A 115,343-nucleotide genomic window follows, 5' to 3' on the forward strand; every position below is an offset into this window, starting at 1 on the left:
TTGGGTTTATGGTCAGCCATGTTGGTACAAGTATAATTGAAGGGCGTACTCAACAGATACTCAATATATTCATGCTGTGCAATCATACGCCTAAACTCTTAAATTTGATCCACAAGCGAAAGTCCTATAAAGTAAAAAAATATGGAGCAACCATCCTCTAAATACAGATTTAAAGTTATCCTTAGCACTCATACCTGCGTATAGAATTTCACTAAAAATATCTAATAATCTATACATTAGGACTTACGTCTGATAATTATTTACACTTTCGCTTTTGCCCCTAAATCCCCTAAAGGAGACTTGGACGCAGCTAAATCCGGATGCAGAAAGTCCCCTTTAGGGGATTTAGGGGCAAAAGCGAAAGTCCTATACATATAACGCTTTTTTAAAGTTGATAACTGAATCAATTTTAGGTTTATCTTTAAATGTGTTCAGTGTTTCGTGCCCTCTGATAACAGTTCCAAAGCTTATAGTAACAGATACGTTTTCAATAATATCTTGCCTACTGTCAAGTAGAAATAAAATGAAACTTTATCTGGAAAACTCTTTCCCGATGTCAAAAAAATACCTTAGAATCGCCAATGCAATCATACACATCCCTATCATACAGAGAAATAAATTGATAGTCTTCTCTGTATCTAAATCTAAGTGCTTCATCTGAATAGTATTAAACAAAAAATTCGCAAGTAGAAAATCCTAAAATCCTACACCTGTACATTACGGTTCGCAACTCACTACGCACATTTTCCATAATATCTGCCTAAGGAATATGCCAGTTGGCCTGCCAGCAAAATAAAAAAGCAGAAAGCCATTACTAACAGAGATATTGTCTTGATATCTAACGTATCAGTGTCTAGTGAACGCTTTAGGTCGCGTTTAATCAGCTTGTATAAATTGACGATGGTTGTCATTTTCTTGAGCGTTATTTAAAGCGGTTTTTTTCCAAGATTTGGTAATGCGCTCTGTGGCATAGTCATACCCCAAATGAAACAACCTGATCAAGGTTAGTATTAACACCGTTAACCAGGCTAGTTTTACTAGTTTTGACGCGATACGCATTCGGTTTTTTTACCTTAGACGCACCGAAGACCAGAAAGTAACGCTTACGCAACCGCTTTCTTCACAACTAAAAACGGGTAGGCTTGAAACAAAAAAACCGCCCTGATCCTCAGACCAGAGCGGCTTTTGTAACGCTCTCTACAATCAATTGCCCGGCTTCACCTCCGCAACTACTTTGATCTTGTTGTAATACAAGTTCGTCAGCCCTTCAAAACCGGAGTCTGTGCCGACCAGCAGCCACAACTCACCTGCTTCGTTGGTTTTGGCCGTAATCGGCTGCGTCGTACTGCGCTGAATGAGTTTATACTGCGTTGCGTCCGCACCGGCGCCAATGTTGCCCAACACCGGCACGGCATCGCTGCCCGTAGCCTGGTTGCCTTTGTCGATGTTCAGGCGGTAGTCGTCGCCTTCCTTTACTTTCTTCGGTTCCGTGGCCAAAACCCCGGCTTTTAGATAGACGCTTCCTCCCGGCGAACCGCCGATCCCGACGCTGTTGTCGCCGTATTTCGACGCCAGTTCTACTTCAAAATCAATCGAATACGTCTGATTTGGCTTTAAACCCGTCACTTTCTTTTTAAGGAACATGAACAGATCATCGCTGCGGTTGTGGCCCGAAAGCATGAACGACTTTTTAGAAACATCCAGCGGCTCGGGCAACGCCTTGTGGCCCGACTGAAACTCGATGATCTCCTCCTGCGCCGTCGAATAATCCGTCACTTCGGCAACCCAGCCATCGGTATTGTTCCGAAAATCAGAGTTGGTCAAGATTACCGGGCCATTGGGATTCACTTCACTGTCCTGACAAGCCGCGCCCATGAATAACCACATGGCGGCAAACGTCCATTTTACAAACTTCATAATTAAGGTTTTTACTACACCCCTAAATCCCCTGAAGGGGACTTTCAAATCTGGATTATTCTGTGTCCAAGTTCCCTTCAGGGGATTTAGGGGTTGAGATGAAACAAACGGTGTGGTAGCTACCGGTTGAATGACCCCCGTTTGGAAGGCACCGTTGGAACGTTCGTTTATTTTTCGGCGGTTTTCTTCGCCACTTCCGACCCATTCGACAGAGAATGAGCCAGTTTCACCAACCGAATAAATTCACTCCGGTAGCCTTCCGGGTCACGGCCCAGCGCCTGTTTTGCCAGCGTTTCGACCTGATTATACTGGGCGTTCCCCTTAAATTCAGAATCGCGGAGCAGCAGCCCGAATTCGGCGACGGAAGCCGAAAACCGGAAGTCGGCGGAGGTTTTGTCCCACGTTTGCGGCTGGTACGTTACGACCTGTTTTATCAACTGACTGGTTTCGTCATCCGGTTTTTTATAGCGGATTTTCAGCGTCAGCAATTCAGTCTGGTTGCCCGTCGAAGTCGCCTGCCGCTGGTATTTCAGTGGATCCACTTTCTGCAAATACCGGCTTTCGACGCCCGCCGGAATGATTTCATACAAGGCCGTCACGGTATGCCCCGAACCCATTTCACCGGCGTCTTTCTTGTCGTCGTGGAAATCTTCGTTGTTCAGCATCCGGTTTTCGTAGCCGATCAGCCGATAACCCTGCACTCGCGCCGGGTTAAACTCCAACTGAAGTTTTACGTCTTTCGCGACCGTGAACAGCGTGCCACCGAACTCTTTGCCAAACACTTTCTGTGCTTCCTGCAAATTGTCGATGTACGCGTAATTACCGTTGCCTTTGTCTGATAATACCTCCAGTTTGTTGTCTTTGTAGTTGCCCATTCCGAAACCCAGCACGCTCAAGAAAACACCCGTTTTCCGCTTTTCCTCCACCAGCCGCTGCAGGTCGCTGTCGCTCGAAACGCCCACATTGAAATCGCCGTCGGTGGCCAGAATCACGCGGTTGTTGCCGTCTTTCCGGAAATTTTCCTGCGCCACCTGGTACGCCAGCCGGATGCCTTCACCCCCCGCCGTAGAACCTCCCGCCGACAACTGGCTAATCGCATCTTTAATTTTTTGCGGTTCATTCCCCGGTGTCGAAGGCAGCACCAGCCCGGCGGCTCCGGCATACACGACAATCGCAACCCGATCCTGCGGGCGGAGTTGATCGACCAGCAAACCGAGCGCGGTTTTGACCAGTGGCAGTTTGTTGTCGGCTTCCATTGAACCCGATACATCGATCAGAAAAACCAGGTTGGAGGCAGGCAGGTTGCCGGTCGGAATGCTTTTGGCCTGTAACCCGATGCGAAGCAGTTGCAAACCCGGATTCCAGGGGGAGTCGGACAACTCGGTTTTAACGGCCACCGGATCAGTCCCGGTCGGTTGCGGATCGTCATATTCGAAGTAATTGACCATTTCCTCGATCCGGACGGCGTCTTTGGGCGGCAAGTTTCCGCCGTTCAAAAACCGCCGGATGTTGCCGTAAGCAGCCCGGTCTACATCGACCGAAAACGTGGTAACGGGCTGGCTCTGAGCCATTCTAAAACCGGTTTCATCAATTTTACTGTAGTCTTCGGTGTTAAAAACAGGAACGACTACGTGTTCAACCGCGTAGGAAGTGGCCGACCGCATACCCACACCCATCGGCCTCGGCATACTTGGTTGATGAACCGTACCATATCCGACAACCACCGATTCCTGCAAAACCCGGACATCAGTATTCAGTTTTACATCGACAACGGTTTGCGTCGTGATTTTCACTTCGGCTCGCTGAAAACCGATGGCGTTGAAAATGAGCAGTTGCGGACCGTCCGGCACGGCGATGGTGTAGCACCCGTCGGCGTTGGTGGTTGTGCCGGCCAGAGCGCCCCGGAAAGCGACATTAACGCCCGGCAGTGGCTGGTTCGTGAGGGCATCCGTCACGCGGCCCGTAATGGTACGACTGGATCGAACGGTCGACACGAAAAGCAGTCCGAGCATCAGAAATGAAAAAATAGTGCGCATGGTCGTATGGAATTGAGGAGTCTTTTTTCTCCTATGGATGCAAACCGGTTTTGAATTCCATACGGCACCGAAACTTTTTTTTGTAAGTTGCACAGCAGCCGTATCCAGCGTATGTTTTTCAGGCAGTTCCGAAAATCCAAACCCGTTACCGATGCCGACTACCTTTCGGCTTATAAAACTACGGGCGATCTGGAACTGCTCGGGGCATTGTATGAACGGTATATGGATTTAGTGTATGCGGTGTGTTATAAGTACTTGCGCGACGAAGACGAAAGCAAAGACGCGGTGATGCAGTTATTTGAGCAACTGATTACGGATTTGCGGAAATACGAGATTCAGAACTTTAAAAGCTGGCTTCATTCGACCGCCCGGAACCATTGCCTGATGCAGTTGCGACAACGGAAAATGATCGCAGGGGAGGTAAATGACGAGACCGAAGTCAGGGCAATGCCGCTGACGGTTTGGCCGGAAACCGACGGTCTGGAACTGGAAACCAAGTTGAATCAACTGGACGATTGCCTGAAAACGCTGTCGGAGGAACAACGCACCAGCATTTCCCTGTTTTACCTGAACCAGAAAACCTATGCCGACATTGCCGAACTGACCGGCTACGATCCCAAGCACGTGAAAAGCCATTTGCAAAATGGCCGACGCAACCTGAAAATCTGCCTGGACCGGAACACCGACACAACCCATGACTGACGCCAACCGACATAACGACCTCCTGACCGCCGACGACCTGCGCAACTACCGGGCCGGTACGCTTTCCGCTGCCGACCAGCACCGGGTGGAACGGCTGTTGCTGGAAAATCCGCTGTATGCCGACGCGCTGGAAGGGCTGGAAACCGCTGAACAGGAAGGGGTTGCGCTTCATACGGCGTCGAATGCATTGCGCGAACGGTTGCAAAACCGCATCGGCAACCCTCCAATCCGGCGATGGCCGGTTTGGATCCCGGCAGCCGCGGCTTCGGTGGTGCTGGCGTTGAGTATTGGTTTGTATTTTCGGTTACAGGAAAAACCGCAATCAGAGCGTATGGTCAGCTTACCAGCGCCGGAAATTTCCGCGTCAGAAGAGGCCATTCCGCCGGTCGTTCCTACTGAAATCCCTCGTTCGGAATCCATTGCGAAAAAATTGGCGCCACCGAAACCAGCACCGGCAGCCCCAAAAGTGGCACAGAATCCTTCCAAAGACAGCCTGATTTTTCCGAAGAATCACCTTATAGCCTCCTCGTCAGAACTGCGGGCAGCCCCCGGATCGTTTCGTTCAGTATCCGAAGAAATCGTGGTTTACAACACGACCGGTCTTGATAATCCGGGATTGAGCGGTCAAGTGACTGACTTAGCGAACCAACCCCTGGCGGGGGTTTCGATTATTGCCAAAAATGCCCGACGCAGCAGCAGTAGCGATTCGTTGGGACGGTTCCGGTTGGAGAATGTCGATAAAAAAGACTCGTTGCAAATCATGTCCGTCGGTTTTGAAACGCAAACCGTTCGGGTTGCGGACCTTGAAACCACTAAAATCCAGCTAAAACCGGATTCGAAGGCCCTGTCAGAAGTAGTTGCGGTAGGATATGGTCAACAAGCCCAGGCCAATAAGCTCGCAACGAGACGGGTGTCTTCGCTGGCCGTGGCGAATTCTGGTGCCCCCTCCGCCCCGGCCAGCTTCAAAACCTATCTCGAGGAAAACCGCCGAATACCGGCTGAAGCAAAGGAAAAAGGCATTTCCGGCACGGTGCGCGTCCGGTTTCAGGTCGCTGCCGATGGTTCGGTCAGCCAGTTCACGATTGTGCAGTCGCTGGGGTACGGTTGCGATGAAGAAGCGATCCGGCTCATCCGCGAAGGCCCGCGCTGGAAACCGGCTTTCCGGAATGGCAAACCATTCATCCAGTTTGTGGAACAGGACATTGCGTTCTGAAACCGTCTAACCGGAGGATACATTTCCTGCGGGAATTCCCGGTAACTTGCCGCAATGACGTTCTACCAATACCGGTAATCCGCTCCCGGAAAAAGACATGCTTCAATCCAAAAAAAAGGCACAACTAGAAGCCGGTTACGGCAAACCCAAATCAGAATCGTTCGATTTTTTCAGGATTGAGCAATTCTTCGCCAACCGGCCGAAAGAAAGCACGGATCACCTGATTTCAGAAAAGACCTATCAGGATCTGGACTTTGACGAGGTCTTTATGTTTGTAGATCGAACGGTTTCGAAAGTGGGCCAGCAATATTTATATGCCAGGCTGCGAACCATCGATTTTTTAGAGGCTAAAAACCAGTCCTTCGAACGTCTCATCAAAAGCTTTCAGGACGATGGCGAATTACGGCAGGATGCAGGAATTCAGCTCGCCAGTCTTTCGCACCAGAACGCCTATTACATTCCGTCGTTGTTTTTAAAATCCCATCTTCAGCCTCCGGACTGGTTTTGGATCGTGAAGGTGCTGCCTTTTATCAGCGTTTTTCTGCTGTTGCTGCTTCCTTTCTATCCGCCCGCATTTTTGTGGCTGTTTGGCATTTTAGCGATTAATTATACCATTCATTACTGGAACAAAAACAATGTGTACCAATATATTGCCTCGATTCCGCAACTGCTTCGTTTAAAACAGGTTGCGAAAGAATTGCGCCAACACGAAGCGTTAAAACCGGAAACCGACACCGTCAATCAGTCGATTGAAATCCTCGATGAAATGGGCTATTCCATGTCTTTTTTCAAACTGGAGTCCAAATTGCAGAGTGAAGTGGGCATGATTGTGGAAGTGCTCACGGAACTTGTCAAAGCGCTGTTTCTCATCGAACCGTTGTTGCTGTTTCGGGTACTCCACCAGATCGATGCGAAAAGGACGCAGATTGATGCGGTTTTTCAGTACGTCGGCAGAATCGATACGGCCCTGTCCATTGCCTCGCTGCGGAAAGGCGTAACGCACTATTGCCAGCCGGAAATCACCGAAAAGGCAAAAAATCTCAGCGCGACGGATTTGTATCATCCGCTGATTCCCAATCCCGTTGCAAATTCCATCACACTCGTCGATAAATCGGTTCTGCTAACGGGATCGAACATGTCGGGAAAAACCACCTTTATCCGAACGATCGGGATCAATTGCATTCTGGCCCAGACCATTCACACCTGTTTTGCGAAGGAATTCAGGCTGCCGCCGATGCGCGTTTTGTCCGCCATTCGCATCGCCGACGATCTGCTCAGCGAAAAGAGTTATTATTTCGAGGAAGTGCTGACCATCAAAGGGATGGTTGACGAAAGTCAGTCCGAGATTCAAACCTTATTTCTGCTGGATGAACTCTTCAAAGGAACCAATACCGTCGAGCGGATCGCGGCCGGAAAAGCCGTACTGACCTATCTGAACAAAGGGCCACACCTGGTTTTTGTTTCTACGCACGACATCGAACTGACTGATTATCTAAAAGATACGTTTGATTTATACCACTTTACTGAAATCGTGGAGGAAGACCGGATTGCTTTTGATTTCAAACTCCGGGAAGGCAATCTCAAAACCCGGAACGCCATTCGGATCCTGGAACTGAACGCTTATCCGGCGGAGGTGATCCGCGAAGCCAACGCTTTATCAGAAAAAATGAGCAATGCCGGCGGCTGAAATCCGTTGCCTTTTAAAAGCACTGCCAAACCCGGGACAACCAATGGCTCGTTTTCGTTCTGTGGATTCGGTCTCTTTAAAGCTGCACCATTTTACGGAAACCTTTATCTTTGCGCCCTTCGAAAAAATGTCAAACATTTAACGACAGGAACAGTTGTAATGAATGCAAATCAAACTCACCTCAAGCGAATGAATCGATTACATTGCACAATGAAAAGAAGTATAGTATTGGGAATGATGTTATTAGTAGCCAGCTCGTCTACCCTGCTGGCCCAGCAACGCTGGAGTGCCGGCCCCCGTCTGGGCGTCAATATCTCGAGTCTGTACGGCAAGAGCAGTTATTACAATGCCAAAGTCGGTTTAGTGGCGGGTGGCTTTGTCAGCTACAGTTCGATCAATCACTTTGGTATCTCGGCGGACATTCTGTATTCACAACGGGGTGGTAAATACGATCAGCCCAGCGACCGAAGCAGCCATACGCAGCACCTCAATTACCTGGAGATTCCGGTGGTTGCCCGGTATTATCTGAACCTGAGCGGCAATTTCCGCCCCAATCTGTTCATCGGGCCATCTTTAGGCATTCTATTGAACTCTAAACGGACGGATTCTATTTACCAGGGGCAGGCCTTCCCCGATGCGAAAACCGACGAAGAGTTTGAACCCCTCGACCTGGGCGGAACCGCTGGTTTTCAGGCTAATTTCAAAGTCAAAAATCGCCAGCGTTTCCTGATCGATGCGCGGTATACCCTCGGCCTTACGAACGTCAGAACGAATCCATCGCCCTGGCTCGGTAATTCAACTGTATCACTCACCCTCGGTTACAGCTTCGGCATTGGCCGAAATTATTAAACCGATGCCTCCGGGCCGCACGTGCGGCCCGGAGGTACGTATATTACTGTCCGTATAACGCCTTCGAAGCGGCTTCGTATTTATCACCGGCAACCCACTGCGGCCGGGCGGGTTTGTTGGCAATTAGTCGGGCGGCATACGAAAAGGCCTGGCTGAACTTGAGCAAATACCCGAACTGAATGGTTTCCGGGTTGTCTGCCGCCTGGTGATAATACTTCATAAGTTCCTCATCGAATTTCTTGAAACCGGCTGAGAACGTCGGTGCCGGAACGCCTTTCACCGCAAAATTGACGTTATCGGAGCGGTCGAACAGGTTTTGTTCGGGAGCCGGATCGGCAAAAACGCTCAATCCGAATGCTTTGCTGGCGGTTTCTATCTCGGTTTTCGCGCCCGTCCGCTCCAGACCAACCACTGAAACGAGCGTGGTGTCGTTGTAACCTGCACCATCGCTGTTCAGGTTAAAAATGGTTTGTTTCAACGGAATCAGCGGGTGTTCAGCGTAATACCGACTGCCCAGTAATCCCATTTCCTCGGCCGTTAAGGCCAGAATCAGAATCGACCGCTTGGGCCGTTGCGCCTGCAATGCCTTCGCCGATGCCAAAAGGGCTACCGTTCCGAAGGCGTTATCCCGCGCCCCGTTGAAGATGCTGTCCGCCGGCGTATACGGCTGACCGCCTTGCTTGCCAATGCCCACATGATCGAAATGGGCCGACAGCAAAACATATTCGTCCTTCAATTTCGGGTCCGTTCCTTCAATAACACCCGCTACATTCACCGCATTGACAAACTGCTGCAAACGGCCCGACGTCTGAACTGTCACCGTTTGGGTAGCATCTTTCAGTCCGGCCAACTGGTTTTTTCCGTTATCGACCCAAAGGTGCAACAGCGTCGGCAATTCGGTGGACGTGGCCAGCGTCATTTGCTCGCCCTGAAACGCCCGGGTTACAATCGGCCACGGGTATGTTCCGCTCGTATAGAGTTCTATCAGCCCGGCGGCTCCTTTTTCGGCGGCTAGTTTCCGCTTCTGTTCCGAAGCCGCCAGCAAGGCGCGGTTGGTAGTGGCTTCCGGCGAACCAACCTGAGCCACCACAAGTTTACCCCGCACATCGCGTCCGTTGTAGCCATCAGCGGTTTCGGTAAGTCCGTAACCGACATACACGGTTTCCGCTTTCAGATTGGTTTCCTTCCCGCCAATCACCACAAACTGTTTTCCCGCTTGCAACGAGTCGCTGCCAATTTGCAGTCTGGCGTAAGTAGCCGGTTTTGACCGAAGGAAGGGTACTTTCTGAAAATAATCCGGTTGCCCGGCCACCGGTTTTAGCCCCAGCATCCGGAATTGTTCGGCAAGGTAGCGGGCGGCCACAAAATTGCCCGGATCGCCCGTCCGGCGACCCTGGAGTTCGTCGGCGGCCAGAAAACGCATGTGCGCTTCGAGTTCGGTGCGACTGAGTTTGGATTCGGGAAGTTTAGCCACCGGTTGCGCCACCGCAAGGGCGGAAAGGAAAAAACCGGTTAACAAAAAGCCGTACGATTTCTGCATGATTGTGAAGTGTATAATTTAATTGGTTTGTTCAAAACGGCTGTTCCCCTGTTCGGCCTTGTCACGCAGGTTTTGGGTGGGGCGAAACCGCTCTCCATAAGCATCGGCCAGCCGGTCCGCTTCCTGCACGAAGGTTTTTATGCCCACAAAATCGACAAACGACAGCGTGCCGCCCGTGTAGGCCGGAAATCCCCAGCCCAGAATGGAGCCAATGTCGGCGTCCAGTTGGGTTCGGATCACGCCTTCTTCAAAACAGCGTACGGTTTCGATTACCTGTCGGTACAAAAGCCGTTTTTTAACTTCATCAACCGACGGCTGTTGGTCGGCCAGCGGGAAGAGTTCCGACAGCCCCGGCCAGAGGTATTTCTTTTCGCCCTCGGGATAGTCGTAAAAACCGGCTTTCGATTTTTTTCCCAACCGACCGAGGGCCACAAATTTTCCGGCCACCTGGTACGCCGTATCGTCTTCGGTCATCATGCCGTCGTGGATGCTTTGGCCGGAAATTTTGCTGATGAGATCCAACGCGACTTCGTCGGAAACCGCCAGCGGTCCTACGGGCATCCCGGCATTTTTTCCGGCATTTTCGATCAAAACCGGATTCACACCTTCTTTCAGCAACTCCATCCCTTCCGAGGTGTAGGTTGTAAACACCCGCGACGTATAAAAACCGTGGGAGTCGTTGACCACAATCGGCGTTTTGCGGATCTTTTTCACAAAATCCAGGGCAAAAGCAAGTGCGTATTCTGAGGTTTGTTTTCCCACGATCACCTCCACCAACTGCATTTTATCAACCGGCGAAAAGAAATGCAGACCGATGAAATTTTCGGGTTTGGCCGACGCCTGAGCCAGTCCGCTGATCGGCAGGGTCGAGGTGTTCGACGCAAAAATACCCGATTCGGCCAGCATCGGTTCGGCTTCTTTCGTCACCTGCGCTTTCAGGTCACGGTTTTCAAAAACCGCTTCAATAATCAGGTCGCAGCCCCGTAGGTCTTCAGCATCGGCGGTGGTTTTGATCAGATTCAAGGTGGCTACGGCCTTTTCGGGCGTTCCTTTCCCGCGCTCGATGGCTTTTTTGAAAACCGTCCGCGAATAGGCTTTCCCTTTTTCGGCGGCTTCGACCGACACATCTTTCAAAACCGTTTCGATACCGGCCAGCGCGGCTGCATACGCAATGCCCGATCCCATCATGCCTGCGCCCAGAATTCCCACTTTTCTGACGTCCGTCGGCGGAATCGTCTTCGGGCGGCTGATGCCTTTGTTGACTTCGTTCAAACCCAGAAACATCGTCTGAATCAACCCCTTGGCTACTTTCGAGGTCGCGACCTGCACGAAATACCTGGCTTCGATCACCAGCGCACGGTCGATATTGACTTGTAACCCTTCATAAACACACGACAGAATGGCGAGGGGTGCCGGGTAATTTCCGCGCGTTTTTTCCATCAGCATCGCCGTTCCCGCACTGAACACCCGCGCGTCCGTCGGGCTTTGCACCGCTCCACCCGGTACCTTGAAATTCTCTTTTCCGACAATCCGACCGGTTTTTCGGTCACGCTCGTCCCACGGCTGCAAGGGTTCGGGATTGGCGGAAAGCCACGCAAACGCTTTTTCAAGCAGTTCGTCGCGGGACGTCGCCAGTTCATCGACCAGGCCCAACGCCAGGGCTTCTTTCGGACTCACGCGTTTGCCTTCCAGCAACAGCGGCAGGGCGGCTTCCATCCCGAGCATTCGGGGCAACCGCTGGGTTCCGCCCCCGCCCGGCAACAAACCGAGTGTCACTTCGGGCAGGCCGATAACCGCTTTCGGATTGTCGAGTGCAATCCGGTGGTGGCAAGCCAGGCAGGCTTCGTAGCCCCCGCCCAGCGCCGTGCCGTTGATGGCAGCTACCACCGGTTTTCCCGATGTCTCGATGGCCCGGAAAACCCGGTTCAGTTCAGCCGAAACCTTCAGCATGTCGCCAGGCTCCTTGTCATTATTGCGGAGAATCATCTTCAGATCGGCGCCGGCAATGAATTCATTTTTCTCCGACGTAATGATGATGCCTTTGACCTCCGCGTTGTCGTAAGCCCGTTGCAGCGCAGCCTCGAACACCGGAATGGAGTCGTCGTTGAGCACGTTCATGGGCGAACTGGTCATGTTCCAGCTTAGAATGGCGACGTTTCGGTCGATGGTGTAGTTAATCATGGTCAATGGCTTAGTTGATTCGTTCAAAAACCGTGGCAACGCCCATTCCTCCGCCCACGCAGAGCGTCACCAGCCCCGTTTGCCGACCGGTTCGTTCCAGCTCGTCCAAAAGTGTTGCCGAAAGAATGGCCCCGGTTGCGCCCAGCGGATGCCCCAACGCAATGGCTCCGCCGTTCACATTCAACCGGCTGTGATCGACGCCTAATTGATTCATATACAGCAACGGAACGGCTGCAAACGCTTCGTTCACTTCGAACAGGTCGATGTCGCTGAGCTGCATACCGGCTTTCTTCAATACTTTCTGCGTGGCCGGAACCACGCCGGTGAGCATGATGGTCGGTTCGGTTCCAATGACGGCAAAGGCCCGGATGCGGGCGCGGGGTTTCAGACCGTTTTTTTCGCCAAATTCTTTCGAACCTATCAACAGTCCGGCGGCTCCATCGACAATTTGTGAGGAATTGCCGGCGTGGTGAATGTGGTTAATCTGGGCCAGATCGGCGTATTTCAGTAGGGCCAGCGCATCGAAACCGGCTTTCCCGATGGCGTCAAAGGCGGGTTTCAGTTTTGATAAACTTTCGGCAGTGGTGCCCGGACGAACGCCTTCGTCGCGGTCGAGCAGAATGGTACCAAGGTCGTCTTTGATGGCAACCAGCGTTGGTCCAAACCGGTTTTCCTGCTGGGCTATCGTGGCCCGTCGGTAGGATTCGGCCGCAAAGGCGTCGGCATCGGCGCGGCTAAAACCGTATTTGGTAGCGATCAGATCGGCGGAAATGCCCTGCGGAACGATGTTGTGACGAGCCACAATCTGCGGATTCATGAAGAGAGCCCCTCCATCGGAACCGATGGGAACGCGCGACATCGACTCCACGCCACCGGCCACAACGGCCTCAAACTGCCCCGACAGCACATAAGCAGCCGCCATGTTGATGGCTTCGAGTCCAGACGAGCAAAAGCGGTTTAGCTGCACCCCGGCGACGGTTTCGGCGTAGCCTGCTTCAATGACGGCAGTACGGGCGATGTCGGCCCCTTGTTCGCCAATGGGCGTTACGCAGCCCATGATGACGTCGTCGAGGAGGGCGGTATCGAGCTGATTTCGGTTTTTGAGTTCGCGCAGAACGCTGGTCAGTAATTGAATGGGCTGGACGTCGTGGAGGGAGCCGTCACTTTTTCCCCGGCCACGGGGTGTGCGAACAGCGTCATAAACAAAGGCCTGGGTCATAGGAATGGTTGCTTATCGGATTTCACAACCGTATGCGGACATACGATCACCGAAAAACAAACTTACCGGTATGCCTAATAGGCCGCAAGCAAATGCCTTAAAATCGACAGGCTGAATTGGTTATTTTCCTGAACTCTTGGAAAATTAGAGTTCAACCGCTTCCGGTTTTTGGGAATCCAATGCGGTAAAAATGGAGTTTTTACTAATGTATTCCGGGATGACCAGTTTGATAATCCGCACCAGTTTCGTGGCATCGCCCTCAACCAGGCGATACCGCAATTCTTCCAGAACGGCCTTTATTTCGTTTACGTCCGTGGTATTGACCCGGGCGATCATGATTTTCGGATGGTGGGTCGGTAACGTCTGCTCGTTGTTACTCAATAATTCTTCGAACAGTTTTTCGCCCGGACGCAACCCGCTATAGACCACCTGAATTTCTTTTCCCACGGTATAACCGGAGAGGTGAATCATTTTTCGGGCCAGTTCGGCAATGCGTACGGGTTCGCCCATATCGAACACAAACACTTCGCCCCCTTTGCCCATCGTTCCGGCTTCCAGCACCAATTGGCAGGCTTCGGGAATGGTCATGAAATACCGGATGATGTCCGGATGCGTTACTGTTACCGGCCCACCGGCCTGGATTTGCTGCCGAAAAACCGTTACTACCGAGCCATTAGAACCCAGCACGTTACCGAACCGCGTCGCGATAAACCGGGTTTGGTGCAGCTTTCCGGTCTGGTGATTCAGGCTCTGCACGTACATTTCGGCCAGGCGTTTGGTGGCTCCCATCACATTGGTGGGATTCACCGCCTTGTCCGTCGAAATCATGACAAATTTCCGAACACCGAATTGAATTGCTAAATCGGCCACGATCTGAGTTCCCAGCACATTGACCCGAACGGCCTCGTAGGGGTGCTCTTCCATCAACGGAACGTGTTTGTAGGCGGCCGCGTGAAAGACGAAATCGGGTTTGACATCCCGGAAAATATGGTACATCCGCACTTCGTCGGCCACATCACCAATTTTCAGGATCAGGTTGGTGGTTGCCAGTACGGTTTTAAACTCCCGGCGCAAATTAAATTCCAGATCGAACAAGGCCGACTCGGCCTGATCCAGCAAGACAATCGTATGCGGTTTATGGCTAATCACCTGCCGAACCAACTCACTCCCGATGGAGCCGGCGGCTCCGGTAACGAGCACAACCTGACCGCGCAATTGTTTACCAATGATGGGATTAACAACCTGAATGGGTGCCCGTCCCAGCAAATCCTCAATCCGAACGTCACGAATCTGCGAAGATTTCAATTCGCCATCGATCCACTGTCCCACCGTCGGAATGGTTTTAACACTGACGTGATGCTGGAGAAAAAACTCGGTTATTGCGTTTTTCTGACGCAGATCGACCGTTCCCATCGCTAAAATCACCTGCGGCAGAACGGCCCGATTCCGCACATAACGCTCATAGGCCTCCTGGCGCGAAATGACTTTTATGCCCTGAACTACTTTTTGAATTTTGTACGGATTATCATCAATAAACGCCAAAACGGTGTAGCGTTGGATGGAATCCTGGGCTAAAGCCTTGCGAGTCAACAGGCCCGTTTCGCCCGCACCGTAAATTAAAACCGGCTGACGAACTCCTCCGTTCCCAGCCCGTAAGGTCCAGTAAAACGCTTTGGCCATAAACCGGCTGACGGATAGCAGCACAAGGCAGGAAAAATAGTCGATCAATAAGATGGAAACCGGGATATAAACGGAAACCCGTCCGGTCAGTTGCCAGAAAAGAAACGAACCCACTGCCGTGACGACTGCGCTGAGCGTAACGGCGTAAACCAGCAAGGTGACATCTTCCAGACTCGTGTGCCGGATAATGCCCTGATAAGGCCGAAACAGCAAAAAAAACAAAAACCGAATACCGACAATGACCTGTAAACAATATAAAAAGTCGGCCCGGTTAAGACCGCTGGTTTCAAAATTAAACCGCAGGAGATAAGCGACTGAAAACGATACAATGCAGATGATTACATCGATACTCAGCACGAGATAACTGGACACAAAGCGTGTTGCACTCGTTTTTAGTAGTTGTTCAATCATTTGTTCACAGGTCGATAAATACTGGTTATCTAATTGCCGGTTATTTCTACATGGGCTCTGTTTAATTGTTTCTACAAACAAGTATAAGAATATTAAAACAAACTTGCACTATCGATATAAAATGGCTAGGGTAATAAGTTCCGCAGGGCTGGCAACAAGTCTGGGAATTGATACTCAAATGTAGTTTCTTCCCGGATCCGTTTATTCAACACATAATTGCCTCCCAGTACGACAATAGCCATTTCACCAAAAAGCAACCGAATGGCAAAGGCCGGTACACGGGGTAAAAGATGCGGCTTGTTGAGTAAGTCTATTATTTGACGCGTAAAAGTCTCATTAGTCACAGGCCTGGCAGCAACGGCGTTATAAATTCCCCGCCAACTTTCATCGGCAGCCGCCTGAACATACATCCGGCAGAGGTCATCAATGTGAATCCACGACATGTATTGCTGCCCCGACCCCAGCGGAGCACCGGCTCCCAGGCGAATGGGCTGCACGAGTTTGGGCAAAGCACCACCCTCCATCGTCAGCACGATTCCCGTCCGGAGTTTGACCGTCCGAATGCCCAGCCCGGCTACTTCATCGACGGAACGCTCCCAGGCCCGAACCACCTGCGCCAGAAAATCGCTACCACCCTCGCTGATTTCAGTCAGCGGGCGGTCGCCGGTGTCTCCTCCATAATAGCCAATGGCCGAGGACGAGACAAACGACTGAACGTGGTGTTTGCCCGAACGCAGGGCACTGGCCAGTAATTGCGTGGATTTGGTGCGGCTTTCAATGATTTGCTGTTTGCGCTGATCGGTCCAGCGTTCGTCGGCAATACCGGTACCGGCCAGATGAATGATGTGGTCGGCTGTCAGGATGGCCTGCGGATCGATATGCCCTTTGTCAATGTCCCACTGATAAACTGTGACATTCGGAGTATCTTTTTTGGATGCAGAACGACTCAGCAGCGAAACCTGAAAGCCCTGCTGAAGCAACAATTGGGTAAGTCGGCGGCCGATGGTGCCGGTGCCGCCGGTAATCAGAATAGTTTTTGCCATAACGATAGAGGATGGTCATGGTTTAACCAATCATAGAATGAATTTGTTACCTCACCCGTCTTATTTCAAAGTCGATAATTGACCCAGGTTAGGCGCTGCTGAACGGGCCGCTACGGTTTGCGGGGCGGCAAAAACCGTTTTGCCTTCATCCAGAAAGCCAGCGAAATTATTGACATCCAGGTCATAATTCTTCGGCTTGACCAGCAGTTTTCCTGTTTGATCAACGATGCAATAATGAGGCTGGGCGTTGTTGTTGTAACGCACAATCTGCAAATCCGCATTTTGCGCCCCGATGGTTTTCTTTTGCTTGTTATCGTAGGTTGAAGTGTACCAGGCGGATTCCGGCAATTCGGTTTTGTCATCGACATACAAGGCCAGAATGACATAATCGTTTTGTAACCGGCGCAGAATCGGCTCTTCCGACCACACGCGGGCTTCCATTTCCCGACAGTTTACACAGCCGTGGCCCGTAAAATCAATGAAAACGGGTTTGTTCACTTTGGCCGCGTAGGCCAGTGCCTGTTTGTAGTCGAAAAAACCCTGAAGTCCGTGCGGCAAGCGGAACAATTCGCTGTATTTTGGTTTTTCGCCCAACGTATTTTGTTCCGTTGTAGCGTTGCCGGCTCCCCGAAAACCGAAATCCTGCGTCGTTTCGGGCGGCAGATAACCAGCCAGGGCTTTCAAGGGGGCGCCCCACAAACCGGGAATCATGTACACCACAAAGGCAAAGGTGACAATGGCCAGCAGCAAACGCGGCACACTGACGGTTTTGGTTTCACTGTCGTGCGGCAGCCGGACTTTTCCGAGCAGGTAAAAACCGATGAGGGCAAAAATAACGATCCAGAAAGCCAGATACACTTCGCGGTCGAGCAGGTTCCAGTGGTACACCTGGTCGGCAATGCTCAGGAATTTCAGCGCCAGCGCCAGTTCCAGAAAACCGAGTACTACTTTCACCGCGTTCAGCCAGCCACCCGATTTGGGCAGGCTTTTGAGCCACTGCGGAAAAGCCGCAAACAGCGTAAACGGAATGGCAAAAGCCGCCGAAAAAGCCGCCATGCCAACGATCGGCTTCAAGACTTCACCACCCGCGGAAGCCACCAGCAAACTGCCGACAATCGGCCCCGTGCAGGAAAACGACACCAGCACCAGCGTAAAGGCCATGAACAGAATCCCGGCAATACCGCCTTTTTCGGATTTGGCATCAATGGAATTGACCAGCGAATTCGGCAGGACAATTTCAAACAAGCCCAAAAACGACAGCCCGAAAATGAAGAAAATGGCGAAAAACAGAACGTTGGGCAACCAATGCGTACTGACAAAATTGGCAAATGCCGGGCCGTTAATCCGCGAAACCACGGTGCCAATCAGCACGTAAATAAAAATAATGGACAAACCGTATAGCACCGCTTTCCACAATCCGTGATCCTGTTTGGTAAAGTAGCTGACCGTCATCGGAATGATCGGAAATACACAGGGCGTCAGCAAAGCCAGCAGACCCGACAGAAAAGCGGCAATCATAAACCCGATCAGCGATTCTTCCGGTTTTTCCGTCGACGCATCGGTCAGTTGGGGTGTAGCGACCGGTGCTTCGGCAGTGGTTACGGTTTCCGAATCCGGGCTGGCGGCTCCGGTTGAAGGCGCAACGGCGACGCGGGAAGTTGTGTCTGGCGTGCCCGAAGTGGATGCCGGTTCACCTGTTGCGACGGCTTCCGAAGTTGGTTTTACGGGCGTTGGTGCCGCAGCCACGCCCCCGGTTTTTACCGATACCGAAAATTCGTGTTCGGCAGGCGGCAGACAATTGGTGCCGGAGCAGGTCTGGTATTCCAGCGTTCCGGCAATAACCGGGTTGGCTTTCAATATTTTAACCTTCTGAATGAGCGTCGCTTTGTTCTCAAAAAAACGCACTTTGCTGTTCCAGACCTCTTCAAACTCCTCTTTCGGGGCAACTGAAACGAACGAACCGACTTTCTCAAAGCTGCCGTTTTCCTTCAACTTCAAGGTCGTCGGAATCGGGCCAATGTCCGGATTCAGATCCGAAGCATACATGTGCCAGCCCTTGTCAATGGTTGCATTCATGCGGATCTCAATCACCTCACCGACTTTGGCTTCGGTTTTTGATGCCGCAAACGTCCAATGCGTCGGATCGGGCTGAATTTGCGCTGTCGCCGTCAGCGTTACAAAAAATACCGTCAGAAAAGAGAAAAAACGACCAACTTGTTTCATATCAATGGCTTACTAAATTGCCCAATCTTACAACACGATTTCTGCAAAAATATCTCCAATCCATACACAAATCATCCGGACACCAAAAAAAACACCCTGCCGGAGCTCCAGCGGGGTGTTCTGCACAACCAACCTATATTTTGTTTTAGTGAGGACGAAAGAGCAAAGACCAGAGAATAAAGAGGAACACCACCAGGCACTCAGTCTCTATTCTCTCGTCTATCCTCTCTTGCCCCTTATCTCTTGTCTTTATTGTCTATTCTTTACTCTCTTTCAAACAGCAACGGATTCAGTTCGCCTTCGGGCTTGCTACCGATGGGGTAGCTTCCAAGCCACGTCGTCCAGTCGGCTTCCTGATACGTATTTTGGGGCTGCGTAATCGTCTGTTCGGCATCCATATAAATCATCGTCATCACCTTACGCGGGGTGCTGGAGGTGTTGGGTCCCGCCCGGTGGAACGTCCAGCCGGCGTGGTAGCTCACCTCGCCCAGTTCGAAAGGCGTGTCGTTGATGGTAAAATTCTGATTGGCCAGTTCCTCCGCCAGCAACCGCTCGCTTTCGTCGCTGATCTCGATGTTGCGGCCAATTTCCACCTGCTGGCTCTGCTCGGCGAAGGCCAGCGGCCCCATTTCCATCGGCGTATCCTGCAACGGAATCCAGACGGTAACGGTTTTGGGAGACGAAAGGGGCCAGTAAAACTGGTCGGCATGCCAGGGTGTAAAACCGCCCGACGGTTCTTTGTACAGTGCCTGGTCGTGGTAAAGCCGAACGGCATCGACGCCCATCAGATCGGCCGCGATTTGGGCCAGTCGACGGGAAAATACAAACTCTCTGGCGGTTTTATCTTCCCGCCAGAGGTTCATAATCTGGAGGAACGCGCGCTCGTAAGTCGTACGCTCTTCCATGGACTTGGTCAAGGTGTTCAGCCTGATTACCAGATCGGTAATCACATCTCCGTAGTGGTTGAGAACTTCCGGGCTGAGCACATTTTTTAATTTGACGTAACCGTTTTTTTGATAAAACGCGATTGCTTCCGGGCTAACGGTATATTCTTCGTTCAGCTCGTGTAGCAAAGAAGTGTTGTCAACGGTCACGGGCATACGATTAACGGGTTTAGGAAAAATCAGTGACACAAATTTGATTCAATTGTTTCTTGTAAAAATTTAATTATTATGCCAATAAGTGTATAATTGTGACTTTTTCTTCCCCATATTACCCCTAGAGAGTAAAAATACTGCATGTTGTGAAAGCTTTATTTGAAAAAATTGAATTGGGAGATCATAATTCCCTGCGAGTGATGCACGTCGACCTGCCGTATTTCGACGCGCCCTGGCATTTTCATCCCGAATACGAATTGACGTATATCGCCCGAAGCCACGGCAACCGGTTTGTCGGCGATCACGTCGAACCCTTCGATGCCGGCGATCTGGTGCTGCTGGGGCCGGGGCTGCCGCACTTCTGGCGCAACGACGATGAATATTACCAGCCGGAGTCCGACCGCCGGGCCGAATCCATCGTGGTGCAGTTTTCCCAGTCACTGGGCGACACCCTCCTCCCCCAGTTGCCGGAAACCCAGCCGTTGATGGCCTTGCTGAATCGGGCCCGGTACGGGGTGCGGTTTGGAAAATCGAAAATAGACGAGGTGACACCCGCCCTCGGAACCTTGTTGACATGCCAGGGGCTTGAGCGATTGCTTCGCCTGCTCTTCCTGCTCCAGCAACTGGCCAGCGATGCCGACGCCGTGATGCTGGCCAGCGACAACTACGAACTGAAAGCCAGCGAAGCCGAAACCGAGCGCATGAAACGGGTGCTGGATTTTATGCTGGCCCATTTTCGGGAAGAAATCCGGGTCGACGACATGGCTTCCGTGGCCGGTATGGCACCAGCCGCTTTTTGCCGGTATTTCCGGAAACGAACCCGTAAATCGTTTATCGAATACCTGAACGAACTGAGAATCAGCCACGCCCGCAAATTGCTGGTGCAGTCGGACCTCAGCATCAGTCAGGTTGGGCTGGAGTGCGGTTTCAATAATATCTCCCATTTTCACCGGCAATTCAAGCTGCACAACGGCACAACGCCCCTGAAATACCAGTCCCTTCAACATAATAAGTAGAAGACAACAAGAATGCTGTTTTTCTCCGTACTTTTGTACCTGTATCGTTAATTTGTTATCCAACTACGAATAGCCATTCGCTCCGGCGAACCGTTTAGCATGTCGACACTAGTTACTCCCATCACCCGTGATACGCAGGTATTTGAGCTTATCGCCAAAGAACAGCACCGTCAGGAATCCGGAATCGAATTGATCGCTTCCGAAAACTTCGTTTCCAAGCAAGTCATGGAAGCCGCCGGAACCGTATTGACCAATAAATACGCCGAAGGCTTACCGGGAAAACGGTATTACGGCGGTTGCGAAGTGGTGGATGAAATCGAGCAGTTGGCAATCGACCGCGTGAAGGAATTGTTTGGTGCTTCATGGGCCAACGTACAACCACATTCGGGCGCACAGGCCAACACGGCGGTGTTTGTGGCCTGCCTGAAACCGGGTGATACCATTCTGGGTTTCGACCTGTCGCACGGCGGTCACCTGACCCACGGTTCAGCCGTGAACATTTCAGGGAAATATTTCCGGCCGACGTTTTACGGTGTTGAGCAGGAAACCGGCGTCATCAACTACGACAAGGTTGAAGAAACCGCCCAGCGCGAACGCCCGAAGTTGTTGATCTGTGGTGCTTCGGCCTACAGCCGCGACTGGGATTACGTCCGGCTCCGCGCCATTGCCGACTCGGTGGGCGCATTGTTGCTGGCCGATATTTCGCACCCCGCCGGTCTGATTGCCAAAGGCTTGCTGAACGATCCGATGGATCATTGCCACATCGTGACCACGACGACCCACAAAACCCTGCGCGGCCCCCGTGGCGGAATGATCATGTTGCGGAACGATTTTGAAAACCCTTTTGGCATCAAAACACCCAAAGGTGACCTCCGGATGATGTCGTCCTTGCTGGACTCGGGTGTTTTTCCGGGTACGCAGGGTGGGCCGTTGGAACATATTATTGCGGCCAAAGCGATTGCGTTTGGGGAAGCATTGTCCGACGAATTTGGTGATTATGCCAACCAGATCCAGCGGAATGCGCAGGCGATGGCTGCGGCTTTTGTATCGCGCGGATATAAAATTATTTCGGGCGGAACTGATAACCACCTGATGTTGATCGACTTGCGCTCGAAAGGTTTATCGGGCAAACTGGCAGAGAACACGCTCATCAAGGCCGACATTACCATCAACAAAAACATGGTTCCATTCGACGACAAGTCGCCAATGGTGACGTCGGGGATGCGGGTTGGCACGGCGGCCGTCACAACACGCGGCATGAAAGAATCTGATATGGAGCAAATTGTCGTATATATTGACGACGTGCTGATGAATCACGATAACGACGCCAAAATTCAGGTCGTAAAAGAAGAAATCAATTCCTGGATGAAAGCGTTTCCACTTTATAATTAATTGTGAATGAGTGAATGAGCGAATGAGTGAATAACTGCCGCGGTAATAAGCGTGATCTTCGATCCTATTCACTCATTCGCTCATTCACTCATTCACTCATTGAAATGAAATGAAGCCCATAGACCAAGAGTTTGATAGCGAGAGTGAGGTTGAAGAAGCCGGGGAAATGACCTTCCTTGAGCATCTGGAGGAACTTCGGTGGCACCTGGTTCGGGCCATTGGATCGATTGCGGTATTTTCGCTCCTGAGTTTCATCTACATTCGTGAAATATACGACAAGGTGATTCTGGGACCGTCAAGCCCCACCTTCTGGACATACCGGATGATGTGTAAGCTGTCGGAAAAAACCGGCTTTACGGACTTATGCGTTGAAAAGTTGAACTTTACGCTCCAAAGTCGTGAGGTGGGTGGTCAGTTTACGATGGCACTGACAGCCTCGCTGATGATCGGGTTGCTGTTTGCCTTTCCCTACGCCTTCTGGGAACTGTGGCGGTTTATCATGCCGGGTTTGAAGTCGTCAGAACGCCGGGCTGCGCGGGGCGCCGTTTTTTTTGTAACGTCGCTGTTTTTCTCAGGTGTTCTCTTCGGTTACTACATTGTTTCTCCTCTGGCGCTCAACTTCCTGGCCAATTTCCAGCTTGATCCGCGCATTGTCAATGAGTTCGACATTACCTCTTACATTTCAACACTCGCGACGCTGACGCTGGGCTGCGGTTTGACGTTCCAGATGCCGATTGCGGCTTTTGTCCTGTCTAAAATTGGTATTCTGACCCCCCAGTTCATGCGCGCCTACCGCCGTCATGCGCTGGTCGTTATTCTGGTGGTTGCAGCCATCATCACCCCGTCACCGGATGTGTACAGCCAGATTCTGGTGGCCATTCCGCTGGTGTTGCTCTACGAAGTGAGTATCTGGGTATCGGGCTACGTGCAACGGCTGCGGCTGAAAGAAGAGCAGGAGCTGATGAAAAGCGACGGGTACGAAGATTAACCGGCCTATACGGTATGGGAGAGGAATGATAAATGTAAAATGATGAATATCAAATCTAAAAGTGCGTCGCGTTGAAACACTTTTAGATTTGATATTCATCATTTTACATTTATCATTCCTCTTTTTATTTCTAACGATTGAGTGACCTATCCGGAACAGACGATCTTAGAATTTCCCGGTGATTCCCAATCGGATGGGGGATATCCCCAGGCCTACTTCGGCAAAACCGCCGATTTTCTGGCTAAACCGGTAGAAGCCACCGAGGTGAATGCCCGGGAAAATGCCTTTGGGGCGGGGTTTGAAGTAGCCTGCATGGTCTGCCTTATCACGGCGCATGGTGCTGCGCGTGCCGACGGCCAAACCGGCATACGGATCAAATTTATCGTCTCCGATGGCCAGCAGGTTGGCCAGGTGGTAGGAACTGCGGAGGCCGATGCTCACAAACTGCGATTTCCACTGGCGGTCTCCGAATTTGGTGCCGTACAAGGCATAATCGAAAAAACCGCCCACGCTGACCTGATCCGTAAAGCCGAGTTCAAAAGAGGCTCCGTTACACAATCCCCCCAAAGCATACGTCTGCATCCCCAACCCCATGTTAAGCATGAGGTTCACTTTTCGGGCTATTTGCGAAAAGCCGGGCGTTGCTGCCGTGGAGAACCAGAGAAAGATATAGAGTATTTTTAGCTTCACAACGGGTTGATAGTTACGCTCTTCTAGTTGTTTACTGTTCCGGAAAGAGGTCATTCGCGCCTGCATCCATCACGATACGACAAAAGTGGTAACCAAACGACGGGAATCAAATCGGTAAAAGGTTCAACTGGGAAAACCACAAACTGAAACGTGTAAAACGGCCCTTCAGTGGTGAACGCTGGTATCGATTCAGTGGCAAACCTACAACGGAAAAAGCAGAATTAAATTTTACGGGCGAAGAAAGACCCGCGACGGTTTATGTCTTTTTTCTCTTGTCTTACTTCTTTTCTCTCGAAACGGTTTTGCGAAACCCTATAAAACCGCCCAGGGCGTCCTCATACAATTGCCCTGCATCGGCCGACAGAGCGGCTGTCAGATAGGACCCGCCAAGCCAGCGCAACGGAAAACCAGCCTGCACCCAGGTCGATACCTGGGTGGGAGGTCCCGCCAGAAAAACCTCCGGAATCCCGTAATTGCGGCTGTAGGAAACCCGGGCGCGCAGGTCAATCTGCCGGGCCACCGTCGCCCGCAGGGCCGCATGAAACACCTGAACCCGGTTGTTGACAAAGGCCCAGTCGCTGGTGTTTTGATAAGCCGCCTGAATGTCCTGCCGACGGGTTAGAAAGGGCGTTCCGATCACCCGGTTCTGGTACGTCCAGCCTTCCCGGTATTGCGAATTGTTGAAGTAATTATCGGCTCCTTTCCAGGCTTTGTTGGTTTGGTACAAGGTGGGTCCGCTCTGGCTCAGCGTGGTCAGAAATTCCAGCAGAACCTCATTCAATTGAAAACCGGAAGCAGCCGGACGGTTATTCCGCAGCCGAATCCCGCTCAGTCCATCGGGAAGATTCTTGAAAAACATGCCCGTCACATCATCGAAAGCATGTTGGTGATACACAAAAAGGTTCACTGCCGGAAACCGGAGTTCGCCGGCAAAGTCGATGGAACCCAGGTGATTGCCGTATAAATTCACGTAATCGAACGAGGTGAGCCGGTCGTTGTTCAGGCCGTTGGTGCGGATGGCAAACAGCACGTTCGGGAAGTCCTCCAGACGGCCGGGCAGTTTGCCATCGACGGCAAATTTCGGGTCGATGTAGTCGGATTGTCCGCCCCACTGCGCATTGTGATTGATCCCGGCATACAGGCGGACCCTTGAAGTGGGCTTGCCGATGCGGAAAATCAGCGATTTCTGGTGCAGAAACGAGTGCCGCAAATACCAGGTTTTGGCATACCAGCCGTGGGCGATAAAACCGTTGATCGACAGCCAGCCCCGCCGTCCGAGCGGCACAAAACCGCGCGTTCCAAACTGCACCTTCGGAAGCGGCAGGGCGTTTCCCGACCAGGCATACGAACCCGACGAAAGCGTGGAATCCACCAGACCAATTACCTCGCGCCGACGGCCCAGCACCAACTCCATTCCCCGGTGTGCCAGTTTTACATAGGCTTCCGGCAGCAGAAATTGACTTGATTTTCCGGCATTGGCCACCGCTTCGGCCTGGTATTCCAACCGCCACGCCCGGTTGCGCCGGGCGTGGTAGCGGCCCGTTGTCGTGTCACTGAGCAAGACTGCTCCAGCCCCGCCAAGCCGAAACGTGCCGAATGGCGCCGTCAGTGGTATAATCCCGTATTGATTGGACCGAAGCCAGAAAGGCGTTCGATCGGTGGAAGAGGCCAAAGCTCCGATTTCCGCATAAATCCGATTTTGCGGTTGTGAAGGTGATTGAGCAAAAACCGGGTGAAAAGAAAAGAGTCCGATCAGGCTAATCAGGTAGCGTTGCTTCATGCAGGACGAGATTGACAGATATACGAGTAAATATACGATGTAAAATCCGTTATCTTTCGCACGACCGCACCGACGGTAACGACTTGAAAAACAAAACCCCGGCAAGTACCGGGGCCTGTAATTCTAACCTTTTTATCTATACCTGACGATACGCGGTACGGCAAAGAAGTGTTGCATAAAAACGGGTGATTTAAGGCTCTCTGTTAATTTTGCATTCAAGTATCTCTTTTATTGTTCCCGTTCTTGTCTGATGAGAAACCATTCCATCTGGATCAGCTTGTTGCTGCTCTCTCTTTCGCTGGTCGCGTGTAAAACAAGCCAAACCACAACCGGAAAAACCGTCCCGGTTCTGAGTGTGGCAGTTGAAACGGAAAACCTGCTGACCTGCTGCGATTTTGGTACGAAAATGCCCGACGGAAACCCGGTCTGGTGCGAGGCATCGGCGGTTTTGTTCGATAACGGAACAGTGTACGTCGCCAACGACAAAGACATGCCCACCGGTCTCAGTTCGGTGTTTACCAAACCCTGGAAAAACTTCGCCGACACCACCGTCCAGCCCACGCCCCTGCTGGCAAACGTGTTTCGGGAAGCCCGGAAATACGAGGACTTTGCCACCAACGGCGACTATGTTTTTCTGACCACCGCCTTCGACCGCGTCAAAGCAGGTTCGACCGACTGGGACGGCTACAACACCATTCTGTACTGGAAAAAAGGCAATGAAGCGAATCCGCAGGTGCTGGCACCGCAGCGGGGGGCGAAAAATTCCGTCGCCTACCGGGAACAACTCAGCAAGCTCTTAGCCCAAAACCGCCCGGCTTTCCCGAAAGGGATGCCTTATTTCAAAGTGGAAGGACTGGCGGTGATGGATTCGCTGCTGCTGTTCGGAATTCGGGAGGAAGGCGAAAAATACGATAAGTTCGACTACCGGGTTCGCATCGTCACCGTACCATTTTTTGTGGACAAAACCGCCGACGGGGAGCACCTGGCGTTGCGCGACAACTGGCGCATCGTGGCCGACTTCGACCCGGCGACGGTGGCTGATTTACCAAAACCGCTGGCCTTGTCGAGCATCGAATACGACCGCAACCGCAAGCTGTTCTGGCTGCTGACATCCATTGAAACCAACGGCCAGTTAGACGCGTATCTCTGGACGGCAACGCCCGACGAATTGCTGAACAACCGACCCTTCAAGCCGGTGCGCGATGCGGCTGGTCAGCCCATTCACTTCAACCACAAAGCCGAAGATCTGACGCTGATCGACGCCAACCATCTGCTGGTAATTCACGACGACGACCGCGCGAACACGACCGTCGGGACGAAAATCCGCCAGCCGAATCAGGCCGCCTATACGGTTTTGAAAATTAACTGAGATGTCCCATTCGCCCGCTCTGGTAGTCAGAAACTGCCTGTCGGATTTCCTGTTCGGTGTTCATCACAAACGGGCCGTAGGACACGACGGGTTCGTTAATCGGTTCGGCAGATCCCAGTAAAATGCGGGAATCTTCAGTTGCCTGAACGTCAACTTCATCACCATCATTGTCAAAAACCACCAGCGTCCGACCGCTGATTTCCGCTCCGTTAACGACGACAGAACCGTTTAGCAGATAGAACAGAATCGTGCGCGACGCTTCAATTTGGCGCGTAAACGAACCGCCCGGCAAGAGGGTTACGTTTGCCAGTTCGACATCGTAAACCGGCTGAACAGGTCCGGCAATTTCGTCCCAGACACCCGATGTCAAGGCTACCGACCCATTTCCACCCGCCAGCGTTACGACCGGAATAGCCTCTTTCTGCAACCCGACATAATGCGGTTTTACCATTTTGAACCGGGCCGGCAAATTCGTCCAGAGTTGAATGAGTTCAACCGGGCCACCTTTTTCCCTGAATTCTGCGGACGAGCTTTCCGAATGCACCAGGCCGCTACCGGTGGTCATCCATTGGATTCCGCCACTTTGAATTGTGCTGGAAAAACCGCTGCTATCGCGGTGCTGCACATCACCCTGGTAGATAAAGGTGACGGTTTCGAAGCCCCGGTGCGGGTGCGGCCCGAACGGCAACCCGCTGTTGTGCGCCGGAAACACCGTTGGCCCGTGGTGGTGCAGCAGCAGAAACGGATCGAGTTGGTCGATGCCGTTGGCCGGCAGCGGCTGGTGCATGGTCAGAGGTCCCATTTTCTGGGCTTGTGGCTGGATGATAGTCTGGACGGTGCGCTTCATAGTCCGTAAAGTTAATCAGGATTACGCTACTTTAACTTCCGCCCGTCTACCAATGACTTGGGTATCCAAATAGTACAATATTGTGTCAACAAAACCAGCATCGATATTCAGGTCAACTCAGGACAATAAATGTATTTTTTACATCTATTTAAAAAACCGCCATTCGATAAACCAAGCGACAATGCGGTTTTTATATATTTTTTTGGAAAAAATAGAAAAATCTTTATCTATTTGTGTCTCCATTGCAGATTGAGCAGAGGGTATTAAGCCATTTATTCACAGAAAAATTCAATTAGGTAAATCAGTTTCAGATTTTTATCATTTCAGGTTGATGGAGACTTCTGTTAAAAATATGGCAGAAAATGTGGTGTGGAGGAATTTCAGAAATGGAGATTCCAATGCCCTGGCCCAAATTTTCAGGGAGCAGTACGACAGCCTGTATTATTACGGAACGAAACTGACCCGGGACGAAGATCTGGTGAAGGATTGTATCCAGAATGTGTTCCTCAAACTCTGGAGTCGGCGCGATCAACTGGGCGAAATCCGGTATGTAAAAGCGTACCTCCTCAAAACGCTGCAACGCCACATCAGCGACGAAGCCGTGGCCTCGGGCAAGAAGAAAAACCTGCAGACCGATCTGGTTTACGAGTTCGATATAACGTTTTCCCACGAAGATTTTCTGATTGCGGCCCAAATCTCCAAAGAGCAGGGCGAAGCCTTAGCCCGATTCCTGAACCAACTTTCCAAACGGCAGCGCGAAGCTCTTTTTTTGAAGTTTTACGAAGGATTGGATTACGAAAAAATTGCGGACGTCATGGCGCTGAACGTTCAGTCGGTCCGGAATCTGATTCACCAGAGCCTGAAAAGCCTGAAAGAACACAAAGCCGAATTGATGCCACCCTCTTCGTCTGCCCTCCGCCCGGTGCTCGACAGTGCCTGTTTTGACGGAAAATACGCCAGCCCGCTTGCGCTGCTCATCGCGTATTTTTTTGCCGCCTGATTTACAATTATTTACCCCAGATTAGCCCACAGTAAACCCGCTAACCGAACCGGTTTTGTCCCGTCAGGGGCTTCACAGCGCAGCGTCGGTAGCCTAAAAGATGAATCGTTGTCCCGCGTGCCGTGAGGTACGCAACGGGCTCCGAAACAGGCGGTTCCGTACCTCACGGCACGCGGGAGCTGAGAATAGCCTTTATTTACTACCGACGCTACGCTGTGAAGCCCCTGACGGGGCAAAAAACGGCGCAAAACTGCCGGATCAATCCGCTAAAAAAAGTTTGAGTATATAACCGCTTTTGCGCTGTCCTATAGGCAAAAGAGGAGAAAAACCGGTTTGCCGATCATCCCTTTTTCGTATTTCCACGCGCTTTCGTCATGCATCAGTCATCCCATTTCATACACTATACCAGCGAAGATTTTGCCACCAACGAATCTTTTCAGGCTTTCGTCTACCGAACGAACGCCGATGAGATTCAGTTTTGGGAGGATTTCATCCGGCAATACCCGGAAAAACAACGCGACATCGACGACGCCATCGAGCTCGTCTCGATGCTGTCCCCCAACAAACTGACCACCTCAGACCCGCACAAAAACCGGGAACTGGAACGGCTATTGGCGACTATTCGGGAGCATGACAACCAGGCACCAACGATTCCGCTATGGCCCGATGCGGGCGAAAAACCGTGGTTCCACCGATGGCGGGGAATAGCCGCTTCGCTGGCCGGATTCCTGCTGCTGGCGGCTACCGGGTATTTCTGGCTGGGCCGTTCCCTGAACGACGCCGTCATGCTGCAAACCGCCTACGGTGAAAATGCCACGTTCACCCTGCCCGATAGCTCCGTGGTGACGTTGAACGGCAACACCAAACTGCGATATGCCCCGAACTGGGACGGGAAACACCAGCGGGAAGTCTGGGTTGACGGTGAAGCGTTTTTCGACGTAAAACACAAACGGAACCACGCCCGCTTCGTGGTACATACGCCGGATCTGGATGTCGAAGTGCTGGGAACCCGGTTCAACGTTTTTAACCGCAACGACAAGACCAACGTCGTGCTCAATTCCGGCAAGGTCAAGGTCAACATCATGTCGGCGAAAGATACCAGCCGGGTGATGATGGTCCCCGGCGAAACGGTGGAATATTTCCGGAAAAACAAAAAGGTGATCAAAAACCAGGTAAATGCCGAAGCCCTGACGTCGTGGCGGAATAAAGTGCTGGTTTTTGAAAACACACCCCTCTATAAAGTCGGCGAAATGATCGAAGACACCTATGGCGTCGACGTGATTTTCAAAGACAACGTGAAAGCCAACCAGAAGCTGGTCGGCACCATTCCGAGCGATAACCTGGATGTGCTGCTAACGGTATTGGCCAAGTCTTCCAACCTGCGCATCAGCCGGAATAATAACCAGGTCGTCATTGAAAACAGCATTCCTTTATCCGATCACCCTTAAGATGTTCACCTTATGAAGAAGAACCGATACGCGCTGAGCAAGCTATCGTTCTGCCTGTTCCTCCAGACTGTCAGTAGCTGGCAGGGATACGCATACGCCCAGGTAACGGCTTCCATTGACAACTCGCCTGTCGATAAGAAAGTGTTGGCCACCGACCTGCACAAGCCCCTCAAACAGGCTCTGAATGAGCTGAGTACGCGGTATAATGCCTCGGTGATCTACAACCTTCAGACGGTCGAGAACAAGTTTGTGACCCGACAAACCCAATCGCCCGCCCGAATTGAGGACGCCCTCCAGAATTTGCTGGAACCGCTGAATCTGCATTTCGAGAAGGTCAAAGAACATGTATATGTGGTGGTGCCGCCCAAAGAAAGCCGCAAAGAAAACCGGTCCGAAGGAATCGAAGCCACCCGCCCCACCTCCATGCCCCTGCTGGACAACAGCCTTTTTAACCCCATGCTGGCCCGCATGAACACGACCTTACTGGCCCGCATGGAACAGAAAACCGCCATTACGGTGCGGGGACGCGTAACATCCGACAACGGCGAGGGCCTCGTGGGCGTGAACGTCATCATCAAAGGCTCAACCACCGGCGTAACCACCGACAGCGAGGGGAATTATACGCTCACAGTGCCGAATGGCAACGGAACCCTGATTTTTTCCTACATCGGTTTTCTCTCCAAAGAAGTTTCGATCAACAATCGGGCGGTCATCAACGTGCAGCTCGCGACGGATGAGCGGTTGTTAAGTGAAGTCCAGGTCGTGGGGTATGGTACGCAGTCGAAGGCCGAAGTAACCAGTGCCATTGCAACGGTTACTGCTAAGGAAATCAAGGATATGCCGCTCGTTGGGCTGGATCAGGCGTTGCAGGGCCGGGCTTCGGGCGTTCAGGTGACCAACAACACTGGCGCACCGGGCGGGGGTGTTTCCATCCGGATTCGCGGAACGTCGTCATTGGGGGCCGGCAACGAACCGTTGTACGTCGTGGATGGCGTGCCGATCAACAATACGCAGACCTTCAACCAGCAAACCGGCGAAGAACGCATCAACGGAATGTCGAACATCAATCCGGCGGATATCGAGTCGATAGAAATCCTGAAGGATGCCGCTTCGACGTCCATTTACGGAGCACGGGCGGCCAACGGCGTCGTGCTGATCACCACCAAACGGGGAAAAGCCGGGAAGCAGCAAATTGACTTTACGAGCTATTACGGTTTTTCCAAAGCCACCGGCCGCTACAACGTGCTGGGTGCTTCCGACTTTGCCATTTTGTCCAACGAAGGGCTGGCTTCCATCAAAGCGGCTCCGGTTTTTACGCAGGATTTTATCAACAATCCCACCAGCAACACCAACTGGCAGGATGCCGTATTGCGAACCGCGCCAACCGCCAACATCAACATTTCGACCCGGGGCGGCACCGAAAAAACGCAGTATATGCTGAGTGCGGGGTATATGGACCAGCAAGGGATTCTGATCGACTCCCGCTTTAAACGCTACAACCTCCGGGTCAACCTTGATCAACGTATCAATAAAAAAGTAAAAATCGGAAATAACCTGATGGTTAGTTACACCGACAACAACCGGCTGCGGAACAACGGAACGCCCCGGTCCGACGCGGGCGGCAACCACCTCTACGGTTCTCCGGTGTTGACCACCGCCCTGACCCGCAGCCCGGCGACTCCGATTCGGCTGGCCAACGGCGAATATTCCTTCGATCCGCTGGCTCCGTTGATTGCCAATCCGGTGGCGATGGCCCTGGCGCAGCACCTCGACAACAAAACCATCCGCTTGATCGGCAACCTGTTTGCCGAATGGGAAATCATCCGGGGGCTCCGTTTCCGGACACAGTTGGGAACCGATGTTCGCTTCGAAAACGAGGACTTTTTCTACGAACCGTTTCAGGCGGCAGTGCAGGGCAACGGAACCGGCACCGGGAGTGTCCGGAACTTCAACGAAGTGTTGTGGCTGACCGAAAACTATTTGACTTATGAATTCGGACTCGGGAAAGATCACAAATTTCAGGCCCTGCTCGGCACCAGTTTTCAGGAGTCGCGGCTGGAAGAAGCGTTTTCGTACGTCGGCGGTTTTGTCAGCAAAAACGTCACGACGCTGAACGGTGGTTCCACCATTCTGACGTCGACCTCAAATGCCGAATCCTGGGGCATTGCGTCGTATTTCGGGCGGTTGAACTACAACTACAAGAGCAAATACCTGCTGTCGGTCAACGCCCGTCTGGATGGGTCATCCCGGTTTGGGGCCAACAACAAATACGGTTTTTTTCCCTCCGCGTCGGTGGGCTGGAACCTCAGTGAAGAGGAGTTTATGAAGTCGTCTACCACCATCAGTAACCTGAAATTTCGGGCGAGCTACGGCATTACCGGCAATCAGGAGATCGGAAACTACTCCTACATTGGCACCTTTGGCGTTGGTGGGGGAGCCAACACGGGCCGCAATTACCTGAACCGGCTGGGTGCGGTGGCCAACAACATTCCCAACGACGATTTTTCGTGGGAACAAACCGCCCAGTTCAACGTCGGAGCCGATGTCGGTTTTTTGAATAACCGCCTGAGCCTGACCGCCGATTACTACATCAAAACCACGACCGACCTGTTGCTCAACCTGCCGCTGCCCCGCACCTCCGGCTTTAACTCGACGCTGACCAACATCGGAAAAATGGAGAACAAGGGGTTTGAGCTGGGCATCAATACCGTCAACCTGAACGGCGCTTTTTCCTGGAGCACGAACCTGAATTTCAGCATGAACCGCAACAAAGTGCTTTCCCTGATCGGTGGTCAGGACATCGCCGTCAATGAAGCGACACTGATTCGGGAAGGTCAGCCCATTTCATTCTGGGTATACGAACGGGAGAAAAATGTGAACCCGGAAAACGGCACCGTCTTGATTGTCGACCAAAACAAATCGGGTGGCGCTGTCAACAGCCTCGACCGGGTGATTATGGGCAGTCCGCTCCCGAAACACATCGGCGGTTTGACCAACACGTTCGGTTACAAAGGCTTCGACCTGAACATTTTCTTCCAGTGGTCGTATGGCAACAAGATTTACAACCAGACCCGGAAGTGGATGGAAGGGCTAAACCGCGACCTCAATTCCACGATCGGCTACAACACCACGCAGGTTTCGTTCGACAAACGGTGGAAAAAACCGGGCGACGTCACGGAATATCCGGGGGTGTTTTACGACAACCGGAGTGCCAACAACCTGCTGCCCCACAACGGCTGGCTCGAAGACGGTTCGTATCTGCGCCTGAAAACGCTGACGCTGGGCTATAACCTGCCCCGCAGTGTAACCGGCAAACTCCAGATTGCCTCGGCCCGGCTTTATTTCTCGTCGAACAACCTGCTGACGTTCACCCGCTACAGCGGTTACGACCCGGAAGTGAGCCATTTCACCGGCTCAGGGCTGGGCGGAAACGTGGCGATGGGGTATGACTACGGCACCTTCCCGCAGCCGAAAACCTACACTTTAGGTCTGAACATCTCTTTTTAAGCATTGCCAACTTTTAGATTTCAGCAGTGATCATGAAAAATATACACAACAAAGGCTATCGGCTGGTGGCTCTTCTTCTGATCGGATTCGTCGTGAACGGCTGTAATACGCTGGATCAGAAGCCTGAGTCGGCACTGGCGCAGGACGGTTTTTATTCGAACGGAACCGACGCCGAACTGGGCCTGGTTGGGGCCTACAACCGGCTGTTTACCGAAAACCACATCGTTGGAACGTACATGTTACTGGATATGAATTCCGATGACCTGACGACGGCTACCGGGAAGTTCGGCTACATCATGGAAAACCGGGGCGACATGTCCAGCGTCAACCACGGCACCACCGAGTCGTATTTTCAGGCACCGTGGGTGACCATCGCCAACGCCAACCTCTTTCTGGAAAAGGTGAAGGATATTCCACCGACGGCTTTTGTGGGGGCCACCACGGCCAACGACAAACGCAAGGATGAAGTGCTGGGCGAAGCCCATTTCATTCGCGGACTGTCGTATTATTACCTGACCATGCTGTGGCGCAATGTGCCGCTGATCCTGAACTTTCCGGCGGGTGCCTTGCCCGAAGACAACCAGATCCCGAATTCGACCCAGCCGGAAGTGCTGGCGCAGGTCGTGAAGGATTTGCAGGTGGCCGAAGCGAACCTCCCCAATTCGATGACGCAGTTTTCGGCCAACGAGCGCCGGGGAAGGGCCAGCAAATGGGCGGCCAAAGGGTTTTTGTCGCGGATTCGGTTGCAGGAAAAAAACTGGCAGGAGGTCGTCAAGCTGTCGGACGAAATCATCAACAGCGGTCAGTATTCGCTGGTCAATCCGTGGACGACGATGTTTCTGGGCGATCAGAACAGCGGAGAAGCCATTCTCGAAATTCAGGCCGAAGCCGGACCCGGTTTTTTCAACATGGGAATCCACGGCTGGTTTTACGGCAATGGCGAGTTTCGGGCCACCGACGATGCCGTGGCGCAATACGAAAAACCGCGCAAGGATGCGCGGTACGAATACACCATCAAGGACGATAAAGTCTCGAACAAGTTTTTGCCCCAGCCTCTTTGGGCCAACGAAGGCATTGCGCGGGCCAACCTCGTGATGTTGCGGTTGGGCGAAATCTATTTCAACAAAGCCGAAGCCCTCAACGAGATCAATTACGAAGCCAACAAACAGGCGGTTTTGACCATTCTGAATACGTTCCGCGCCCGGGCGCAGGATGCCAACTTTGCCAACCGCTTCCGGCCCACCTTGCCCGTCGGCACCACCGGGATTCCGTTGCTGACCCTCGCCGACGTGGATACGCCGGAAAAAATGCGGCAGGCCATCCGCGCCGAAAAACGCCGGGAGTTGATGTTCGAAGGGGTTCGCTGGCTGGATTTACTGCGCTGGGATCCGGCTTATGCCGCTCAAATCGTCAAAGCAAACAGCCCGGATCGGCTGTATTTCCCGATCCCCGAAAACGAGATTCTGCTCAACAAAGGCGTCCTGAAGCAGAATCCGGGTTGGTAAAACAGGGGTTGCCTCTAAACCGTCCTTTTTGTTTGCCCCGCCAGGGGCTCAACAGCGCAGCGTCGGTAGCAAAGTCGATTATCCCAACGCACCCGTGTGCCGTCAGGTACACAACCGCTTATTTGATGGCAATCGTTGCGTGCCTCACGGCACACGGGAGCACAGAAATCGAAATTGCTTGCTACCGACGCTACGCTGTTGAACCCCTACGGGGCAAATTGCCCGGTTAAAAAAAGAATGTCTATGCGCAGCCTGCCTTTTGCCGGTTTTTGTTTGCTCTGCTGGTTACTGTTCCTCTTTTCCTGCCAAAACCGGAACGAAGAAACGCCCCTTTTCGAGCTGGTTCCCGCCGGGAAAACCGGTATTCAGTTTGCCAACACCATCACCGAAAATGACTCCGTTAACCTGATCGATTACGAATATGTCTACAACGGCGGTGGTGTCGCCGTGCTGGATGTCAACCTCGACGGACTGCCAGATCTCTTTTTCAGCGGCAACATGGTGCCCAGCCGACTGTATCTTAATCAGGGTAATCTGACGTTCAAAGACATCACCGAATCAGCCGGCATCCGGGGCGACAACTGGGCGACCGGCGTGGCCGTAGCCGACATCAACGGTGATACGTATCCGGATTTATACGTTTGTTCGGCGGGGGTGTACGGCGAATCGCGCCAGACCAACCGGCTGTATATCAACAACAAAAACGGGACGTTCACCGAGCGGGCGGCCCAATACGGCCTTGCTTACACCGGTTTTTCTACCATGGCGGTTTTTCTGGATTACGACCGCGACGGTGACCTCGACCTTTTCATTGCGACCTACGCCAACGAAACCTGGGACACCAGCGTCATTCACCCCAAAATAACCGACGGTTCCGGCAAAAGCGCCGACAAACTCTTCCGAAACAACGGCAACGGTTTTTTTACGGACGTGTCGAAACAGGCTGGGCTGCTGATCGATGGCTACGGCCTGGGCGTGGCCGTCTGCGACATCAACAACGACCACTGGCCCGATCTTTACGTCTCCAACGATTATGTGGATGACGATTTCATTTACCTCAACAACCAGAACGGCACCTTCACCGAAAGCGCGGCTAACTACCTGAAACACACCAGCAATTTTGCGATGGGTAACGACATTGCCGACATCAACAACGACGGTTTGCCCGACATCCTGGTGGTCGATATGCTTCCAGAAGACAACGAACGGCAGAAGCTGTTTAGCGGGGCCAAAAATTACGACAAATTTATGATGACGCTGGCGCAGGGCTATTTGCCGTCATACATGCGCAACACGCTTCAACTCAACAACGGCAACGGCACCTTCAGCGAAATCGGCCAACTCGCCGGGGTGCATGCCACCGACTGGAGCTGGGCGCCTTTGCTGGCGGACTTCGACAACGACGGTTATAAGGACCTGTTTATCAGCAACGGTTATCCGAAAGACATCACCAACCGCGACTTTTCGGTCTATAACAAATATGCCGCTTCGCCTGACGCCCCCAATCGGCTACCCGAAAACCAGCACGAGCAACACCACATCATGCTCCGCGCCGTCGATGAATTGCAGGGTTCCAAACTTCAGAATTACGTTTTTCGGAACAACGGTGGCGACCGACCGGGTGGCGACCGACCGGGTGGCGACCGACCGGGCGACCTGACCTTCACCAAAAAATCCGACGCCTGGGGACTGCGCGAGTTGAGTTTTTCCAACGGAGCTGCCTACGCTGATCTGGACAACGATGGCGATCTGGATCTGATTATCAACAACATCGACGCCCCGGCTTTTATTTACAAAAACCGCGCAAACGAACTCGAAAAGCATCATTTTCTACGACTGAAACTCGTCGGTGATTCGCTCAATACCGCCGGTCTGGGTGCAAAAGTGTGGGTATATGCGGGTAAAAACGGAGTACAGTTTCTGGAAAATTCACCCTATCGCGGTTTTCAGTCGAGTGTGGAATCGGTATTGCATGTTGGGCTGGGAGCGAACCCCGTGGCCGACAGCGTCGTGGTTCGTTGGGCAGACGGTCGGCAGACGGTTTTGCGGGATGTAAAAGCCAATCAGATCTTGACCATCCGGCATCAGGACGCGGTTGCCAAGCCGGTTTTACCAGCAAAACCAAGGCCGGTTTTGTTTGAGGAGGTGGCGGCCCGTTTGGGAATCGACTTCAAACACCAGGAAACCGAGTATGCTGATTTCAAGGTGGAGCATCTGTTGCCCCATAAATTTTCACAGAGTGGTCCCGGTATCGCGGTGGGCGATGTCAACGGCGACGGGCGATCCGATTTTTTTGTGGGCGGTTCGGCGGGTCATGCCGGTACGTTTTTTCTCCAAACCGCCGACGGACGGTTTACCGGAAAAACCTTCGATCAGGACGTCATTTACGAAGATACGGGCCCTCTGCTTTTCGACGCCGATGGTGACAAAGACCTCGATCTGCTGGTGGTCAGCGGCAGCAACGAGCAGATGGCCGGGACGAGTTATTACCAGTCCCGACTGTATCGAAACGACGGCAAAGGAAATTTTAGCCGGGATTTGGCGGCTTTACCCCGCATGACCGACAGCGGTTCCTCCGTCGTTGCGGCTGATTATGACCGCGACGGTGACCTTGATCTGTTCGTTGGCGGGCGGGTTTATCCGGGCAAATATCCGTTACCGGCCAGAAGTTACCTTCTGCGGAATGAGGGTGGGAAATTCAGGGATGTCACCGAAGAAGCAGGCGGCAAAGCGTTGAGCCGGATCGGACTGGTGACGGCGGCTTTGTGGACGGATTTCGATAACGATGGCCAAATCGACCTGATGGTGGCCGGGGAGTGGATGCCGGTTACGTTTTTCAAAAATGACCAGGGGCGGTTTACCAATGTCGCTAATTCGATTGGATTGCAGAACACGACCGGCTGGTGGAACAGCCTCGCCAGCGGAGATTTCGACAACGACGGCGATATGGATTATGTGCTCGGCAATTGCGGACGGAACAGCCGCTACCAGCCCACCGCCAACGAACCAATTGCAGTCTACGCAAAGGATTTCGACCAGAACGGCACGCTGGACCCGGTTTTGACGTATTACCTTCATGGAAAACAACAGGTGACGCACGCCCGCGACGAGCTGATCGGCCAGATGACGTTTATGCGGAAACGCTTCCTGAAATACGCCGACTACGCCAAAGGGGCGTTTGCCGATGTGTTCACGAAAGACGAACTGACCGGCGCGTATGTGTTGACCTGCGAACGGTTTGAAAGCGTTTACCTGCAAAATGAAGGCCATGGAAAATTCACGTTGAAACCGCTGCCGACGCAGGCCCAGTTTGCCCCACTCTTCGGAATGACGAGCCTGGATGTGGACCAGGACGGCAATCTGGACCTGCTCGCCGTCGGCAATTCCTACGCAACGGAAGTGACCATCGGGCGGTATGACGCAGGAATCGGCTTGTATCTGAAAGGCAATGGAAAAGGCAATTTCACACCCGTTCCAGTCACGCGAAGCGGTTTTTCAGCGACCGGCGATGCCAAAGGGCTGGCGACGTTGCAAACCCAAACCGGTCAGAATCTGGTTTTAGTAACGCAGAATTCCGGGCCGCTGCTGGCCTTTACTCCGCTTACCCGCAAAAGCCAGCAGGTGATACCGTTGCAATCAACCGACGCCTGGGCAGAAATTACGCTGGCGAACGGGCAGAAACGAAAACAGGAATTGTCGTATGGTTCGACGTATCTGTCGCAGTCGGCGCGGACGCTGGTGGTTCCGGAGAGGGCGGTTTCGGTAACGATTTATTCGTTCGCAGGAAAAACAAGGCGAATCAACCTTACATCGGGTTAAAACCGGGAGCTAGTATTTTTTATTCTCCTGAAAAATCCCATTGTACTCGCTCCCCATATATCCCCCCCAAATCCGGTTCTGCTGAACCGGCACCGCTAGTTTCAGCTTATTGATTTTCAATCCTTTTTTCTGCTTAACCGACAGCAGATCGACCGGATTGATTTCGTGGGCATAAACCAGATCGAGTAAACCGTCGGCGTCCAGATCACCGAGCCAGGGCGTGCTGGCGACGTTGGCCCCGTATTGCCGCTTACTGATCTGGTACGTCGTGTCGTTGTGGAAGTCGATCACCATCAACTGGTTGCTGATGGTGGAAAAGTGGTTGTAGTTCAGGCTCAAAAGCGCATCGTCAAAACCGTCCCGGTTGTAATCGAACGCCAGCGGGCTGCTCTCCTGAAAGCTGCCGAGCGAATCCTGAAAAGCAATCCGGCCGGTTTTTCCGTTCACCATCAGTTGCACCGACCGGTTCAGGTTCGGCCAGGTGCCGATGCCGTAGTTCGTAAAAAAATCCGGTACGCCATCATCTGTGAAATAACCGACCGCCAGGGAGCAATACGCTTCGGTTTTCGGAATCGTCACCCACCAGAGCACCCGTTCCGTCGCGCCGTCGATGGCAATCATCCGGCCGTTAACGGCGTTGGCGATGATGTCTACAATACCGTCCTGCGTAATGTCTGCCAGAACCGGCGGAGCCACAAAGCCCTTCTCCTGCCCCGACTCCAGCCGCGTTGCCTTCGACAAGTCGTTTTTCATCAAATCCGCTAGCGAAGCTTTGTACAGGCTACCTTCCAGCGTCTCCCCGCCCGTACCAAAAATAATGGAAAGGTTTCCATCCTTCTTAAAATCAGCCACAACCACCGACATATAGATCTCAAAACCGTCGGGCATCACGGCCGCAGCGAGTCGTTTTCCGGTAGCGCTGCTCAACACCAGCAACCGGCCCGGCGGGCGTTTCGGATCGTGGGGCAGCGCTTTGACATACCCACCGGCCGCGACGACCAACTCCTCAAAACCGTCACCGTCCTGATCGGGAATAAACTGCGGACTGAAGAAATTGTAGGTGCCGGAATCACTTTCGGAGCGGTTGTCCGAATTCGTAAAATAGTCCCAGATCACCGCGCCTGTTTCGCCGTCGATGGCTTTGAATTCGGCGGCTCGCCCACCCATGAATACGTCGGGAATGCCGTCGCCGGTGATGTCGCGAAAGAGCGGAGAACCGAAAATCTGGTCCTTCGCCCGGACGTTCCAGAGCAACTGGCCGTTGGCACCATCGACGGCAATAATGGCAGAATCGCTCGTCTTGAATTCGATGCCACCCGCCCCCATGACCAGATCCAGAATACCGTCGTTGTTGAGATCGGCCAGCCGGGGCGACGAAAGCGTCCCCAACCCTTTGAAAACCGTTGTCCACTCCTCCCGTTTGACCGACTTCGGTTTTGGCTTCATCACCTGATACCCCACCAGCAGAATCGTCGCAACGGCGATGAAGGCCAAAAGCAGGAAAAGGGGGCGTCGTTGGTGCGTCATTGCAGTCAGGATTCCGGAAGATCGGCTATACGAAAGACGGTTCGGCGCGTCTTTTATACTCATTTCCTACAACGTCAACCGCTCCGCCCGCACCGGCTTTCCCCAGAACAACCCGGCTTTCTGTTCAAATTCTTCCGCCGAATCCGTGGTGTAAAAGTGCAGCGTCCGGCCTTTGCTGCATTGGGCGTCGATTTCCGGATGACGGTGTAGATAATCCTGCAAGCTTTTGGCAACAATATCGCCCTGGCTGAGAATCGTCAGGTTTTCGGGAGCGAATTGCCGGATTTTGGGGAGTAAGAGCGGATAATGCGTACACGCCAGCAAAAGCGTATCGATTTCCGGCGATTGTTGCAACAGCCGGTCGAGGTGTTTCTGAACGAAATAATCGGCACCGGGGCCGTTGTGTTCGCCATTTTCGACCAACGGCACCCACATCGGGCAGGCTTCCTGATAAACTTTTAAATCCGGGAAAAACTTTTCGATTTCGACCACATACGACTCCGACGTCACCGTTCCGCGTGTGGCCAGAATTCCGATGTGACCGGTTTTGGAATACGTTCCAATGACCTCTGTCGTAGGCCGGATGACGCCCAATACCCGGCGGTCGGGCGCGAGGGTTGGCAAATCGAGTTGCTGAATGTTGCGCAACGCCTTGGCGGAAGCCGTGTTACAGGCCAGAATGACCAGACGACACCCTTTATTGAACAGGTGCTGAACGCATTCCAGCGTGTAGTCGTAAACGGTTTCAAATGAGCGCGTTCCGTAGGGCGTGCGGGCGTTGTCGCCCAGATAAATATAATCGTACTGCGACAGTTGCTGAACAATCGACTTCAGAACCGTCAGGCCCCCGTAGCCGGAATCGAACACGCCAATGGGTTGGGTTGCTACCATGACCCAAAGATACGGTTTCCGTGTCGTTACTTGCGCACGCTCGTGTCGGGTGTAACGGTGGCGGCTGTTGCAGCCGCTTCTTTTTGTTTGGCCTCTTCTTTGGCCCGACGCCGGAAAAAACCGCGTAACAGGAAGTTGTGCTGCAAGGCTTCCAGGTTTTCGTCGAGTTTATAGCTGCTGCTTTCCAGATTCCGGATCGTATTTTTCAGGTTCTTATTCACGGCCTTGTCGTTGAGCAGAATCCCGATGGCGTTGTCGCTGCTGTTGAGTTTATCACTCGCCCGCTTGACGTTTTCCGTCGCTTCGGCGGCCGTGCCCGACACCTGCCGCAGTTTGGCCGACGACATCCGCAGGTCGTGGAAAATAACCGTGTCGGACACCAGATCGCTGGCCAACGTGCCTTTCGTGTTCAGTTTTCCGGCATACTGGTTCAAAGAGTTCGACACCTGACTCAGCGATTTGGTAGCCTCAGCCGCCCCGCTCGAAGCAATCTGAAGGTTAGCCATTGTATTTTTAAAGCGATTGGCCACTGTAGAGTCCCGCAAAACCGCCCCCGCCATGCCTTTTCCTTTCAATACTTCGTCCAGAATTTTTTTGGCATCGGACGTGACGCGCAGCAGGTTGTTGTTGTTTTGCTGGAGCGTCGCCATGATTTCATCCGTATTCAGGGCGGCTTTGGCGTGCAGAATATCACCGTCTTCTACAGTTCCTGCTTTCATGCTGCCCCCAACGATTTCCACGATTTTATTCCCGATCAACCCGTCGGTGCTCAGGGCCGCCAGCGCATCTTTGCGGATATACTGCTGACTCGATTCCTCGATGTTCATGGTCACTTCGACCTGCGAATTTCCGTAGAACTGAATCCGGCGAACGGTACCGATTTTTACACCGGAAAACCAGACATTCGCACCGGCCTGCAACCCGCCGACGTTGTCAAAAATCGCGTTCACACGGATGCTCTTGACAAACCGCTTCTGCTGCCCGCCCAGCACCATGATTCCCGTAACCAGAATCACAATGCCGATTAACACAAAAATCCCGACGGTGATGGCCCGCTTATTTTCTGCCGCTTTCATTTAATGTTTTTTTGAGGTATGGAGTATGTCTTTTTTTACCGTTGTCCCTGGTTTATTAACCCCTAAATCCCCTAAAGGGGACTTGGACGCAACTACAGCCGGATTTTAAAGTCCCCTTTAGGGGATTTAGGGGTTTAATTAACAAAGTTGTATTCATAGAACTGTTTTGCGCGCTCATCGTTCGAATCTTCGAAAACTTCCTCGAACGTGCCCTGCCGTTCAAACCGGCCATCGAGCAACATCGCAATGCGATCGCCAACGGTTTTGGCGCAGGTCAGGTCGTGGGTGATGATAATCGATGAGGTATTGTGGCGCTCCTGAACCTCGTTGATGAGGTTGTTGATTTCGTTGGACGTAATGGGGTCCAGACCCGCCGTGGGTTCGTCGTAGAGCATAATTTCCGGTTTCAGAATCAGCGTCCGGGCAATGCCGATCCGCTTGCGCTGTCCGCCCGACAGTTGCGATGGCATCTGGTTGATGGTTTGGCTCAGTCCAACATCCTCCAGGGCTTGTTCGACGGCCTTGTCGATGTCGCTGCGACTCAGGTTCCGAACATTCCGGATCAGCGGAAATTCGAGGTTCTCGCGAACAGTCATGCTGTCGTACAGCGCGCTGTTCTGAAAGGAAAATCCCAGCTTTAGCCGCAACGCGTCCAGTTCCCGTTTTTTGAGTTTGGACACATCCTCACCCAGCACGTTCACCGTCCCTTCGTCCGGCTCCAGCAAACCGGCAATAATCTTGATTAGTACCGACTTGCCCGTTCCCGAGCGACCCAGTACCACCAGATTTTCGCCCTGGTACAAATCCAGATCGACCCCGCGCAGAACGTGCAAATCGCCGAACGAAATTCTCAGGTCCCGAATCACAATGACAGACTCCTTCGGGTGATTGACCGTTTTTTTCGTGTTCATGCGTTACGAAGCGCGAATGGCATTGATGATTTGGAGTAACAACAGTTCTTCGATAAAAACCAGAAACATCGATGTAACTACTGAGGCATTGGCTGCTTTTCCGACCCCCTCCGTTCCTTTCGACGAATTGTAGCCCTTGTAACATCCCACAATGCCGATGGTAAATCCAAAAATAAGGGCCTTCACAACGGTGGAGTTGATGTCCAGAAAGGAAATCGAGCTAAAAAAGGTTTCAATAAAAGACATGAAACTGGTTTCTTCGTTCTGGGCCACATTGACATAGGACCCCAGTACGCCCAGAAAAACGAAGAACATCGCCAAAACCGGGATCATGAAGGTGGTGGCAATGACCCGGGTAACAACCAGAAACTTGAAAGGATTGGTGCCCGAAACCTCCATCGCTTCGATCTGCTCCGTCACGCGCATGGAGCCCAGCTCGGCCCCGATGTTGGAGCCCACCCGCCCGGAGGCAATCAGGGCCGTTACCAGCGGAGCCAGCGCCCGAACCAGCGCAATGGAAATCAGCGAGGGAAGCCAGGAAGTAGCCCCAAAGGTAGCCAGCGACGGGCGCGACTGGTTGGTAAACACAATGCCGGTGATGAAACCCGTCAGCGAGATCAGCGGCAGCGAACGAACGCCCACCTCATAACATTGCCGGACAATTTCCTTTCCTTCATAGGGCGGAACAAAAACTTCCTTAAAAAATTGCCCGACAAACGACGCGACGTCGCTGAGAGCGAGAAACATGCGGTCGAGCCGCCGGGAAACGACCGGTTTAGGGGTGGTATCCGTTTTCGATGGGGTTGTGCTGGCTTGCATCCGTAAAAATAATCACCTGTCGTGTTAAACGGGTTTATCAGTTAAAATTTATGGTTTTACACAGTTGAACGCACTGGAAATCAAGAAAATAATTTAACAGTACCGGGTACCCATATTTACTAAACGATAAACTAATTTTAGCTATTAACTGGATTTGAGGATACAAGGTTAGATTTTGTTAGATTTGGGCTTCAAAAATCATGAAATACTTCCGTATCTTCTTCAAAGTGCTGTTGGGTCTGGTTGCGGCCATTCTCCTGTTTTTAGCCGTCAGCCTGGCACCCGTCGATGATCAGCCATACCGGAAAACCGACTATTACCGGTATACGCGGCAACAACTGCTGGACCTGGCTCCTCCACCCAATCCGCAGACGGGTTTGCGGGCTGGCTGGGCGAAGACCAACCTGACGCCCTCGTTCACCACGCCGACGGGCGGTTACGGGGCCCGAAGAGGCCAGCACTGGTCAACGGTCAGCGATTCCATTTTTGTCCGGACCATCGTTCTCAGCAACGGCGGCACCAAAGTAGCCATTATTGCGCTGGATTTACTCATCACGCCCCCCACCGTAACCGAGCAACTTAAAAAAAGATTGCCGGAAATCGGTTTTCAATGGGATCAGGTGTTCACAGGTGCCATTCACAGCCACAACAGCCTGGGCGGCTGGGCTCCCGGTCTGGTCGGCGAACTGTTTGCCGGCGATTTTGACCAGCGGGTCGTCGATCACATTACGGATACCATTCTGAAATCGATTGTGCTGGCGGAGAAGCAGATGGCTCCGGTGGAAGTTGGCTTTTCGCAGTTCGACGCCCCCGATCTGGTGTATAACCGGATGAACAAAGAGGGAAAAGTGGATGCAAACGTGCGACTTTTGAAACTCAAAAAAAATACCGGCGAATCGGCCCTCCTCTGTACGTTTGGGGCACACGCTACGATTTTCCGGGCGGCCGATTATCAATACCTCAGCCGTGATTATCCAGGAGCGTTGGTGGACCGGCTGGAGAAACAAACCGGCAGCTTTGTGGCCTTCATGGCCGGTTCGGTGGGCAGCACCGGTTCGAAAACCACGCCGGGGAAAGACGAATTTGCCACCATCCGAACCTACGCCGATACGCTGACCGCGCGGATTCTGCCGACCTTGCCCCAGGTTAAAACCCAGCCCGACAGCACGCTGGAAATTCTGACCTTGCCCTTGCAACTGCGTGAACCGCAGGCCCGTGTCATCGAAGACTGGCGGGTACGTGGCTGGCTGTTTCATTCCGTTTACGGCGACTACCCTTCCGACCTGAAGGCGTTGCGCATCGGTCAGACGGTTTTGCTTGGCACGCCCTGCGATTTTTCGGGCGAGCTGGTGGCCGAACTCCGGCAGGAAGCCGACCGGAAAGGTTTTCAGTTGATGGTCACGAGTTTCAACGGCGGGTATATCGGTTACATTACGCCCGACAAATATTACCACAAGAATTCGTACGAGACCAGAACGATGAACTGGTTCGGGCCGGAAAACGGCGCGTATTTTGTGGAAATGATGAAAGGCTTGGTAGACCGGCTGTAGAGTTAGGGCATGGTTTCCCACCACCGCCCGGTCGGAACCGTCGAACCCAGAACGACCACTTCGCCAATGCGGGGCGTAGCGACTTTGGTGCCCAGTTCGGCCGACTTTTTCATCAACCGCTGAATGGGATCGCGCCAGGTGTGCAGGGCCAGATTGAATTTCCCCCAGTGAATCGGAATCAACAGGTCGCCTTTGACATCCAGTTGGGCCTGAGCCGTTTGTTCCGGCATCATGTGAATATCGATCCAGTCTTCGTTGTAGGCGCCACATTCCAGCAAAGCAATATCGAAGGGGCCGTATTTCTCGCCGATGGTTTTCAGACCCGGATAATAGCCGGTGTCGCCCCCGTAATACACCCGTTTCTGCGTTCCCAACAACGCCCACGAACACCATAACGTACCGTTTCGGTTGGTCAGGCTGCGACCGGAAAAATGCCGCGCCGGGGCACACACCAGCGTCAGATCACCGAATTTAGTGGATTCATGCCAGTCCAGTTCGGTAATTTGCTCCGGAGCAATCCCCCATTTTTCGAGATGCGCGCCCACGCCCAGCGGCACGAAAAACCGGCTGACTTTTCCTTTCAGCTTTGTAAAAGTCTCGTAATCCATGTGATCGTAATGGTCGTGCGACAGCACAACGGCGTCTACCGGCGGCAGTTCATCCACATTCATGTAATGATCGAAGGGAAACCGCTTTGGGCCACTGAAGGACGCAAACGACGCCCGTTCGCTAAAAACCGGGTCGGTCAGCAAGGTTTTTCCCTGAATCCGAATCAACAAAGATGAATGCCCAAACCAGCTAATGGCGACCTGTTCGGGTCCGCCATTGCCTTCAAAAACCGCCTGGTCGAACGGGACGGTTTGGATGGTATCGGTTGGCTCGGCTCCCGGCACGCCCGTCAGCATTTTCCAGGTGGCCGACACCATTTTTCCCGCCGACATATCGAGGCTGGTCGGCACCAGATTCTGAAACGTACCGTCTTTAAAATTGGGGGAAGCCTGGATGCGTTTCAGCCGCTCACCCGCCGGATTTTCGCCGAACTGGGGAGCAAAATTCACAAACGCAACGACGGCAATAACCAGGAGAATGAGGAGGGAAACGAGAATCAGGGCCATTCTTTTTAAGACTTTTTTCATGCGGTGGGTGTTGCCCGGTATACGGGCTTCACGTCACAACACACCGCCCCTTTGCCGAGTTCCTCACCGAACCCGGTCAAACACAAACAAATCGGCGAAAACCCACTTGCCGTCTTTCTGATTACCGCGTTGAATTACCAGTTGGTTGTCCGAGCGTTTTTCGTAGATAATCCGGATCGAGCCGTCTGATTTCTCAAATAAGGCCTGGTTCTTTTTGGCCTCGATGAACGAATACCGGTCGGATACGTCTTTTTCTTCCGAAGCGATCAAACCGGGTTTGAAGTGTTTGACCAGTACAATCGGCCCCTTTTCGGTTTGCTCAAAGATCAACAGTTCGTACATCGTCACTTTGTTGTCTTTCATCATGCGCATAAAACCGGCCAGGTTGTCGCCCTGCGGAGCGGCCCAGGCCGCATCGATCGGCCCGCCGTTGAAGGTTCCTTTCCACCGGCCTTCCATAAAGCTGACATCTGCCAACGAGCCGGTTTGGGCCTGAGCGGCCTGGTTTACAACTAAATAGAGCGCTATCAGAATGGCAAAAGGAATGGAATCGCGCAAAGTGCCGAAGCGGAAATTTCTAAATCGGTTCATGGGAATAGGTTTTGTTGGACGGCAAGATACGCATCCGGGATTAAAGAGAAAAGACGGGAGAAAAAAGACCATTCACTACCCACCCAACTGGTCTTTATTCTTTCATCTCACTTCTTTCATCTCATTTGCTTTTTTGCGTACGCCTGTAGACCTTGCCTTCCGTAAAATACCGCCCTCTACCCTTTTATGATCCCGACTACCATCTGTGCAAATCAAATTCGTTCATTTTTGACAGGAATCGCCTGCTGGTTTCTGTTAGGCCCTCAGCCGACTGCCGCGCAATCGCTCAAAATCAGCCCGCAGGATCTACGGTTTTCGCAACTCCCCACCCGCTGGGACGAAGCCCTCCCGTTGGGAAACGGCGTTCTGGGCGCACTGATCTGGCAGAAAAACGACCGTCTCCGGTTTTCGCTGGATCGGGTGGATTTGTGGGATCTGCGCCCGATGCGCGGGCTCGACCGGCCCGAATTCAGCTACCGGTGGGTGCAGAATCAGGTCATGAAAAAAGACTACAAGATCGTTCAGCAGTATTTCGATAAACCGTATGATGAAGAACCCGGCCCGACCAAAATTCCGGGGGCGGCTCTCGAATTCAACACGACGGCCCTCGGGTCCGTGCAGTCGGCCCGGCTGCTCATTCAGGAGGCTGTTGCGGAAGTAACCTGGCAGAACGGAGCGGTTTTGCGTTCGTTCGTCCACGCGACAGAACCGGTTGGCTGGTTTCGCTTCGAGAAGATCCCGGCCCACTTTGCGCTGGAACTCATTCCGCCGGCTTACGGAAAATCGATTCAGGAAAAAGCGGAAAATGCCGTGGTCGATGGCGACGATCTGGTGCGTTTAGGGTATCCACAAGGAACCGTTTTACAGCAAAAAAACAAGATTACGTATCACCAGACCGGCTGGGGCGGTTTTTCGTACGACGTTACCATTCAATGGGTTCAGAAAGCCAACACGCTGGAAGGAACCTGGACGATTGCGTCGGCGTATCCCGAAAAAAAGAAAACCGCCAGTTTAGCAAAAACTACGTCGACCACCCGAACTTTTGCCGCTGCTCTGGCTTCGCACCGAAGCTGGTGGCAACGGTTCTGGTCGAAGTCGTCGGTTCAGGTGCCGGATTCCCTGCTGCAAAAACAATGGTATCTGGAAACCTACAAATTTGGCGCGACCGCCCGTGCCGATGCCCCACCGATTTCGCTCCAAGCCGTCTGGACCGCCGACAATGGCCGGATTCCACCCTGGAAAGGCGATTACCACCACGACCTGAACACGCAACTCAGTTACTGGCCGAGCTACAGCGGGAATCACCTGGAAGAAAGCATCGGGTACATCAATCACCTGGAAGAGAATTTGCCGACGTATCGCGACTACACCAAACGGTATTTCGGAACCGACGGGATTGCCGTTCCGGGCGTCACCACACTGACGGGCAAGGAAATGGGCGGCTGGATTCAGTATTCGCTCTCGCCCACGGTTTCGGCCTGGCTGGCGCAGCATTATTATTTACAGTGGCGGTATAGCAACAATGCGGTTTTTCTGCGCCAGAAAGCCTATCCGTGGCTGAAAGGTGTGGCGCAGCACCTGGAAAAACTGACGGTTTTGGATGAAAACGGGAAACGAAAACTGCCCATCAGTTCGAGTCCGGAAATCAAGGATAATAAACTGGAAGCCTGGTTTCCCACCAACACCAACTACGATTTGTCCCTCATGAAGTTTGTGTTTAAAACCGCAACCGAAATGGCGACGGCTTTGGGCAACGAAGCGGATACCCGGCATTGGCAGACTATTCAAAACCAGTTTGGTGATTTTGCGTTGAGCGACCGAAACGAACTGATGTTTGCCGCCAGTTTGCCCTACAATGAGTCCCACCGCCATTTTTCGCACCTCATGGCGATTCATCCGCTGGGGCTGATTCGGTGGGAAGACGGCGAAAAGTCCCAGCAGATTATTCGGAATTCACTGGCGTTGCTCGACCGCGTCGGGCCGGATTGGTGGTGTGGCTATTCCTACGCCTGGCTGGGCAGTCTGAAAGCGCGGGCGAAAGACGGATCGGGAGCCGCCGAAGCCCTTCATACTTTTGCCTCGGCCTTTTGTTCAGTCAACTCGTTTCACCTGAACGGCGATCAGACCAAATCCGGAAAATCGAAGTTTACGTACCGACCGTTCACGCTGGAAGGGAATTTTGCGTTTGCTGCCGGTTTGCAGGAAATGCTGATTCAGAGTTACGCCGGTTTTATCGAAATTTTTCCGGCCATTCCCGCCACCTGGAATGACGCCGGTTTTACGGATTTACGAACGGAAGGGGCTTTTCTGGTCAGTGCCCAAAAACGCGCTGGTATCGTGAAAGAGATTACGGTAAAAACCACCCAGGGCGGTACATCCCGCCTTAAACTGCCTTTCAACACCTACGTTATCAAAACCTCACAAAAGGCGACCGTTGAACCTTCAGAACCCGGTTTTGTGACGTTGAAGCTGCAAGCAGGTGGTTCGATCACCTTGCAAAATCAATAGATTAATTGTCCTTCCGCCGGGTGGTATCACGTTTTTCCAGGGTTGCCCCCACGCCAAAGGCATTGGGATCGCTCGGCGGAACGACCCTGACCTTGCGTTTGCCTCTTCCCTCGCGCGGGCTGATGACCTTGCCCGGCGTCGATACCGGTTCGGCGGCCGGGCTGGTCAAGGGTACACTGTTCGAAGGCGTCACCACGGGCGCAATCGTGGTCGGGAGTTGTTGCGGTTTTTGCCGAACGGTATCGCTTTGTCCCAAACAGACACCAGCGGAAAAACTAAAAACGAGAAACATGACAATCGGGCGCATAACAATAACATCATTTGTTCAATGAAACGAATTGCAACTGGTTTTGTTAGAATGAACGGTATAACGCTTCCCAAAGCAGCCTGAAGCGGTACCGACAAACCCAAAATCATCACACACTATGAAATACAACCTCTTGGGAAACACCGGATTACTGGTTTCCGAGCTTTGTTTAGGCACCATGACCTTTGGCGGAAGCGGCACGGGCATGTGGGCGGCCATTGGAAAACTGGAGCAGGAACCGGTCGATCAGCTTCTGAAACGCTCGGTTGATGCGGGCATTAATTTTATCGACACCGCCAATGTCTATGCCGAAGGCGTGTCGGAACAACTTACCGGTCAGGCCATTCGAAACCTCGGTCTCAACCGCGATGATCTGGTCATTGCCACCAAAGTCCGGGGTAAAATGGGTGAAGGACCCAACCAGATCGGCCTGAGCCGGAAACACATTGTGCAGCAGGCCGAGGAAAGTCTGCGCCGGTTGAACACCGACTACATCGACCTCTACCAGATTCACGGTTTCGATTTTCTGACTCCGCTGGAAGAAACGCTCCGGGCGTTAGACGATCTGGTGAAGAGTGGGAAAGTCCGCTACATCGGTTGCAGCAACCTGGCAGCCTGGCATTTGATGAAAGCGTTGTCGTATTCTGAACACAAGGATCTGGCCAAATTCGTGTCCCTGCAAGCGTATTACACCATCGCCGGTCGGGATCTGGAGCGTGAGATCGTTCCGCTGCTGCTGGATCAGAAAGTGGGCCTGATGGTCTGGAGCCCGCTGGCGGGCGGTTTGCTGAGCGGCAAATACGGTCGCAACAAACAACCGGAAGATTCCCGCCGGGTGAATTTTGATTTTCCGCCGGTCAACAAGGAAAAAGCATACGATATTCTGGACGTGATGGAACCGATGGCCGAAGAAAAAGGCGTTTCGGTAGCCCAGATCGCGCTCGCGTGGCTGTTGCACCAACCCGCAGTAACCACGGTTATTATCGGAGCCAAAAAACCGGAACAACTCGAAGACAACCTCAAAGCAATCGACGTCGTTCTGAGTGCCGACGACCTGAAAAAACTGGATGACATCAGCAAACTGGCTCCCGAATATCCGGGTTGGATGGTGGATCGGCAGGCGAATGATCGGAAAAAGTACGTACAGTAAATCATAAAAAAGGCCAGGAGCGACCTGGCCTTTTTTATGATTTAGATACCCGAAGTTGTTAGTTCATGACCACCAGTCGCGTTGGCGCTTCAACCGGCTCCGAACCCAGGTTCACCTCTTTGACAATGCTGCCTTCTTTCGATTTTACTTCCAGTTCATACTTGCCATCGGGCAGTTCCGCAACGTTCAGTTTGACGGCGTACTTCTGTTCTTTCTTGCCCACAAATTGCTGAAACATCACCCGATTGTTTTTATCACGCAACAGAACGACCACCGGTTCCAGGGCGGTTTTCTCGACCGCAACCCGGATTTGGTTGTTGATGGTCACGTAGGCACTGGCATCGAACGTGAGGGTTTTGGGAGCCGTTCCGTTGTCAACTGGGGTAGTACTCAGGATAGCGGTGCAAATCAGGTTACTCAGTAAATTCATCATGATATTTGTTGTTTAGTATTGTGTTGTTTATGTCTTAGCGTTGTTGTTTCCTGTTCGATGATCTATAATGCCAACGCCGTGCCAAGGCAATATCAATTTTACAACTAATTGATAATCAGAAGACAAGAATTTACATTTACTTTTCAAGTGTACGAAGGCGGACAATCTCTGTTCAAATGCGGACAAAAGTGTACGCCCAGCGGCCGGTTTTCCAAAAAACTAAAAGAAGTCGCCTTGCCTTTCATGTTTGTAAAAGCATTAACTTTCTGCGTGCCTATCAGGCCAGCCCAATTCGCTTGAAAAAACGCTAAAAACCATGCTACTATGAAGAAAATCATTTTCTGTTTTGCGGCTTCGATCGCAGCCATCAGTTATGCGTCAACCGCATCGGCCGCAGCACCGGCCCGGGGTGCCATCACGTCGCTTCACGCCCTCCTGATCAGCTCCGACTCAACAGCGGCCCTGCTCGATAAAGCCGTAGCAGCCAATGCGAAAGGCGACAAAACCGGCACAGTGAAAGCGTTGCAGGCCGGCACCACGGCCCTCGAAACCGAAGCCAAAAGCAGCACCGGAAGTCTGAAAGACAAATTGCTGGGGCAGGTCGGCAACCTGAAAAAATTGATTCCGCTGGCGCAAAGCGGTTTGCTGAAAGGCGATATTTTGCAGAAAGCCGTGAGCCTGGCCAAAATGGCCCTCGGTGCCAATCAAGTCGAAAAACTCATGGGGGGCGGGAACCTGCTCTCGAAAGTTACCGGACTGACCAGCAACCTGAATCTGGTTAAAACCGGTCTCTCGGCGCTGGGCGGAAGCAGTGCCAGTACGGGCAATTCACTCATCACAACGGCCCTCGGTGGACTCTCGAAGCTGAGTAAAGGGGGCGTTGCGGCAAAAGCTGCGGAGCCTGCTGTGAAGAGTCAGTTGGACAGTGTGCTCGGCTTTGTGAAAGGCGTTCTCTAATCCGAAATGCCCCCGAACCATTGCAAAAAAGCCCGGCGCAAACGCACCGGGCTTTTCCAATTCAACTCTAACCCTTAAACACACACAAACTGTCTTCTAATGAATATTAAATATAAAATGATGAATGCGAAATGATAAAGTGCATATGGATGAGCTACTTAACTTCTACATTCATCATTTTACATTTAATATTTATCATTCATTACGCTCCCTTCACTGCCCTATCGCGAACGAGTAGCCAATCGACGCGCTGAGTCCGCGGTTGCGGATGGGAAGTTGAAGAAAGGGTAAATCATATTGCCGCGAAAAACCGTGTTCATAGCGTGCTTCGACGAAGAATTTTCCTGGCCCGGCTTCGGCACTAAAGCCCAGTCCGCCAATGGCACTGAAATCCCAGCGGTTATAGCCCATCGTATTCATATTCATGTCGACATCGATGGGCTGGCTCCGGAAAATACCGCTGGTGCGGGTGCGAATCCGACCGTTGACAGCGTAACCGGCGGCAGCACCCGCCAGCATATAGACTTGAACCGGTCCTTCATTCAGGTTGATTTTGGCCAAAACCGGCAGTTCCACATACCGCGTCTGGTAGGCCACACGGGCACCCAGTGGCAAATCCCAGTTGCCTATCGACAGATCAAACCCTTCATCGACCACAAAGCCTTTCTGTACATACGAAAGTTCGGGGCGGATGCTCACGCGGTCGCTCACCGGAACTTCCAGAAACAACGCGCCGGTTGGGCCGGGAGACAGGCGGAAGGTGGGAGAAAAGCTGTCTAAAAACTCGGGTTTGGAAACCGCCCCCCAATTGGCTCCTGCCCGAAAGCCAACCTGAACCTGAGCCGATGCCGTTTGAATAAGAAAAAAGGTCAGCGCAGCGAGTGCTGCCAATGTAAAGCGTTTCATGGTCGATAAAAAGATTGGTTGGTTGTTCGATGGCAAACCGGTAGCTTACGTTCTGATCTCAAAAGGGCCGGTTGGTTTTGCAATCTGATGCTTGGACAGGCGTCGGCGACAATGGATTAATGACCGGGTGCATTTTGTTCAGAATTAGTTAAAATCATGGATCTTTTAGTACTTTATACCGAAAACATTGCATTGCTTTTGCCGCTTTAGTACCTGTTCGACCACGCCAAAACTTTGAATAATGACGGAGAAAAAACCAACCCGCTACAGTTTTTTACCAAAACCGCTTGACAGGCTGGATTTTTTGGGGTTTTTCGAAAAAGACCCCTTCGGTAACTCGTTGTTCATCAAGCGAATCATGATTGCCATCGTCGGCTGGATCTCCTACTTCCGGTATACGGTTTACAACAAACTCACCATTGAGGGGACTGAGCATTTGAAGGATTTGCCGATCAACAACGTGGTGTTTCTGTCCAATCATCAGACGTATTTTGCCGATGTCATTGCGTTTTACCACATTTTTTGTAGCGTCAAATGGGGGTTTACCAACACGATTGCGCCCCCGGTCTATCTGTTCTGGCCCCGCGCCCGTAACTATTACGTTGCCGCCAGTGAAACCATGAAAGGCGGTTTGGTACCGCGTATTTTTTCGTTGGGAGGAGCCATTCAGGTCGAGCGTTCCTGGCGGGCGAAGGGGCAGGATGTGAAACGGGAAGTCGATAATACGGCCAATGACCGCATTGCCGCAGCCCTCGAACATGGCTGGGTGGTTAGTTTTCCGCAGGGAACCACGAGCCCCTACGCGCCGATCCGGAAAGGCACGGCGCACATCCTTAAAAACAACCAGCCGATTGTGATCCCGGTGGTGATCAACGGTTTTCGGCGGGCCTTCGACAAAAAAGGATTGCGGATTAAAAAGCGAAATACGCAGTTAAGCGTACGTTTCAAACCGCCTTTGCAATATGACGAAGATGAGTCGGTCGACGCCCTGATCGATAGAGTGCGGGAAGCCATTGAGCAGGATATTCCGAAAGAGAAACTGACGTGGTTGTAGTCCACGGACTTGATTCTGCGGATACGTTAATCCAAAATCCAGCGGAAAAGCAGATAAAGGGTGAACGACAGCGTCACGGAAACCGGCAATGTCATCAGCCAGGCGAGGGCGATGTTCCGAACGGTTCCGCCCTGCAGGTTTTTGATCCCTTTGCTGGCCACCATACTCCCGGCAATCCCCGACGACAGCATGTGGGTCGTGCTGACCGGTGCTTTGTAAAGCGTAGCGAGGGCGATGGTCGTCGCGGCTACCAACTCCGCCGAAGCACCCTGCGCGTAGGTAAGATGCTGTTTCCCGATTTTCTCGCCGATCGTGACCACAATCCGTTTCCAGCCTACCATCGTACCCAGGCCGAGCGACAGGGCGATCATCAGAATGACCCAAAACGGTGCGTAGTCCGTAAACCGGCGTAAGCCCACTTTCTCGTTCAGGTTCGTCGTCAGCGTGTTGATGTCCGTTGCACTCAGGTCGACATCTTCACTTTCCATCAACTTTTTGACATTGTTGTTGATCAGCAGCAAGTCCCGGCGAATCTGCAACCGCTCTTCGGCCCTGAACTTCCCATCCACCAGCGGAAGGCTGATTACGCGCTGCAAATCAACAATCTCTGCTTTTGTTCCGGCCACCCGGCCCCGATCGGTGTCGGACAGCCCCGTGGTATCAATTTTGTTGACGATTTGTGAAATCTGCACCAGATTGCCACGCATCGTGGTCGGATCGATGGTGTTGTTGAGGGCAAAATAAGCCGGGGTAATCCCAATCAGAATCAGCATAATCAGCCCGACGCCTTTCTGCCCGTCGTTCGACCCGTGGAAAAAACTAACGCCCGTGCAGGTAATGATCAGAATGGAGCGAATCCAGGTCGGCGGGGGCGTATTTTTCTTGGGTTCCTTAAAAAGGTCTTTGTTGCTAACCAACCGGCGCAACAGAAACATCAGGATAATGGCGAGGCTAAAACCGATCAACGGAGAAAGCAGCAGGGCCTTCCCGATTTTCGTCGCTTCTTCCCAGTTGACCCCTCCCGGTTCACCCGCCCGACCCATCGTTGAAAAAGCCAGTCCAACGCCCAGAATCGAGCCAATCAGGGTATGCGAACTTGAGCTGGGCAGACCAAAATACCAAGTCCCCAAGTTCCAGATAATGGCACTGAACAGGAGTGCCAAAACCATCGCAATGCTGTGATACACATTCTGATCGACCAGCAATTCGACGGGCAAGAGATTGACAATTCCCATGGCCACGCCAATACCGCCCAGCAACACACCTATAAAGTTCCAGATGCCCGACCAGACCACGGCTACATTGGGTTTCAGGGAGTTTGTGTAAATAACCGTAGCAACGGCATTGGCCGTATCGTGAAATCCATTGACAAATTCAAAAGCGCAGGCAGCGAAGAGACAAAGTGCGAGGAGGATAAAAATATCCGTTTCTAATCCGAACATGCAGATACAAGTCTGTGAAACTGAGTCTTAGTAAAAAACTCAACAAATCAATTTGGCTCAAAAGTACGGTAAACTTTTGATCGCAATGTTAACTAAATGTTAAGCAATACACCTGCCAGGTTTTGAAAACCTGGCAGGTCTGGCTAAAGTGATAACCTTCATTGAAATCGCAAAACCTGACAGGTATGAGTAAGTTAACGCAAACTGTGAGATGACTGACCCCAGAGGGGTCCGATGTTAATAGCAAATCGGTATTCTAAGAGTTCCAGGCGTGCCGGAGGTACGCAACTCAGCCTATATCGCGTACCTCCGGCACGCCTGGAACTCTTAGAATACCGATTTGCTATTAACATTACGTGCCGCTGGCACTTAAGCAAGGGCATCATCTCATAGTTGGCGTTAAGTTACTGCTTCCCGGCCAATTGCCCGCAGGCAGCATCAATGTCTTTGCCCCGGCTCCGGCGAATGTTGACGATGACACCCCGGTCTTCCAGAAAACCGGCAAACCGGTCGAGCGTCTGGGGGTCGGTATTTTTATAATCGGCTTCGGCGATCGGGTTGTATTCGATGATGTTGACTTTCGCCGGCACTTTCTTCGTAAACTGCCACAGTTCTTTGGCGTCCTCCAGCGTATCGTTGACGTTGTTGAAAACGATGTATTCAAACGTAACCCGCGTACCGGTTTTCTGGTAGAAATAGGTCAGCGCTTCGGCCAGTGCGGGCAGCGAATTGCTCTCGTTGATGGGCATAATCTGGTTGCGCTTTTCGTCGTTGGCGGCATGAAGCGAAAGCGCCAGGTTGAATTTCACCTGATCGTCCCCCAGTTTTTTAATCATTTTGGCAATCCCGGCGGTCGAAACCGTAATCCGTTTGGCCGCCATGCCCAGGCCGTTGGGCGACGTAATCCGCTCGACCGACTCCAGCATGTTGGCGTAGTTCAGCAGCGGCTCGCCCATGCCCATATACACAATGTTGGTCAGACCGGTTCCGTAGGCTTCTTTCGCCTGCTGGTCAATGGCCACCACCTGATCTACCATTTCGCTGGCTTCCAGATTGCGTTTGCGGTCCATGTAGCCCGTTGCGCAGAATTTGCAGGTTAGCGAACACCCCACCTGCGACGAAATACAGGCCGTCATGCGGTCGTCCTCGCTTTTCCGCAACGACGGAATCAGCACGCCCTCCACCAGATTACCGTCGAAAAGCCGGAACGACGATTTGATGGTACCGTCGGCACTTTGCTGCTGTTTCGAAACCGCCAGCGTCCGCACCTCAAAATGTTCCACCAGCAATTGCCGCGTTTTCAGCGACAGGTTGGTCATTTCCTCAAACGTCCGTACCGAATGTTTCCAGAGCCATTCCTGAATCTGTTTCGCCCGAAAACCCTGCTCACCGTGGCTGGTCAGCCAGGTTTTCAGTTGGTCGTCGCTGAGTTTGCGTATATCCTGCTTCGTCGTAATCATCCTTTTTTATGCGGTCTTTCCACGCCAGAGTCCTCCGAATTGGTGTTGCCGTCGGACCAGTTGCGTGAAAATTCTTCCTTTTGTTTTCGAATCCAGTTCGTTCCTACGGGAATCCAGCCGGAGGTTACATCCATCACGATGGGCGCGATGGGTTTTACAACCGGATACAGATACGTTTCCTGCGTGTGTTTCACGGGCATACGGATTCCCATCCACGTTAACAACCAGAGCATTACACTAATTCCGAAAACCCAGGTAAAAATTCCGACGGCCGCTCCGGCCAAACTGTCGAACGTACCCAGAAGCGTGTATCTGAGCGACTGGCGCAGGGAAAAACCGATGCGGTTGATCAGAAAAACGGTCGGAAAAAAAATAATGGAAAAGCCGAGCCACGGCAACAACCGCCGGGCCACTTCCATGCTGATGTACGGCGCCAGCAAGTCGATGCCAAAACCCAGAAATTTAAATCCCACAATCATCGCCACGATAAACGCCACAATGGCCACAATTTCTACCAGCAAACCCTTGCGGTAGCCATTGAACGCGCCATACAGCAACGTAATCAGGATGATGATATCGAGGATTTTCAAGTTTTAAATGATTGGATGGTTTTGGTGGTTGAATGGTTGAAAATGGTTGGATGCTTGAAAAATGGTTGGATGGCTCGTCTTAATTTTAACCATTTAACCATTTTTCAACCATATAACCATTCAACCATTCTTAACCATTCAACCATTTAAGCAGTAAGCAAATTCTTTACCAAAGCTGAAATGGCTTTTCCTTCGGCCTGACCGGCCAGTTCTTTGGTGGCCACGCCCATTACTTTACCCAGATCCGACGGCCCGGTGGCACCAACGCGGGCGATGATGTCCTGCACGCGGGTTCTCAGTTCGGCTTCCGAAAGCTGTTGGGGTAAATAATGTTCGATGATGGCGATTTCTGCCAGTTCAGCCTGCAAAAGATCGTCGCGGCCCTGCGTGCGGTAAATATCGGCTGAATCCCGCCGTTGTTTCACGGCTTTGGTCAGCAGTTTCAGTTCATCTTCGGGCTTGATGTCGCCCCCGGCCGAACCGTCTTTGGTTTCTTCCAGTAAAATCAGCGACTTAATCGCCCGCAAAGCCCGCAACCGATCCTGCTCTCTGGCTTTCATAGCCTCCTTGATGTCAGCATCAATTTGTTGTTTCAGCGCCATAATGTCAGTTAAAAATGTAAAAGTTATGAGTTAAGAGTTACTTTAACTCCGGAACCAATGACTGTTTGGCAAAGTTACGAAAACAGGATGGGCTTGTTTGCACCTCATAACTCTTAACTCATAACTCTTCACTAAAAAATGACTCGTTTGAGTGTTAATATCAATAAAATTGCCACGTTGCGGAATTCACGGGGTGGCAATAACCCGAATGTGGTCAATGTGGCCCTCGATTGCGAACGATTCGGAGCGCAGGGCATCACGGTTCATCCACGCCCCGACGAACGGCACATCCGCTACAACGATGTGTTGCAGTTAAAAGAGGTAGTCACGACCGAGTTTAACATTGAAGGCAATCCCGATGAGCGGTTTATTGAACTGGTGACGCGCGTCCGGCCCGAGCAGGTGACGCTTGTTCCCGATGCGGTCGACGCCATTACGTCCAACGCGGGCTGGAATACGGTTTTGCACCGGGATTACCTGACGGATCTGGTTAAGCAGTTTAAAGACCTGGGAATCCGGGTTTCGATCTTCGTGGATGCCGATGAGCAGATGGTGCAGGGGGCCAAAGAAGTCGGTACCGACCGGATCGAATTGTATACTGAACCCTATGCGGCTCACTACGCCGAAAACCGGGAAGCCGCCATCGCGCCCTTTATTCAGGCGGCCAAACTCGCCAATGAGCTGGGATTGGGGCTCAACGCGGGTCACGACCTAAGTCTGGAAAACCTGCGGTATTTTCACCAGAACGTCCCCGGTTTGCTCGAAGTATCCATCGGTCACGCGCTCATCAGCGACGCGCTGTATCTGGGCCTGGAAAACACCATTCAATTGTATTTAAAAGAACTGGAATAAAGAGGATAGACAAGAGAATAAAGACAAAATGCTGGTAGCCAGTTTCGTATGTCTTTACTCTCTTGTCTCGCTTCTCTTGTCTACACCATGATTTCATCCGTCGAAACCCCCAATGCTCCGCTTCCTGCCGGGCATTATGCCCAGGCCACGGTCTGGAACGACCTGATTTTCGTATCCGGTCAGTTGCCCATCCATCCCGTCACGAAGGAAAAATTTACCGGTCCGATCGACGTACAAACCCGGCAGGTGCTGGAAAATGTCAAAGCCATTCTGGAAGCCGCCGGGAGCGATTTGGCCCACGTCCTGAAAACGACGGTTTACATCGCCGACATTTCCCTCTGGGATCAGGTCAACGGTGTTTACGCGGATTTTTTCGGTGACCACAAACCCGCCCGCGCCGTGGTGCCCACAAAGGAACTGCACTACGGTTTTCTGATCGAGATTGAAGCCGTAGCTGTGCGGACACCCTGAGAGCGGTCGAAGCCCCTGTCAGCGTTGGTTGGTTATTTCAAAGCTAATCATCTATCTCTTCACCGCTGACAGGGCCTCCGACCGCTGTCAGGGTGTTATAAGGAATAACTACCCCTGTATTGCCGTTTTACAAACTGGTTGGCGTAATCGAAGTTGGTAATTTTCATGTTCACGCCGTCCCACAACAGCTTCTTGCGACCCGGGAAAGTGAAGCCTCCACCGGTTTTCGGTTCCCGGTACAAATAACTACGCGTGGCCAGATTCCCCATCAGGACGGTTTCGGTCAGCGGACCGGATTCATCGAACGACGAACTGGTGTACGCCCCGTAGCCCTGCTTACAGGCTTTGACCCACTGCTGCTGATGGCCGTCGGTTTTGCCCTCGACCAACGGTTTTTCGGCATCCGGCATTTTTTTATCGCCAAATTTTTCTTCCGGAAACAAACGCGGGTTGTTCCCGAACAACTCGGCAACCAGAATGCCTTTGCTGCCGATGAACATCATGCCGCCGTCGATGTTCGTAAATACCTTCTCGTACGGAATGCCGTCCGGTACTTGCGGGCGAATCCCGCCGTCATACCACGAAAACTTGATTTCTTTCACCTTTTTGTCGTCCGACGGAAAGGTCAGGTGAATGGCCGATGAAGGTGGACAAACATCGTCGTAAAACGCTTCTTTGAAGAAATCGGAATAGACCGAACCCACGCTACACTCCACCGAAGTCGGGTATTTCAGTTTCAACGCCCGAAACGGCACATCCATGAAGTGGCAACCCATGTCGCCAAGTGCGCCCGTACCGAAGTCCCAATAGCCCCGCCAGCGGGTCGGCATGTAGGCTTCGTGGTAGTCGCGGGCGGGGGCCGTGCCGAGCCACAAATCCCAGTCGACCTCCGACGGAACCGGCTGCGACTCACCTTTGTCTTTCGGCGACCGAACGCCCTGAGGCCACACCGGGCGGTTGGTCCAGCAGTTGACGGTATGAACGTGCCCAATAACCCCTTTCTGAATCCAGGTTTCTATTTTTCGCGTATCGTCACCGCTGCTGCCCTGATTGCCCATTTGCGTCACGACCTTGTATTTCCGGGCCGCTTCGGTCAGCATTCGGGCCTCGTAAATGTCGTGCGTGAGCGGTTTTTCGCAATAAACGTGCTTGCCCAACTGCATGGCGGCCATCGCAATCGGCGCGTGCATGTGGTCGGGTGTCGAGATAATCACGGCTTCGAAATTCTTCGCTTCCTTGTCGAATAATTGGCGGTAATCTTTGAAATACGGTGCCTTGGGAAACTGGGCACGGAACTTCTTTGCCTGCCGGTCGTCGACATCGCACAGCGCGACCATGTTGTCCGAGCCGTTGTTATAGGCCATTCGAATGTTTACATCCGCTTTACCACCGCAACCCACGGCCGCGATGTTGAGCTTATCGCTGGGAGCCGTAAAGCCGGCCCCACCCAGCACGTGACGGGGCACAATCGTAAAACCGGCGGCAGCCAGGGCACTACCCTGAATGAATTTCCGGCGGGAAAGGGAGGTGAATTTCATACGGGTTTAGGTTTAGGGATTGAAAAAGGGAGAGCGACCGAGCCGTTAGCTCAGTTTTTGACCAATTTTCATGGCCAGACCCATATCGCCCTGAACTTTGAGTTTACCAAACATAAACGCGGTCATGGGGTTCAGATCGCCGGTGCCTAATTTTTGTAAATCACTCAGTGACACCTTGATCGTGCAATCCGCGTCGGTGTCTTCGTTGGAAACAACGGCGGGCACCTGCCGACCGTCGATGTAGATAACCCCCTGATCGGTAGCCAGTTTAACGGTGGCATCTAACCCACTGTCGGTACCGATGCGTTGCCGGATCTGATCCGTAAATTCCTGTAAATTCATGCGTGTGGTTCGTTTATGACTCGAAATAGGACAAAAACCGCTAAAACTAGGCGGTTTTTTCGGTAAAAGTAGAAACAATACCGAAATTTTTAGTAAGTTCAAACCTGTTAATCACGCCCTGAACTAATCTGAATTTCTCTGCACTGATGGAACGACCCTCCACAGCAACGGTTTATTTAACGGTAAACCCATTTTCTGCAATTCTGACAATTCTGTGTATCTTTACCCTCTCAATCTGTCCGATCAGAATAGATAATAACCTCCCCGTGTTTTCACCGATGGCAGGTACTACTTTGGTCTGCCGGGAGATTCTCACTAACGCCAGAGCGCAAATCCGTGACCAGAGCATTCGGAGTTTGTTGACGAACCAGTGGAGTTCTGCGTCTGATAACTAAGAACAATCAGGCTGCTATAAAAAACGTGTATTAGGATGCAAGCTGAACAAACCCTACTCCGACAACTACGGAACGCCGACCCAACAGCCTTCAGGCGGGTCTACGACCGGTATGTTCAACGGATCTATTATTTTACAGTAAGCTTTCTAAAATCACCGGAAACCGCTCAACAGATTGTGCGTGACGTCTTTACCACGCTCTGGGAACGACGCAGTACGCTCGATGAAGACATTCCCCTGAACGGGTATTTGTTTACCATGACCTACGGACTGGTACTTTCGGCTTTTCGCGAACGGCACAGCCAGTGCCAGCCGCAGGAAATTTTGCAGCGACTGACCACGCAGTCCGGCACCGATACCGAGGAGCAAGTGCTGTATCAGGAACTGGAATTGCTGTATCAACAGGCCGTTGGGCAGCTTCCCCCGCGTCGGCGTGAAATCTACTTGCTCAGCCGTCACGAGGGATATACGTCGCAGCAAATCGCGGATCGCATGAACCTCTCCACCCGAACGATCGAAGATCATCTGGCCCAGGCTTACGACACATTGGGCAGTTATTTTCAAAGACATACCTATTAAATGAGTGAATGAGCGAATGAGTGAATGAATGAACAACAAAGCAGGATCTTTGATCTATTCACTCATTCACTCATTCACTCATTCACTCATTCTATCATTAGAATGGAGGAATTGCTGGTTAAATACGTCCGGAATGAATGCAGCCCTGAAGAAGAGCAGTGGGTCATTGGCTGGTTGCAGAACCCGGACAACGAATCACGCTTGCGCGGATTGATGCGGAAACAATGGAGCAATCCGTCGGTTTCCGGGGTTGAATCGCCCGACTGGCAGCAGATGTGGATGGGTATTGCCCGACAAACCAAAGACCTGCCCATGGAATCGGAACCTCCTCTATACCGTACGGTATGGCGTCAGATTGCCCGCATTGCAATCTGGATTGGGTGTATTATTGCTTTTGGACTCGGCATCCGGTTCCTGCGGGAGGCCCAGTTGCCCGCCGACGTCATCTACCAGTCCGGAGCCGATCAATCCATGCGGGTGGAATTAACGGATCATTCGTCTGTCATCCTCAATAAAAACTCAACCTTAACGGTTTCTTCCGACTGGTCAGGGCCAAACCGCAGCATCTGGCTCGATGGCGAAGCGATTGTTGATGTGGCAGAACAGCCCATCGGGTTCCGGTTGCTGATTCATACCGCCGACCACGTAGTGACCGAAGCGCAAAAAGCCCGGATTTTCGTAGCCCGAAAAGACAAAAAAGTGCGGGTCGTGGTGGAACACGGGCTGGCCAACTTCGTCATTCACTATTCAGGCATGCTGGGCGAAATGAAGAAATATGCCCTGCAACGGGGCGGCATGGCCGAATACGACGAGAAATCAACCCAACTGATCCGACGTCAGGTTAACCCGCTGACCTATACCTCCTGGGCACAGCCTGAATGAGTGAATGATCGAATAATTACTACATCCCCGTCTGCGGCTCAATAACCGGCACGACCGTCAGCAACCGTTGCGTTGAACGCTGCTCAATTCCGGACGACTTTACTTGAAAAACTTTTTCGATCGTTTCATCGCCGTTGGTGATCTGGAACGTGTAAGCTCCGTCGGCCATCGCACTCATGTCAAACCGCTGGCGGTATTTATCCAGATTCCGGGGCATGGTTTCCGCAAAGAGGATCCGGTTGTTCTGATCGCGTAACCGAACAATAATTTTACTTTTGGGATCATTCTTTTGGACAGTTAACCACAATTTCAGCGGGTTAGCCGACGGATAGGTGGCGGCCAAAAAGGGCTCGTCTTCGGTAGTAGTTTGAGCGAAGGAGGACGGACCGACCAGGAGGAGTGCACCCAGCAGAAGGGCACCAAAGGGGCGAATGAGCTTTTTCATGTGTGTTCGTATTTGTTGCTTACTGTTCAATTGCAGACCAAAGACAACACCACACGCAGGTCGGCACCGACGGCCGGGAAAAACGGCAGAAAAAAAGGATGAGTGGTTGTGAATCGGGAAGAACCGTCGAAAAAGCCCGGAGCTTACTTGATTACCGGCACTTCAAAGGCTGAAACCGTCGCACGACGATCCGTGGAAGCCCCCACCATAAACCGGTCTTTCAGACGCAGGAAAGGTTTCTCAAAGTAGGTATAGGAAAGGTATGACAACAGAATCGTGAGCAAGATTATCAACGCATACGCCTGCAAATTAAATGTGACAGAATGGAGAAGCTCGGGATTGGAACTCCGACCGGCAAGCAGATTAAGAACCAGAGTAATCGCAACCGGATGATAGATGTATAGTCCGTACGAAATGCTTCCCATGAACTTCATCAACGGATTTTCAAACTGCACAATGGATTGCGGATTAGACGCCAGATTGATCAACAAAAAACAAAAGAATACCGCGTAAAATTCATAATTAATTCCCGGCACCCGGAAACCCGTTGCTATAAAAGCAGCCAGAAATAAATACATGATAATCTGAACTGATTTTCGATGTAAAACTTCTAAAACCGGGTGGTTTTTAAAAACTAAATAAGCGCCTAATCCACCAATGGCCATGCAGCCAATTCTGAATTGTGCCATGAACATCGATACAAAAAATAAAACCGGATGGGTCTGTTCTTTGGCAATGTGATACGGATTAAGAACGAACCGGAAATAGAAAAAAATCCCCGCTAAAACAAGGCCAACTGTCCCGATTATAACCAATGTTCTTTTGAAATGACGGCTCAGTAGTAGCCAGGGCCAGAACAAATAAAACTGCTCTTCAACCCCAATCGACCAAACGTGTCCGGAGAGTGGCATGGGCTCATAAAGTCCCACGACGAGGTTGGGCAGCACGAGCAGATAGAGCGTTAATTTCTCGTAAAAGTGATGAAAAGTGGTCTCTGACCAGATCGGCATTTGAAGAATCCCGATCGTGGGAAAAACGAAGAAGCTGAGCAGAACGATCAGGAAGTAGAGCGGCCAGATGCGAAGCATCCGTCGAATGTAGAATTTTGCAATATCGACCGTACCGGTTTTCTGTTTTTCAGCCAGTAGTAAATAGGTAATTAAAAAACCACTCAGGACAAAGAATAGAGCGACGCCAAATTTGCCAAGTTGGTAAATGATCGGCCGGTCATTTAAATTATCGATGTGAAGAAAAAAAATCGATTTATATTCTTCAATATGATGAATAATGACAGCAGAAGCGGCAATAAAACGAATACCATTAAACCCCTTGAAGTAAACGGAATCGGTCTTAACAGGAAGCATACGGAGAACAGAGTAGAGCGTATATTACATAGATAATCCAGTTAATCGTAAATATATTATTTATATAGATAATTTATAGAATGCGACGGTATTAATCTTCAATGTAGTTTAAATCCTTACCATATGTTTCATCTAATGTTAATAAAGACCAGAAACTAATGATAAAACAAAGCAATCCAACCAGGGCGGCTGCGCCGATCACGCCAATCGAAAGTTTGAGCGTTTGAAAGAGTGGAATGGTTAACAATGTAGTAGCCCGGACGTTGTTTGCAATGGAGGTTGTAGCGGTGGCGCGCAAGTTGGTGCCAAAATGTTCGGCCGAAACGGTTAAAAACAGGGCGATGTAGCCAATCGAGAATCCCAGACCTACGCAAACGGCATAAAACAGCGGGACGGACGAAATACTGCCAAAGAGATAAATGCCTACGAACACGAGATTCATTGTCATCAACGCCCCAATAGCCCGTCGGCGGGACCGAAACCACTGGCTCAGGGCACCGCTGATTAAATCGCCTACCGCCATACCAATATATGTAAACATGACGGTTCGGCCCGGCGTGATGGGCTCGGCAATGCCCAGGGCTTTCCCGAACTCGTTGCTGAAGGTGGCCAGAATGCCGATTACAAAGTAGGTCGGAACGGCCAGCCCCATACACCGCAGGTAGGTCAGAAAGCGTTTTTGGTTAGAGAACAGCGACCAGAAATTACCACGCCGGACAGTTTGCTCCTTGATTTTGAGAAACATTCCCGACTCGAAAACCGACACGCGCAACAGCAACAATAGCAAGCCCAGGCCACCCCCGATGAAATACGTGGTGCGCCAGTCGAACAGCACGACGGTGAAATACGCCACCACGGCCCCAAAAAGGCCCACACCCGCGATCAGCGAGGTGCCGTAGCCACGGAGTTCTTTCGGCAGGATTTCGGACACGAGCGTAATGCCCGCGCCCAGTTCGCCGGCCAGCCCCAGCCCGGCCACAAAACGCAAAACCGCATACGTATCTGCGTCCTGCACAAAACCGCAGGCGATGTTGGCGAGTGAATAGGTAATGATGGAGCCGAAGAGTACCGAAAGCCGCCCGCGTTTATCACCCAGAACGCCCCAGAAAACACCGCCCAGCAACAACCCGGCCTGTTGCCAGTTCAAAACCGTTCCCCCGATAACCGACACCTGTTTTTCGTCGAGCCCCAAATCTTTCAGACTCGGCACCCGAACGATGTTGAACAGCAACAGATCGTAGACATCCACGAAATAGCCCAAAGCGGCCACAATAACCGGTAACGTAAACAGCGGGCGGTAGGTTACGGAAGGCGAAGAAGAAGTCATGCCAGAGGAAGAAGGAGAATGGTTTAACTTTAAAAGAATGATAAATGTAAAATGAGTAACGTTAAATGTAAAAGTTCTTCAGGATTACCAGCCTACTTTTACATTTAGCGTTACTCATTTTACATTTATCATTTCGTTTCTTCTCCTTTATTCTTCCAAATAATTAAGATCTTTCCCGTGCGTTTCGGGAATGGTCAGGATGGAGTAGAAGCCGATCGCAAAGCTGATGATTCCAACGGCCACTCCGGCATTGACGATGTCGAGAGACGGTTTGAGGTATGCGTACAGGCTGGTCATCAGAATAACCGTTCCGCGTACCATGTTCGGCACGGTGGTGGCGGCAGTGGCCCGGAGATTCGTCCCGAATTGTTCCGCGCCGATGGTGACAAACATGGCCCAGTAGCCGATGCCGAAGCCCATCGCCAGAAAATACATGTAGAGTCCCATGACGGTTTTGGGTGCCACATACACGTAAATCAGACTGACAACCAAGGTAAAGCCCATCAACAGTGAAACCGCCTGCTTGCGCGATTTGAGGCCCTGACTGATGACACCACTCGCCAGGTCACCAATGGCCAGACCGATGTAACACCACATGATGGTCAGACCCGGTTTGACCGGCTCAGCGATGCCAAATGCCAGACCAAACTCGTTGCTGAACGTGGCCAGAATACCGATTACAAACCAGGTTGGCAGACCGATGCCGATGCATTTCATGTATTTCGAAAACCGCTCCCAGTTGGTGAAAAATGCGAAGAAATTGCCTTTCTGAACGTGTTTCTGTTCAGATACCTGCGTAAACATGCCGGACTCGATGACCCCGATCCGGAGCAGAAGCAGACCGATTCCCATGGCACCACCGATCAGAAACGCATTTTGCCAGTTGAACAGCTCGACGGTGAAATACGCGACGACCGCACCGAACAACCCGACCCCGGCCACCAGCGACGTACCGATGGCGCGCAGTTGTTTGGGCAGCACTTCGGAAACGAGCGTGATGCCCGCACCCAATTCGCCGGCCAGCCCGACACCCGCCACAAACCGCATCGCTGCGTAATAATCAGTCGGGTCCATGAACGTCACGCGGTCGATGAAACCGCAGGCAATATTGGCAAGTGAATAGGTAATGATGGACCCGAAAAGTACTGAAAGCCGTCCGCGTTTATCGCCCAGAACGCCCCAGAGAATGCCGCCGATGAGCAACCCGCCCATTTGCCAGTTCAGAATGTTGGCCCCAACGCGGGAAATCTGTTCGTCGTTCAACCCCAGATCTTTGAGGCTCGGAACGCGGACAATGCCAAATAGTAACAAATCGTAAATGTCGACAAAGTAGCCCAGTGCAGCGACAATGACCGGAAGGCCAAACAGGGATTTGTACGATACCTTTGGCGGGGGAGGAACTGTAGATTGCATTCGTTTGGTAAAAGGATGTTAGGAAAATAGAATGAATGGCAAGTTACCGATTTAGCCACATTTGACCAACTTATCCGCAAAGGTAGTGCCAACCCGGTGGTTTAAATCGGTTGATACGGAGTCGGTTGCGCTTCGTGGTGGACGATCACCTGCATGGCGGTTGCCAGGGTCCAGACTTTCAGGGCGACTCTTGAAAATATGAAGAGTTGCTGAACGATGAACAGCAGGATAATCGGGAGCCAGCCGCTGGTGACAATCCAGGACTCGATCAGGAAGTAGATAGCAAAACAACCCGCTCCTATACTCATCAGGAGCAGATAATAACCAAAAATTGTTCGAAAATGGGCCAAAAAAAAACGCAATGCCTGACTGAACGCCAGAAATACCCGGGTGTCATCCTGACGGAACAGCAGAATTTTGGCGTAATCCCCCAAACAAATCACCAGCAAAGCGAAGAAGGCAAATACAAAAAAACAGGCCATCAGGAGATAAATCATGCTTTGCTCATTCAGCAGATCGCTCAGGCTGTAGGCCAGCAAGCCGGCGAAAAACATTCCGACAAAAGCCAACGCCAGCAGGATGCCGGCGATGCTGAGAAATAACCGAAAAAACCGCCCGAAGCATTCAACACTGGCCGATAGAAACCAGCTCAGCCGGAACGCCTGCCGGAGGTGTTCGGCCGAGGGTGATACGTACAGCAGCATACCGCCCGAAAAAAACACGCTCAGGATCAGATACAAAACGCCCAGCCAACTCCCGACAGCCAGCAACGGATCGATAGCAGATCCACTGTTTTGCATGAAATCGCTGTAAACCGTATAATCGAAGCTATTCAGTAATTTCAAATACGCCAGGGAAGAACCGGCTTCACTTCGGAGCGTCGCATAGGCCGGAAGTAAGACCAGCAAACCCACTAGAAAATGAACAAAATACACCCACAAAACCATACGCCACGAACGAACGACGACGTGTAAGGCACTAAAAATCACCATTTCGGTTCGATAACAATAGATAAAAGACTAGGGTCGCGTTCATGAGTCCGTGTTAAAATCAAACCAGCCAGGCCAGCCACTGCATCCAGTTCTGCGCCCAGAACATCAGTTTTGCGGCATATTTAGCGGCCGGGCTGGCGGGTGGACGGGTCGTAAAGCTGTTGTTGTTCAGGTTGATATCGATATAAATCTTCTGCTGCGGATCGACTTTCGCCCAGTCGGCGCGGGTTGTCTGCGTCAATGTAAAGGTGTGAGAGCGTGCCTTGCCGTCCCACTGGAGAAGTTCTTCTTTTCCGTTCTCGAAATGCACCAGCACCTCCACCGGCAATTGCGCATCACCTTTTCGGTATACCGTAATGGCAGATCGGTACGTACTCCCCTGCTCCGTGTTGTGTAGGGAGTGCAATTCGTAGTCACAAACCTGGTTGCCGTAAAGTACCTGATCGAAAAACCAGTTCATATCCGGCCCGAACCGGTTGCCCAGCCGTTTCTTAACAACTTCATTCACAATGGCGATGAAGTTATTGGCGTTAGGGTGTTTGAATTGCCACCGATTAAAATACGTCCGCATGATTTCGTCCATCACCGGGCGGCCCACCAGCCCGTCGAGCGTCCGCATCCAGGTGGCGGGTTTGAAGTAGGTCAGTTCGCCATAATAGTCGTCGGGCAGTTGCCAGACATTGCCGAACGAAGGGGCAATCGCCGGATGGTCGAGGTGAACATAGGATGTACGCGACAACTCCAGATTGCCCATCCGGTAGCCGAAGAGATCGATCACCGACGATTTCGGGCCGTAGGTTTCGTCCATGATCCGGCCTTCGTAATACTGGTTGAAGCCCTCGTCCATCCACGCTTCCTCAAATTCGTTGGTCGCCAGCAATTGCATAAAGTACTGATGACCAAACTCATGGATGGTTACCTGTTCCGGTAGCCGCATTCCGGTGGGCATTCCCCAGCTTGTTCCGGCCGTGATAAAGGTGGGATATTCCATTCCCGACGCGCCCAGCGCCCACACGGGCGGGTCCACGATGGTGAGCGTGGCAAACGGATACCGCCCCAGGTGTTTATCAAAATAGGCGAGCGCAACTTTGGCCGCATCGATGTGCCGTTGCGCCTGGCCGGCGTGTTCGGGTTGCATCAGGGCGCGAATCGAAACGTGCCGCCAGCGGTCCTCAAACACTTCAAAATCCGGGGAAGCCGTCCAGGCAAAATCCACCACATCTTCGGCATACCAACGCTGGGTTTTGGTCCCATTCGGATTTCGTCGCTCACTTTTCAACTGGCCCGTCGCACCAACGCGGAAGGATGCCGGTGTTGTCATGGCGACATCGTAGACCCCAAAATCGGCGTAGAACTCCGAATGGGCGTGAAACTGATGACAATTCCATTGGCCCTGGGTGGCATAACGGGTTCCGGCTGGTTCATACACCCCGATCTTGGGAAACCACTGCCCGATCAGAAAAAAATCGCGGCTGTAGCCGGTCCGGGCAAAAATTTTAGGCAATTTGGCCCGAAACGCAATGTCAAGCGTGATGCTTTCGCCGGGCGCAACCGGTTTGCTGAGCAGTACGCGGATCACGGTTTTGTCGTCGGCATTGGCGTCGTCGGGCTGGATAAACCGGTAGTTACCCGTCAGGTTTTCGGCTTCGCCAGAGGCCCCGACACGGGTTTTAATCGACACAATATCGATGGATCCAAACGCTTCCGGGTCGTTTTTATCGATAAATTCACCCCGCAACTGACCACCCGATTCCCGCATGAAGGTCGACTGAGGATTCCGGAAGGCATTCAGGTACAAATGGAATTGCAGGTCACGAATGAACTCGTTCGACGGGTTTTTCCAGACCAGTGTCTCTTTCCCTTCCAGCCGCTTCGTTGCGGTGTTGAGCTCAACCTGAATCTGGTAATTCGCAATTCGCGGACTGAGTGACACGGCAGAAACGGTTTTCTGCGCGTACACACTCCGGCCAAAACAGAAAATACTGAAAACGATTACAAAATAGTTCATCCCCGTTCGGATCCGGTTTCAACGAATTGACCACACAACCCGCTCTCTATTGATTTTCGCGGAGCCGAATCGGCACAATAGCCTCGGTTTGATCCCAGGCCAGCAGCATGTCGCTCCCGCCCGCCTGGGGCGCGAAACTGATGTAGAACTGTTCGGCCACCGCATTGCGCTTCCGGGCCGCCACCGGCACCCGCAAAACGTCTTTGGTCTGGTCGTAACTGGTTCCCCACTGCCCGGTTTCCCGGTTGAAAATAACCATCCAACTGCCTTCGGACGGGATGGTCCAGAGCGAATATTCGCCTTCATCCAGCGGTTGCCCGGCCACGGTGACGTTCTGATCGATCGTAATGATCGTCGCTTCGTTTGCGCCCGTCCGCCATACTTCGCCATAGGGTACCAAACCGCCGAAAATTTTGCGCCCTTTTTTATACGGCTGGCAATATTCTACTTTCACCTGAACGCCATTCTGGTCACTGGTCGCAACCGCTTCCGGGCTGGACGATTTGGTGAACGAGCGAAGTCCGAAGTAACCGATGAGTACTAAAACCGCAAGGCCGCCGACGATCCATAAGACTTTTTTCATAAAACAGGGGTTTTGTTTAGCGAGCAGGAAAGTTATGAAAATTTGTTTGGTTGCAGGTTTCTAACTTATTATAACTTGCAGGTAAACCGGCATGTCATTTGTGCGGATGCCGACGCGAACCGCTCGTAAAGTAGCAGGAAATAAACCCATACCGTTTGAAACCGAACAAATACCTTCTCTTTCTGATGACAACCATCGTTGCGTACGGGCTGTTCGAATTTTATCGCCCGAAACCTATCGACTGGAATCCCACCTACACGAACAAAGACAAAATTCCGTTCGGTACCCGGGTGTTGTTCGACCTGTTGCCGGACGTGCTGAACCAGCAACCGGTAAAAAGTCTGCGCCTGCCAGTTTACAATCATCTGTCAGATAGCACCTTACCCGCCCGCAGCAATTATATTTTTGTTTGCCATACGCTGAAGCTGACCGGTTTCGACCGAAAAAAGTTACTGGAGTACGCCAGCCGGGGCAATGCGGTTTTTATTTCGGCCTACGAATTCCCGGATTCACTGGCGATGCAGCTCGGTTTTCGCGCCGATCTGAAAACGCCCACCTTGCGCGATACGACCTTAGGGATGAATTTCACCAATCCGGAGCTGAAAAACCGGGTCGATTACCACTTCCGGCATGACGACGGGCGAAATTTTCTGGTCACCACCAAAGCGACCCAAACGACGGTTTTGGGCCGAAATGCCCGAAACGAGCCCATTTTCATCAAGATTCAATACGGCAAAGGCGCTTTTTTCATCCACAACCTGCCGCTGGCGTTTACCAATTTCTACGTTCTTGATCCATCCACGGATGATTACGCCTACAAAGCCCTGTCGTATCTGCCCGCCCAACCAACTTTCTGGGACGAATACCAGAAACTGGGGCGTTTTGATGAAGACGAGCAGTCGCTCCTGCGGTATATTCTGACGCAGCCGCCGTTGACCTGGGCCTATTACCTCACGGTGATGGGCTTGCTGCTGTACGTCATTTTTGCGGGAAAACGAACCCAGCGCGTCATTCCGCTGGTCGAACCGCTGAAAAATACCTCGCTGACGTTTGTGCAGAACGTGGGTCGCTTGTATTTCCAGCGCGCCGACCACGGGAATCTGGCCCAGAAGAAAATTCAGTATTTTCTGGCCTATGTTCGGGAACAGTTTGGCTTAAATACCGCTCTTCCTGATGAAGAATTCAAACTGGCCCTGGCGCGGAAAAGTGGCGTTTCGGAATCGGATGTTCACGCGCTATTCCGCCAAATTGCTTTCTCACAACAGCAGATGATGAGTGAGTACGATTTGATTCGATTGAATGAGTTGATAGAAAACTTTTATATACAGGCGAAAGCGTAACTGCGAATTCACACCATGTCTCCCTACGAAAACCGCTTAGATTTAACCGAACTCAAAACCGCCGTCGATGCCATTCGGGCCGAAATCGGCAAGGTCATTGTCGGACAACACCAAACCATCGATCTGCTCCTGACGGCTTTGCTGGCCGACGGCCACGTGCTGATCGAAGGCGTTCCGGGTGTAGCCAAAACACTGATTGCCAAGCTCCTTGCCAAAACCATTTCGGTCGATTTCAGCCGGATTCAGTTTACGCCCGACCTGATGCCTTCCGACGTTTTGGGAACGTCCATTTTCAACCCCAAAACCACGGATTTTGAATACCGCCGGGGTCCGATTTTCTCCAACATCGTGCTGATCGACGAAATCAACCGCGCTCCGGCCAAAACGCAGGCAGCTTTGTTTGAGGTCATGGAAGAGCGGCAGGCCACCAACGACGGCATCACGTATCTGCTGGCCGACCCGTTTCTGGTGCTGGCGACCCAGAATCCCGTCGAGCAGGAAGGCACCTACCGGCTGCCCGAAGCCCAGCTCGACCGGTTTCTGTTCAAAGTCGTCGTCGGCTATCCCAACGTGCTGGAAGAAGTGAACATCCTGAAAGGCCACCACGAACGCCGGAATCTGGCCGACGCCGTCGAAGCCGTTCAGGCGTCGCTGACGGCGGATCAGTTGCAGGCATTACGGTCGCAGGTTCACCGGGTTTACATTGAAGATAAACTGTTTGAATACATCGCCCAGATTGTGCAGAGTACGCGCACCCACAAATCGCTATTTCTGGGGGCCTCGCCCCGCGCTTCGGTGGCGCTTCTGAACAGTTCCAAAGCCCTCGCCACGCTCCGGGGCCGCGATTTTGTCACGCCCGAAGACGTGCAGGAACTGGCCGCGCCGGTGTTGCGCCACCGCGTCTTGCTTACTCCCGAACGCGAAATGGAAGGCGGTACGGCGGATGAGGTGATTGGGCAGGTGGTGCAGAAGATTGAGGTGCCGCGATGACCCTTTTCCGCGCGCTCTACGTTTCTACCCGCGTCTGGCTGTTGCTGATCGCGTTCGTTTTGCTGTTCATTCTGGCGTACGTGTTTCCGGTCCTGTTCCCGTTCGTCAAACTGCTGCTGGCGGTTTTGGTAGCGTTGTGCCTGCTGGACGGCATCCTGCTGTTCCGAAATCCAACCAAACGGGCGGCTTTTTTTGCGCGACGCGAACTCCCCGACCGGCTCTCGAACGGTGACGAAAACCCGGTGACCCTTTACCTCGAAAACCGCTATTCCTTTCCGGCACAGGTCGAAATCATCGATGAAATCCCGTTCCAGTTTCAGAAGCGGGATGTGCTGTTTACGGCCACGTTAAAACCCAACGAAACCAAAACGCTGCGCTACGAACTGCGGCCGACCAAACGGGGAGAATATCATTTCGGCGCGGTGAACGTCTACGCAATGACACCCCTGCGGCTGCTGAAACGGCGCTACCAGTTTTCGCAGAACAAGATCGTGGCGGTTTTTCCGTCATTTCTGCAAATGCGACAGTATGAATTGCTGGCCATTTCGAACCGGTTGAGCGAAGTAGGCATCAAAAAAGTCCGCCGGATCGGACACAGCATGGAATTTGAACAGGTGCGGGCCTATAGCCGGGGTGACGACGTCCGCACGATCAACTGGAAAGCCACCGCCCGCCGGAGCGACCTGATGGTGAATGCCTTCCGGGACGAAAAATCGCAGGCCATTTATTGCCTCATCGACAAAGGCCGCGTCATGAAATCGCCGTTTGAAGGACTTAGTTTGCTGGATTATGCCATCAACGCGACGCTCGTTTTGAGCAACATCGCCCTGCTCAAACAGGACCGCGCCGGGCTGCTGACGTTCTCGGAACAGATCGGGCAACTGGTAACCGCCGAGCGACGGCCGGGCCACATGCAGAAAATCCTGGAAGTGTTATACCGGCAGAAAACCCGGTTTCTGGAATCGGATTACGAAGCCTTGTACACCAACCTGCGCCGACACATCCGCCAGCGGAGTTTATTACTGTTATTTACTAATTTTGAGACGGTTAACGCCCTGCGTCGGCAATTGCCGTATCTGCGCCGGATGGCTAAAGACCACTTGCTGATCGTTGTTTTTTTTGAAAATACCGAATTGAAAACATTATTGAACAACCCGGCCAGTTCGACGGAAGAAATCTACCAGAAAACCATTGCCGAGAAGTTTTATTACGAGAAAAAGTTGATCGTCAAAGAATTACAACAATATGGCATTCAGGCCATTTTGACCGCCCCGCAGAACCTGACCGCCGACACCGTCAACAAATACCTGGAACTGAAAGCCCGGGGCATGATTTAGAAAAAATGAAACGACTCAGATGGTTCCTGATTGGATTGGCTGTCCTGCTGCTTGTTCTGCTGGTCAATACCCTCCGCTTTTCTTCCAAGCAACTGCGCGATGTTCCACCCGCAGCCGCTGTTGCGGTGGGCGATTCGGCCGTGAACCGGCTGGTGGCTGCGTTGCGGCTGCGGACGGTTTCCTATTCCGATGAGTCGCTGACGGACACTACGCAGTTTGAGAAATTTCTCAGTCTGCTCCAGCAATCCTTCCCCCGGATTCACCAGCAGCTCAAACGAGAGACGTTTAACCAGTACGGTTTACTCTACGAATGGAAAGGACGCAATCCGGCGCTGAAACCGGTGTTGCTGACGGGGCATTACGATGTCGTCCCCGTCATTCAAGGCACCCAGAAAATGTGGAAACGGCCGCCGTTCGAAGGATTGCTGGAAGGCGGTTTTCTGTATGGCCGGGGGACGCTGGACGACAAAAGCAGCGTCATGGCGCAACTCGAAGCCGTCGAAGGACTGCTCGCTACCGGTTTTCAGCCTGAGCGGACGATCATGCTGGCCTACGGACAGGATGAGGAAGTCACTGGTTTTCGGGGCGCCCAAACCATAGCCGCCGAACTGGAACGGCGGAAAATCACGCTGGAATACGTACTGGACGAAGGTGGTGTGATTAAAACCGACGGTATTCCGGGCCTGCCCAAACCCGTTGCACTCATCGGAATCGGTGAAAAAGGCTACGCCAGCATCGAGTTGACAACCGTCAGCAAGGGGGGCCATTCGTCGATGCCGCCCAAACAAACCAGCATCGGTCTGGTGGCCGAAGCGGTGAGCAAACTGGAAAAGAACCCGTTTCCGGCACGGCTGGATGCGGGGCTGGACCAGATGTTTACGTACATCGGTCCCGAAATGCCGTTCGGGCAGCGGATTGTGTTTGCCAACCAGTGGCTGTTCGCGCCCCTCATCACCCGCATCATGGCGCAGTCGAATTCCGGCAATGCGACGCTCCGGACCACCACCGCGCCCACCATTTTTCAGGCGGGCGTGAAAGACAACGTGCTGCCGATTGAAGCCACAGCGACGATTAACTTCCGGATTCTGCCCGGCGAAACCGTGGAGACCGTTGCCGAACGCGTAAAGGAAGTCATTGATGATGAGCGGATTCAGGTCAAGGTGCTGAAAAAATTCATCAGCCAGCCTTCACCGGTTTCCGATCCGAATGCGCTCGGTTTCGAACGGATTCACCGCACCATCAAGGGGGTTTTTCCCGAAACCATCGTCACGCCGTATCTAACGCTGGGCGGCACGGATTCCCGGTTTTACGCCCGGGTTTGTCCGCAAATCTACCGGTTTTCGCCCACGCCCATGAACGACGAAGACACCCAGCGGGTCCACGGCACCAATGAACGGATCAGCCTGAAAGACTACCGGAACATGATTCGGTTCTACGCCACGCTGATTCGGAATAGCCAGCCGTGAAAGGCGGTTTTACGGTTTTTATTTTATGGTTTATGATAATAGGTTTATAGTTTACAGAATTTGTACTTTTATAAACTTCTTATCCAACCCTATGCCCAAAACCGGTGTCTTGCAGGTATGGCTGCCCTTCTCCTAAACCGACGAATTCCGAACGCAAAAAGCAGCGGTTTTCAATGCTTCATGCTTTGCGGTTACTTTCTCCTTGCTGGCGTATCTTTGGCTTTCGGGCAATCGTCTTCGGTTCACCTCGATTCGAACGGCTTTTTCCAGCTTCAGATTCATCCGTCCATCCGTTCGGCAGCGGCTCGGAAGACCCAGAATGCCGTTCTTTCCGTGACGGATGATGCACGACGGCCGGCCAATGCGGCTATTCTTTCGGTGTCGTTCGATGCGGGTTTCGACATCAATGCCATCAGTTTTCTGACCCTGGTCGTAAAAACCTCCACCGATTTTCAGGCACCGGGAGAGGTTATTTACATTTCAGGCAAGGCGCTTGACAAAGGCACCCGAACGCTGCAAATACCGGTTGGAGGATTAAAAGAGAATACCGACTATTATTTCACATTATACCATTCTTCGGGCTGCGATGGCGACGAAACCGGGCAAATCCATTATAAAACCGGAACGGCGCTCAAAAAAAACAAAAAAGTTCTGCTGGTTATGGACAATCAGTACGAAAACGATTCCCAGGTCCAGCAGGCTTTAACGGTCTATAAAACCGACGCTACCCGCGCCGATCCCAATCTTGTTTTTGAGCAAACATACCTTTCTGCCGACCCAACGGAGAAAGGGCAGCTATACGAAAAAATTAAAGCCCGATACTTTGATTCCGAAGCGCCCCTCCATTACCTGTTTTTTATCGGGCGCATCCCCAACGCCAGCATCCGGGCCGACATCCTCGACCACAAAACCAATCAGCCGCTCCCGGGGAGACAAACCTGGTTTTCCAGCCTGGGCGTATACGCCAAAATTCTGACCCAGGATTTTCCCTTCGATCCGCAGGAAAAAGTGTTCATTAGTCGACGTTACGATTGCCAGCTCGCGGGAAAAGAGCCGCTACCGAATGACATTGCACCCGTTTTTTTCCAGTCCTCCATCTCCGACATTTCGTATGGTGCCCTCGTGCCCACTCGCCCGGAAGAGGGAAAGGCTTATATTTTGCGGTATTTTGAAAAACTACATCAGTTCAAAACCGGTACGATCAAGTTTGACAAAAAGGTGTTGCTGGCCGATACGTTTTACAACGACGGCGGTTATCCAAAACAAATTGAGCAGCTAACCGGGCGATGGAAGAACAACGATACGATTAACGTACCTCAAAAATATGGCGCAGACTTTCACGGTTTTGATCCGGTCTGGCAGGCGGATTACCTCAAAAAGTTAGGTACAAATTCCTACGAAATAGTCTATTATTCGGGACACGGTGAGCCCGTTTCCCATTATTACGGCATTACACCGAATGCGATCAGAAGCCTCGAAAAGCTTAATACGCTCCTCTTCGATTTTGCCTCCTGTTCGGTCGGAAATGTTGATTTTCAGGATTATCTGGCCGGAACGTATCTCGATAAAGGGAATACGCTTTTTGTCAATTCGTATTCGACTCCGATCGCTATCTTTACTTATAATAATCAATCGCCGTTATTAACCAAGTTTAAGGAGAATCAGACTTTTCATGAGATTGCGAAAGGAGCTTACGTGAGCGATGCCTACCGGTATGGCTTCACGGCCAACATAACCCAATATTTATTGGGCGACCCGCTCCTGTTGCTTGATCCGCCCCAATGCAACAACGCTGAACCACTGATTATTTCCACCACCGGTTTCACCGAGCTTTGTCCCGGCGATACGGCGACGCTCCGGCTTTCGACCAATTTCACGGATGTTCGCTGGTTCCGGAATGAGCAGGAAATCAGTGGTGCCAAAGGCCATACGCTGGCCGTGACACAAGGCGGTTTGTATACGGCGAAAGCCAAACGATGCGAGCAGGAAGTGAGCAGCGATCAGGGTGTTACCATCACGTTAAAACCGGGTCCCGAAACACCGGTTATTACGGTTGAAACCTTCCCGGATCGGTTCCGTTTGCGGGTCACGCCAGCGGGAAAATTCACGAGCTTCAGTTGGTTCATTAACGGAGAACGCTGGACCGAAACCACGCGTGACACCACCGTTGCGGCCTTTTTGGGCGATTATACCGTTCGGGTTTCCCAGGATGGTTGTTCGGCCCTGTCAAAACCGGTTTCGGTTCGCATTGAAAAACCGGCGCTATCCGTCACTACCCCCGTCCCCCTTTGCACAGGCGACAGCGTCTCGCTGAAAGCGCCCGATAATTTCAGTTCGTATACGTGGCTGACCAAAGACGGCCCGTCGGTGACAACCACCAGCAGCACCCGGTTCATCAAGCAGAGCGCTTCCGTGGCGGTGACGCCCAAACGGGGCAATCTGGAAGGGCCGACCTCCGATTATGTCACCATGAACTTCTCCCCTAAACCGCCCAAGCCAACCGTGACCCCGGAAAGCAACGGTTTCCGTTCGAGCAGTGCGACGGGCAATCAGTGGTACCGAAACGGTCAACCCCTGCCGGATTCGACGCGCCAGGTTCTGCGCAATCCGGGTGCCGGAACCTATACCGTCCGCGTGACCGGACAAGGTGGCTGCTTCAACGACTCGGACCCAATGATCATCACGGCGGTGGAGCCGACGTTGGGAACTTTGAAAGTATACCCGAATCCCGGCAACGGGACGTTCTGGGTGGAGTGGCCCGACGCTTTCCGGTCGGGGGATCTGGAGGTGGTGGATAACCTGGGCCGCAAACTCTATAGTCGTTCCTACGCCACCAAACCGACAGGCCCGGTGCCGGTCAGGCTGAAAACCGCTCCGGGTCTGTATCTGTTGCGGCTTTCGAATGCCGGACAAATTCACACGGTCAAGGTAGTGATTGAAACCGATTGATAGAGCTAGCCCCAAAACCGCTGCCATGACCCGTCTGTGGTGTATCGCCCTCCTGCTCATTTGCTCGTTGAGCGTATGGAGCCACGCCCAGACGGCCCGCCAGTTCCGCTTCGAACACCTGGGCATCAACCAGGGGCTGGCGAACAATGTGGTGTATGCCCTGCTTCAGGACCGCGAGGGGTACATGTGGTTTGCGACCGACAATGGCCTCAGCAAATACGACGGCTACACGGTTACTACCTACAAAAAGATTCCAGGAGATACGACCTCGCTCGCGGGCAATTCCGTAATTCAGTTGATGGAAGACCGGGATGGTTTCCTCTGGCTCGGCATGATGGGGCAGGGAATTTGTAAATTTGATAAACAGACTGAAACCTTTACCTGCTACGGCCCTACTCCCCAAACCCTTCATCATGGAACGATAAACACCCTTGTGGAAGATCGGGAGGGTGACCTTTGGGTAGCGAACGGCACGCCCGAACTCCGGAAGTTCGACAAAAAAACCGGCACCTATTCCCGCTTCAATTATGCGACCTTGCTGGCCGAAAAGTCCTCCGCCGGGAAAATCCCGGAAGTCAACACGATTTACCGCGACAAAACCGGAACTTTGTGGGTGGGTAGTCAACAGGGGCTACACCGAATGAGTCGCAACCCGGCCGGAGCCGAAAAAACCGCTCCCGTTAGCTTTACAACCTACCGGCACGACCCTGCCAATTCCCGCAGCCTGAGCCACAATGAAGTGCGGGAACTGTATGAAGACCATACGGGTATGTTGTGGATCAGCACCGAGAATGGCCTGAACCGGTTTGACCGGAAAAGTGGGACGTTCAGGCATTACCCCTACACACTAAGCCCGTCGCCGGCCATCAATGCCACCATCAACCGAAAATTCAGACACTTTGCTGAAGATCAGCAGGGGAACCTTTGGATTGGCACCAATACGCAGGGTTTGTTTCAGCTCAATCCCGAACGCACCCGCTTCACGCAGGTGCAGCACGACCCGGAAAATCCGCTGAGTTTGCGTGGTTCTTTCGTCAACGCCCTTCTGGTGGATCGATCCGGTTTGTTGTGGGTCAGCATTTGGGGTGAAGGCGTTGACCGGGCGCATCCCCGCCAGCAGCCGTTCCAGCATTACCGACCGCTTCCCGCTCCTGTTCCGTCCTTGAGCAATAAGTACGTCGATGCCATTCTGGAAGACCGCTCCGGAATCGTCTGGCTGGCCACCGGGGCCGGACTGGACCGGCTGGACCAACGAACGGGCCGCTTTAAGACGTACCGATTCTCCCCTAACCAGCCCAGGGGGCAGCCGACTCGCCATGTGAATGCCCTGCTCGAAGACCGCGACGGCAACCTGTGGGTAGGTAGCCAGGGCGACCTGGCGCTGTTCAACCGGCAAACGGAAACGTTTATTCCGTTTACGCAGGACACCCTCCGCTATCCCGGACTCGGCGGTAATGGCGCGATCTTCACCCTTTACGAAGACCGCCAGGGCCTGCTTTGGCTGGGCACCAACAACGGGATCAAGAGCTTCGACCGAAAAACGGGGCACGTAACCCACTATGCGTATGATCCGAAAAACGCAAAGGGAATCAGCGATGCCTGGGCGATTTCGATTCATGAAGACAAGCAGGGAAACCTCTGGATTGGGACGGGCAGCGTGGCGCTCAATCGGCTGGACCGGAAAACCGGGCGGTTTACCCATTATCGCCCGGATCGTCGCAAACCGGGTAGCCTTCCGGCAGATGCCGTTCCCAGCATCTTTCAGGATTCAAAAGGGAATCTGTGGCTAGGAACCTCCGGCGGAGGGCTGTGCCGATTTGAGTATGAAACGCAAACATTTCAGGTCTTTACGCAGGCCGACGGGCTGGCCGATCATTCTATTTTTTCCATTCAGGAAGACAACCAGGGGCAGTTGTGGCTGGGAACGTCCAAAGGCCTCTCCCGGTTTTCGTTCGCCGACAAGACCTTTATCAATTACGATGTCAGTGACGGTTTGCCCGGCGACGGGTTCAAAAAGGCCCATTTCAAGGGGAAGAGCGGTATGCTGTACTTCGGCGGTGAAAATGGATTCGTTTCGTTCGATCCCCGACAGCTAACGACCAACCGCCATATTCCACCGGTGGTGATTACGCAGGCCAAATTGTTCGACAAACCCATCCCCGGTAAAATAGAAGCCCGAACCCTGCACCTGAACTACGATGAAAACTTTTTCTCCTTTGAATTTGCGGCCCTGAATTATGTAAATCCCTCCAAAAATCAATACGCCTACCAACTGGCAGGCCTGGAGAAAAACTGGGTATACAGTGGCTCGCGACGGTATGTGAGCTATACCAATTTGGATCCCGGAACGTACGTTTTCCGGGTCAAGGGATCGAACAACGATGGGGTCTGGAACGAAAAAGGAACGTCGATTCAGGTCATCATTCATCCACCGTGGTGGCAAACGACCTGGTTTCGACTGGTGGCCATCCTGAGCCTGCTTTTGCTGGCCGGTACTGCCGTCCGGCTTTACACGCAGATGAAACTGAGCCGGCAACGGCACGAGATGAAACAGGTTTTGCAGGCGCAGGAGGGCGAACGACAACGGCTGGCGGGCGATTTGCATGATGACCTGGGATCGACGCTGGCGGCCATCAAGGTGCAACTCGAAATCGTTCACGAACCCGACGATGCCTTGTTGCAGCCGATCAGGCTGATGGAAAAAGCAATTCGCGACCTTCGGCACATTTCCCACAACCTGATGCCCCCCGAGTTTGCCCGGCTCGGCCTGACCGAAGCCCTGCACGAAACCGTAAACCGGGTCGAAGCCAATTCCGGGATTTACTTTCTGTTCATCTCGTTTGGCCCGGAACGCCGGCTCGACAACGAAATGGAGTTGACCATTTACCGAATTGCGGTTGAACTCATCCAAAATGCCATCCGCCATGCCCGGGCAAAGCAGATAACCGTTCAGTTGCTTTTTTATCCACAACAGGTATCTTTATTGGTCGAAGACGACGGTCGGGGGTATTCGGCAACCGGGCACAACAAATCCGCCGGAATCGGGCTGCGCAACATTCGCTCCCGGGTCACGTATCTGAAGTCAAAATTACTGGTCGATTCCGGCGAACGCGGAACAACCATCATTCTGGAGGTGCCTATTGATTCGTAAATGCATGGATTCTGCTGTTAAACCGATCACCATTCTGATTGCCGACGACCATCAGGTGTTTAACGATGGCCTACGCAGCCTGCTCCGGTCGGTTGGCTCCCGCTATCAGGTGGTCGATCAGGTGTATACTGGAACGGGCATCCTGCCGGCCATTCAGAACGTACACCCTGATCTGGTTCTGCTGGACATCAATTTGCCCAACCGGAATGGGCTAAACAGGGCCCGCGAGGTCGTCCAAGCGTTTCCGCTGGTTCGGGTCATTATCATTTCGATGTACAGCTACCAGACGTTTGTCGACGAACTGAAAGCCATCGGTGTGGCCGGTTATCTCCTGAAAAGTGCTTCCCAGCAGGAACTGTTCACCTGCCTGCAAAACGTCGTCGACGGTATTCCGTACTTCGACCCGAAATCGGGCAGCAAGGCCGGAACGCTGCACCCCGAAGATGATCTTCTGAAACGGTTTAAACTATCGCCCCGCGAGTTGGAAATTATCGCCCTCCTGAAACAGGGATTCGACACGCCCGAAATCGCCAAACGGCTTTTGCTGTTGACCGAAACCGTTAAAATCCACCGCAAGAACATCTATTATAAGCTGGCAGTCAACAACCTGGCCGAATTGATTCAGTTCGCCGATGAACAGGGTCTGTGAGCGTTGATAAATCTTTATTGGAAGCCATTTCTTGAAAAACCAGCTAACTAAAATTCAATCGATCCAATTTTCAAGTTTGATCCGATCCAGATTTTCAAAGTCACGCGTGTTGCGCGTAACAAGCGTCAGATCGTGAACAATAGCCGCCGAGCCGATCAACAAATCAAACTCGCCGACAGGACGCCCAATCCGCTTTAATGCCGCTTTCTGCCGGGCATATTCATGGAAACTTGGCCCAATAAGTAACGTTCGGCCAACAAATGCCGTACGAAGCCAATCAAGGTTTTTCCGATTCTTGTTACGACGATTGGGATCGCTATTTTCAACACCGTAAAGCAGTTCTGCAATGGTGATCTCTGACAGGTAACAGGAGCTAATACCGACCTGACTAATTTTACGTTCCAGATCGAACTGCCCTCTAAATAAATAAATAAATGCAAATATTGGTATCCAGCAGGGAACTCATAATTCAATATCTCGCGAGCGATCATTGCGGGCACGGTAGATCATCTCTACCAGTTCATCACCGGATTCTTCGCCCTCCCAACTTCCAAAAAACCGTTTCAAGGCTTCTTCCTGATCGACCGTTTTTGCATCGGTATGAGATTCAGAAAAAGGTGCGCCAATATGCTGAGCGAATTCTTTAACTCGCTCAAAAACGCTTTCATTCTCCGTTTCGATTATGATGGTATGAGTCATGCGCGTCTCCTTTCTTTCATAGAAAAAGCCCTGACCGATGCGATCAGGACATTAATTTACCGAAAATTTGGCTATTTAGCAATTTCTCCCCGGCTTTACACCCGTGTTTTCCTTTCTCCATCCCGCTTATTTCCCCTGCGAAACCGTCCCCATCAGCTTCCCTTCCAAAACCGGGCGTGGGTCTTTGGTGTTTGACAAAACCGCCAGGCTTTTCTGGAATTCAAGCCGCAGATCGTCACCGTCAAACCGGCAGGTTACGTTCTCATAATGGGCCGTTTCGATAAACCGCCATGTCATCGTAAACGTGTTTTCGTCGCTCCAGGCACCACTCCCGGCCAGTTTCGTTTTAGTCTCTTTCGGAACCGATGTCGGAACGAGTTTCAGCGGAACAGTCGACAAATCGGTCTCGCCTTCTTTCCAGTTCCCTAAACCGCAAACCACCCGGTGTTCGCCCTGGTCGTCGTGCAGCGTGCAGACGCAGGAACCGTTCTGAAAAGCCAGCGAAACCCGTTTGATGTTCAACGAATTGTCGGCCATCTGATACGGTTTTCCCGTCACCCGCGCCACCGTCGGCGAAGTGGCTTGTCCGGCTGGCAGCGGCAAGGCCAGCGCGGCTAATTTCTGCTTGAGCGGAACCACCGGTTTGGCCGCAATGGCCTCCGGCTGAATGCCGGGCAGAATGTGTTTCCAGACCTGATCCAGAATGCCCTGCATGTCACTCGTTTCGCTCGTAATGGCAATCACCGTATCTTTTTCCGGCATCACAATGCAGTATTGACCGAAGGCACCATCCCCCCGGTACGCGCCGTTGCGGCACCGCCAGAACTGATAGCCGTAGCCTTGCAGCCAGTCGTTTTCTTCCTTCGGGCGCGAACCGCCCTTCGATTGAATCTGAAATTTGGTGGCGTCTTCAATCCAGGCTTCGGGCAAAATTCGCTTGCCGTTCCAGATACCTTTTTTCAGGTATAACTGGCCAAACTTCGCAATGTCCTCGGTGCGCACGCGCAGCCCCCACCCGCCAGTCGCGATGCCTTTCGGATCGGTTTCCCAGTCGGCCCCCTCGATGCCCAGCGGATCAAACAGCCGGGGTTTCAGGTAAGCCAGCAACGGCTGACCCGTCACTTTCTGAATAATCGCCGACAGCATATACGTGGCCCCGCTGTTGTAGACGAAAAACGTGCCGGGTTCGTGCTCGACCGGCTGCGCCAGAAAGGCTTTCACCCAGTTCTGATCGGGATCGGACCGAAGAGCACCCGTCGAATCTTTGTCGTGACCCGTTGCCATCGTCAGTAAATCCTTCACCCGCATGGCCGCCAGATTGGCGCTGACCGTAGCCGGAACCTCGTTCGGAAAAAACGAAACCACCTTATCTTCGACCGTCAACCGCTTTTCGGCCACCGCCAGACCAATGGCCGATGACGTAAAACTTTTGCTGAGCGAATACAAGGTATGTTTGAGATCGGGAGCGTAGGGCGCCCACCAGCCTTCCGCCACCACCTGACCATGCCGCACCACCATCAGACTGTGCAGATTGAGTTTGGCCGCTTCGACCGCATTGACAAAATCCAGCAAACCGGCCGACGACACGCCCTGTGCTTCGGGCAGGCTGCGGGGCAGCCGGAACGAACGCAGCGGAGCCGCCCGGAGCGTCGTCGGCAGGGAGCCGATCAGACCCAGGCCCGCAACGCCCAGACCCAGTTGGTGGAGGAAAATTCGACGATTTAAGGTCATGTTTTTAGGAATAGTATGATTTTATCCAGTGATTTTGCCAAAATACACAGAAATTGGCAATCTTTAGACTCACGGTTCCCCATTTAACGACTAAACCCTTTCATGAAAAGAACATTTATCCGGACCATCTGTCTGGTTAGCGCACTGGCAGGCTTTCATCCGGTTTGGGCCACCAGCGACACGCCCGCATCTTCAACCCAAAAAAGCAAAACCGTCGAGCCTTCGGCGATCAAACTACCGGCCGGTTTTTCGGCTTCCATCGTCGCAACCGACCTGTTGGCTGCCCGACACATGGCCGTCAGTAAAAACGGCGACATCTACGTCAAATTGGGAAAACTGAAAGATGGCAAAGGCATTTACCGGCTGCGGGATACCAACAAAGACGGCTTGATCGATGAACAAACCGGTTTTGGGGATTACCCTGGCACGGGCATTTTCATCAAAAACGATTACCTGTACGCATCGTCCAACAGTGGCGTTTACCGGTATCAGTTGAATGAAAAAGGTGAAGTGATGCAGCCGGATCAGCCGGAAAAAATTGTGGAAGGTCTGCGGTTGAAAGAACGCGATCAGTCCAAATCGATTGCGGTCGATAACCAGTCGATGATTTATGTCAACGTGGCCTCCGACAACGATGCCTGCCGCGAAGCCGGAACCGGCAAAGGCCTAATGCCGTGCCCTTTGCTGGATTCAGCCGCCGGCATCTGGCAGTTCAAAACCAACCGGCTCAACCAGTCGTACAGCGATGGCGTCCGGTTTGCAACGGGTTTGAAAAACACCGTCGGCCTGGATTGGAACACCAAAACGAACTCGCTATTCGTCGTTCAGCACGGTCGCGGCAAGTTCCATGATTTCTACCCGGAATATTATACGCCCAAACACAGCGCGGAACTGCCGGCCGAAACCATGTACGAAGTGAAAAAGGGATCGGATGGCGGCTGGCCGTATGTGTATTACGACCACATTCAGAAGAAGAAAATCCTGGCCCCCGAATACGGCGGGGATGGCAAAAAAACCGGTGGTGAAAAAGCCATGAACCCCGTGGTGGCCTTCCCGGCGCATTTGGCCCCGAACGGATTGTTGTTTTACACCGGCACGACGTTTCCCGAAAAATACCGCAATGGCGCTTTTGTCGCCTTCCACAGCCAGTCGGCGGAACTGCAAAAAGGCTATTTAGTCGCGTTTGTGCCGTTTAAAAACGGAAAACCGTCGGGAGCCTGGGAGGTTTTTGCCGACAATTTTGCCGGTATCGACTTAGCAAAACCAACCGGCCCCGTCCAACACCGCCCCTGCGGACTGGCACAGGGACCTGACGGGTCCCTCTATGTATCTGACGATCTGGGCGGAACGATTTTCCGGATTGCGTATAAGAAGAAGTGACGGTTTTTTTTCGCTCGTTATTCAGTGTTCATTATTCTAGGACTTTCGCTTTCTGCCCCTAAATCCCCTAAAGGCCGGGCGGCCGGAGCCGGACTTTTAGCATCCGGATTAAGCCGCGTCCAAGTCCCCTTTAGGGGATTTAGGGGCAGAAAGCGAAAGTGTGATATAATTATCAGACGTAAGTCCTATATTCATTATTCGATATTACAGGATCTTAAGATACTAATAATGAATAATGAACACTGAAAAACGAATATAAAACCGTATCAAACCGCCACAGTCTTTAACTCAAACACCTCCGCCAGCAGCCGATACGACTCCAGCCGCTCTTCAAATTCGGAGCCCACATTGACCAGCATCAGCTCATCGACTTCGTATTGATCGGCATACCTCAGCAGTTGTTTTTTCACTTCTTCGGAATTACCCATGATCATCCGCTGCCGGTTGTGTTGAATGCGCGCTTCTTCACCCGGCGAATAGGCGACGGTTTTCAGATCGTTGTAGTCGAACGGGTCCACTTTGCCCCGGGTTTCGTATTGCAAAAACCGGTAGTCGATCATGGCCTGCTGACGGTGTACGGTTTCGGGGTCGTTGGAACAGAAGACGAAAAACGCGACGTTGGTCTGCGGTTCTTCCAGGTTCTCGGAAGGCTGAAACCGCGCCCGGTACTGCTGCATGGCTTCCGGCCCGCCGTGTGGATTGATAAAATGGGCGAACGAAAATCCCATGCCGAAATGTGCCGCCAGCAAGCCGCTGTGACCGCTGGAGCTTAACATCCACTGCTCCGGCACCGACGGCGGAATCGGCATCGCCCGCACCTTGGCCTGAACGCTGCCCGGCGCGTACCGATCGTTTAAATAATTCTGTAAATCAAATAGTTGCTGCACCAGATCCTGTTCGCTGAAGGTGTTGGTCGGGTTCAGAATGCTGGCCGTAACGCGATCTCCGCCCGGTGCACGGCCCATGCCGAGGTCGATGCGGCCGGGGAAAAGCGTTTCCAGCATCCGGAAATTCTCGGCTATTTTCAACGCACTGTAATGCGGAATCATCACCCCGCCCGACCCCACGCGGATGGATTGCGTTTGTCCGGCTATGTGGGCAATCAGGATTTCCGGCGTTGTGCCCGCCAGCGAGGTCACATTGTGGTGTTCGGATACCCAAAACCGGGTATACCCCAGTTCTTCCGTTAGCTGGGCGAGCGCCACGGTTTCCAGCAAGGCTTCCCGCGCGTTGCTGCCTTTGCGAATGGGCGACTGATCTAAAACACTTAACTTCATTTCTACTTTGGATTATGCGTAACCCCTAAATCCCCTAAAGGGGACTTGGACGCGGCATCTTCCAGATGCTAAAAGTCCGGCAGCGGCCGACCGTCCTTTAGGGGATTTAGGGGCAAAAAACAAGTTCTATTGTTCTAGAACAACAAACGAACAAAAAAGGTGCCATTCCTGCTCTAAACCTTATCGAACCGGCAAGTGATGGAAACCGGATCGTGGTTTTGAGGAAACGGTCTTGCTTTTGCGAATGCATTCTGTTAAATCGACTGGCTATTCCTGTATCCCTTCCTGATCGATCATGAAATCCATCCTGCTGTTTGCCTTTTTCGGCTTTACGCTGAACGCCTTCGCCCAATCTTCATCGCAGGCCCGCGTCGATACCGGCACCATTGCCGGTGCCCGATACCGGATTGATTTCCCTGCCAATTGGGGCCAGACCGGTTCGCCCAAACGGTTGCTGATGTATGCCCACGGCTACGAAACGATCGGCAACAAACGAGGCAATCTGAGTGGCGGATGGATGGCTCCTTTCCTGAAAAAAGGTTTTGCTGTAGCCCAGTCGGCCTACCGGCGGCAGGGCTGGGCGGTGTTGGAAGGGGTAGACGATACGGAAGCCCTGCGGCAACACTTTGTGAAGAAATACGGCCAGCCCGACAGTACGTTCGTTACCGGCCATTCCATGGGTGGCATGATCACGCTGGCAACCATCGAAAAATTCCCGCAGCATTACCAGGGTGCCCTGCCCTTTTGCCCCATCTCCGGCCATTTATACCAATCGTTGCAGAAACACCTTTTTGCGGTTCTGGTCACCTTCGACGGCCTTTTTCCCAACACGCTGGCATTGGAAAAGCTGGCCAATGGAACCGCAACCCCCACCGACGGAGACGTAATTAAGCACAAACTGGAAGCCGATTCGCTCACCGGCCAGCAATTCGCCCGTCGGTTTTCTATCAAATACAAAGACCTGCCGGGTGTCCTCTGGTTTTTTCAGGAAATCTACCGCGACATCAGCCAGCAGGCGGGTGGCAATCCATTCGACAATACGAATCTGCTGTACAGCGGTTTTCCGGACGACGCGCTCGTCAACCGCCAGGCCCCCCGGCTGGCCGCCCAGCCCAAATCCCGGACATTTCTGGGGCCTTACACCACGTTTAGCGGCAAAATCAGCGCCCCGGTTTTGCTGGTTCACACGACCTACGATGAGTTGATTCCGCCCGAAGAAGCCACGGCCTACGACGCCATTGCCCGACAAGCGGGCAACGATAAGCTTTTTGTTATGAAATTCACCGACGGACAGGGCCATTGCAAATTCACACCCGGCCAGACCGAAGCGGTTTTCGATCAACTGCGAAACTGGGCGAAAGCGGGGCAACGGCCGGTGGCGGGGGAAGTGAAGTGAGTCTGGTAGCGTCAAATAGGGCCGCTATTTCACAAAATCTGCGGAAATAGTCATCAAAAAAACATAAATTCGTACATGAAACGAGCTACAAAAAAGGCAAATACGTCGGAAATTCGGGCTGACATTCTGAAATCAGCCTTAGCTTCTTTTCGAATCGAGAAAATACATATCTCGCTTGAGCAAGCTACTGCCACAATGCGGAAGATCGAAACTACGCTGGCAAAATCGCCCCGATAATGCGTTTCATAGGTTCATAATGATGACCGGAAGCTTGCTGAACGGCATGAATGTAGTTAGTAAACGAAATTTCAGCCCCTTCGTTTGGTTCAATTTTCCCCCACTGCAATACGTTCAAACCCTGCTTTCAGCACATCAGATTTGCCAGTAAGCGTGCAGTTCGGCCATTTCCCTCCCGAAATAGATGAATGAATAGAAATTCTGCATGAACGACAGCCAGATCATGAATTAGATGTCCGGTATCTGAATACTGATTAGGCAATATTTTCAAAATATCTGCTTCAAATGACGGCATCGTGTTGGGCAAAAAATGGGCAGCAGCAAATACAAATCCACCTTTTGAAAGATTAACATCGCGCCATTTGCCCACAAATCCGTATAAATGTCTCAAAGCTTGTTTGTGGATTTTCTGAATATACTGGCTGGTGAATCGGGTTCGATTTGTTAACTGTCCGCTCAATACAATTTCTGCTTTCAAAAATCCTTCAAATTCTGCCAGTCCAATTTCTTCGGCCTACCTTAAGCCCAGCAGATTGGGTAGCCGTTCATTTTGATCATATGGAGTTTGGTATTTCATTCAGTAAAGCTAGTTACACTTTCATGAAAGCTTTGCTGTGAAAATAGACATTTTAATCTTCTAATGCCTTTATTTCCTTCAAGAGTGTTTCCCACCCATTCCCTCAATAACCCAACAAAAACAACTTTTCAAACAAAAAAACTAATACATTAGTTGTAAAACTAAAATATTAGTCATACGTTTGATTTAAGATTGTAATCAACCTGATGTCGTATGCAAGTTCGCGAATTGACCAATGCCGAGGAAGAAATCATGAAGGTGTTGTGGAAACTGGAAAAAGGGTTTGTCAAGGATGTTCTGGCCGAACTCCCGGAGTCGCTCCCGACCCGGGCCAAACCCGCCTACAACACCGTCTCGACCATCATCCGCATTCTCGAAAAAAAGGGACTGGTGGGCTACCGGGCCTACGGCAAAACGCACGAATACTATCCGCTGATCACGGAAGAGGAGTACAAACGCTTCGAAATGGAGCAGCTCATGTCCGGTTATTTCGACAATTCGCTGAAAAAGCTGGTGTCGTTTTTTGTCAAAGACCGCAACCTGAGCCTGAAAGAAGCCAACGAAATTATTGAACTTCTAAACCGCCAAAAAGACTCATGAACGCGGCCCTCGAATACCTGCTGAAAGCCAATCTGTTTCTCGTATTGTTTTACGCCTGTTACTGGATCTGGCTCCGAAAACATACCTTTTTCCGGCTCAACCGGGCCTATCTGATTGTCTCGGTGCTGCTCTCGCTCACCCTGCCGCTGGTGGAATTGCCCGCCGACGCGGCCGAAACCCTTCCCGTTCCGGTGGTCGCGTTTTCGCTGCCGGTCGTTATTCAAACGGCGGAACAGCCGACCGGGCCGGATTGGGAAACCATCGCCTATTGGGTATACGGTCTGGTTGCCGGGGCGCTGTTTCTGCGGTTGCTGGTGCAGATAACGGGCGTGGGGCGGCTGATCAAACGCTCGGAACGGCACGATCTGGACGATTACACGCTGGTGCTGCCCGCCGATGAGCGCGTTCCAACGTTCTCGTTCTTCCGGTATCTGGTGCTGTGTCGCCGGGATGCGCAAACGGCCAACACGCCGATTGTCGCCCACGAACTGGTTCACATCCGCCAGGGACACAGTTTCGACGTGTTGTTGCTGGAAGTGGTCCAGCTTTTCTTCTGGATAAATCCGGTTTTGATTCTATATAAACAGGCGATTCAGCAAGTCCACGAGTTTCTGGCCGACGCACAGGCGGAAGACAAACACGAATACGCCACCTTCCTGATCAGCTATGCGTTTGGCGTTCAGCCCAATACGTTGACCAACGGTTTTTTCAAACCGTCGCTGCTCAAAGAACGCATCAAAATGCTGCAACGCCGGGCTACCAGTCACTGGGCGCTGGGGAAATACATGCTGGTGTTGCCGCTCCTGCTGGGTTTACTGGCGATGACGGCCGCCCGCGAACAACTTACGGAACTGGTGACCCCGGTTTCGGACGAAAAAGGAACGGTTTCGGGAAAAGTTATCGATAGCGATGGACAGCCGCTGCCGGGTGCGACGCTCATCGTCCGCAACACGACGAGTGGTGCGCAAACCGACATACAGGGCCGCTACGAGTTGAAGAATGTTCCGTCTGACGCCAAAATCGTGGCCAGTTTTGTCGGCTATGTATCGCAGGAGAAGGATGTAGCCGGCAAAAAGACGCTTGATTTTAAACTGGTTCCTAAAGTCGATTCGCTGGCCCGCATTGTGGTTGTCGGTTATGCCTCACAACCCAAGTCAACAAACACGACAACGGCCCCGCCGACCACTAATACCGCGAGAGACGGAGCCTTTACAAATATTGAACAAATGCCGGAATTTCCGGGCGGAAACAAGGCCCTGGGCCAGTATTTAGCCGAAAACCTGCGGTATCCGTCGGATGCTCAACGAAACAATACGGACGGGACGGTTTTTGTTCAATTCACCATTGGAAAGAACGGATCCATTTATGGGATTCGCGTGAAAAAAGGGGTTGGAGATGGATGCGACGAAGAAGCCGTACGCATCGTAGGGAAAATGCCATCGTGGAAACCAGGCCTGCAAAACGGCCGACCCGTTGCGGTTCAATACATTTTGCCCATTCAATTTATCCTGGAAGGCAAAGAAGACAAGCGAAGTGGTCAGGTGATAGACAGCAAACCCAATGCTCCAAATGTCATCCTCAGGGGTTCGGTCGTTTCGGATCCGGATAAAAAACCGCTGATTTTTGTTGACGGGGAACCCCGGACTGCTTCTGCACTAAAACCAGAGCCTTTGTCAGACGTAAATCCGAATGACATCCATTCTATTAATGTCCTGAAAGGAGAATCGGCTACCACCTTGTATGGCGATGAAGGTAAAAATGGGGTAATTCAGGTGAAAACCAGACAAGGCGCAATCGGCGAACAGATTCAGCAGGCTGGCCGGATCGATTACGACGGAAAACCGCCGGTTTATATGCTGGACGACAAAACGATCACACGGGAAGAATTTCAGAAACTGAACCCCAAGAATCTGAAAAGTGTCGAGGTTGATCACACCAAACCAGCCTATACCATCAAAGCCACTACCAAAAACTAAACCCGTTATGAAGCTTTCCAAAACCGTCTCGGCCCGGCTCCGCTTCTGCCAGCGCCGGATGGACAACCGACTCATTGCCTACACGTTCGGGCCGAAACCGTCGGCTTTTGTAACGCCTTTCTTCCAATCTTCCACCTTAAAACAACGCATTCTGATGCTCCAGAAATCCGAAACCAACCGCTGGGCAATCGTCAAATACGGCTTTGTGGCCCTATTCACCTTTTCTCTCTTCCTATTCGTGGCGGCTTGCGAAGACCGCGCGAAGCAGGATGTTGTCAATAACAAAGAAATAACCGTTTCCGGTCAGATTTTTGCTAGTGACGGAATACCCATTCCGGGTGCCAACATTGTTTTGAATGGCGTCCAAAGGGGCACAACAACCGATGCAAAGGGCCGCTATACAATCACGGTGCCCGCCAATGGAACCTTACTGATTAGCTTCGCCGGACATAAAAGCCAGGAAATTGCGGTCGGCGGAAAAACCGTTGTGAATGCCCGGCTGGCGGAAGGTTCTGACGGAACAGCGGGGCGGTTTTCGGGCCAGACCACAGACCCCAATCGCCCCGCTGAAAAACTGACAGCGGAGCAGGATAAAGAGGGTATTTTCACCGTCGTTGAGAAGAATCCTGAATTTCCGGGCGGCATGCAGGCGTTGAGTGATTTTATCGCTAAAAACATGCAGTATCCCGAAGCCGCCCGGAGGGCGCATGTCAGTGGGAAAGTATTTGTCCGGTTTGTCATCAACACGGATGGCAGTTTCCAGGACGTTCAAATCCTGAAAGGCATTGGCTTTGGTGCCGATGAAGAAACCATTCGGATCATCAAAGCCATGCCCCGCTGGAAACCGGGGACGCAGGATGGAAAACCGGTGCGGGTTCGGTATAATCTGCCGATTAAATTTGACTTGGAAAATCAATAAAGCAAAAGCCCCGGTACGCAATGTGCCGGGGCTTTTTTGGAGTTACTTTCTCCGGTTTTTGGGGAACAGTTCCATAAATTGATCATAAAACTGTTCGTACTCATCCGGAGCTTTTCGCTTTTCCCAGCCCACGGCAAACTCGGTTTTCGCCCGCTTCCAGGTCACGGTTACGGCAGGATTTTCCGGTTTTTCCAGTTTCGTGGTTTTGATTTTACAGGTCTGTTCCAGCCTTGCGAATACCTTCTGGGTGGTATCTTTTTTTTGCTGGCCTAATTGCGTAAATCCTCCCTCCGATCCTTCCCGGTAATACATCAACCCGTTGTCCAACAGACGATATTCGGGCCGGTCGGTATCGCTGCCAAGCGTTACCACAATCTGGCGTCCAGTAAACCGGTTCGGAAACGTTGATCCGGTGGGTGCCGGTGTTTGAGCCGTAACCATGCTCATTTCGAGCAGATACGTCAGACAAAAAACAAAGAACAATCTTACCAGTCGCAAACTCATTAAACGGATTCAATTTGGGTTAATACTCTCTATCTTAACTGCCTAAACGACAAAAAATTGCCCGTTTTTTTGTCGCCGAATATTCACATTTCCCCGAAGGCAAGCGAATCAAGGTTCTGTCGGCTTGCCGTACGTTTCTTCCTGCAAGCTGACCGACGTGCCAAAAATTCCGTTCTTGATGGTCACAATCAGCAAGTTATCGTGATCGCCGGATTCAATTTTTGTTTTTGTTGGTTTGGTACCCAGCCCCTGCGCAATCTCCAGAATCGTGTTGCTGTGGCCGACCACCAGACTATTTTTACCCTTCGTTTGCTGGATCAGTTCTACCACCGCACCGACCGGTTTTGCCGGATACGAGTCGATGGGCAGGTTGAGTCGTTGAGACAGGGGCCGGGCCGTTTCCTGCGTCCGACGGTAGGGCGTAGTCAGAATCTGGCTAATCCGCTCGTCTTCCAGCCGGTCGGCCAGGGCCTGAGCGCGTTCCAGCCCAACGGCGGTCAAACCGCTGCTGTCGGCTTCGTTGATCTTCTCCGCGTGCCGAACAATGTAAACCGTAGACGTCGAACAGCCCGTCAGGCCAAGCACCAGCAACAGAACCGGAAGCAGTTTATAGATCCTCATCGCAGCGTTGTAAAACTCTTAACTCTTAATTCTTCACTCTCAACTCCTCCAGCGCCAGCCAGCTCATCAAACCGGCTCCAATTTCCAGGGCCGATTCGTCGATGTCGAACGTGGGCGTGTGAACGCCGGAAATGATGCCCCGCTCTTCATTGCGCGTTCCGAGTCGGTAGAAACACGAATCGACTACCTGCGAATAGAAGGCAAAATCTTCGCCCGCCATCCACAAATCGAGGTTCACGACGTTTTCAGCACCCATGTATTCCGTGGCCGCCGAGCGCATCCGCCGGGTTAGTTCAGGGTGGTTTTTCAGAAACGGATAACCGCGTACCACCGTAAATTCGCAAACGGCACCCATCGCTTCGGCCATGCCCTCGGCCATTTTTTTCATCCGGCGCAGGCCGTCTTCCCGCCATTCTTCGTCCATGCAGCGAAAAGTGCCTTCAATTTTTACTTCGTTGGGAATCACGTTCGTCACACCGTCTGCAATAAACCGCCCAAACGACAACACCGAGGGATTGGCCGGTTTGCGGTTGCGACTGATAATCTGCTGCAAAGCCACGATGATGTGCGAAGCAATCAAAACCGGGTCGATGAGCTGGTCGGGCATGGCACCGTGGCCGCCTTTGCCGATCACCGTCAGGTAGAGTTCGTCGGTGCTCGCCATGTACATACCTTCCCGGAAGCCAATTTTGCCAACCGGCACATTCGGGGCCACGTGCTGGCCGAGCATGCTGGCCGGAGCCGGGTTTTCCAGCACGCCGTCTTTGATCATCAGCGACGCCCCACCGGGGGCTTTTTCCTCTGCCGGTTGAAAAACCAGTTTCACCGTTCCCTCAAACTGGTCGCGGAGTTGCTGCAAAATGCGGGCGGTTCCCAACAACGACGACGTGTGAACATCGTGCCCACAGGCGTGCATGACGCCCTCGACGGTCGATTTGTAGGGAACATCGTTGGCTTCGTGAATCGGCAGCGCGTCCATGTCGGCCCGCAGCCCCACAACCCGGCTTTCGGATGAACGGCCCGCTCTTCCTTCAATCAGTGCGACCAAACCGGTGTTGGCAACGCCCTCCTGCGGAGTCAGGCCGATGGCTTTGAGTTGTTCGGCAACGAATTGGGCGGTTTTGAACTCATTGAACGACAACTCCGGGTTGGCGTGCAGGTGACGGCGGTTGGCAATCAAATCGGCCGCATAGTCCCGCGCTAGTGTTTTGATTTGTTCTTTCATATGTGTAGATACCTGCGGGCCGGGCCGCGCAGGCTTAAGAGGCTAAAAACTGGTAATCATTGATCAGCGTCCGAAGGAAAGTGGTATCGTCCAGTTCCGACCGAACACCGATGACTTGTTTGACTTTATCGGCGGCTAAACCGCTAATTTCGGGATTATTCATCCGCAAAGCCTCCCGGACAATGTTCAAATCCCGGTCGGAAAGCTGGGCCACTTCCGGAAACCGCACCTGATAGTCGTCGGGTAAGGCCCGGTAGGTAATCTGGGCCAGCGTAACGGGCCGGGTCAGTTTCACCACCGTGGTGCCGGCGGCAATGTCGCCAATTCGCTGGCCCCGGCCGTTGGCCGCAATGGTAATGACGGCCACCATTCCGCCAAAAAACATCGGCGATTCGATGATCCGGAGCAGCCAGCGGAGCAGATAAGCCCCCAAACCGGGTTGCGATCCGTCGAGCATCACCACCCGGATTTTCATCGCTATTTTCCCCAGACTTTGCCCATTCAGAAACGTTTCGCACAGCAGATCGTAGAGCATGAACGGCAACAGCAAAAACAGGCCCGTCCAGAAGGAACTCCGAAACGCGCCGGGGAGCAGTTTGGTCAGCACAAAATACAGAATCAGCCACCCAAAAAAAATCAGGTAATCGAGCAACAACGCCAGAATCCGGTCGCCCAAACTGGCGGGTTCGTATTCCAGCGTAACGTTCTGGGAAGTCTGAATTGAAACGGTCATGGTAATCTGGTTTTCCTGGCAAGACTTTCGACCACTTTGATTTTTGTTTCCAGCCTATCCACCCTGTCAGGGTCTTTGACCGCTGACAGGGTGGATAGGCTGGAAACAAATCAAAGATGATTAAAAATCGTCTCTGCAAAATAAACGTTCGAATTGCGATCGGCTAACTTTTGCAGGTTTGTTTTCGAATACGGTAGTTGTTCGGTCAAAATCCGTTCCAGAAGCGCCCGAATCGCAGCCGGTGAGGTGGCATCCGTCACGGCCCCCAGTTGCTCGGTTTGCACCAGATGACCCAGATAACCGTAATCCGACGCCAACACCGGTTTTCCGGAAACCGCAGCCCGCACCACGACCGACGCCATGCCGATGTGGTTCTGGTATAACGCTAAAACGTAGTCCGACAACTCAAAATAAACCTGAATTTCCCGTCCTTTTATTTCGTCAAACACCCGCACCATCTGCATGTCGCTCCCGACCTCAGCCATGCTGCTTTCGACTTTTTCCCGAAAACCGGGTTGAATCGGCCCGGCCAACACCAGACACAACGCCCGTTGCTGCTCCGGTTTCAGGAGTTTCAGGGCATTGAGCAGCGGTTCGATGCCTTTGCGGTCGTCCAGATGCCCGAAAAGCAGCAGAATCCGGCGGTTGGGTGAAATCCCGAGTTTCGTTCGCAGGTGTTCAACCTCGGCGGGCGTAATGGCATACGATTCGACCGGATCGGCCAGCGGCCAGATTTTGACGTGCGGACTCAACGCCTGCAACCCTTCCACCGCCGAATGATCCAGGCAAAACAGATTGGTCAAGCCTTTCCGGTTCAGAACCCCGTTTAAGGTTACTTTTTTGCGGATTCCGTTCAGCCGGGCTTTGATGCCGGGCCGGGTTTTGTAATGAAAATCCGGCCGAAAATAAATACCGGAAACCGCAAAGGGCGCTGACCGTCCGAGCCAGGTTGCCAGCATAAACAGATCGAAATACATCAGCAAAACGTGCGATGGCTGATGCGTCTGCCCATATTTCAACACCAGATTCCACTCCTTGAACGAACGGGTCGCCATCGACGCTCCGTGTACGGTTTCAATGTCTTCCTCCGAAATGGGCACGAACCGGATGTTTTTAACACCCGGTTTGGCTTCGAGCAAGGCCTCAAATTGCTTCCCGAACGATTGCTGGGTAACGACGATCAGTTCACCTTCGGGGCGGTTTTGCACCCAATAGGCGATCAGATGCGTCAGGTAATCAGCGTGGTGGCCGTCGATGATCGTATCAAAAAGCAGGATTTTCTTCGCTCTGTTCACTTATGCAATACGTTGGTAAACCTGAAGTGTTTGACTTGCCGTTTCTTCCAGCGAAAAATGCTGCCCCCGCTCGCGTCCTTTCCGGACCAGGGACTGGCGCAGTGACTCGTCCAGAATAATTTTTTCAATTTGTTGCTGCATATCCAGCGCCGATTCCGGGTCGAAATACAACGCAGCTTCCCGCGCCACTTCCGGAAAACACGACGCCCGACTCAACACCACCGGGCAACCGGCCGCAAAAGCCTCCAGAATCGGAATGCCGAAGCCTTCGTAGAGCGACGGATAGACAAATGCCAGCGCGTTCTGGTACAGGCGATACAGCGTAAAATCGTCGATGTTGCGCTGGCTGATTCGGTCGGTCAGTCCCAGTTGCTGAATCCACTGCGTTTCTTCCGGATTGAACGAACCGCCCCCCGCACAGATCAGTTGGACGTGGCGGTGTTTTTTGAGCGTCGGCGCCATCGCCTTCAGAAAAGGAATGAAATTTTTGTAATCGTTGCGGGCACCGACGTACAGCAAATACGCTTCCGGCACCTCAATCTGAACGGTTTCGGGGACTTTCAGCGTCTGAAAAGCCGTCGCGTGGTAAACGACGGTGATCTTTTCCGGGTTGATGTTGAACAGCTCGATCAGATCGGTTTTGGTATTTTCCGACACCGCAATGATCTGGGCGCTCCGGTCGAAGAGCCTCTGTTTCAACTCCTTCGATGCGTTATCGATGTGCCCAAATTCAGCCCCAAACTTGTCTTTGATGGCATCGTGGTACGTCAACACCACCGGTTTTTTCGTGTGCTTCAGAAAGTACGGATGAAAAAAAGTAGGATGAAAAACGTCGTAATTATTCCGCATCAACTGGGTCACGCTCCACAACCGGTTCACCTGCGAAAAGAGCATATTGGTGGGCATAAAACCCAGAAAATACGAAAAAGACTGAACCCGAAACGCGTCACTTTCCAGCAGGTAGGCATTGTTGGAAAACAAAAGCGACAACTGGGTTTCAACGCCTTTTTTTTGCAGCGATACCATCAGATCGTAAAAATACCGGGACACTCCGCCATACCGCACCCCCGTAAAGGCCTGATGGTCAAACAATACTTTCATAAAATAGCCAAATACACACAGAAACTACAAACTTACGGAGAAACCCTTTGACAACGGCTATTTGTTGCCGAAATCGACCGTATTGTCCCCGTTCGTATGAGCGGCTTTGAAATATGGCATTTGATTTGCAACTTATCCGACCCAATGGGTTTTGGCTCATAACCCGGTTTTTTCATGCGCGAAGCGGCTTTTATCAAACAGAATACGGAAAAGTGGAAGGAGATCGAGAGCGAACCCGTAACCGCCAACGATCGCTCCAACCCCGATGTGCTCACCGATCACTTCATTGAGCTGACCGATGACCTGTCGTATGCCCGGACGTTTTATCCCACGTCGCCCGTCACCCGGTATCTCAACGGTCTGGCGGCCACGATGCACCGGCGGCTGATGGGCAACAAACGGGAGGAACGCAGCCGCTTTGTCCAGTTCTGGGCGGTAGAATTGCCGTTGCTGTTCCGAAAATCGCACCGGCTTTTGCTGGTATCGTTCATCATTTTCCTAGTAGCGGCCGCACTGGGCTGGGTGTCGGCGGCCAACGACGAGTTGTTTGTCCGGCTGATTCTGGGCGACGATTACGTCAACATGACGCTCGAAAACATCCGGAAAGGCGATCCGCTGGCGGTTTACAAAGGCAGCGGACAGGCCGATATGTTCATGGGTATTACCGTCAACAACATCCGGGTTTCGTTCATCGCGTTCATTCTGGGTTTGTTTGCGTCCTTCGGAACGATTGCTGTCATGTTTCAGAATGGCGTGATGCTCGGAGCCTTCCAGTATTTTTTCTACGAACGCGGTTTGCTACTTCCGTCGGTCCTGACGATCTGGATTCACGGAACGCTGGAAATTTCGGCCATCGTCATTGCGGGCAGCGCGGGGCTGACGCTTGGCAACAGTTTGCTGTTTCCGGGCACCTGGTCGCGGCTGGAGTCGTTCAAACGCGGGGCCAAACAGGGGCTCAAAATTGTAATCGGGCTGGTACCGGTTTTCATCACGGCGGGTTTTCTGGAGAGTTTCGTCACGCGTCTTCCCTTGCATCCGGTGGTTAGCGCTGCCATTATTCTGGCGTCGGCTGCGTTCATTATCTGGTACTTTATTATTTACCCAATTCGACTGGAGAAGAAGTTTACTGAGAAGTTTGATGGGAACGCGGATTGAACGGATGCAGCGGATTGAAACTGATTTTATCCGTGAAAATCCGCTGCATCCGTTCAATCCGTGTTCCCATCCGTTAAATAAATAATAACCCATGAATCTCTACCAAACGCGCGATTTCGGCGAAAAAATCAACGCTACGATCCAGTATGCCGTCAAGCAAATCCGCAGTCTTAGCACGGCGTTGCTCTACATTGCCGGGGCTCCGGCGCTGATTGCGGGGATTGCGTCGGGTATGGCATCGGCGTCGATGCTGTCGACCCAACCAACCGGCGTCAACACTCCCCGCATGAATTCCTGGATGATTCAGCAGTTGTCCAGCCCTTATTACCTGGTAGCCATTGTGTTTGCGTTGTTTATCCCGCTGCTGGTCAACCTCACCGTCTATAGCCATTTGAAAGTCTACAACCGCAACCCGGGCGAACCCGTCACGGTTGAAGCGGTCTGGGCGGAGGTTCAAAACGCATTCGGGCGGGCCATCATTACGTGGTTGGTGGTTGGCATCCTCGTCATTGCGGCCACGCTCTTTTTCCTGATTCCGGGTATTTATCTGGGGGTTGTTTTCTCGTTGGCACTGGCGGTCGTCGTCCTGGAAGACGGTTCGGCCAGCACGTTTATGGGACGGTGTTTCGAACTGATCCGCGACCACTGGTGGTCGACCTTCGGGCTGATCATCATCATCAGTTTTATCGCCTATATTCTCAGTTTTGCATTCAATGTGCCCGCAGCCGGTGTCAGCATGATGGTTGCGCTGAAACTCGTTCCCAGTATGCCGGTTTATGTGACGATTCTAACCAGCATCCTTAGTACAGTCGGCAGCGTGGTGGTGTCGTCGCTCATCGCCCTGGGCATCGCTTTTCAGTATTTTAATCTGGTTGAATTGCGGGATGGCCGCAGCATTCTGTCGGCCATCGACAGCATCGGATCGTCCACACCCCCGCCCATCCCCCGTTCCAGCGATGAAGGTGATTATTAACCGTACGGCGAAAAACCGCCTGGCCGGTTTTTTGCTCCTGGCCACGTTGACCGGTTTTCCGGCGGTAGCGCAACTGCCAATTCCGCAGGCCAAAGACACGGCGCAGGCGCAACCGGCTCCCGACGACCGCAGTTCGATCCGGGTGCGAAAACCGTCGACGGCCAAGCTGAACGACTACCGCAACGACCGCGATTACCAGTATGGCCAGGACTTTAAACCGGGCAACAACCTGTGGTCCAAGTTCTGGAGCTGGTTCTGGCAAAAAGTGGGCGAATTTTTGACGAGCAAATCCTACCAGAATTTCTGGCAATACGTGTTTCTGGCGGCTGCTGCGGGTTTGGTAGTCTGGCTGATCATCAAGGCCGAAATCATGGGATTCATTTTCAGTAAAAAATCACAGGGAGCTGCGCTGGCCTACGAAACGCTGACTGAAAACATTCACGAAATCGACTTTGAGCAACAGATCAACGCGGCCATCGACCAGCGAAATTACCGGCTGGCGGTGCGGTTGCTGTATTTGCAAACGCTGAAACACCTGAGCAATCACAACCTGATCGATTGGAAACCGAACAAGACCAACCGCAGCTACGTCTACGAACTGGCTCAGTCGCCCCTGCAACCGGCGTTTGAGACCCTGACGACGCAGTTTGAATACATCTGGTACGGCGATTTCCCGATTACCGAGGAGCGGTTTAAACCGTTGCAGGAGTCATTTGTGCGGTTTAACCGGTAATTACAAACCGCCCGTTTTTCCACCATCCACCGGCACGTTGATCCCGTTGATCGAAGCCGCTGCGGGTGTGCAGAGAAAGGCCACGGCTGCCGCTACTTCTTCCGCTTCTGCAAACCGCCGACTCGGGATTTCGGCCTGCATTTGGGCTTCAATTTCATCCAGCGATTTATCCTGCGCGCTCGCCCGCATGGTCAGCACAGCATCCAGCCGGGCCGTACGCGTATATCCGGGCAAGACGTTATTAACCGTAATTCCGAATTGAGCCATTTCCAGCGACAGGGTTTTGGCCCACTGCGCCACCGCCCCGCGAATGGTGTTGGAAACACCCAGCCCAACAATGGGCTGTTTCACCGATGTGGAAATAATGTTGACAATCCGGCCGTAACCCGCTTGTTTCATGGATGGGATCACAGCCTGCGCTAAAATCTGGTTGTTGAGCAAATGCGCGGCAAAGGTTTTGGTAAACTCCTCCAGTTTGGCGTCGATCAGCGGGCCACCCGCCGGGCCACCGGTATTATTAATCAGAATGTGAACCTCCGGAAAGTCGGTCAGATAGGCTTCAATAGCGGTCTTCACTTCTTCCGGATTGGCAAAATCGGCCACCTGATACCGGTGTTTCTGCCCTTGCTGCGTGTCTAATGAGTCGATGGCCTCTTTCAATTTTTCTTCATTGCGAGCCAGCAGCGTAACATTTGCGCCCAATAGCGCCAGTTCAACGGCGGTCGCGTAGCCAATTCCCTGGGTGCTTCCACAGACAATAGCGGTTTTTCCGGTAAGCGAAAGATTCATCGTATAGTTGGTTTAGTCCGGGCCATTTTTAGCTGGTACAACCCATTCATTCGTATAAAACGCTAAATAACGGCATTGCGGCAATATTTTTACTAATTTACCAATCAATTGGTATCTGTAATCAGTTATTCACCCGAATCACCTGCCACTCGTCCGCACCGGTTTCCAATCATCAACCCCGGCGGATGGGTTACGGTCGAAAGCGTCCGGCCGTGTAATTTATTGGGATACGGATCTGGTTTTAACGAACTTTGCTAACAAATTAATCGATAAAAAACATGTCTAAAGGTCTTATTATTGGCATCGTCCTGGTTCTGATTTTTGGTTTTTTCGGATGCAGTACATATAACGGTATCGTCGGAAAAGACGCGAATGTGGGTGAAAAATGGGCCCAGGTCCAAACGCAATACCAACGCCGGGCCGACCTGGTTCCGAACCTGGTGAACACCGTGAAAGGAGCCGCCAATTTCGAGAAAAGTACGCTAACAGCGGTGATGGAAGCCCGTTCAAAAGCCACCAGCGTTCAACTGACCGCCGACCAACTGACGCCCGAAAACGTTCAGAAATTCCAGGCAGCTCAGGATCAGTTAGGCGGTACGCTGTCCCGTCTGCTGGCCGTGTCCGAAAACTATCCGCAGTTGAGAGCCACGCAGAATTTCTCCGAACTCCAGTCACAATTGGAAGGCACCGAAAACCGCATCAGTGTAGCGCGGAACGATTTTAACGCGGCTGTGAAAGACTACAACGTCTCCGTCCGCACGTTCCCGGCCAATATTTTCGCCGGCATTTTCGGTTTCTCGCCGAAAGGTTTCTTCGAAGCCTCGCAAGCCGCCCAGAACGCCCCAGCCGTCCAATTTTAAGTTAAGAATTAAAAGTTAAGAGTTAAAAATAGACTGCCTCATTAAACGTTTGGCAGATCAACATTTTTAACTCTTAACTTTTAACTCTTAACTTTTAATTCATAACTCCTTTATGTCCGCAATCAACCTTTTCACGTCCGACGAGCAGCAGCAGATCATTCAGGCGATTCGGTCGGCTGAACTGGAAACGTCGGGCGAAATTCGGGTCCATCTCGAACTGCATTGCCCAACACCGGACGTCATCGAACGGGCGGTGCAGGTTTTCCGGCAACTGAGCATGGACCAGACCGCCCAGCGCAACGGGGTTTTGTTTTATCTGGCAACGGAAGACCACAAGTTTGCGGTATTGGGCGATGAAGGCATCAACAGGGTTGTGCCCAAAGACTTTTGGGTAACCACCAAAGACATTATGCGTGAAAATTTTCGCGCCGGTCGGTTTACGCAAGGGTTCTGTCTGGGCATTGAACGGGCAGGACAACAGTTACGACAGTATTTCCCTCGTCTGGACAATGACTCTAACGAGCTTTCCGACGAAATTTCACACTAAATGAAACTTCCCTTCGTCACATATCGCTTTGCAATACCGGTTCGAATTCTGTTGATTCTTCTGCTGGCCGTGGTTTCTTTTCGGACCTACGCCCAGGACGACGTCATTCCGCCCCGACCCAATCCACCGCGTCTGGTCAATGATTTTGTGGGTATTCTGAAAGCGGACGAACGGGCGAGACTGGAGGAAAAGCTACGGGTTTATAACGACTCGACGTCTACCCAAATCGTCATCGTGATTGCTAAAACCACCGAACCATACCCGATTGGCGACTACAGTTTTCAGATCGGTCGCAAGTGGGGAGTGGGGCAGAAGGGGCAGAACAACGGCTTGGTAATGACCTGGGTACCGTCGACCCGCAAGGTGTTTATTGCTACGGGTTACGGCCTGGAAGGCGCTATTCCGGATGCCATCGCCAAGCGGATTGTCAGCCAGATTATTGTCCCGCGTTTCAAAAGCGAACAGTGGTATGCCGGTTTGGACGAAGCGACCGACGAAATCATCCGCCGGGCCAGTGGCGAATACAAAGCCGCCCCGTCGGACGACGGCGGAGGTGGTGACGGCATCCTCTTCTTCATCATCATTTTCGTTGTGATCATCGTCATCATCTGGATCAGCCGGAACCGGGGTGGGGGTGGCAGCAACCGAAACCGGGGCGGGGGCTTCTTTCCCGTTCCTTTCCCGACCTCCACGTTCTCCGGCTGGGGCAGTTCGTCCGGCAATTGGGGTGGCGGAGGAGGAGGTGGCGGCAGTTTCGGCGGCTTCGGGGGCGGCAGCTTCGGCGGTGGCGGTGCTGGCGGGGATTATTAGTGAAGAGTTATGAGTTAAGAGTTAAATTACTCCGTTAACTCTTCATTCTTAACTCATAACTCTTCACTCTTTTACTTCTCCATCAATCAAAAACCGCTTCTCATCCAGCCACGCCAATTGCTGAAATCCTTCCATGTGGTAGCGTTTCAACGTGCCTGTCTCGCTTTCCAACCAGACGTTCCGCTCCGATTCGTAGAGTGAATTCTTCGTTCGCAAGGTCGCTTTCACCAGCCGGGGTTGGCGGGTGGCCGAATCCAGTTCGATGCGCAGAACCTGAACGGGGAGCTTTTCACCCGGTTTCAGGACGTATTCATACGTCAGCGAATCGGGGCGGTTTTTCAGATAACTGGCCTGATACGCCTGCTTGTTGATGTCGGCTTGCAAAAACAAATCGAGTTCGCGGCTCCAGTCAATGTCTTTTGTCGTTTGCTGCTCTTTCTCATCGCCAAAACCGGCCTGTTTCAAAACCGTCGGTTGCTGGCTTTTTAACTGACTGATCTGCTGCTCAATATACGATTTCAGGTCGTAATACGTCCCGGCGGGGGCTTCTTTGGTGGGATTGCTGCAAGCGGCTAATGCCAGAATAAAAACAAGTCCGTAACTAAATTTCATCATCATAAAAAATACCCCCTGACTTTCCAATCAGGGGGAGTGCAATAGTCGTTAGTTGGCGAACACCAACCCAAGCCGAAAAGTTTGTCGTTCAAGATAAGAGAGGTGAGACAAGAGAGTAAAGACCGCATTTGAATGATCTGTTATAAGTCTTTACTCTCTTGTCTCACTTCTCTTGTCTATTCCGCTATCAAACTATGGCCCGTCATGACATCGGGTTGCGCGATGCCCATCAGTTGCAGAATCGTCGGGGCAATATCCGCCAGAACACCGTTGTTCAGTTTCGGATGAAAGTCGTTATCGACCAAAATGCACGGAACCGGGTTGGTCGTATGGGCCGTATTAGGTGATCCATCTTCGTTGATCATAAAATCGGCGTTGCCGTGGTCAGCAATCACAATGGTCGTATAACCGTGGGCCAGCGCCGTGGTAATCACCGCCTGAGCGCACTGATCAACGGTTTCGGCGGCTTTTACAACCGCGGAGAACACGCCCGTATGGCCTACCATGTCGGTATTGGCAAAATTCAGACAGACAAAATCAACCTGCTCCCGTTCCAGTTCCGGAATAATGGCGTCGCGGATGTCCCTGGCGCTCATCTCCGGTTGCAGATCGTAGGTCGCGACTTTGGGCGACGGGCACAACAGACGGCTTTCCCCCTCGAACACATCTTCACGACCGCCGGAAAAGAAGAACGTCACGTGCGGATACTTCTCGGTTTCGGCAATCCGGATCTGTTTTTTACCCGCTTTCGAAACTACTTCGCCGAGCGTATTCGTTAGATTATCTTTGTCGTAAATGACCTTCACGCCCACAAATTCATTGTCATAATTGGTCAGCGTGACGTAGTACAGGTTCAGTTTTTTCATGTCCTGCTCCGGATAATCCCGCTGACTGAGTGCCAGTGTAATTTCGCGGCCCCGGTCCGTGCGGAAATTGAAGCAAAGCACCACATCGCCATCCTGAATCGTCGCCAGCGGTGTTCCGTCGGGATTCGTCACGATAATGGGTTTGATAAACTCGTCCGTTACGCCTTCCTCATAGGATTTATGAATCGCTGACAACTCCCCGCCCACTTCGCAGGTTTCATGGCCAATGCCCTTCACCATCGCATCGTAGGCCAGTTTGACCCGCTCCCAGCGGTTATCCCGGTCCATCGCAAAATACCGTCCGGTGATGGTGGCAATCTGGCCTGTGGTGGTTTTCAGATGCGCTTCCAGATCAGCCAGAAAACCGTAACCGCTTTTCGGATCCGTGTCACGACCATCGGTAAACGCATGAATAAATACATCCGTCAGTCCCTGTTCCTGCGCGACCGTACAGAGCCCTTTCAGGTGTTCGATGTGCGAGTGAACCCCGCCGTTAGAAACCAGGCCGATAAAATGGACTTTCTTGCCGTTGGTTTTGGCATAATTCAGCGCGTCGAGTAAAACCGGCTCTTTGTCCAGCGTATTTTGCTCAACGGCTAAATTGATTTTTACCAAATCCTGATACACAATTCGCCCCGCGCCGAGGTTCATGTGTCCCACTTCGGAGTTGCCCATCTGACCCGCCGGCAAACCGACTGCCAGACCCGAAGCCTCCAACTGGCTATGTGAATAATTCGTATACAGCGAGTCCACGAAGGGCGTATTGGCGGCATCAATGGCCGATACATCGATCTTTCGGGCAATTCCCCAGCCGTCCAGAATCATTAATATGACTTTCTTATTCATAATTCGAAATTAACAACATTAGCGGCAAAAGACGCTATTCTCAGGTTAAAGATGACTTAAAATGGCTGGATGGTTGAAGGATGGTTAAAATAGTTTGATGGTTAAATGGCTTAAAATGGTTTGATGGTTATGGTTGAAGGATGGTTAAAAATGGCAAGACTGCTCAAATTAACCATTTAACCATTTTAAGCCATTCAACCATCCTTCAACCATTCAACCATCCTTTAACCATCAAACCTCAAACGTACCCAAACCGGCAATGTAGTCTTTGCTGCCGTCGGTAACCCAGGCATCCAGTTGGGCCGGATCTTTCATTTGTTGCCCGCGCATCCGTGGAACGGCAATGTAGCCGCATTGCACATCAGTCAATGCCGACATGTCGCTCCACAATTTCTCAATCTGCGCCACCGGATAAATATCCTCTTGGCCGTGTCCCCAGCGGTATTTGACGTCTTTGGTGGTAACATAGGTCGGAATGCGGTGAGCAACGCTCCGAACGGCTTTGGCGAGTTTGGCTTCGTCGCCGTCCTGCAAATCCTGACGAGTCAGACCGAACAGCGTCAGCAACGGATCGATCTGAATCCAGGTCGTCATCGAATTGTAATAACTCAGATTCAGTTCGTCTTCCTCGCGGGGTTGTGCCAGCCCTTCCAGCAACCGCAGGTTTCCGTTGACCCGCGCCAGTCCTCCTCCCCGATCTTCGATCCGGCGGGGAACCACCTCGAACGTCAGCATATTTCCCGATTCCAGGTGATGCCCCAGAGCCGCCGGATTCACATCCGCGCCCAGCGTATCGATGTTGTGTAACATGACGGTTTCTAACTGCGGGTGCTCGGCCAGCAAGCGCGCCAAGGTTCCGTTGCGGAGCAAATTGGACACTTCATACCAGTGTCCCAGGGGCGAAAACCGCTGAGCCGCAATGTTATCGACGTAATCCGAGCCTTCGCCTTTCGACTTCGCCCAGCCAATCATCGTCTGGCGAACGGCATCACGTACTTTCTGCTTGTTTTCGTCGAGTGTTTCCTGCGGCATTTCTTCCCACATAAACCGCAGATCGCGCTCCATCGGCACAAACCGCTGCCCAATCGAACGACCCGGCGACAAATACGTGCTGCCGGAATACCCAAAATTACCGGTTTGTTCCAGCGTCTGCCGAATCGGCTCGTGTGTCAGGTAACTGGTAGCGACCAGATGCGGAATCAGGCCACCGTGAGTTTCGGCTACTTTCCGGGTTTTGGCCAAATGAATTTCCAGAAAACTCCGGTGTCGGCCATCGATTTCCACAAACGGATTCAGGGCTTTGATCACCCCGGCGCCTTTCGTCCACCGACTGCCCACGCCTGCTGCCAGACTCAAAACCGCCACTTTTCCGGCGCGAATGGCCGCTTCACCGGTTTTGACGGATGCTGTCAGTTCATCGAATTGAACGATGTCATCCGGCTGTACATCTTCAATGGTGGTTTCGGCCGCTAATCGATTGCGCGACAGACCGATGCGACCCTTTTGCAAATCTTCCCGAATTTCCTCGTGCTGGATGTAATCGAAGCCGTTTTCTTTCTTGATGCGATCGGCTTTTTCGTTTTCAACACTCCGGTTACTCTGCGACGTTGGATCGGAAACCTTGAACAGATTGCTGATAATCGTTCGCAGAAGCGGATAAGCCAGGTTGTTTTTCTCGCAATAGGTTGTAAACAGATCAATTTCTGCCCGCCGACTGTACGAAATCGAAGCGGGATCTTTTCGAACCAGTTCCGACACGTGAATACCGTAATACTGTTCCGGCATCAAAGCTTCGGTTCCAGCCTGCAAGGTCGCCCAGGTTCCTTTGTAATTGATGCTCCAGTTATAGACCACCGGTTCCATCGCAAACGGCAGCGAAGCCGACAATTCCGCTTTCGTTTTCCGCAGAATGTCCAGCACCTTCATTTTGTAGTCTTCGTAGCCCACCGGATTGACAAACATGCCCATGCCGCCCCCGGACATCCCACCCAGCATCAAAAAACCGTAGTAATCGTCGCCAAAGGCAGTTTTTGCTTTGGAAATGATCTGCTCGGTAAAATAGGTGGAAGCCCACGGAATGATGGTTTTGATCGGGCCTTCCCAGTTTCGGGCGGTATTAGCACCCAGTTTCTGAATGTCGCCTTCTTTGATGGCAGCCAGAATATTATCGAAAACCTGGTTGGTCTGCTGCCGGGCGTTCCATTCATTGTCGCCCCGGAGCAGGTATTTTTCGGTCACCATTTCCAGAATCGGGCCGACGTTGGAAGCCATCCCGCCGTGCATCAGCACCAGCGATTTCATGATCTTCTCGCCCATTTCCGGGTGGATTTCCTCGCCTTGCAACACCCGGTGGCGTGGCAATAGGGTCCCGCGACTGATGCCGGATTCGGGATCGCCTTCCTGCGCAAACGTGCCCTGAATGGCTTTGATACCGGGCCAGACCCCACCGGAATCCTGCCAGCCTCCGCCCGAACCACCGATCCATTCGCCCAGAATGGCCCGCGACGCCACCAGCCGCCGTTCACTTTCTTCCAAACCGCCTTCCAGCTTTTGGGTCTGACCCGTCGCCCGCATGAGCAGACTGATGATCGAGCCTAATAGGTTGGTCGAAACCGCAAACCGGGAGCCTTTCGGAATGTCGTTGACTTTGGTCACCAGCTCGATGCCCATGCCCGGCGCGACAATCCGGGATAGAATATCCGGCAACGACTGGTTCGTATTTTCAAACGAAGGTGGAATAAGGCCGGAGGCAATAACACCGGCTTTCACCAGACTCAGGTAATCATTCCCGAAATTGAACAAATCGGCGAGATCGGCAATGTCTTTCGTGGTGTTTAAGTCGATGCTCGTCAGCCGCAAAACCGGGTCCGGTATCACGCGAACGTAGCAGTTCAGCGGGGGGCGAATGTCGGCATCGCGGCCAAAAACGCCTAAATCAATCGATATATTGACCACGCGTGCGCCTTCCGGGTAATCCATTCCGAGGAAGAAAATATCCGACCAGCCGCTGTGGGTCAAGTCCATTCGCACCGAAGTCTGTTCGTGCAGAATGGGATAAAAGAGCGAATTCTCCGGGCGTTTCAGCAGAGCCGGATGAATCCGGATCGGGTGTTCTTCGCGGTGGCCGACCCGAAACATCCATTGGTTTCCTTTGCTGGAACGCACACTTTTCCGAACCTGACCGGCCAAAATCTGGAATGACAAATGGTGATAGCTTTCGGCCAGGGCGCTGAACAAAGCCGCATTCGGACCTTGTTTCTCCAGTTCGTGCAAAAAGGTAGAGATGGCCTGTTCGAACCGGCGGGCGAGCAAATCTTCAAAACCGATGTACGGCACTTTCCCGGTTGTTGGCGTCTCGGGATTCTCCATCAGAAAAAACCGGAAGCCTGCGTAGAGAAACAGAATGGCTCTTACTTTATCGTATAAATTAGGCGTCGATTTCCGAAATTCATCCAGTTCGCGCAACATACCCAGCAATTCTTTCCCCGACAACCGGCGACTTATTTCGTAAAAAGAACGGTTGCGTTTGGCAGGATCTGTCGAAGTAATCGTCTCTATAAAAACGTTCATATATCAGACAGTTCTGCTGTTTGCTTCGGCCAGTAATTCCACCATCGTCGACAGGATTTCACCGTGCGCTTCGCCCGCTAATCCCAACGCAATCTGAGCGCGTAACAGCCCGTGTTTCCGGCTTAAATCGTAGCGATTGCCTTTTACTTCCAGCGCCAGATAGTTTTCGGTTTCGGCCAGTTCCTGAAGGGCGGGCGTTAACAGAATATTGGTGCTATTCTGGTCGATGTATTTCTGTAGAATGGAGAAAATAGCAGGAGTAAAAACGTGCATCCCGAAGAAACAGAGGTAGTAACCGGCCCGTAAACCCGGCGTCTGGAGTTCGAGTTCGGCCACACTCAGGGGCGGTTTTTCAATAATTTTCTCAATCTGATAGACGCCCGAACGGTTGGCAGCCTGCTTACCGGTCAGCGTCCCGTAGCGGCCAATCTGGTGCTCGATGGTCGGATTGACGGCCGAAACCGAGCAGTTTTCCTGCGAAGCCAGTTCCAGCAACTGGGCCGCGCAGCTTTTCAGTTTGAGATTGGAAACATAAAGATAATCTCCCAACAGCAGCAGAAAGGGCTCATTGTTCACAAAATCCCGGGCGCAGTAGACCGCGTGGCCGTAGCCCAACGGTTCTTTTTGTTCGGCAAACTGAACCCGATCCAGCAAATGATCGATTTTTTCAGCTTCTTTCTTCGCCCAGTCGACACCCTTGAATGAATTGAAAAGATTGTCGCGCAGAGAAGCAAAGGCTTTGAGATAGCGGTCGCCGTCACCGGGGGCGCAAACCACGCACAATTCTTCGATTCCGCTGGCAAACGCTTCTTCGGCAATAATCTGGATCACGGGCTTGTGTAAACCGTCGGTATCGATCACTGGAAGCATGGCTTTCTGAATGGTATCCGCAACCGGATAAAGCCGCTCTCCGCGGGCGGCCGCCGTAATCACCGCTTTTTTAATTCTCATCATCTACGAAGCTAATTTTAAGATGGTATATCGTTGAGTAATTTCCAATGGCCGTTCACAAACGGGTTCAATCTATGGAAAATTAGCAGACTAAAAACCAGACGGTCGACCAGACCTATTTTATTGAAATTTTTTCTTTATTTCATAAAAATATCCGTGATTCCGGGGGAGATTTTCAAATGCGTTATTTCTTTTTCGCTCCCGTTGCGGACGGTTGTAGTGCGTGTTGCTCTACCAGGTAATTCAGCAAATTTTCGCAGCAACGGGATACAATCTGATAGACTTCTTCGAAAACCGCAGCATCTTCGTAATACGGATCGGGGACACTCAACCCATTCGGTCCGGAATCCGGCTGGGGGTCGAATTCGCGCAGCAAAACCGTGTTTTCTTCGCTATAAAGTCCGGTACTCCGGTGGCTGAAATACTGAATGGCGTCGTAATTCGCTTCGTCCATCGCCACGAGGTAGTCGAACTGCGACAAATCCTCGCCCGACAGTTTGCGGGCGCGGTGGGTCAGTTTAATGCCGTGTTCGAGCGCATTTTCACGAGTTCGGCGGTCGGGCAAGTCGCCAATGTGGTAGGAGGATGTGCCGGCCGAGTCGCACTGAATCGACGCTTCCAGGCCCCGTTCTTTGATCAACTGCTGAAAGACGCCTTCCGCCACCGGCGACCGGCAAATATTTCCCAGACAGACAAAGAGCACGTTAAGCATGATGATGGGTAATGGACAATGGACCATTGTCAATCGTCAATGGCCGATGGTCACTAAAGGTCTACTTTTCGATGGGTTCATTTTTCTCATTCACCAGCACATAAACATCCTCATTGGGCTTTTTCATGAGGTAGTTTTCGCGGGCGTATTTCTCCTGCAAACGGGGATTGCCCAGAATGGACTGGCGCTGAATTTCTACTTCCTTGATTTTTTCGTCGTAATAGACCAGATCCGTCTCCAGATCGCCCAGTTTCAGGCTGTTGCGAATCTGAGAAATGATGTCGTTTGCATCAAAAAACAGCATCCAGGTCAACAATCCCACACCCGTTGCGAAATAGAAGTTTTTGACGACTCGGAGGATTTTGGTCAGCATGGGATTGAAAGAATTAGCCCCCAACCCCCTGAAGGGGGCTTTAAGCATCTGGCTTTTGTAGCCCCCTTTAGGGGGTTGGGGGTAGTATTACATTTTGATTCCCGGGAAATACGCGATTTCGCCCAGTTCCTCTTCAATACGGAGCAACTGGTTGTATTTCGCCATCCGATCGGAACGGGACGCCGAGCCGGTTTTGATCTGACCGGTGTTCAAGGCCACGGCCAAATCGGCAATCGTTGCATCTTCCGTTTCACCGGAACGGTGCGACATGATGTTTTTATACGAATTGCGTTTCGCCAGATTGACCGTATTGATGGTTTCCGTCAGCGAACCGATTTGGTTTACTTTCACCAGAACGGCGTTGGCGATTCCCTGATCGATGCCTTGTTGCAAACGCGTAACGTTTGTCACAAACAAGTCATCCCCAACGAGTTGGGTCTTCTTCCCGATCAGTTCGGTTTGTTCTTTCCAGCCACTCCAGTCGTCTTCGGCCATACCGTCTTCGATGGAGATGATCGGATATTTGTCAACCCATTCTTTCCAGTAATTCGCCATTTCGGACGAGCTAAGTTTGTCGCCGGTCGATTTTTTGAAATGATACGTTCCGGATTCGGCATCATAGAACTCCGACGCAGCGGCATCCATGGCGATGTAAATATCCTGACCGGCGCGATACCCGGCTTTGTCGATGGCTTGCAGAATGATCTGGATAGCCTCTTCGTTCGATGGAATGTTGGGAGCAAAACCGCCTTCGTCGCCTACATTGGTCGACATGCCTTTGCTCTTCAGTACTTTTTTCAGCGAGTGGAACACTTCCGTTCCCCAACGCAGGGCTTCCGAGAAAGTGGGTGCGCCAACCGGCATTACCATAAACTCCTGGAAATCAATCGAGTTATCCGCGTGGCTACCACCGTTCAGAATGTTCATCATCGGTACGGGCAGCGTGTTGGCGTTGACACCGCCAATGTAGCGGTACAGCGGCAAACCGGCTTCCTGAGCCGCGGCTTTGGCAATCGCCATCGATACGCCCAGAATGGCATTGGCCCCCAGACGACCTTTGTTCGACGTACCATCCAGTTCAATCATAATCCGGTCGATCATGCTCTGATCGAACACCGACGATCCTACCAG

94 protein-coding genes (1 of these 94 running past the window's edge) are annotated in these 115,343 nt (G+C 52.2%); 40 read left to right on the top strand and 54 right to left on the bottom strand.

Translation table 11 applies throughout. The features are described from left to right. Window positions 1-1,203: 1,203 nt before the first annotated feature. On the bottom strand, window positions 1,204-1,917 hold the full coding sequence (locus DUE52_RS12065; RefSeq protein WP_114406277.1) for a hypothetical protein: 714 nt from the start codon (window positions 1,915-1,917) through the stop codon (window positions 1,204-1,206). Window positions 1,918-2,084: 167 nt separating this feature from the next. Next, a complete protein-coding gene (locus DUE52_RS12070) occupies window positions 2,085-3,953 on the bottom strand; it encodes a vWA domain-containing protein (protein ID WP_114406278.1) in 1,869 nt (622 codons plus the stop codon). Between the two features lie 111 nt (window positions 3,954-4,064). Between DUE52_RS12070 and DUE52_RS12075 the strand changes: the two genes are divergently transcribed. From DUE52_RS12075 to DUE52_RS12090, 4 genes are all read left to right on the top strand, one after another. Beyond that, window positions 4,065-4,655: an RNA polymerase sigma factor gene (locus DUE52_RS12075; protein ID WP_114406279.1), complete on the top strand. Its 591-nt coding sequence runs from the start codon at window positions 4,065-4,067 to the stop codon at window positions 4,653-4,655. Next, window positions 4,648-5,868, top strand: coding sequence for an energy transducer TonB (locus tag DUE52_RS12080; RefSeq protein WP_114406280.1), 1,221 nt, complete (start codon window positions 4,648-4,650; stop codon window positions 5,866-5,868). Before DUE52_RS12075 ends, DUE52_RS12080 begins: the two co-directional genes overlap by 8 nt. 97 nt (window positions 5,869-5,965) lie before the next feature. Continuing rightward, entirely contained in the window at window positions 5,966-7,555 is a 1,590-nt protein-coding gene (locus tag DUE52_RS12085) for a MutS-related protein (protein WP_114406281.1), read from the top strand. A 210-nt stretch (window positions 7,556-7,765) separates the two neighbouring features. Beyond that, window positions 7,766-8,404 (top strand): porin family protein, encoded by a 639-nt coding sequence (locus DUE52_RS12090; protein WP_229312147.1) that lies wholly within the window; start codon window positions 7,766-7,768, stop codon window positions 8,402-8,404. 43 nt (window positions 8,405-8,447) lie between these two features. Here DUE52_RS12090 and DUE52_RS12095 read toward each other — a convergent pair whose 3' ends face one another. From DUE52_RS12095 to DUE52_RS12125, 7 genes are all read right to left on the bottom strand, one after another. Continuing rightward, window positions 8,448-9,944, bottom strand: coding sequence for a M28 family peptidase (locus DUE52_RS12095; RefSeq protein WP_114406282.1), 1,497 nt, complete (start codon window positions 9,942-9,944; stop codon window positions 8,448-8,450). Between the two features lie 18 nt (window positions 9,945-9,962). Continuing rightward, entirely contained in the window at window positions 9,963-12,125 is a 2,163-nt protein-coding gene (locus tag DUE52_RS12100) for a 3-hydroxyacyl-CoA dehydrogenase NAD-binding domain-containing protein (protein WP_114406283.1), read from the bottom strand. Between the two features lie 10 nt (window positions 12,126-12,135). Further along, a complete protein-coding gene (locus DUE52_RS12105; protein WP_114406284.1) occupies window positions 12,136-13,344 on the bottom strand; it encodes an acetyl-CoA C-acetyltransferase in 1,209 nt (402 codons plus the stop codon). A gap of 144 nt (window positions 13,345-13,488) precedes the next feature. Beyond that, a complete protein-coding gene (locus DUE52_RS12110) occupies window positions 13,489-15,435 on the bottom strand; it encodes a polysaccharide biosynthesis protein (protein ID WP_114406285.1) in 1,947 nt (648 codons plus the stop codon). Window positions 15,436-15,560: 125 nt separating this feature from the next. Next, window positions 15,561-16,478, bottom strand: coding sequence for a TIGR01777 family oxidoreductase (locus tag DUE52_RS12115; protein WP_114406286.1), 918 nt, complete (start codon window positions 16,476-16,478; stop codon window positions 15,561-15,563). A 60-nt stretch (window positions 16,479-16,538) separates the two neighbouring features. Further along, window positions 16,539-18,701: a protein-disulfide reductase DsbD family protein gene (locus DUE52_RS12120; protein WP_114406287.1), complete on the bottom strand. Its 2,163-nt coding sequence runs from the start codon at window positions 18,699-18,701 to the stop codon at window positions 16,539-16,541. A gap of 263 nt (window positions 18,702-18,964) precedes the next feature. After that, window positions 18,965-19,801 (bottom strand): phytanoyl-CoA dioxygenase family protein, encoded by an 837-nt coding sequence (locus DUE52_RS12125; protein ID WP_114406288.1) that lies wholly within the window; start codon window positions 19,799-19,801, stop codon window positions 18,965-18,967. A 143-nt stretch (window positions 19,802-19,944) separates the two neighbouring features. On the opposite strand from DUE52_RS12125, the gene DUE52_RS12130 reads away from it, so the two are divergent. The 3 genes from DUE52_RS12130 (at window position 19,945) to tatC (ending at window position 23,194) form a co-directional block, all read left to right on the top strand. Beyond that, complete coding sequence (locus DUE52_RS12130) at window positions 19,945-20,814, top strand: helix-turn-helix domain-containing protein (RefSeq protein ID WP_114406289.1); 870 nt, start codon at window positions 19,945-19,947, stop codon at window positions 20,812-20,814. A gap of 99 nt (window positions 20,815-20,913) precedes the next feature. Next, window positions 20,914-22,206 (top strand): serine hydroxymethyltransferase, encoded by a 1,293-nt coding sequence (glyA, locus tag DUE52_RS12135; RefSeq protein WP_114406290.1) that lies wholly within the window; start codon window positions 20,914-20,916, stop codon window positions 22,204-22,206. 109 nt (window positions 22,207-22,315) lie between these two features. Continuing rightward, a complete protein-coding gene (gene tatC, locus DUE52_RS12140; protein WP_114406291.1) occupies window positions 22,316-23,194 on the top strand; it encodes a twin-arginine translocase subunit TatC in 879 nt (292 codons plus the stop codon). A gap of 165 nt (window positions 23,195-23,359) precedes the next feature. Here tatC and DUE52_RS12145 read toward each other — a convergent pair whose 3' ends face one another. After that, a complete protein-coding gene (locus DUE52_RS12145; protein WP_133299827.1) occupies window positions 23,360-23,884 on the bottom strand; it encodes a hypothetical protein in 525 nt (174 codons plus the stop codon). A gap of 277 nt (window positions 23,885-24,161) precedes the next feature. Beyond that, the gene (locus DUE52_RS12150; protein ID WP_114406293.1) at window positions 24,162-25,664 is read right to left on the bottom strand and encodes a capsule assembly Wzi family protein; all 1,503 of its coding nucleotides are present in this window, start codon (window positions 25,662-25,664) and stop codon (window positions 24,162-24,164) included. Between the two features lie 250 nt (window positions 25,665-25,914). Here DUE52_RS12150 and DUE52_RS12155 point away from each other — a divergent pair, with 250 nt between their 5' ends. After that, complete coding sequence (locus tag DUE52_RS12155) at window positions 25,915-27,033, top strand: hypothetical protein (RefSeq protein ID WP_114406294.1); 1,119 nt, start codon at window positions 25,915-25,917, stop codon at window positions 27,031-27,033. Here the strand turns inward: DUE52_RS12155 and DUE52_RS12160 are convergent. Continuing rightward, the gene (locus tag DUE52_RS12160) at window positions 27,026-27,880 is read right to left on the bottom strand and encodes a pirin family protein (protein ID WP_229312148.1); all 855 of its coding nucleotides are present in this window, start codon (window positions 27,878-27,880) and stop codon (window positions 27,026-27,028) included. The genes DUE52_RS12155 and DUE52_RS12160 overlap by 8 nt on opposite strands. A gap of 331 nt (window positions 27,881-28,211) precedes the next feature. On the opposite strand from DUE52_RS12160, the gene DUE52_RS12165 reads away from it, so the two are divergent. From DUE52_RS12165 to DUE52_RS12185, 5 genes are all read left to right on the top strand, one after another. After that, window positions 28,212-28,880 (top strand): RNA polymerase sigma factor, encoded by a 669-nt coding sequence (locus DUE52_RS12165; protein WP_114406295.1) that lies wholly within the window; start codon window positions 28,212-28,214, stop codon window positions 28,878-28,880. 374 nt (window positions 28,881-29,254) lie between these two features. Beyond that, window positions 29,255-30,328: a FecR family protein gene (locus tag DUE52_RS12170; protein ID WP_114406296.1), complete on the top strand. Its 1,074-nt coding sequence runs from the start codon at window positions 29,255-29,257 to the stop codon at window positions 30,326-30,328. Between the two features lie 12 nt (window positions 30,329-30,340). Beyond that, entirely contained in the window at window positions 30,341-33,835 is a 3,495-nt protein-coding gene (locus tag DUE52_RS12175; RefSeq protein WP_114406297.1) for a SusC/RagA family TonB-linked outer membrane protein, read from the top strand. Window positions 33,836-33,867: 32 nt separating this feature from the next. Next, entirely contained in the window at window positions 33,868-35,340 is a 1,473-nt protein-coding gene (locus tag DUE52_RS12180) for a RagB/SusD family nutrient uptake outer membrane protein (RefSeq protein ID WP_114406298.1), read from the top strand. 243 nt (window positions 35,341-35,583) lie between these two features. Continuing rightward, window positions 35,584-39,159 carry a VCBS repeat-containing protein gene (locus tag DUE52_RS12185; protein ID WP_114406299.1) on the top strand — a complete coding sequence of 1,192 codons (3,576 nt, stop codon included), beginning with the start codon at window positions 35,584-35,586 and terminating at the stop codon, window positions 39,157-39,159. A 9-nt stretch (window positions 39,160-39,168) separates the two neighbouring features. Here DUE52_RS12185 and DUE52_RS12190 read toward each other — a convergent pair whose 3' ends face one another. The 5 genes from DUE52_RS12190 to DUE52_RS12210 all read right to left on the bottom strand — a co-directional run bounded on the left by DUE52_RS12190 (window position 39,169) and on the right by DUE52_RS12210 (window position 44,383). Beyond that, on the bottom strand, window positions 39,169-40,686 hold the full coding sequence (locus DUE52_RS12190) for an outer membrane protein assembly factor BamB family protein (protein ID WP_165840926.1): 1,518 nt from the start codon (window positions 40,684-40,686) through the stop codon (window positions 39,169-39,171). Window positions 40,687-40,752: 66 nt separating this feature from the next. After that, window positions 40,753-41,577, bottom strand: a complete 825-nt coding sequence (gene murI / locus DUE52_RS12195) for a glutamate racemase (RefSeq protein ID WP_114406301.1) — start codon at window positions 41,575-41,577, stop codon at window positions 40,753-40,755. Window positions 41,578-41,603: 26 nt separating this feature from the next. Then, window positions 41,604-42,653: an MlaD family protein gene (locus DUE52_RS12200; RefSeq protein WP_114406302.1), complete on the bottom strand. Its 1,050-nt coding sequence runs from the start codon at window positions 42,651-42,653 to the stop codon at window positions 41,604-41,606. 134 nt (window positions 42,654-42,787) lie between these two features. Continuing rightward, window positions 42,788-43,564 carry an ABC transporter ATP-binding protein gene (locus DUE52_RS12205; protein ID WP_114406303.1) on the bottom strand — a complete coding sequence of 259 codons (777 nt, stop codon included), beginning with the start codon at window positions 43,562-43,564 and terminating at the stop codon, window positions 42,788-42,790. 3 nt (window positions 43,565-43,567) lie between these two features. After that, window positions 43,568-44,383: an MlaE family ABC transporter permease gene (locus DUE52_RS12210; RefSeq protein WP_114406304.1), complete on the bottom strand. Its 816-nt coding sequence runs from the start codon at window positions 44,381-44,383 to the stop codon at window positions 43,568-43,570. Window positions 44,384-44,583: 200 nt separating this feature from the next. Here DUE52_RS12210 and DUE52_RS12215 point away from each other — a divergent pair, with 200 nt between their 5' ends. Then, window positions 44,584-45,933, top strand: a complete 1,350-nt coding sequence (locus tag DUE52_RS12215) for a neutral/alkaline non-lysosomal ceramidase N-terminal domain-containing protein (protein WP_114406305.1) — start codon at window positions 44,584-44,586, stop codon at window positions 45,931-45,933. Window positions 45,934-45,935: 2 nt separating this feature from the next. Here DUE52_RS12215 and DUE52_RS12220 read toward each other — a convergent pair whose 3' ends face one another. After that, window positions 45,936-47,069 carry an MBL fold metallo-hydrolase gene (locus tag DUE52_RS12220; RefSeq protein WP_114406306.1) on the bottom strand — a complete coding sequence of 378 codons (1,134 nt, stop codon included), beginning with the start codon at window positions 47,067-47,069 and terminating at the stop codon, window positions 45,936-45,938. Between the two features lie 63 nt (window positions 47,070-47,132). Further along, complete coding sequence (locus DUE52_RS12225) at window positions 47,133-47,660, bottom strand: DUF6265 family protein (protein WP_222930275.1); 528 nt, start codon at window positions 47,658-47,660, stop codon at window positions 47,133-47,135. Between the two features lie 228 nt (window positions 47,661-47,888). Between DUE52_RS12225 and DUE52_RS12230 the strand changes: the two genes are divergently transcribed. Beyond that, window positions 47,889-50,168, top strand: coding sequence for a glycosyl hydrolase family 95 catalytic domain-containing protein (locus tag DUE52_RS12230; RefSeq protein ID WP_133299828.1), 2,280 nt, complete (start codon window positions 47,889-47,891; stop codon window positions 50,166-50,168). 1 nt (window position 50,169) lies between these two features. On the opposite strand, the gene DUE52_RS12235 is transcribed toward DUE52_RS12230, so the two are convergent. Then, the gene (locus tag DUE52_RS12235; protein ID WP_114406308.1) at window positions 50,170-50,475 is read right to left on the bottom strand and encodes a hypothetical protein; all 306 of its coding nucleotides are present in this window, start codon (window positions 50,473-50,475) and stop codon (window positions 50,170-50,172) included. 118 nt (window positions 50,476-50,593) lie between these two features. On the opposite strand from DUE52_RS12235, the gene DUE52_RS12240 reads away from it, so the two are divergent. Then, on the top strand, window positions 50,594-51,625 hold the full coding sequence (locus tag DUE52_RS12240; protein WP_114406309.1) for an aldo/keto reductase: 1,032 nt from the start codon (window positions 50,594-50,596) through the stop codon (window positions 51,623-51,625). 58 nt (window positions 51,626-51,683) lie between these two features. On the opposite strand, the gene DUE52_RS12245 is transcribed toward DUE52_RS12240, so the two are convergent. Beyond that, window positions 51,684-52,058 carry a hypothetical protein gene (locus DUE52_RS12245; protein ID WP_229312149.1) on the bottom strand — a complete coding sequence of 125 codons (375 nt, stop codon included), beginning with the start codon at window positions 52,056-52,058 and terminating at the stop codon, window positions 51,684-51,686. Between the two features lie 324 nt (window positions 52,059-52,382). Here DUE52_RS12245 and DUE52_RS12250 point away from each other — a divergent pair, with 324 nt between their 5' ends. Next, complete coding sequence (locus tag DUE52_RS12250) at window positions 52,383-53,015, top strand: hypothetical protein (protein WP_114406310.1); 633 nt, start codon at window positions 52,383-52,385, stop codon at window positions 53,013-53,015. A 213-nt stretch (window positions 53,016-53,228) separates the two neighbouring features. On the opposite strand, the gene DUE52_RS12255 is transcribed toward DUE52_RS12250, so the two are convergent. Then, a complete protein-coding gene (locus DUE52_RS12255; RefSeq protein ID WP_114406311.1) occupies window positions 53,229-53,921 on the bottom strand; it encodes a porin family protein in 693 nt (230 codons plus the stop codon). A gap of 241 nt (window positions 53,922-54,162) precedes the next feature. On the opposite strand from DUE52_RS12255, the gene DUE52_RS12260 reads away from it, so the two are divergent. Beyond that, window positions 54,163-54,975, top strand: coding sequence for a lysophospholipid acyltransferase family protein (locus DUE52_RS12260; protein WP_114406312.1), 813 nt, complete (start codon window positions 54,163-54,165; stop codon window positions 54,973-54,975). 26 nt (window positions 54,976-55,001) lie between these two features. Here the strand turns inward: DUE52_RS12260 and DUE52_RS12265 are convergent, their stop codons facing one another. From DUE52_RS12265 to DUE52_RS12280, 4 genes are all read right to left on the bottom strand, one after another. Next, the gene (locus DUE52_RS12265; protein WP_114406313.1) at window positions 55,002-56,417 is read right to left on the bottom strand and encodes an inorganic phosphate transporter; all 1,416 of its coding nucleotides are present in this window, start codon (window positions 56,415-56,417) and stop codon (window positions 55,002-55,004) included. Window positions 56,418-56,821: 404 nt separating this feature from the next. Next, window positions 56,822-57,877 carry a dual-specificity RNA methyltransferase RlmN gene (gene rlmN / locus DUE52_RS12270; RefSeq protein WP_114406314.1) on the bottom strand — a complete coding sequence of 352 codons (1,056 nt, stop codon included), beginning with the start codon at window positions 57,875-57,877 and terminating at the stop codon, window positions 56,822-56,824. Beyond that, window positions 57,874-58,467 carry a CvpA family protein gene (locus DUE52_RS12275; RefSeq protein ID WP_170315690.1) on the bottom strand — a complete coding sequence of 198 codons (594 nt, stop codon included), beginning with the start codon at window positions 58,465-58,467 and terminating at the stop codon, window positions 57,874-57,876. Before DUE52_RS12275 ends, rlmN begins: the two co-directional genes overlap by 4 nt. A gap of 146 nt (window positions 58,468-58,613) precedes the next feature. After that, window positions 58,614-59,069 (bottom strand): GatB/YqeY domain-containing protein, encoded by a 456-nt coding sequence (locus DUE52_RS12280; RefSeq protein ID WP_114406315.1) that lies wholly within the window; start codon window positions 59,067-59,069, stop codon window positions 58,614-58,616. A 138-nt stretch (window positions 59,070-59,207) separates the two neighbouring features. On the opposite strand from DUE52_RS12280, the gene DUE52_RS12285 reads away from it, so the two are divergent. Both DUE52_RS12285 and DUE52_RS12290 read left to right on the top strand, forming a co-directional pair. Next, window positions 59,208-59,921 carry a pyridoxine 5'-phosphate synthase gene (locus DUE52_RS12285; protein WP_114406316.1) on the top strand — a complete coding sequence of 238 codons (714 nt, stop codon included), beginning with the start codon at window positions 59,208-59,210 and terminating at the stop codon, window positions 59,919-59,921. 87 nt (window positions 59,922-60,008) lie between these two features. Continuing rightward, entirely contained in the window at window positions 60,009-60,392 is a 384-nt protein-coding gene (locus DUE52_RS12290; protein ID WP_170315691.1) for a RidA family protein, read from the top strand. Between the two features lie 95 nt (window positions 60,393-60,487). On the opposite strand, the gene DUE52_RS12295 is transcribed toward DUE52_RS12290, so the two are convergent. Beyond that, window positions 60,488-61,930 carry a Gfo/Idh/MocA family protein gene (locus DUE52_RS12295; RefSeq protein WP_114406317.1) on the bottom strand — a complete coding sequence of 481 codons (1,443 nt, stop codon included), beginning with the start codon at window positions 61,928-61,930 and terminating at the stop codon, window positions 60,488-60,490. Between the two features lie 45 nt (window positions 61,931-61,975). Then, window positions 61,976-62,272 carry an SCP2 sterol-binding domain-containing protein gene (locus DUE52_RS12300; RefSeq protein WP_114406318.1) on the bottom strand — a complete coding sequence of 99 codons (297 nt, stop codon included), beginning with the start codon at window positions 62,270-62,272 and terminating at the stop codon, window positions 61,976-61,978. Window positions 62,273-62,702: 430 nt separating this feature from the next. Here DUE52_RS12300 and DUE52_RS12305 point away from each other — a divergent pair, with 430 nt between their 5' ends. Next, complete coding sequence (locus tag DUE52_RS12305) at window positions 62,703-63,245, top strand: RNA polymerase sigma-70 factor (RefSeq protein ID WP_114406319.1); 543 nt, start codon at window positions 62,703-62,705, stop codon at window positions 63,243-63,245. Between the two features lie 102 nt (window positions 63,246-63,347). Further along, complete coding sequence (locus DUE52_RS12310; RefSeq protein WP_165840927.1) at window positions 63,348-64,127, top strand: FecR domain-containing protein; 780 nt, start codon at window positions 63,348-63,350, stop codon at window positions 64,125-64,127. A 19-nt stretch (window positions 64,128-64,146) separates the two neighbouring features. On the opposite strand, the gene DUE52_RS12315 is transcribed toward DUE52_RS12310, so the two are convergent. From DUE52_RS12315 to DUE52_RS12345, 7 genes are all read right to left on the bottom strand, one after another. Then, entirely contained in the window at window positions 64,147-64,572 is a 426-nt protein-coding gene (locus tag DUE52_RS12315) for a T9SS type A sorting domain-containing protein (protein ID WP_114406321.1), read from the bottom strand. A gap of 143 nt (window positions 64,573-64,715) precedes the next feature. Further along, window positions 64,716-65,936, bottom strand: coding sequence for an acyltransferase family protein (locus DUE52_RS12320; protein ID WP_114406322.1), 1,221 nt, complete (start codon window positions 65,934-65,936; stop codon window positions 64,716-64,718). Between the two features lie 91 nt (window positions 65,937-66,027). Further along, complete coding sequence (locus tag DUE52_RS12325) at window positions 66,028-67,263, bottom strand: MFS transporter (RefSeq protein ID WP_114406323.1); 1,236 nt, start codon at window positions 67,261-67,263, stop codon at window positions 66,028-66,030. Window positions 67,264-67,410: 147 nt separating this feature from the next. Next, window positions 67,411-68,676: an MFS transporter gene (locus DUE52_RS12330; RefSeq protein ID WP_114406324.1), complete on the bottom strand. Its 1,266-nt coding sequence runs from the start codon at window positions 68,674-68,676 to the stop codon at window positions 67,411-67,413. A gap of 101 nt (window positions 68,677-68,777) precedes the next feature. After that, on the bottom strand, window positions 68,778-69,668 hold the full coding sequence (locus DUE52_RS12335; protein ID WP_114406325.1) for a hypothetical protein: 891 nt from the start codon (window positions 69,666-69,668) through the stop codon (window positions 68,778-68,780). A 58-nt stretch (window positions 69,669-69,726) separates the two neighbouring features. Then, window positions 69,727-71,676, bottom strand: a complete 1,950-nt coding sequence (locus DUE52_RS12340) for a M1 family metallopeptidase (RefSeq protein WP_114406326.1) — start codon at window positions 71,674-71,676, stop codon at window positions 69,727-69,729. A 46-nt stretch (window positions 71,677-71,722) separates the two neighbouring features. After that, window positions 71,723-72,259: a DUF2911 domain-containing protein gene (locus DUE52_RS12345; protein WP_114406327.1), complete on the bottom strand. Its 537-nt coding sequence runs from the start codon at window positions 72,257-72,259 to the stop codon at window positions 71,723-71,725. Window positions 72,260-72,414: 155 nt separating this feature from the next. Between DUE52_RS12345 and DUE52_RS12350 the strand changes: the two genes are divergently transcribed. The 7 genes from DUE52_RS12350 (at window position 72,415) to DUE52_RS12380 (ending at window position 84,141) form a co-directional block, all read left to right on the top strand. Continuing rightward, window positions 72,415-73,599: a DUF4350 domain-containing protein gene (locus tag DUE52_RS12350; protein ID WP_229312150.1), complete on the top strand. Its 1,185-nt coding sequence runs from the start codon at window positions 72,415-72,417 to the stop codon at window positions 73,597-73,599. Window positions 73,600-73,614: 15 nt separating this feature from the next. After that, on the top strand, window positions 73,615-74,589 hold the full coding sequence (locus DUE52_RS12355) for an AAA family ATPase (protein ID WP_114406328.1): 975 nt from the start codon (window positions 73,615-73,617) through the stop codon (window positions 74,587-74,589). Continuing rightward, window positions 74,586-75,926, top strand: coding sequence for a DUF58 domain-containing protein (locus DUE52_RS12360; protein ID WP_114406329.1), 1,341 nt, complete (start codon window positions 74,586-74,588; stop codon window positions 75,924-75,926). The genes DUE52_RS12355 and DUE52_RS12360 overlap by 4 nt, the downstream gene beginning before the upstream one ends. Before the next feature lie 5 nt (window positions 75,927-75,931). Next, complete coding sequence (locus DUE52_RS12365) at window positions 75,932-77,392, top strand: M20 family peptidase (RefSeq protein WP_114406330.1); 1,461 nt, start codon at window positions 75,932-75,934, stop codon at window positions 77,390-77,392. A 117-nt stretch (window positions 77,393-77,509) separates the two neighbouring features. Next, a complete protein-coding gene (locus tag DUE52_RS12370; protein ID WP_114406331.1) occupies window positions 77,510-80,341 on the top strand; it encodes a T9SS type A sorting domain-containing protein in 2,832 nt (943 codons plus the stop codon). A 25-nt stretch (window positions 80,342-80,366) separates the two neighbouring features. Next, entirely contained in the window at window positions 80,367-83,492 is a 3,126-nt protein-coding gene (locus DUE52_RS12375) for a sensor histidine kinase (RefSeq protein WP_114406332.1), read from the top strand. A 4-nt stretch (window positions 83,493-83,496) separates the two neighbouring features. After that, on the top strand, window positions 83,497-84,141 hold the full coding sequence (locus DUE52_RS12380; RefSeq protein WP_114406333.1) for a response regulator: 645 nt from the start codon (window positions 83,497-83,499) through the stop codon (window positions 84,139-84,141). A gap of 54 nt (window positions 84,142-84,195) precedes the next feature. Here DUE52_RS12380 and DUE52_RS12385 read toward each other — a convergent pair whose 3' ends face one another. The 3 genes from DUE52_RS12385 to DUE52_RS12395 all read right to left on the bottom strand — a co-directional run bounded on the left by DUE52_RS12385 (window position 84,196) and on the right by DUE52_RS12395 (window position 86,571). Continuing rightward, window positions 84,196-84,591 carry a PIN domain-containing protein gene (locus DUE52_RS12385; RefSeq protein WP_310587806.1) on the bottom strand — a complete coding sequence of 132 codons (396 nt, stop codon included), beginning with the start codon at window positions 84,589-84,591 and terminating at the stop codon, window positions 84,196-84,198. 12 nt (window positions 84,592-84,603) lie between these two features. Continuing rightward, the gene (locus DUE52_RS12390) at window positions 84,604-84,840 is read right to left on the bottom strand and encodes a hypothetical protein (RefSeq protein WP_114406334.1); all 237 of its coding nucleotides are present in this window, start codon (window positions 84,838-84,840) and stop codon (window positions 84,604-84,606) included. 126 nt (window positions 84,841-84,966) lie between these two features. After that, window positions 84,967-86,571, bottom strand: a complete 1,605-nt coding sequence (locus tag DUE52_RS12395; RefSeq protein WP_114406335.1) for a serine hydrolase domain-containing protein — start codon at window positions 86,569-86,571, stop codon at window positions 84,967-84,969. Between the two features lie 102 nt (window positions 86,572-86,673). Here DUE52_RS12395 and DUE52_RS12400 point away from each other — a divergent pair, with 102 nt between their 5' ends. After that, window positions 86,674-87,951: a PQQ-dependent sugar dehydrogenase gene (locus tag DUE52_RS12400; protein WP_114406336.1), complete on the top strand. Its 1,278-nt coding sequence runs from the start codon at window positions 86,674-86,676 to the stop codon at window positions 87,949-87,951. 266 nt (window positions 87,952-88,217) lie between these two features. Here the strand turns inward: DUE52_RS12400 and DUE52_RS12405 are convergent, their stop codons facing one another. After that, the gene (locus DUE52_RS12405; RefSeq protein ID WP_114406337.1) at window positions 88,218-89,228 is read right to left on the bottom strand and encodes an LLM class flavin-dependent oxidoreductase; all 1,011 of its coding nucleotides are present in this window, start codon (window positions 89,226-89,228) and stop codon (window positions 88,218-88,220) included. A 295-nt stretch (window positions 89,229-89,523) separates the two neighbouring features. Here DUE52_RS12405 and DUE52_RS12410 point away from each other — a divergent pair, with 295 nt between their 5' ends. Further along, the gene (locus tag DUE52_RS12410) at window positions 89,524-90,624 is read left to right on the top strand and encodes an alpha/beta hydrolase family protein (protein ID WP_114406338.1); all 1,101 of its coding nucleotides are present in this window, start codon (window positions 89,524-89,526) and stop codon (window positions 90,622-90,624) included. 364 nt (window positions 90,625-90,988) lie between these two features. Here the strand turns inward: DUE52_RS12410 and DUE52_RS32635 are convergent, their stop codons facing one another. Beyond that, window positions 90,989-91,339: a Fic family protein gene (locus DUE52_RS32635; protein WP_222930276.1), complete on the bottom strand. Its 351-nt coding sequence runs from the start codon at window positions 91,337-91,339 to the stop codon at window positions 90,989-90,991. Window positions 91,340-91,651: 312 nt separating this feature from the next. Here DUE52_RS32635 and DUE52_RS12420 point away from each other — a divergent pair, with 312 nt between their 5' ends. Genes DUE52_RS12420 through DUE52_RS12430 form a run of 3 tightly spaced genes read left to right on the top strand, consistent with a single transcriptional unit; the run spans window position 91,652 to window position 94,933 of the window. After that, a complete protein-coding gene (locus tag DUE52_RS12420; protein WP_114406339.1) occupies window positions 91,652-92,038 on the top strand; it encodes a BlaI/MecI/CopY family transcriptional regulator in 387 nt (128 codons plus the stop codon). Beyond that, window positions 92,035-94,014 (top strand): M56 family metallopeptidase, encoded by a 1,980-nt coding sequence (locus tag DUE52_RS12425; protein WP_114406340.1) that lies wholly within the window; start codon window positions 92,035-92,037, stop codon window positions 94,012-94,014. Before DUE52_RS12420 ends, DUE52_RS12425 begins: the two co-directional genes overlap by 4 nt. A gap of 7 nt (window positions 94,015-94,021) precedes the next feature. After that, window positions 94,022-94,933 (top strand): TonB family protein, encoded by a 912-nt coding sequence (locus DUE52_RS12430; protein ID WP_114406341.1) that lies wholly within the window; start codon window positions 94,022-94,024, stop codon window positions 94,931-94,933. A gap of 42 nt (window positions 94,934-94,975) precedes the next feature. Here the strand turns inward: DUE52_RS12430 and DUE52_RS12435 are convergent, their stop codons facing one another. The 6 genes from DUE52_RS12435 to DUE52_RS12460 all read right to left on the bottom strand — a co-directional run bounded on the left by DUE52_RS12435 (window position 94,976) and on the right by DUE52_RS12460 (window position 100,412). Next, window positions 94,976-95,431 carry a hypothetical protein gene (locus DUE52_RS12435; protein ID WP_133299829.1) on the bottom strand — a complete coding sequence of 152 codons (456 nt, stop codon included), beginning with the start codon at window positions 95,429-95,431 and terminating at the stop codon, window positions 94,976-94,978. A 114-nt stretch (window positions 95,432-95,545) separates the two neighbouring features. Then, on the bottom strand, window positions 95,546-96,058 hold the full coding sequence (locus DUE52_RS12440; RefSeq protein WP_114406343.1) for a SixA phosphatase family protein: 513 nt from the start codon (window positions 96,056-96,058) through the stop codon (window positions 95,546-95,548). 25 nt (window positions 96,059-96,083) lie between these two features. Next, complete coding sequence (locus DUE52_RS12445; protein WP_114406344.1) at window positions 96,084-97,283, bottom strand: M20 metallopeptidase family protein; 1,200 nt, start codon at window positions 97,281-97,283, stop codon at window positions 96,084-96,086. Window positions 97,284-97,317: 34 nt separating this feature from the next. Continuing rightward, complete coding sequence (locus tag DUE52_RS12450; protein ID WP_114406345.1) at window positions 97,318-98,016, bottom strand: RDD family protein; 699 nt, start codon at window positions 98,014-98,016, stop codon at window positions 97,318-97,320. A 110-nt stretch (window positions 98,017-98,126) separates the two neighbouring features. Further along, entirely contained in the window at window positions 98,127-99,311 is a 1,185-nt protein-coding gene (locus DUE52_RS12455) for a glycosyltransferase (RefSeq protein WP_114406346.1), read from the bottom strand. Further along, the gene (locus tag DUE52_RS12460) at window positions 99,312-100,412 is read right to left on the bottom strand and encodes a glycosyltransferase family 4 protein (protein WP_114406347.1); all 1,101 of its coding nucleotides are present in this window, start codon (window positions 100,410-100,412) and stop codon (window positions 99,312-99,314) included. A 174-nt stretch (window positions 100,413-100,586) separates the two neighbouring features. Here DUE52_RS12460 and DUE52_RS12465 point away from each other — a divergent pair, with 174 nt between their 5' ends. From DUE52_RS12465 to DUE52_RS12475, 3 genes are all read left to right on the top strand, one after another. Next, on the top strand, window positions 100,587-101,567 hold the full coding sequence (locus DUE52_RS12465) for a stage II sporulation protein M (protein WP_114406348.1): 981 nt from the start codon (window positions 100,587-100,589) through the stop codon (window positions 101,565-101,567). Window positions 101,568-101,658: 91 nt separating this feature from the next. After that, complete coding sequence (locus tag DUE52_RS12470) at window positions 101,659-102,540, top strand: hypothetical protein (protein ID WP_114406349.1); 882 nt, start codon at window positions 101,659-101,661, stop codon at window positions 102,538-102,540. After that, window positions 102,524-103,273, top strand: a complete 750-nt coding sequence (locus DUE52_RS12475) for a DUF4129 domain-containing protein (protein ID WP_114406350.1) — start codon at window positions 102,524-102,526, stop codon at window positions 103,271-103,273. Before DUE52_RS12470 ends, DUE52_RS12475 begins: the two co-directional genes overlap by 17 nt. Here DUE52_RS12475 and DUE52_RS12480 read toward each other — a convergent pair whose 3' ends face one another. Further along, window positions 103,274-104,062: an SDR family oxidoreductase gene (locus DUE52_RS12480; RefSeq protein ID WP_114406351.1), complete on the bottom strand. Its 789-nt coding sequence runs from the start codon at window positions 104,060-104,062 to the stop codon at window positions 103,274-103,276. A 278-nt stretch (window positions 104,063-104,340) separates the two neighbouring features. Between DUE52_RS12480 and DUE52_RS12485 the strand changes: the two genes are divergently transcribed. The 3 genes from DUE52_RS12485 (at window position 104,341) to DUE52_RS12495 (ending at window position 106,279) form a co-directional block, all read left to right on the top strand. Next, the gene (locus DUE52_RS12485) at window positions 104,341-104,922 is read left to right on the top strand and encodes a LemA family protein (protein WP_114406352.1); all 582 of its coding nucleotides are present in this window, start codon (window positions 104,341-104,343) and stop codon (window positions 104,920-104,922) included. 112 nt (window positions 104,923-105,034) lie between these two features. Continuing rightward, on the top strand, window positions 105,035-105,469 hold the full coding sequence (locus DUE52_RS12490) for a TPM domain-containing protein (RefSeq protein WP_170315692.1): 435 nt from the start codon (window positions 105,035-105,037) through the stop codon (window positions 105,467-105,469). After that, window positions 105,470-106,279: a TPM domain-containing protein gene (locus DUE52_RS12495; RefSeq protein ID WP_114406353.1), complete on the top strand. Its 810-nt coding sequence runs from the start codon at window positions 105,470-105,472 to the stop codon at window positions 106,277-106,279. A 63-nt stretch (window positions 106,280-106,342) separates the two neighbouring features. Here the strand turns inward: DUE52_RS12495 and DUE52_RS12500 are convergent, their stop codons facing one another. From DUE52_RS12500 to eno, 7 genes are all read right to left on the bottom strand, one after another. Beyond that, window positions 106,343-106,897 (bottom strand): hypothetical protein, encoded by a 555-nt coding sequence (locus tag DUE52_RS12500; protein ID WP_133299830.1) that lies wholly within the window; start codon window positions 106,895-106,897, stop codon window positions 106,343-106,345. A 173-nt stretch (window positions 106,898-107,070) separates the two neighbouring features. Then, a complete protein-coding gene (gpmI, locus tag DUE52_RS12505; RefSeq protein ID WP_114406355.1) occupies window positions 107,071-108,606 on the bottom strand; it encodes a 2,3-bisphosphoglycerate-independent phosphoglycerate mutase in 1,536 nt (511 codons plus the stop codon). Window positions 108,607-108,837: 231 nt separating this feature from the next. After that, window positions 108,838-112,176, bottom strand: a complete 3,339-nt coding sequence (locus DUE52_RS12510) for a UTP--glucose-1-phosphate uridylyltransferase (protein WP_114406356.1) — start codon at window positions 112,174-112,176, stop codon at window positions 108,838-108,840. 3 nt (window positions 112,177-112,179) lie between these two features. Continuing rightward, on the bottom strand, window positions 112,180-113,130 hold the full coding sequence (locus tag DUE52_RS12515) for a UTP--glucose-1-phosphate uridylyltransferase (protein ID WP_229312151.1): 951 nt from the start codon (window positions 113,128-113,130) through the stop codon (window positions 112,180-112,182). Window positions 113,131-113,311: 181 nt separating this feature from the next. Then, on the bottom strand, window positions 113,312-113,839 hold the full coding sequence (locus DUE52_RS12520) for a low molecular weight protein-tyrosine-phosphatase (RefSeq protein WP_114406357.1): 528 nt from the start codon (window positions 113,837-113,839) through the stop codon (window positions 113,312-113,314). Between the two features lie 61 nt (window positions 113,840-113,900). Beyond that, on the bottom strand, window positions 113,901-114,212 hold the full coding sequence (locus DUE52_RS12525) for an FtsB family cell division protein (RefSeq protein WP_114406358.1): 312 nt from the start codon (window positions 114,210-114,212) through the stop codon (window positions 113,901-113,903). A gap of 87 nt (window positions 114,213-114,299) precedes the next feature. After that, window positions 114,300-115,343, bottom strand: partial view of a phosphopyruvate hydratase gene (eno, locus tag DUE52_RS12530; RefSeq protein WP_114406359.1) — the 3' portion only. 234 nt of this gene lie beyond the right edge of the window; the window shows 1,044 of its 1,278 coding nt (coding positions 235-1,278); its start codon lies off the right edge, out of view; it ends in the stop codon at window positions 114,300-114,302.

The organism is Larkinella punicea, from assembly GCF_003334855.1.
GTDB lineage: Bacteria > Bacteroidota > Bacteroidia > Cytophagales > Spirosomataceae > Larkinella > Larkinella punicea.

What these genes read in the sequence shown, in the direction of transcription:
- DUE52_RS12110 (WP_114406285.1), bottom strand. Translation starts at nt 15,435, where the DNA reads ATGATTGAACAACTACTAAAAACGAGTGCAACACGCTTTGTGTCCAGT.
- DUE52_RS12255 (WP_114406311.1), bottom strand. Translation starts at nt 53,921, where the DNA reads ATGAAACGCTTTACATTGGCAGCACTCGCTGCGCTGACCTTTTTTCTT.
- DUE52_RS12295 (WP_114406317.1), bottom strand. Translation starts at nt 61,930, where the DNA reads ATGAAATTCACCTCCCTTTCCCGCCGGAAATTCATTCAGGGTAGTGCC.
- DUE52_RS12400 (WP_114406336.1), top strand. Translation starts at nt 86,674, where the DNA reads ATGAAAAGAACATTTATCCGGACCATCTGTCTGGTTAGCGCACTGGCA.
- DUE52_RS12115 (WP_114406286.1), bottom strand. Translation starts at nt 16,478, where the DNA reads ATGGCAAAAACTATTCTGATTACCGGCGGCACCGGCACCATCGGCCGC.
- DUE52_RS12420 (WP_114406339.1), top strand. Translation starts at nt 91,652, where the DNA reads ATGCAAGTTCGCGAATTGACCAATGCCGAGGAAGAAATCATGAAGGTG.
- DUE52_RS12445 (WP_114406344.1), bottom strand. Translation starts at nt 97,283, where the DNA reads ATGAAAGAACAAATCAAAACACTAGCGCGGGACTATGCGGCCGATTTG.
- DUE52_RS12510 (WP_114406356.1), bottom strand. Translation starts at nt 112,176, where the DNA reads ATGAACGTTTTTATAGAGACGATTACTTCGACAGATCCTGCCAAACGC.
- DUE52_RS12180 (WP_114406298.1), top strand. Translation starts at nt 33,868, where the DNA reads ATGAAAAATATACACAACAAAGGCTATCGGCTGGTGGCTCTTCTTCTG.
- DUE52_RS12375 (WP_114406332.1), top strand. Translation starts at nt 80,367, where the DNA reads ATGACCCGTCTGTGGTGTATCGCCCTCCTGCTCATTTGCTCGTTGAGC.
- DUE52_RS12085 (WP_114406281.1), top strand. Translation starts at nt 5,966, where the DNA reads ATGCTTCAATCCAAAAAAAAGGCACAACTAGAAGCCGGTTACGGCAAA.
- DUE52_RS12500 (WP_133299830.1), bottom strand. Translation starts at nt 106,897, where the DNA reads ATGATGATGAAATTTAGTTACGGACTTGTTTTTATTCTGGCATTAGCC.
- DUE52_RS12285 (WP_114406316.1), top strand. Translation starts at nt 59,208, where the DNA reads ATGACTCGTTTGAGTGTTAATATCAATAAAATTGCCACGTTGCGGAAT.
- DUE52_RS12225 (WP_222930275.1), bottom strand. Translation starts at nt 47,660, where the DNA reads ATGAACCGATTTAGAAATTTCCGCTTCGGCACTTTGCGCGATTCCATT.
- DUE52_RS12440 (WP_114406343.1), bottom strand. Translation starts at nt 96,058, where the DNA reads ATGAGGATCTATAAACTGCTTCCGGTTCTGTTGCTGGTGCTTGGCCTG.
- DUE52_RS12340 (WP_114406326.1), bottom strand. Translation starts at nt 71,676, where the DNA reads ATGAACTATTTTGTAATCGTTTTCAGTATTTTCTGTTTTGGCCGGAGT.
- DUE52_RS12070 (WP_114406278.1), bottom strand. Translation starts at nt 3,953, where the DNA reads ATGCGCACTATTTTTTCATTTCTGATGCTCGGACTGCTTTTCGTGTCG.
- DUE52_RS12360 (WP_114406329.1), top strand. Translation starts at nt 74,586, where the DNA reads ATGACCCTTTTCCGCGCGCTCTACGTTTCTACCCGCGTCTGGCTGTTG.
- DUE52_RS12310 (WP_165840927.1), top strand. Translation starts at nt 63,348, where the DNA reads ATGGAGGAATTGCTGGTTAAATACGTCCGGAATGAATGCAGCCCTGAA.
- DUE52_RS12430 (WP_114406341.1), top strand. Translation starts at nt 94,022, where the DNA reads ATGAAGCTTTCCAAAACCGTCTCGGCCCGGCTCCGCTTCTGCCAGCGC.
- glyA (WP_114406290.1), top strand. Translation starts at nt 20,914, where the DNA reads ATGTCGACACTAGTTACTCCCATCACCCGTGATACGCAGGTATTTGAG.
- DUE52_RS12335 (WP_114406325.1), bottom strand. Translation starts at nt 69,668, where the DNA reads ATGGTGATTTTTAGTGCCTTACACGTCGTCGTTCGTTCGTGGCGTATG.
- DUE52_RS12210 (WP_114406304.1), bottom strand. Translation starts at nt 44,383, where the DNA reads ATGCAAGCCAGCACAACCCCATCGAAAACGGATACCACCCCTAAACCG.
- DUE52_RS12390 (WP_114406334.1), bottom strand. Translation starts at nt 84,840, where the DNA reads ATGACTCATACCATCATAATCGAAACGGAGAATGAAAGCGTTTTTGAG.
- DUE52_RS12520 (WP_114406357.1), bottom strand. Translation starts at nt 113,839, where the DNA reads ATGCTTAACGTGCTCTTTGTCTGTCTGGGAAATATTTGCCGGTCGCCG.
- DUE52_RS12090 (WP_229312147.1), top strand. Translation starts at nt 7,766, where the DNA reads ATGAAAAGAAGTATAGTATTGGGAATGATGTTATTAGTAGCCAGCTCG.
- DUE52_RS12370 (WP_114406331.1), top strand. Translation starts at nt 77,510, where the DNA reads ATGGCTGCCCTTCTCCTAAACCGACGAATTCCGAACGCAAAAAGCAGC.
- DUE52_RS12095 (WP_114406282.1), bottom strand. Translation starts at nt 9,944, where the DNA reads ATGCAGAAATCGTACGGCTTTTTGTTAACCGGTTTTTTCCTTTCCGCC.
- DUE52_RS12495 (WP_114406353.1), top strand. Translation starts at nt 105,470, where the DNA reads ATGAAACTTCCCTTCGTCACATATCGCTTTGCAATACCGGTTCGAATT.
- DUE52_RS12205 (WP_114406303.1), bottom strand. Translation starts at nt 43,564, where the DNA reads ATGAACACGAAAAAAACGGTCAATCACCCGAAGGAGTCTGTCATTGTG.
- DUE52_RS12200 (WP_114406302.1), bottom strand. Translation starts at nt 42,653, where the DNA reads ATGAAAGCGGCAGAAAATAAGCGGGCCATCACCGTCGGGATTTTTGTG.
- DUE52_RS12235 (WP_114406308.1), bottom strand. Translation starts at nt 50,475, where the DNA reads ATGCGCCCGATTGTCATGTTTCTCGTTTTTAGTTTTTCCGCTGGTGTC.
- DUE52_RS12490 (WP_170315692.1), top strand. Translation starts at nt 105,035, where the DNA reads ATGTCCGCAATCAACCTTTTCACGTCCGACGAGCAGCAGCAGATCATT.
- DUE52_RS12365 (WP_114406330.1), top strand. Translation starts at nt 75,932, where the DNA reads ATGAAACGACTCAGATGGTTCCTGATTGGATTGGCTGTCCTGCTGCTT.
- DUE52_RS12160 (WP_229312148.1), bottom strand. Translation starts at nt 27,880, where the DNA reads ATGAAGCGCACCGTCCAGACTATCATCCAGCCACAAGCCCAGAAAATG.
- DUE52_RS12220 (WP_114406306.1), bottom strand. Translation starts at nt 47,069, where the DNA reads ATGAAAAAAGTCTTAAAAAGAATGGCCCTGATTCTCGTTTCCCTCCTC.
- tatC (WP_114406291.1), top strand. Translation starts at nt 22,316, where the DNA reads ATGAAGCCCATAGACCAAGAGTTTGATAGCGAGAGTGAGGTTGAAGAA.
- DUE52_RS12525 (WP_114406358.1), bottom strand. Translation starts at nt 114,212, where the DNA reads ATGCTGACCAAAATCCTCCGAGTCGTCAAAAACTTCTATTTCGCAACG.
- DUE52_RS12425 (WP_114406340.1), top strand. Translation starts at nt 92,035, where the DNA reads ATGAACGCGGCCCTCGAATACCTGCTGAAAGCCAATCTGTTTCTCGTA.
- DUE52_RS12345 (WP_114406327.1), bottom strand. Translation starts at nt 72,259, where the DNA reads ATGAAAAAAGTCTTATGGATCGTCGGCGGCCTTGCGGTTTTAGTACTC.
- DUE52_RS12355 (WP_114406328.1), top strand. Translation starts at nt 73,615, where the DNA reads ATGTCTCCCTACGAAAACCGCTTAGATTTAACCGAACTCAAAACCGCC.
- DUE52_RS12380 (WP_114406333.1), top strand. Translation starts at nt 83,497, where the DNA reads ATGGATTCTGCTGTTAAACCGATCACCATTCTGATTGCCGACGACCAT.
- DUE52_RS12240 (WP_114406309.1), top strand. Translation starts at nt 50,594, where the DNA reads ATGAAATACAACCTCTTGGGAAACACCGGATTACTGGTTTCCGAGCTT.
- DUE52_RS12325 (WP_114406323.1), bottom strand. Translation starts at nt 67,263, where the DNA reads ATGACTTCTTCTTCGCCTTCCGTAACCTACCGCCCGCTGTTTACGTTA.
- rlmN (WP_114406314.1), bottom strand. Translation starts at nt 57,877, where the DNA reads ATGATTACGACGAAGCAGGATATACGCAAACTCAGCGACGACCAACTG.
- DUE52_RS12170 (WP_114406296.1), top strand. Translation starts at nt 29,255, where the DNA reads ATGCATCAGTCATCCCATTTCATACACTATACCAGCGAAGATTTTGCC.
- gpmI (WP_114406355.1), bottom strand. Translation starts at nt 108,606, where the DNA reads ATGAATAAGAAAGTCATATTAATGATTCTGGACGGCTGGGGAATTGCC.
- DUE52_RS12465 (WP_114406348.1), top strand. Translation starts at nt 100,587, where the DNA reads ATGCGCGAAGCGGCTTTTATCAAACAGAATACGGAAAAGTGGAAGGAG.
- DUE52_RS12265 (WP_114406313.1), bottom strand. Translation starts at nt 56,417, where the DNA reads ATGTTCGGATTAGAAACGGATATTTTTATCCTCCTCGCACTTTGTCTC.
- DUE52_RS12330 (WP_114406324.1), bottom strand. Translation starts at nt 68,676, where the DNA reads ATGCAATCTACAGTTCCTCCCCCGCCAAAGGTATCGTACAAATCCCTG.
- DUE52_RS12395 (WP_114406335.1), bottom strand. Translation starts at nt 86,571, where the DNA reads ATGACCTTAAATCGTCGAATTTTCCTCCACCAACTGGGTCTGGGCGTT.
- DUE52_RS12245 (WP_229312149.1), bottom strand. Translation starts at nt 52,058, where the DNA reads ATGATGAATTTACTGAGTAACCTGATTTGCACCGCTATCCTGAGTACT.
- DUE52_RS12080 (WP_114406280.1), top strand. Translation starts at nt 4,648, where the DNA reads ATGACTGACGCCAACCGACATAACGACCTCCTGACCGCCGACGACCTG.
- DUE52_RS12260 (WP_114406312.1), top strand. Translation starts at nt 54,163, where the DNA reads ATGACGGAGAAAAAACCAACCCGCTACAGTTTTTTACCAAAACCGCTT.
- DUE52_RS12250 (WP_114406310.1), top strand. Translation starts at nt 52,383, where the DNA reads ATGAAGAAAATCATTTTCTGTTTTGCGGCTTCGATCGCAGCCATCAGT.
- DUE52_RS12485 (WP_114406352.1), top strand. Translation starts at nt 104,341, where the DNA reads ATGTCTAAAGGTCTTATTATTGGCATCGTCCTGGTTCTGATTTTTGGT.
- DUE52_RS12315 (WP_114406321.1), bottom strand. Translation starts at nt 64,572, where the DNA reads ATGAAAAAGCTCATTCGCCCCTTTGGTGCCCTTCTGCTGGGTGCACTC.
- DUE52_RS12280 (WP_114406315.1), bottom strand. Translation starts at nt 59,069, where the DNA reads ATGGCGCTGAAACAACAAATTGATGCTGACATCAAGGAGGCTATGAAA.
- DUE52_RS12075 (WP_114406279.1), top strand. Translation starts at nt 4,065, where the DNA reads ATGTTTTTCAGGCAGTTCCGAAAATCCAAACCCGTTACCGATGCCGAC.
- DUE52_RS12475 (WP_114406350.1), top strand. Translation starts at nt 102,524, where the DNA reads ATGAAGGTGATTATTAACCGTACGGCGAAAAACCGCCTGGCCGGTTTT.
- DUE52_RS12410 (WP_114406338.1), top strand. Translation starts at nt 89,524, where the DNA reads ATGAAATCCATCCTGCTGTTTGCCTTTTTCGGCTTTACGCTGAACGCC.
- DUE52_RS12120 (WP_114406287.1), bottom strand. Translation starts at nt 18,701, where the DNA reads ATGAAACAAGTTGGTCGTTTTTTCTCTTTTCTGACGGTATTTTTTGTA.
- DUE52_RS12150 (WP_114406293.1), bottom strand. Translation starts at nt 25,664, where the DNA reads ATGAAGCAACGCTACCTGATTAGCCTGATCGGACTCTTTTCTTTTCAC.
- DUE52_RS12100 (WP_114406283.1), bottom strand. Translation starts at nt 12,125, where the DNA reads ATGATTAACTACACCATCGACCGAAACGTCGCCATTCTAAGCTGGAAC.
- DUE52_RS12215 (WP_114406305.1), top strand. Translation starts at nt 44,584, where the DNA reads ATGAAATACTTCCGTATCTTCTTCAAAGTGCTGTTGGGTCTGGTTGCG.
- DUE52_RS12105 (WP_114406284.1), bottom strand. Translation starts at nt 13,344, where the DNA reads ATGACCCAGGCCTTTGTTTATGACGCTGTTCGCACACCCCGTGGCCGG.
- DUE52_RS12300 (WP_114406318.1), bottom strand. Translation starts at nt 62,272, where the DNA reads ATGAATTTACAGGAATTTACGGATCAGATCCGGCAACGCATCGGTACC.
- DUE52_RS12450 (WP_114406345.1), bottom strand. Translation starts at nt 98,016, where the DNA reads ATGACCGTTTCAATTCAGACTTCCCAGAACGTTACGCTGGAATACGAA.
- DUE52_RS12165 (WP_114406295.1), top strand. Translation starts at nt 28,212, where the DNA reads ATGGAGACTTCTGTTAAAAATATGGCAGAAAATGTGGTGTGGAGGAAT.
- DUE52_RS12480 (WP_114406351.1), bottom strand. Translation starts at nt 104,062, where the DNA reads ATGAATCTTTCGCTTACCGGAAAAACCGCTATTGTCTGTGGAAGCACC.
- DUE52_RS12470 (WP_114406349.1), top strand. Translation starts at nt 101,659, where the DNA reads ATGAATCTCTACCAAACGCGCGATTTCGGCGAAAAAATCAACGCTACG.
- DUE52_RS12190 (WP_165840926.1), bottom strand. Translation starts at nt 40,686, where the DNA reads ATGACGCACCAACGACGCCCCCTTTTCCTGCTTTTGGCCTTCATCGCC.
- DUE52_RS12405 (WP_114406337.1), bottom strand. Translation starts at nt 89,228, where the DNA reads ATGAAGTTAAGTGTTTTAGATCAGTCGCCCATTCGCAAAGGCAGCAAC.
- murI (WP_114406301.1), bottom strand. Translation starts at nt 41,577, where the DNA reads ATGGTAGCAACCCAACCCATTGGCGTGTTCGATTCCGGCTACGGGGGC.
- DUE52_RS12290 (WP_170315691.1), top strand. Translation starts at nt 60,009, where the DNA reads ATGATTTCATCCGTCGAAACCCCCAATGCTCCGCTTCCTGCCGGGCAT.
- DUE52_RS12185 (WP_114406299.1), top strand. Translation starts at nt 35,584, where the DNA reads ATGCGCAGCCTGCCTTTTGCCGGTTTTTGTTTGCTCTGCTGGTTACTG.
- DUE52_RS12305 (WP_114406319.1), top strand. Translation starts at nt 62,703, where the DNA reads ATGCAAGCTGAACAAACCCTACTCCGACAACTACGGAACGCCGACCCA.
- DUE52_RS12155 (WP_114406294.1), top strand. Translation starts at nt 25,915, where the DNA reads ATGAGAAACCATTCCATCTGGATCAGCTTGTTGCTGCTCTCTCTTTCG.
- DUE52_RS12320 (WP_114406322.1), bottom strand. Translation starts at nt 65,936, where the DNA reads ATGCTTCCTGTTAAGACCGATTCCGTTTACTTCAAGGGGTTTAATGGT.
- DUE52_RS12125 (WP_114406288.1), bottom strand. Translation starts at nt 19,801, where the DNA reads ATGCCCGTGACCGTTGACAACACTTCTTTGCTACACGAGCTGAACGAA.
- DUE52_RS12515 (WP_229312151.1), bottom strand. Translation starts at nt 113,130, where the DNA reads ATGATGAGAATTAAAAAAGCGGTGATTACGGCGGCCGCCCGCGGAGAG.
- DUE52_RS12065 (WP_114406277.1), bottom strand. Translation starts at nt 1,917, where the DNA reads ATGAAGTTTGTAAAATGGACGTTTGCCGCCATGTGGTTATTCATGGGC.
- DUE52_RS12460 (WP_114406347.1), bottom strand. Translation starts at nt 100,412, where the DNA reads ATGAAAGTATTGTTTGACCATCAGGCCTTTACGGGGGTGCGGTATGGC.
- DUE52_RS12175 (WP_114406297.1), top strand. Translation starts at nt 30,341, where the DNA reads ATGAAGAAGAACCGATACGCGCTGAGCAAGCTATCGTTCTGCCTGTTC.